A 113307-nucleotide genomic window follows, 5' to 3' on the forward strand; every position below is an offset into this window, starting at 1 on the left:
GGGGCCTTCCGTGGTCGTACTCCCGGCTGTGTTGCGGATGTTCGCGGCTACGCACTTGGGGTGACGGGTCCCTCCCCGCGGAAGCGTGACACTTCGGCGCCGAGTGCCACACTTCCGCGGCGCACCCGTGGCCTCACATCCGCGGATCCGGCTTCAGCAGGGCGAACACCGCGCCGAAGGGGTCCGTGAGCCAGGCCATCCGGCCGACCTCCGGTACGTCCGTCGCCGGCATCGGTACGGAACCGCCGTTGGACCGCGCCGCCTCGATCGTGGCGTCGACGTCCGTCGAGTGGAAGTACGGTACCCAGCGCGGGAGTTCGCCCTCGCCGTCGCCCAGCGGTGCGACCCCGCCGAAGGAGGCGTCCTGCTGGTCCCCGGCGCTGGTGCTCAGTACCCGGTACGTCATGCCGGGTGCCGGCATGTCCTGGCTGCGCCAGCCGAACAGGCCCTGGTAGAAGGCGATGTCCGCCGCCGGGTCGGGGGCGTGCAGTTCCGCCCAGAGCAGGGTGTTCGGGGCGGAGGTGAGTTCCAGGCCCGCCGTCCTGCCGGGCTGCCAGAGCGCGAACTGCGCGCCCTGCGGATCGGTGGCCTGGGCCAGCATGCCCTCGCCCATGACGTCCATGGGCTCCATCCGTACGGTTCCGCCACCGGCCGTGACGGCCTGGACGGTGGCCGCGATGTCGTCGGTCTTGAAGTGGATCATCCAGGCGGAGCGCGCCCCTTCCTCGGTGAGCGGTCCGAGGGCGGCGACGGTCTTGCCGTCCACCTGGAAGAACCCGTATCCGCCCGTGTCAGGACCGGCGGAGACGAACTGCCAGCCGAGGACGGCGCCGTAGAACGCGGTGGCCGCGTCGGTGTCGGGGCTGCCGAGGTCGAGCCAGTTGGGCGATCCGGTGATGAAGTCGGTGCCGAGCATGAGGTCCTCCTGGGTGGGGGCGGGCCGGGACGGGAGCCACGATGCCGTCCCGCTCGCCGCCGTCGGCGTACGAGCACCGACAGGACTCCGGTTTCCACCGAACGGCCGAACGGCCGAACGTTCGCCCGTGCCGGCGTCGCGCGCGCTGACAGGCTTCCCGGCATGGGTGGACACGAGGTGGGCGAAGGCGGCCGGGCGGTCGAAGTCGGCGTGACCTTCGGGCTGTTGGCCGCGTGGGCGGTCCACGACCTGGAGGAGGTGGCCGCGATGCCGGGCTGGGCCCGAGGGCACGTGCCCGGGCTGCGGCAGCGGCATCCGCGCGTGCCGGAACAGGTGTGGCGGCGGCTGGAGTCCATGGACGGACGGGAGTTCGCTACGGCCGTCGCCGTGATGGGCGTGGTGGTCGCGGCTGCCGCCGCCGACGGACACCGTACGGCCGGACGTTCCGGCTTCTACCAGGCGGCCCTCAACGGATTCGGACTGCACGCCCTGACACACATGGCCCAGGCCGCCGCCGTCCGTGGATACACCCCCGGGGTGGTCACCTCGCCCCTGGTGGTCGTCCCCTTCACGCTGTGGGCCCGGGGCCGACTGCGGCGGGCCGGTGTCCTGCGTCCCGCGCGACCGCGTGACGTCGCACAGGGGCTGGCGCTCGCCGCGGTGGCCACGGTCGGGACACATGGGGTGGCGCGGCAGTTGCTGCGCCGGGGGCGGACAGCGACAGCAAACCGGACCTGAACTGCCCCTGGATCAGGGAGAGTTCAGGTCCGGTGACTGCTGCCTACCAGATCGCCTCCACCCACTCCGGGTGGTCGATGAACGGGTTCCGGTTGTGCTGGTAGGTGTCGTAGATGACCTGGTTGCGCTTCTCCTCGAAGGCGCTGGGCGGGTCCGCCGCGCTCCAGGCCTTGAGGACGGAGAGCTTGCCCATGTAGGGGTTGCTGCCGTTGCCGACCTTCTCGTTGGGCTCCAGGTCGGCGAAGCCGTCGTCGCCCTCGTAGCGCACGGCCATGTAGAGGATCATGCGGGCCACGTCGCCCCGGTCCGCCGCGCGCGGCGCGAAGGAGTCGGAGTCGACGGTGCTGCCGCCGCCGTTGGTGACCGCGCTGCCGCCGTTGTCGAAGTCCAGGTTGCCGCGGATGCTGTTGACCTGGACGTCCGCGGGACGCAGGTGGTGCAGGTCGGTGCCGGGACCGGTCACCTCGCCGAAGTCGCCGTGGGACTTGGCCCAGGTGTGCTCGCGGTTCCAGTCGCCGACGTCGCCGCCGTTGAGGGACTTGGCGCGGGAGACACCGCTGTACAGCAGGATCACGTTGCTGCTGTTGTTCGGGTCCTGGTCGGTGGCCATGAGGGCGTTCCAGACCGCGGAGTACGAGATCTTCGTGACGTTGGCGCTGATGATCGTGTGCAGCGAGGACTTGAGGCTCGTGCCCGTCTTGCCGACCGCGTTCTTGTAGTACGTCGCGTCGTACGCCGTGGTCGTGGCCGAAGCGGGGGTCGCGGTCAGCGCAGGCGCGGCGAGGCCGACCAGGACGGCTGCGGTGGCCAACGCCACCGATTTCCAGCGGTGCATGCGATTCGCCAACATAAAGAGTGTCCCATCTACGCGGGTTGAATGGGGCGGCAAACGGGAGCGTGACATGCACATGCGGCCCTGTAAATAAACGAGACGTGTCGATCAGGTGACCGGAAGCGACAATTTGCCTCGTGTCTACGCGAGTTGACGTACCAAAACGGCCCCCGACCTTGTGGTCGGGGGCCGTTGGCCGTTCGGCTACGTCGGTGTCACCCAAGTCGGTGTCACTTCACGTCCGACGGGTCCAGCCGGTAGATCGTCGACGTGCTGGTCGTCGAGGTGCCGGTCGTGGAGGACGAAGAACTCGAACTCTTCTCCGTCGACGCGCTCTTGTCGTACGCGCTCTCCTTCACAGCCGTCGCGTTCTTCTGCACCCACGCGGTGATCTCGGTGTTCAGGCTGCTGTTGCCGCCCATGCCGCCGCCACCGAGCTGGATGTAGTGCAACTCGCCCTTCTTCACCAGCTCCTTGAGCTTGGCGAGGGTCATCGCCTTGTCGGAGCCGGTGAAGCCCCACATGGAGATGACGGGCTTGTGGGTGCTGAGGATCAGCTGGCCCGCGCTCTGCGAATTGGACACCGCGAGCAGCCACTTGGCGCCGTCCTGGTGCTTCTCCAGGTACGAGACGAGCGCGCTGGACGTGGTGCCGCCCATGCCGCCACCGCCGCCCGTACCGCCGCCGCCGAAGCCGCCGCGCGTACCGCCGGTGCCGCCACCCGGAGCCGTACCGGTGTCGCCGCCGGTGCCGCCAGGAGCCGTACCGCCGCCGGGGAACTCCCCGTTGGTACCGCCCTGTTGGCCGCCGGTCGTGCCGCCGGTCGGCGCCCCGCTCGGTGCGCCACCGCCCTGCGGCACCTCACCGGTGCCACCGCCGCCCGGCGTCATCCCGCCGGGGGCCTCGCCGCTTGCCTGGCCGCCGCCCTGCTGGGTGCCGCCGCCGGTCATCTCGCCGGGACCGCCCTGGCCGCCGCCGAAGCCGCCACGGCCGCCGCCCCCGCCGCCGGGGCCGCCCATGCCGCCGCCGGTCGACGGACCGGCCGTCGGGTTGGTGCCGCCCATGCCGCCGGTGGTGCTGGAGGCCGCCGGGGACACGGCGTACGCCGTCGGACCGGCCAGGGCCGCGATGATCGCCGCCACGATGGACGCGGTCAGCAGCCGGGCCCGGTTGCCGGAGCCCGAGCGGAACACGAACAGGCCCACGATCGCGAGGACCATGAGGACACCGATCGTCGGCCACAGCCAGGTGTTCCAGCCGGAGGCCCGGCGCAGCACCACGATCGCCCAGATCGCCGTGACCGCGAGACCGGCCGGCAGGACCCAGGACCAGAGCGCGTCACCGCCGCGGAAGGCACGCCACAGCATGACGCCGCCGCCACCGCACAGCGCCGCGATGCCGGGGGCGAGCGCGGTCGTGTAGTACGGGTGCATGGTGCCCTCGGCCATGGCGAAGGTCAGGTAGTGCAGCACGAGCCAGCCGCCCCACATGAGCAGCGCGGCGCGCGTCGGGTCGGTGCGCGGGGCACGGCCGATCAGGGCCAGGCCGGCCACCAGGGCGATGCCCGCGAAGGGGATCAGCCAGGAGATCTGGCCGCCGAGGATGTCGTTGAACATCCGGCCGAGGCCCGCGGTACCGGCGAACGTGCCGCCTCCGCCACCCCCGCCGCCTCCGCCGTTGCCCTCGCCGCCGAGGACGCGGCCCAGGCCGTTGTAGCCCATGATCAGGTTCCAGGCGCTGCCGTCGGTCGAGCCGCCGATGTACGGGCGGTCGTCGGCCGGGACGAGCGAGACGGCCGTGGCCCACCAGAAGCTGGAGACGGCCAACGCGACCGTGGCCAGGGCCAGTTGGACGAGCTTCTGCTTCCAGCCCAGCTTCGACGCGATGACGTACACGGCGAAGACGGCCGGCAGGGCGATGTAGCCCTGGAGCATCTTGGTGTTGAAGGCGAGGCCGAAGCAGACCGCGGAGCCGATCAGCGGCAGCAGCCGCCCGGTGCGCACGGCGCGCAGGCCGAGGGCCGCGGCGCCCACCATCAGCAGGACGAGGAGGGTGTCGGGGTTGTTGTCGCGGTTGATGGCGACCGTGATCGGCGTCAGGGCGATGACCAGCGCGGCGATCGTCGCGGCCACGTGCCCGAAGTACCGCTTCACGGAGGTGTGCAGGATCCAGATCGTGCCGAGCGCGGCGGCGACCTCCGGCAGCATCATCTGCCAGGTGCCGAAGCCGAAGATCCGGCACGACAGGCCCATCACCATCAGGGCGAAGGGCGGCTTGTCGACCGTGATGAAGTTGCCCGCGTCCAGCGAGCCGAAGAACCAGGCCTTCCAGCTCTGCGTGCCGCTGTAGATGGCGCTGCTGTAGAAGCTGTTCAGGCTGGAGCCGGTCAGGTTCCAGGAGTACAGCACGGCCGCCAGGACCAGGATCGCGACGAGCGCGGGCAGCGACCAGCGGGGCGCCTTCTCGGGGGGCGCGTCGACGGGTGGGGCCGGCGGCGGCCAGTCGGCGGACGCGGGGTCGGTGTGGGGGTACGGATCGGTGGCAGATGTCACCCACGCATCGTGCGAAGGCAGGGTGGGTGACTGCTGTGCCGAACCTGGCGGCCGGCTGTGAATTCGCAAAGGGGCGGGTAACGCGTCGTACAACCGTTCCCCAACCCGTACAACCTTTCACGCCTTCCTGTGAGTCAACTCATGCATGACTCAGTCTCTTTGGACATCCCGCCGAGCCAGAGCGGTGGCCGTCGGCGTGGGCGCCGGCGTCCTCATACCCGTGCTGGCCGCCGCCACGCCCGCCGCCGCGGCCACCCCGACGGTCAGCTGTACGTCGGCCAAGGCGGGCCTCGCCGCCAAGCTGAAGAAGGACATCACCGCGGCCCTCGCGACCCGTAAGGGGACCGTCGCGGTCGGCCTCTACGACCGGACCACCAAGACCACCTGCACCCTGCGGGCGACGAGCGCCTACGACTCGGCCAGCACCGTCAAGGTGACCGTCCTCGCCACGCTGCTGTGGGACGCGAAGAAGCACAACCGCACGCTGACGACGCGGGAGTCGACGCTCGCCAAGGCCATGATCACCAAGTCGGACAACACCGCGACCTCCACCCTGTGGAAGCAGCTGGGCCTGACGAAGATCAAGGGCTTCCTGTCCGCCGCCGGCATGACCCAGACCAAGCCGGGCGCGAACAACTACTGGGGCCTGACCCAGGAGACCGTGACCGACGAGCAGAAGCTGCTCAAGCTGGTCACCGCCAAGAACACGGTGCTGAGCGACAACTCCCGTGCGTACATCCTGAAGCTGATGAACCAGGTCATCTCCAGCCAGCGCTGGGGCACCCCGTACGGCGCCCCCTCCACGGTCACCGTCCACGTCAAGAACGGCTGGCTCCAGCGCTCCACGCACGGCTGGCGCGTCCACAGCCTGGGCACCTTCAACGGCGGCGGCCACGACTACATGATGTCCGTGCTCACCCAGGACAACAGCACGATGAGCTACGGCATCACGACGATCCAGGGTGTCGCGAAGGCGATCCACAAGGACCTCGCCTAAAGCCCCTGCTCACTCACCCGCAGCCCCTGCTCAAGGCAATCGCTTTACTACGCGGTCTCCCGCACGTCATCCACTCGTCCTACGGTGACGCCCATGCGCCTGAGAACCGTACTCGCGACCACGACCGCCGGCCTGGCGGCGGCCACCTGCCTCACCGCCGCCGGGCCCGCGACCGCCGTCAGCAACTCCCTCACCGGTAACGCCTGTTCATCGTCCGTCTCGATCGACCGCTTCTCCGACGCGCTCGACCAGACGACGTACGACGGCACCTTCGTCGGCAACTTCTCCGCGCTCGCGGTGGACAAGGACGGCTCACTGGCCGCCCTGGAGGACCGCTCCTCGCTGTTCGACCTGAACGCGAAGACGCTCCAGCCGGAGCGCGCCGTCCACCTCGCCGACGAGAACGGCGCCGACCTCGACTCCGAGGGTCTGGCCATCGACCGCGACGGCACCCGCCTGATCACCTCCGAGACCGAGCCGTCGATCCGCCGCTACTCCGCCGACGGCACGATCCTCGACCGCCTCCCGGTCCCGTCCTCGCTGCTCGTGGCGCCGGCCGGGCGGGCCGTCTCCAACCAGACCTTCGAGGGCCTGACCCTGCTGCCCGGCGGTCACACCCTCCTCGCGTCGATGGAGTACCCGATCGCCGGCGACACCTCGGGCGACGTCCGCTTCCAGACCTGGACCCGGACCAGGGGCGACCACTTCAAGCTCGCCGCGCAGTACGCCTACAAGACCGACGCCGCGTTCCTCGGCGTCCCCGAGGTGCAGGCCCTCCCCGACGGCCGCCTCCTCGTCCTGGAGCGCGGCTTCACCAGCGGCTTCGGCAACACCGTCCGCCTCTACCTGGCCGACCCGCGCCACGCGACGGACACCAGCAGGATCGACACCCTCACCGGTCGGCCCGGAGTCCACCTCATCAAAAAGACCCTCCTCGCCGACATCGCCGACTGCCCGTCCCTCGGCGCCACGGCGAACCAGCCCCAGCCGAACCCCCTCCTCGACAACATCGAGGGCATGGTGATCACGGGGAAGGAGAAGGGCCGCTACAAGGTGCTCCTGGTGAGCGACGACAACCAGAGCACGGCCCAGACGACGCGGTTCTACTACCTCCGGGTACGCGCCTGACAGCTTCGCCTGCCGGATTGTTGCGGAGGGATGAAATCCGTTCCGTTCCGCGTTGGTGCCTTTCGTAGGACCAGCTGATCAAGGGCGAACGGAAGGCACCGCGTGGCAGCGCAACAGGGGGAGACGCAGGGCTGGGCAAGAAGGCTCGCCGGATACGCCTGGCGCTACCCGAAGGACGTCGTCCTGGCCCTCGGCGCCTCCCTCGCCGGCATGGCGGTCATGGCCCTCGTCCCCCTGGTCACCAAGGTGATCATCGACGACGTGATCACCGGCCACACCCGCTCCATGGCACCCTGGGCAGCCGCCCTCCTCGTCGCCGCGCTCCTCGTCTACGTCTCGACGTACATCCGCCGCTACTACGGCGGCCGCCTCGCCCTGGACGTCCAGCACGACCTCCGCACCGAGATGTACGGCACGATCACCCGCCTCGACGGCCGCCGCCAGGACGAGCTGTCCACCGGCCAGGTCGTCGGCCGCGCGACCAGCGACCTCCAGCTGATCCAGGGCCTGCTCTTCATGCTCCCGATGACCATCGGGAACGTCCTGCTCTTCGTGATCTCCCTCGCGATCATGGCCTGGCTGTCCCTGCCGCTGACCCTGATCGCCCTGGCCGTCGCCCCCGCGCTCGGCTTCATCGCCCGGCGCAGCCGCAGCAAGCTGCACCCCTCCACCTGGTACGCGCAGGCCCAGGCCGCCGCGGTGGCCGGTGTCGTCGACGGCGCCGTCAGCGGCGTACGCGTGGTGAAGGGCTTCGGCCAGGAGGACCAGGAGACCGGAAAGCTCCGCGAGGTCGGCCGCCGGCTGTACGCGGGCCGCCTCCGCACGATCCGGCAGAACGCCCGCTACACCCCCGCCCTCCAGGCCGTCCCCGCCCTCGGCCAGGTCGCGATGCTCGCGCTGGGCGGCTGGCTCGCGGTGCGCGGGCACATCACGCTCGGCACGTTCGTCGCGTTCTCCACCTACCTCGCCCAACTCGTCGGCCCGGTCCGCATGCTGGCCATGGTCCTCACGGTCGGCCAGCAGGCCCGCGCCAGTACCGAACGTGTCCTGGAGCTCATCGACACCGAGCCCTCCATGACGAACGGCACCAAGGAACTCCCCGCCGACGCCCCGGCCACAGTCGAGTTCGACGACGTGTCGTTCGGCTACGACCACGAGCGCCCGGTCCTGAACGGCCTCAGCTTCGAGATCCGCCCCGGCGAGACCCTCGCGGTCGTCGGCTCCTCCGGCTCCGGAAAATCCACGGTCTCGCTCTTGCTGCCCCGCTTCTACGACGTCACCCACGGCGCCGTCCTCATCGGCGGCCACGACGTCCGCGAACTCACCCTCGACTCGCTGCGCGCCGCGATCGGCCTGGTCCCCGAGGACTCCTTCCTCTTCTCCGACACGATCCGCAACAACATCGCCTACGGCCGCCCCGACGCGACCGAGGAGGAGATCCTCACCGCCTCCCGCGCCGCGCAGGCCGACCGGTTCATCGCGGAACTCCCCGACGGCTACGACACGACGGTCGGGGAGCACGGCCTCACCCTCTCCGGCGGCCAGCGCCAGCGCGTCGCCCTCGCCCGCGCGATCCTCACCGACCCGCGTTTGCTGGTCCTGGACGACGCGACCTCGGCGGTGGACGCCCGAGTCGAGCACGAGATCCACGAGGCGTTGAAACAGGTCATGCAGGGCCGCACCACCCTGCTCATCGCGCACCGCCGCTCCACCCTCAACCTCGCCGACCGCATCGCCGTCCTCGACGGGGGCCGCCTCGCCGACATCGGCACGCACGACGAACTCCAGGCGCGCTCACCCCTCTACCGCCGCCTCCTCACCGACCCCGACGAACTCGGCGGCGTCTCACCGGGCCACGCCCAGCCCGCCGCACCGGCCGAAGACACCTCCGTACGGGACGAGTTGGACGCGGAGTTCGACGCCGAGCGCGGGCTCACGCCCCGGCTGTGGACCGGTGACCGCGAGCCCAAGGACACCGCGCTGTCCGGGATGCCCGCGACGCCCGAACTCCTCGCCCAGGTCGACGCGTTGCCCCCGGCGACCGACGTCCCCGACATCGACGAGGCACGCGCGGTCCGTGCCGAGGACGCGTACGGACTGCGCCGGCTGCTGCGCGGTTTCGGCACCCCGCTGCTGATCAGCCTCGGCCTGGTCGCCGTGGACGCGAGCATGAGCCTGCTGCTGCCGATCATGATCCGGCACGGCATCGACCAGGGCGTGACCAAGATGGCGATCGGCGCGATCTGGTCCGCCTCGCTGCTGGCCCTCGTCGCCGTGGCGGTCCAGTGGGCGGCCCAGCGCGGCGAGACCCGCATGACGGGCCGTACCGGCGAACGGGTCCTCTACACCCTCCGCCTCAAGATCTTTGCCCAGCTCCAACGCCTCGGACTCGACTACTACGAGCGGGAGTTGACGGGCCGGATCATGACGAGGATGACGACGGACGTCGACGCGCTGTCGACCTTCCTCCAGACGGGGCTGGTCACGGCCTTCGTCTCGGTCGTCACCTTCTTCGGCATCATGGTCGCCCTGCTGGTGATCGACGTACAGCTCGCGCTGGTCGTGTTCGCGACGCTGCCCCCGCTGGTCATCGCGACCTTCTTCTTCCGCCGGGCCAGCGTGAAGGCGTACGAACTCGCCCGTGAGCGCGTGTCGTTGGTGAACGCCGACCTTCAGGAGTCGGTGTCGGGGCTGCGGATCGTGCAGGCGTTCCGACGCGAGGAGGACGGCGGCCGACGCTTCGCCGAACGCAGCAGCAGCTACCGCGAGGCGCGTACCCGGGGCCAGCGGCTGATCTCGGTCTACTTCCCCTTCGTCCAGCTGCTGTCGTCGGTGGCGGCGGCGTCGGTACTGATCGCGGGCGCGGGAAGGGTGGACAACGCCACGCTCACGACAGGCGCGTTGGTCGCCTACCTCCTCTACATCGACCTGTTCTTCGCCCCGGTCCAGCAGCTCTCCCAGGTCTTCGACGGCTACCAGCAGGCGACCGTCTCGCTGGGCCGCATCCAGGAGCTGCTCCAGGAACCGACGTCCACGCGAGCCGCCGACGAACCCCTCGAAGTCCTCTCCCTGCGGGGCGACATAGCCTTCGAGAACGTGCACTTCGCGTACGGCGACGACGAAGAGGCCATCGGGGGAGTGGAGTTGAGCATCCCCGCCGGCCAGACGGTCGCCTTCGTCGGCGAGACGGGCGCGGGCAAGTCGACGCTCGTGAAGCTCGTCGCCCGCTTCTACGACCCGACGGGCGGCCGGGTGACGGTCGACGGCACCGACCTCCGCGCCCTCGACATCACGTCGTACCGCCACCACCTGGGCGTCGTCCCCCAGGAGGCGTACCTCTTCCAGGGCACCGTCCGCGACGCCATCGCCTACGGCCGCCCCGACGCCACCGACGCCGAGGTGGAGGCGGCGGCCCGCGCGGTCGGCGCCCACGAGATGATCGCCACGCTCGACGGCGGCTACCTCCACGAGGTCGCCGAACGCGGCCGCAACCTCTCGGCGGGCCAGCGCCAGCTGATCGCCCTGGCCCGCGCCGAACTGGTGGACCCCGACATCCTTCTCCTCGACGAGGCCACAGCGGCCCTGGACCTGGCCTCGGAAGCCCAGGTCAACCAGGCCACCGACCGCCTCGCGGGCCGCCGCACCACCCTCGTCGTCGCCCACCGCCTGACGACGGCGGCCCGCGCGGACCGGGTCGTGGTGATGGACCACGGACGAGTGGTGGAGGACGGCACACACGACGAGCTGCTCGCGCTGGACGGGTACTACGCCGAGCTGTGGCGCACGTTCGTCGGTGCGCCCGGGGCGGAAGAGCAGGTCACCGCGCCCCGCTGAGGGGCGCGCAACCATGCGACATACGTCTTGCGTCCGTACATCAGTACGCTGTTCGGCTGCTGTGCTGTGCGGGAGGGACGACTGTGGACATGGGTGCGCTACGACGGCGGGTGGCGCTCGGCATGGCCGTGCTCACCGCGTCCGGACTGCTCGCGCTCACGGCCCCCGGCACCGCCGAGGCGGCCGCGGTCTGCCCGGGGCGGGAGGTGGCGACGCTGCCCTTCTCCACCGGCACCGTCCATGTCTTCCGCCGGGGGGACTACGTCTGCGCGTACACCGCCCCCAAGTCCCCCGGCGCCAAGCGCACGATGTCGGTCAGCGTGCAGGCGCGCGGCAACCGCCCGGTCGTCGACAAGGGGCGGTACACGCGCCGGGCCGGACCGGTCACCGTGCACGCCGGTCACCGGTGTGTACGGGTGAAGGGCGCGGTCGGCCGCGGCTCGGTCAGCTCGGGCTGGATCCTGTGCTGAACCGCAGGTCGGCGCCGTAGCCGCACAACCTCCTCTGGTGTGACGGGAGTTGCTCCGATAGCTTCCCGTTCACAACTGCCTCACAGGGGAGACTGCATGCGCAAGGCGCTCAGATGGCTGCTGGCGCTCACCGTGCTCATAGGCACGCTGGGCACAGCCGGGGTGGCCACCGCCGCCCAGGCCGGCCAGGCCAGTCAAACGGCGGACATCAAGGACCAGTTGCTGGCGATACCCGGCATGAGCCTGGTCCAGGAGAAGCCGTACACCGGCTACCGCTACTTCGTCCTGAACTACACCCAGCCGGTCGACCACCGGCACCCGTCCAAGGGCACGTTCCAGCAGCGGATCACCGTGCTGCACAAGGACGTCTCGCGCCCGACGGTCTTCTACACCAGCGGCTACAACGTCTCGACGACCCCCAGCCGCAGCGAACCGACCCGGATCGCGGACGCCAACCAGGTCTCCCTGGAATACCGCTACTTCACGCCCTCGCGCCCCGCCCCGGCCGACTGGACCAAGCTCGACATCTGGCAGGCGGCCAGCGACCAGCACCGGGTCTTCAAGGCCCTCAAGTCGGTCTACACCAAGAACTGGATCGCCACCGGCGGCTCCAAGGGCGGTATGACGGCCACCTACTTCGAGCGGTTCTACCCGCACGACATGGACGGCGTCGTCGCCTACGTCGCCCCCAACGACGTGGTGAACAACGAGGATTCGGCCTACGACCGCTTCTTCACGAAGGTCGGCACCAAGGAGTGCCGCGACCGCCTGGACGCCGTACAGCGCGAGGCGCTGGTGCGCAGGGACGCGCTGGAGAAGAAGTACGCGGCGTACGCGGCCGAGAACGGCTTCACCTTCACCACCGTCGGCAGCCTCGACAAGGCCTACGAAGCCGTCGTCCTGGACTACGTCTGGGGCTTCTGGCAGTACAGCCTGCTCTCCGACTGCGACACCATCCCCGCGAACGCACAGGCCGCCACCGACGACGAGATCTGGACCTCGGTCGACACGATCTCCGGCTTCTCCTTCTACACGGACCAGGGCCTGGACCCGTACACCCCGTACTACTACCAGGCGGGTACCCAACTCGGCGCCCCCACCATCCAGTTCCCGTACATCGAGAAGAAGTACCTCCGCTACGGCTACCAGCCGCCGCGCAACTTCGTCCCGCGCTCCATCCCGATGAAGTTCCAGCGGAACGCCATGCGGGACGTGGACAGCTGGGTCCGCCACCACGCCGACCACATGCTCTTCGTCTACGGGCAGAACGACCCGTGGGGCGCCGAGCGCTTCGCCGTCGGCAAGGGCTCGAAGGACTCGTACGTCTTCACCGCGCCCGGCCTCAACCACGGCGCGAACGTCGCGGCCCTGACGGCCGACCAGAAGGCGCTCGCCACCGCCCGCATCCTGGCCTGGGCCGGCGTCCCGGCGACCACCACGGCACAGGCGAAGCCGCTGGCGCCGTACGACGCGAAGCTGGACCGGCAGGACGTGCAGCGCGAGCCGACGCTCCGCCCGTAACGCCCGTCCTCAACCCCCGTACTGCGCCCGGCCGTCGACGGTCATCCGACTACACCGGCCGGGCGCAGCCCACGGGTCGCGTGCCGCCGAGCTGGACGTACAGGGCGGTCGACGCGGGGCAACTCGCGCGCCGCAGCACGGCCTTGACCACCTTGTACTGCGGCTTCCGCTGCCCCGAGCCGTCGCACGCCGTCTCCCGGACCTGCCCGCTGCCCGAGCCGTAGACACAGTCGCCGACGATCGTGCGGGGCCCGCCCCCGCCACCCGGGTCGCCGGGGTGCGGCGGCTCCAGGTCGCGCATACAGGCGTAGCCCTTCGCCACGGCCACGTCGCCGCCCGGGCCCGAGGACTCCTGGGCGCCGATGTGCAGCACGAAGTCGGTGGTCGCGGGACATGCCGGGCCGCCGCTCACATCCCCGTCGTAGCGGGCGATGACCCGGGCGGCCGCCCGCTCACTGGTGCACGGCACCTCGGTGAAACTCGTCGTACCGAAGGAACTGCACTCGTCGACGGCGAGGAACACCGCGCCGTAGCCGGAGGGCTGAGTGGTCGCGGCCGACGACGCGGCCGCTTTTCCGCCGAGCCGGCCGTCACCCTCACCGGAACCCTTCGCGGCCTGGCAGCCCGTCGTCAGGGCGGCGAGCAGCGCCGCGCACACCACCCCCACGCACCATCTCGCACGCATCGATCCCCCCGACTGCCCCCGCCCAGCGTGACCCGCCACAGCGGGCGCACGCCAGGCGTGCGGGGGGCTTTGGGCCAGTTGGCGGGGGCGGGGCGGGTGGGGAACGTACCCCTAGTACGACAGTCCGTGCCCGACGGGATACAGCACCTGCGCCGGATCATCCGCGCGCTGCACCGCGACCGGGAGCTTCCCGCGCGGCCGGACCCGGCCCGCGATCACCCGTGCCGCCGCCCGGAGTTCGACGTCGGTCCAGGAGTAGGACGCCAAGTAGGCGGAGACCGAGGGTAGTTGGGCTACATCGTAGGGGTTGCGGACGGCGACGGCCACGACCGGTTTCCCGGTGGCGACCAGTTGCTGGACGAGCGTCTTCTGCGCACTGCCCGCCGTGACGTTGTAGGTCGCCACAACCACCGCGTCCGCCTCACGCGCGGCGGCCACGGCCGCCGAGACCGCGGCGGCGGAGGGCTCGGTACCGGTGGACCGGGCGGTGGCCGTGAACCCCAACTCCCCGAGCGCCGCCGCGAGCACACCGGTGGGTGGCCCCGTAGTACCCGAGGGGGAGGCCGGATCGGCGCCGACCACCAGAACCTTCCCGTGCGTACGGCGGGACAGTGGCAGCAGCCCCGCCGAGTTGACCAGCAGGGTGGTGGTCCGCTCGGCGATCCGGTCGGCGGCGGCGAGATGAGCGCCGGTCCCGACCGTGCGGTCCACGCCCGCCCGGCTGGCGTACGCGTCCTCGAACAGCCCCAGCCGGGCCTTCAGCCGCAGCACCCGCAGGATCGACTCGTCGAGCCGGGCCTCGGTCAACTCCCCACCCTGCACGGCCCTGATCACCGCGTTCCAGGCGACGTCCAGGGAGGGCGGGTTGAGTAGTTGGTCCACCCCGGCCTTGAGCGCGAGCACGGGTACCCGGTCGTCGCCGTACTTCTGGCGTACGCCCTCCATCTGGAGCGAGTCGGTGATCACGACGCCGTCGTAGCCGAGTTCACCGCGCAGGATGCCGGTGAGGATCGGGTGGGAGAGGGTGGCCGGGTCTCCGGAGTCGTCGAGGGCCGGGACCATGATGTGGGCGGTCATGATCGAGTCGATGCGGGCGTCGATCGCGGCCCGGAAGGGCACGGCGTCCAGCGCCTCCCACACCTCGCGGCTGTGCGTGATGACGGGGAACCCGAAGTGGCTGTCGACGGCGGTGTCCCCGTGCCCCGGGAAGTGCTTGGCGGTAGCCGCCACCCGGCTGCTCTGGTACCCCTTCACCTCGGCGGCGACGAGACCGGCCACCGCGTCCGGGTCGGCACCGAAGGACCGTACGCCGATGACCGGGTTGGCCGGGTTGACGTTCACGTCGGCGTCGGGGGAGTAGTCCTGGTTGACGCCCATCGCGCGCAGCTCGGCGCCGGCGATACGGCCGAGGGTGCGGGCGTCGCCGCGGGAGCCGCCGGCGCCGATCGCCATCGCGCCCGGGAAGAGGGTCGCGGGTGCGCCGATACGGCAGACGATGCCGTGTTCCTGGTCGGTGGCGACCAGTACGGGCAGCCCTCGGGGTCGGCTGAGGGACACCTTCTGGATGCCGTTCGAGAGGTCGGCGATCTGGTGGGGGTCGCGGGTGTTGTGGGCCCAGGTGAAGTAGATGATGCCGCCGACGTGGTACTTGGCGATCATCTCGGCGGCCGTGCGGACGCCGATCTCGCTCAGGTTGGCATCGATGTCGGCCTGGTCGGGGGCGGTGGCGGAGTGGCCGTAGACCCGCATCACGAACAGCTGGCCGACCTTCTCCGGCAGTGTCATGCGGGAGATCAGCGAGCGGAGTCTCTTGTCGTCGGCGTGGGCGGTGCCGCCGACCGCGAGGGACGCGGTGACGCCCATGGTCGCGGCGAGGACGGTACGTCTGGAGGGCACGTGCGCTCCTTCCGGAGGTGTTCCACTTCGGATTCTCGGATCCGCTGAAGGAAACTTCCAAGACTTCACGAATATCCGGGAAGTTTCTGCCAGTCAAGGGAGCGCACAGTAAACCGGAGGAGGGGCCGCCATCGGCGCAGTTGGAGGGGGGCGCGCCGATGACGGCTTGCTGCCGGCCGCGGTACGGAGGAGAGGGTTTGTCAGCGTTCGCAGCCAGCAGCGAGGCCGACGCCGTACCCCGGAGACTCGTCCGGCAGCATGCCGGTTGGACGGAGGGGAGGGGACGCGGGTTCCCTCCTCGCGGCGGATTACCGGAAGTTGGTGACCCCGTGCACAACGGGACGGATGTGGTCACGCACAGGGACGGACGGGCGAACGGCGGGGACGTACGGGCGAACGATGGTCGTCCATCCCGTGGACGTCCCGGCGGGGTGGCCGACCGCCGCCCGATCATGAGGGCATGCCCGTAGTCGACATCCCCGGTTCCAAGTCCATCACCGCCCGCGCCCTCTTCCTGGCGGCCGCCGCCGACGGCGTCACCACCCTCCGGCGCCCCCTCCGCTCGGACGACACCGAGGGTTTCGCCGAGGGCCTGACCCGGCTCGGCTATCGCGTGGGCCGGACCCCGGACGCCTGGCAGATCGACGGCCGCCCGCAGGGCCCGGCGGTCACGGAGGCGGACGTGTACTGCCGGGACGGCGCGACCACCGCCCGCTTCCTCCCCACCCTCGCGGCGGCGGGCCACGGCAGCTTCCGCTTCGACGCGTCCCCGCAGATGCGCCGCCGCCCCCTCCTCCCGCTGACCCGGGCCCTGCGCGACCTGGGCGTCGACCTGCGCCACGAGGAGGCCGAGGGCCACCACCCGCTGCGCATCAAGGCGTCGGGTGTGGAGGGCGGCGAGGTGGTCCTGGACGCCGGCCAGTCCTCGCAGTACCTGACCGCGCTGCTCCTGCTGGGCCCCCTGACCAGGAATGGCCTGCGCATCAGGGTCACGGACCTGGTCTCCGCGCCGTACGTCGAGATCACGATCGCGATGATGCGGGAGTTCGGGGTGGAGGTCGGCAGGGAGGGTGCTGCCTATGTCGTCCCGCCGGGGGGCTACCGGGCCACCACCTACGGCATCGAACCGGACGCGTCCACCGCGAGCTACTTCTTCGCGGCGGCGGCCGTGACGGGCGGCGAGGTGACGGTCCCCGGCCTCGGCACGGGCGCGCTCCAGGGGGACCTGGGCTTCGTCGACGTACTGCGCCGGATGGGCGCGGAGGTCGAGACGGGCGTACAGGGCACCCGAGTGCGGGGGACGGGCGAACTGCGCGGCCTCACCGTCAACATGCGCGACATCTCGGACACCATGCCGACACTGGCCGCGATCGCCCCCTTCGCCTCGGGCCCGGTCCGTATCGAGGACGTGGGCAACACCCGGGTGAAGGAGTGCGACCGGCTGGAGGCCTGTGCGGAGGGCCTCCGGCGGTTGGGCGTGGAGGTGGCGACGGGCCCGGACTGGATCGAGATCCGGCCGAGTGACGTGCCGGGTTCAACTCCCGCCGCAGGCACGGAGATCAAGTCCTACGGCGACCACCGCATCGTCATGTCCTTCGCGGTGACCGGACTGCGGGTACCGGGTATTTCGTTCGACGACCCGGGGTGTGTGCGGAAGACTTTCCCGGGTTTCCATGAGGCGTTCGGGGTGCTGCGGGGGCAGCTGCCGGCATGAGGGGATGAGTGTGGGATTCGGTGTGGGGTTGGGACTGAAGGCTCCGCTCCTGGCGGGCGAGTTGGTGCGTCTGGAGCCGCTCGGTCATCGGCACGTCGCCGAGTTGGCGGTGGCGGCGGAGGAGAACCGGGGTTCGTACGAGTTCACCTGGGTGCCGAGGGCGGACGAGGTGCGGGCCTATGTCGACGCCCAGTTGGGCAGGGCGGCGACCGGTCAACTCGCGCCGTACGCCCAGGTGTCGACGGCCACGGGGAAGGCGGTCGGTGTCACGGCCTACTGGGAGCCCCGCTCGTGGGTGACGGACGACCGACTCGACGCCGTCGAGGTCGGGTTCACCTGGCTGGCGAATTCGGCGCAGGGCACGGGGGTGAACGCCGAGGCCAAACTCCTGCTGTTCCGGCACGCGTTCGAGGAGTGGGGGGTGTCCCGGGTCGACCTGAAGACGGACGCCCGCAACGCCCGCTCCCGCGCCGCGATCCAGAGCGTGGGCGCCCGCTTCGAGGGCGTACTGCGGAACTGGTCCCGGTCCTGGGCGCCGGGGGAGGAGGGGCGGTTGCGTGATTCCGCGATCTACTCGATCACGGCGGCGGAGTGGGGGGAGTGCAGGGCGGGGTTGGAGGCGCGGGTGCGGGCGCGGTTGGCGCGGGGCAACTCGGGGGCGGACGGGTTGAGTTGACCGCACTCGCCGGTAGGGCGGCGGAAACGTTCCGTGAAGCGTTCGCCTGCTTGTTCCGGCGGTTCAGGCGCGAAGGGCCAACTGGACCGTTCGGAAGACCGGCCGGACCGTTCGGAAGGCCGGCTGGACCGTTCGGCCGGTGATCGGAAACCATCGCCCCCATGAACTCCTACCTCATCCTCCACGGCTGGCAGAACCACCGCCCGAAGGAGCACTGGCAGCACTGGCTGGCCGACCGGCTCGGCGAACTCGGCCACCACGTCGTCTACCCCCAGCTGCCCGACCCCGACGCCCCCGACCTGGACGTGTGGCTGGGTGAACTCGTCCGATACCTGGACGAGTTGAAGAACAGCGACGGTGCCGAGCGGGTCGTCCTCGGACACAGCGCCTCGGCGCTGCTCTGGCTGCACGCCGTCGCCCGCGGGCAGGTCCAGGGCGGTGCGGCGGACCGGGTGCTGCTGGTCGGACCGCCCTCCGGTGCCGTGATCGCCCAGTATCCGGAGGTCGCCGGATTCGCCCCGCCCGCCCCCGGCTTCACCCTCCCCGGAGATGTCCGCCTGGTCGCCGGCGACGACGACCCGTACTGCCCGGAGAACGCCCGCACCGCCTACGGCGACCCGTTCGGCCTCCCCACCGAACTCGTCCCGGGCGCGGGCCACTTGGACCTGGACGCCGGTTACGGCTCATGGCCCGCGGTACTGGACTGGTGCCTGGACGGGACGACACCGCTTGTGGCTCGTCCGGCGTAGGGGTGTCTCCGGGCGGGTCCGTGCGGGTGGGTGCGTGGGTCCGTGCGTGCGATGGTGCCGCTCACGGCTCGTCCGGCGTGACCCCCAGATCACGGACGTGGAGTCGGCGGCGCCGGCCAGGGCGAGGCACCCGAGTCCCGCCCACGGGTTCGTCATCAGGCCGAAGGCCGCCAGCGCGGCGCCCCACGTGCTCGCGCCGAGCAGCATCACCGGACCGGGGCGCCCAGCCGGGTGACCGCGCCGGAGAAGACGGAGGCGGTGATGCCGCCGACCGAGATCGCCGACAGGAACAGGCCCAGCGTGCGCGGATCGCCCCCGAAACGCTCGGAGTTGATCAGCGGGAAGAGACTGACCGGCATCGCGAGGACCGTCGCGGCCAGGTCGGTGAGCAGCGCGCCGCGCACACGCCGACCTGTCGCGCCTAACGGTTGAGGTCGAGCACGGGCAGGCCCCGCCCTTCGTACGCCTTCGGGGCGACGGTGGCGAGCAGGGCGTCCGTGCCCCACGCGGGAAGATGCCGTACAGCGTGGATGGCGGCCGCGATCCCCGGCGGAACGCCGTCGCGGCGCAACTGGGTGACGGCCAGCATCGCCGGGTAGTCGAGGTCGACGGTGTGGATGACGTCGAGCTGGCCGATGTGCTCGGCGATCCCCAGGTGCTCGGCGTCCGCTTCGAGAATCGACAGGACGGGGGCCCAGAGGCGGGTCTCGGGCTCGAAGTGCGCCCGGTGGATCAGCGCGGACACCTGACGACTGCCGGACAGCGCGAGGATCGTGGGCGTGTCCACTACGAGGTGGTGCTGGACCACGCGGCCATGCCCCGCTCGTGAGAGAAGGCGTCACGCAGCTTGCGGCCCATCGCCGCGCTCTCCTCCTCCGTCACCTCGACCCCGAAGTGCTCGGCCAGATAGGCGCGCGTCCGCTCAGCCCGTTCACGCCGTTCCTCATCCGTGAGTGTGGTCTCCGCGAACTCCTGGACAAGGGAGCGGATTGACGTCCCCCGGGATTCGGCGAGGACGGCAAGGCGGTCTCGTACCTCGGCGGGTACACGGATCATGGCATCGGACATGAGGGTGAGTATACGTCGGCGTATACGCACCGGCAGGTGCTCTGCCGGGATCCCTGGCCGGGGTGTGGCGTCACGCGGAGTCGTTGAGCAACCGCGCCAGGTGATCGTGACCGGCGGCCAGCAGTTCGGGCAGCGGGGCGGCGGCCTCGTACCACCGCTTCTCGTACTCCCAGCACAGCCAGCCGTCCCACTCGTGCCGGGACAGGATCTCGACGCACTCGGCGAGCGGAAGGACACCGGCCCCGAGCGGCAGCGGGGTGGTGTCGTCGGCCGACGCGATGTCCTTGACCTGCACGTATCCGAGATACGGGCCGAGCGCGGCGAGCGTCTCCGACGGCTGCTCGCCGCCCAGCCAGGTGTGCATGACGTCCCACAGCGCGCCGACCTGCCGGTGCCCGACCGGCCCGAGCACGCGGAGCGCGTCCGCGCCGGTCCGGTGCGAGTCGTGGGTCTCCAGCAGCACCCGTACGCCGAGATCGGCACCCCACTCCGCCGCGGTACCGAGCCGCCGAGCGGCCGTGGCGTCGGCCTCCTCGACGGTCTGCTCGGAGCCGCCGCCGGGAAAGACCCGTACGAAGGGCGCACCCAAGTCCCGTGCCAGCTCCAGCAGTTCACGGATCTCGGTGAGTACGGCGGCGTCGTCGCCCGGCGCGGCCACCCGCGCATACCCGGCGAGGCCCAGGACTTCGACCCCGGCCGCCTTGAACTCGGCGACCACGTCGGCCCGTTGGGTGGCGTCGATACCGGGGTGCACGGGCTCCTCGGGATGCGCGCGCAACTCGACGCCGTGGTAGCCGTGGGTGACGGCGAGGTGCAGCACGTCGGCCACGGGGAGGCCCGGGACACCGAGGGTGGAGAAGGCGAGCTTCATACTCGGGACCCTACTCGTCACTCACCCGTCCCGTGCAGGTCGAGGCGCCAGTCCTGGCCGACGAGATCCTGGCCGAAGGAGCGGTGCGGCTTCTCGGCGGTGAGGACGAACCCGTGCCGCTGGTAGATACGGCGGGCGGCCCCGAGAATGTCGTTCGTCCACAGCACGAGGTCCCGATAGCCGACCCCGCGCGCGAACTCGACGACAGCCGCGACGAGTTGATCCCCGATCCGCAGCCCGCGCGCGTCGGGCTCGACGAGCAGCAACCGCAGCCGGGCCGTACCCGGAGCGTCGTCCCGCACGCACATCACACACCCCACCGCCCGCCCGTCGAGCTCGGCGATCCACACCCGCTCCAGATGCGGATCGTGGTCCTCGGCGAAATCGGCGACGATCCGCGCCACGAGCCCTTCGTAGTCGGCGTTGAAGTCGTACTCGGCGGCGTACAGCGCCGCGTTCCGCTGCACGATCCAGCCCAGGTCGCCGGGCCCCGGCTCCCGCAGCACGACGTCCTCGGGCCGCGGCCGGTGCTTGTCCGACGCCGACAGGACGGTCCGTACGGTGTGCAGCGCCTCGGCGAGCCGCGGCCGGTCGGCGTCCGGCACGGTCGCGAGCAGCGCCCCCACGGATTCGTCCGCCCGCTGGGCCAACAGCTCGGCGGTCTCCCGCCCCCGCACGGTCAGCGTGACCTGCCGCCGCCGCGGATCCCGCTCCGAGGGCGCCCGCTCGACCAGCCCGTCCTGCTCGAACCGGTTCAGGATCCGGCTCAAGTACCCGGCGTCGAGGGAGAGTTCGGCACGGAGATCGGCGGCGTCCGTACGAGGCGAGTGCGCGAGTTCGTACAGCACGCGGGACTCGGTGAGGGTGAAGGGGGCGTAGAGGTGGCGGCTGTAGTCGAGGGCGCCGATGACGTTCGTATAGAAGCGGTTGAAGGCGCGGATGTCCTGGACGGTCATGATCGATCCCCGGTGCTCGCTCAGGGTAGTTGACTCAGTCAGAGGTATTGCGGTTCCGACGGTAGTACCGGGGAGGGCCGCGCGTCCATGTTTCCGGGCCGCGCGTCCGAGATTCCGGACCGGTCACCGGGACCTAGTCCCACCAGAACCGCCACTGATGCCGCCCCACAAGCCCGCTGGCGTACTCGGGGAACGGTGTCGGGGGATCGTCCACGATGTTGTCGGCGGTCGACAGCACATGTTCCAGGGCGAGTTGCTCCGCGTGCGGGACATCGAGGGGCGGCCGGGCGACGGACACGGTCAGCGCACCCCCGAACCCCGACACGACCCGCGCCCCGAACCGCTCCTCCCAACTCCGCAACAGCGCACACAGCAGGGGAAGCGGAGCCTCGGCAGCCCACTCGACGATCGCCGGCACATCGGCACCACGACGCGCGGGCACAAGGGCCAACTGGCAGGTGTGCACGAAGGGTTCGTCCCCGAGCAGATCCTCTACGGCTCGCTGGGCGGCCTCCGCCGCACTCACCCCGGCACCCGTGTCGGACCCGCCCGCCGCGAGACCGGGCCAGCTCTCGAAGGGCGGCCCGGGGTCGTGCGGCCAGGGCTCGATGTACTCCCGGACGTCGTCCGGCACGCTGTCCGGCAGCACGTCGGCCGCCGCCGGATTCGACCAGTACGGCAGCCGGCGGCGCCGATACTCGGCGAAGTCCGCCGCGAGCACGGCGTCGAGCCGTATCGCGTCGACCGTGCTCAACTCCTCGGGCTGGTAAGGATCATCCCGCCAGCAGATGAACGGATACAGCCCCGTGACTTCGGCAGACTCCAGCAGCCGGGGCCACAACTCGACCAGATCGTCCGGGAGTTCGTCGGAGAACCACACCTCCACCTCCCCTCGCGACTCGAAGCGGCCGGAGGGCGAGGACAGGGACAGTTCGTCGGGGAGTGGGAAGACCATGGCGGGACGATAAGGGGAGGCGCTGACAACGGTGCCGGGGGAGTGGACCCCGGGTTCGTTGCACGCGTCCGTCCGCCGTGCTTGGCTCGCCCGATGAACCTTCTGCTGACGGCGAGCGGCCTGCGCAACGAGACCCAGCGGGACGCACTGCGGGACATGCTGGGAAAGCCGTTCGGGTCGGCGAACGTCGTGTTCGTGCCCACGGCATCGGTCGCCGAGCCCGGCGACCACGGCTGGCTCCTCGCGGACATGAACCGGCTGCACGGCCTCGGCTGGCGGGAGTTCGACGTCCTGGAACTGAACGGCCTGCCCCGGCAACTGGTGCTCGACCGGCTCCTCCACGCCGACGTCATCTACGTCGAGGGCGGCAACCACTACCACCTCGCCCGTAGCATCACCGGAAACGGCCTGGCCGACGGCTTCCTGGAGGCGCTGGAGAACCGGGTCTACGTAGGGGTCAGCGCCGGATCGATGATCTTCAGCCGTCATCTCACCACCCACTCCGCCGACGTCATCGGGGACGCCGCCGACCTCCACGTGCTCGGCGCGACGACCGTGGAACCGCCGTTCGCCCTCTTCGACTGGTACCTCAAGCCCCACCTGTACTCGCCGAACTTCCCCGAACGCGACGACGCCTGGGCCGACCGCATCACCGCGCGGGCGGACTTCCCGATCTACTTCATCGACGACGAGACGGCCGTCCGCGTCAGGGACGGCAAGGTGGACGTCGTCTCTGAAGGCCGGTGGCGGTCCCATCCGTGACACGACGGGTGGTGGGGAGCCCTGGACAGGGGCGCGCCGCTCGGCGGACCGCGCCCCACACCGCTCATCCCGCGAGAAACGCGTCCTCGGCCGCATAGTCGAAGTACTCCGCGAAGTAACCTTCGTCGACCGGAAGTTGGCCGTTCCCAGCCGCTTCCACCAGCCAGTCGAGCGCGGGCGCGATCGTGGTCGCGTAGCTACCGGCCGGCCGGTAGCCGAGCGCGGTGGCGGCGGTGGTGTCGAGGACGATCGGGTGCGCGGAGTCCCACGGGGTACGGCCCAAGTCGGCAGGTGCCGTGTCGTCCAGCAGGACCTCCGCCCACTCATGGCCCAGGTGCCCCGCGATCGTCCGGCAGATCTCCAGCACGCTGGGCGCATCCGGATCCGCGCAGTTGAGAACGCGGGCGCCGGGCCGCGCGGCGACCGTCTCGACGAGCGCGGCGAGATTCGCGGCGGCGGTGCCGTGGACGGCCCCGGCGCCCCGCCGGGCCAGCAGCAAGGCCGTACGGCGGTCCAACACCCGCTTGACGACGGCCCATTCACGCGCCGGGGACGCCCCGACCCCGTGGATCTGCGACGGCCGCACCACGCTGATGGGCAACCCGCTCTCCAACGCGACCTGCTCCGCGGCGACCTTGTTCGCGCCGTATCCCTCGCGCGAGCGGTGGTCGATGTCGGTCGTCGGCGCGAGAGTCGGCTGGGTCTCCGGGATCGGCGCCTCGAAACGCGGCGGAGTATCCGAGTTGACGTGATGGCCCACCGAGTCGACGTAGACGGCCCGGCTGGAGATCAGCACGGTGGACGCGGAGTTCGCGGCGAGCGGCAGCAACGACCGGGCGTCGGCGGCGGTGTAACAGAGACAGTCGACGAGCAGATCGGCACCGGGCCCGAGGGCGGCCCTCACCTGCCCGCCGTCGGTCCGTTCCGCCGCGATGAACTCCCCACCGGCGGCGGCCAGTTCGGCCGGCATCCGAGCCGGGTCCCGCCCGGTGACATCCACCTGCCAACCGGCCTCCAGCAACCGCGACGCGATCGCCCGTCCGACGAGACCGGTTCCACCGAGGATGAGGGCACGAGGCATTGGGGGATCGTAGGCCAACTTCCCGGCGACCGCCCTCGCCGCTTCGGCCGTCATTCCTGCCGCGGCCCGTCCATGCCCGCGCGGTAGGTGCCAGGGGTGATCCCCACCGTCTGGGCGAAGGTCTGGACGAAGGCGCTGGTGGTCGCCCATCCGCAGGCGTGGGCGGTGTCGGTGACCGTGGTGCCCTCGGCGAGCATGACCATCGCGGTGAAGATCCGGACGCGGGTGCGCCACTGAGGGAAGGTCATGCCGAACTCGTCGCGGTACAGGCGGGAGAGGGTGCGCTCGCTGGTGTGCACGCGGCCCGCGAGCTGGGCGAGGGTGCAGGGCTCGCGCAGTTCTTCTTCGACGAGGCGGCAGGCGTCGGCCAGTCGTCGGTCGTGGGCCGCGGGCAGGGCGACGGGCTGGGCCGTCACACGGCGCAGGCGGTCGCGCAGCACTGCCTCGATGTGCCGGGTCTCGGCCGGCGTGAGGGCGGTGCCAGGGAGGGCGGTGCCGGTGAGCGCGATGAGCAGTTCGCGCACCAACGCGTCGACGGCGACGACCGTAGGGCCATCGGCGTCGAGCAGCGGCGCCCTGCCGTGCGCGGGGAAGCCGATGGTGTGGAAGCGACTCCGGCCGTGGAAGCGGTGTTCGTGCCAGGTGTTCGCCGGGATCCACACGGCGCGGTCGTTCGAGGCGATCCAGGAGCCGTGTTCCGTGGTGATCGCGAGCACGCCCGAGCTGACGTAGATCAGCTGGTGGTCGTCGTGGCGATGCCGTTCGATGGTCTCGCCGCCGCCGAGGAACCGTGTGACGGTCGGCGCGACGGGCTCGTGGCGGATTTCCGACATGGATAGGCAGAATACGGGAAGCGCGCCCGGGGTGTCCCCGCCCATCGTGAGTGGGTGACAACGATCCAGGAGACAAGCACTCCCCGTGAGGCGGGCGGCCCGCCCGGACACTGGCGCCGGATGCGGATCTGGGCCGCCGCCCACGCCGTCGACGACTTCTACCAGGGCCTCGTACCCGCCGCGGTCCCCTACTTCGTGCTGCAACGCGACTTCAGCTACGTCCAGGCTTCCGGCCTGGCCCTCGCCGCCACGCTCGGCAGCGCGTTGCCGCAGGTGCCGATCGGACTGCTCGCCGACCGGTTCCGGCTGCGCTGGATGTCGCCGCTGGGGGTCTGCCTGGCGGGTGTCGGGGCGGGCCTGTCCGGACTGACGCCCGCCTACCCGCTGGTCTTCGCCCTCCTGCTGATGGCGGGTGTCGGTGTCGCGATGTTCCATCCGCCCGCGGGCCGCGACGCGCGCCGCGCGGCCGGGGGCAGCGCCACCGCGATGAGCTACTTCGCCGCGGGCGGCAGCGTGGGGTTCTTCGTCGCCCCGGCGCTGGTCACCCCGGCCCTGGACACCCTCGGGATGGGCGCGACCGCGCTGTTCATCCCGCCCGCCGTCCTCATGGGCTTCGTCCTCCTGCGCCACCACAACCGCACATCCGCTACGGCGGTCACGAAGGTCCGGCGCCAGGGCAGGGACCGGCCAGGGCGGTTCGCGGCCCTGACCGCCGTCGAGATCGTGCGGTCCACCATCTCGACCGGACTGAACACCTTCATCGCGCTGTACTGGATCCGTCACCTGGAAGCGAGCAGCGGCCTCGGCGGTCTGGCCCTGACACTCGAACTCGGCGGCGGTGTGGCCGGCACGCTGCTCGGCGGGCGGCTGGCGGACCGCATCGGCATGGTGCGCACCGTACAGATCGGCAACGCGGCGATGCTGCCCGCCCTGTGGCTCATGCTGGTCTGCGACGACAAATACGCCGCGCTGCCCCTCGCGTTGCTGGTCGGCCTGGTCTCGAACATCCCGTTCGCCGTCCTGATCAAGCTCGGCCAGGACTACCTGCCCAGCCGGCCCGGGACCGCCGCCGGCGTCACCCTCGGCCTCGCGATGAGCGCGGGCGGACTCTTCATGCCGCTACTGGGCATCATCGCGACCCACTACGGCCCCCGAGGTGCCCTCGCGGTACTCGCGACTGTCCCGGTGCTCGCGATCGTGCTCTCCACCTTCTTGCGCGAACCGTCCCAGGACGAACCGGTACCCGCCGAGGACACACCCCGCACCGCCCCCTGACGCACGCCGTTGCGCCAGGCCCGGCGCGCGAGCGGCCGCGTACCTGGCGACTCCGGACACTGGCCCCCAACCGCCCCCAACCCCCGCTACTTCCGCGGTACCCCCGAAGACCCCCGAACCATCAACTCCCCCCGAACCGTGGCGATCCCACCAGGCGGCGGCTCCTCCCGCCCCATGGCGATCCGCCCCGCCCGCGCCCCCGCCTCCGACAACGGCAACCGCACCGTCGTAAGCGAAGGCACCGCGTCCACGCTGAACGGCAGATCGTCGAACCCGGCGACCGAGACGTCGTCCGGAATCCGTCGCCCCGACTCCCGCAGCGCCGCACACGCCCCCACCGCGACGGAGTCGTTCGCGGCGACCACGGCGGTCAGCGACGGATCCCGCCGCAACAGCTCCAGCGTGGCCTCGTAGCCCGACCGCCGGTCGTACCGCCCGTGCACGGTCCACCGCGGATCCTCTGCGATCCCGTGCGCGGCCAGCGCCTCGCGGTGGCCCTCCAGCCGGTGTCGCGTCGTCGTCCGTTCCTCCGGGCCCGCGATGTAGCCCAGCCGGCGATGGCCGAGCCCGATCAGGTGCTCGGTCAGTTCCCGCCCGCCCCCGCGGTTGTCGAAGGTCAGCGCGAACGCCCCCGTGTCCGGCGCCGGCGGCCGTCCGCACAGCACCACCCGGGTCCCGGCCTCGCCCAGCTTCCGCAGCTTCGCCGCGACGGCCGCCGCGTGCGGCGCGTTCTCCATCGCGCCGCCGGTCAGCACGACCGCCGCCGCCCGCTGCCGTTGCAGCAGGGTCAGGTACGTCAGCTCGCGCTCCGGGGCGCCGCCCGTGTTGCACACCACGGCCAGCCGCTCCCCGCCCGCCCGGCCGCCCGGCCCGCCGATCTCGCCCTGGATCGCGCTCGCCATGATCCCGAAGAAGGGGTCGGCGATGTCGTTGACCAGGATGCCGACCAGGTCGGAGGTGGCCGCCGCCAGCGCGCTCGCGGGACCGTTGAGCACGTAGTCGAGTTCGTCGACCGCCCGGAGCACCCGCTCCCGCGTGGTGGCCGCGACCGGGTAGTTGCCGTTCAGTACGCGCGACACCGTCGCGGGGGAGACCTGGGCGCGGGCCGCCACGTCCGCCAGGGTCACCGTCATGTTGTTCGTCCTCCGTCGCGCATCTTCGGTCGCGCATCTTGTCGTACGCCGTTGTACATAGGGTGCTCGGTTGTACACGCGCTGCTCACTTGTACACAGGCCGCTCAAAGGAAGCCCCCGTCCGAGCAGACGATAAGGCCATCTACCCCGGTCGTTCGCCCCCTCGAACAACTCGACCCCATCACGGTCTTGTACAGACCAGTGGGCAAAGGCTAGCTTCTGCATATATAGAAAGCGCTTGCTGCATTCTTGGGACGTACGTGGAAACGTGCGTGGACGAAGGGAAACACGTGACACGCAAGACGGTGCGTATCGCCATGAACGGCGTGACCGGGCGCATGGGCTACCGACAGCACCTCGTCCGCTCGATCCTCGCACTGCGCGAGCAGGGTGGTCTAGACCTCGGCGACGGTACGGTTCTGTGGCCGGAACCGATCCTCGTGGGCCGCCGCGAGCACGCGCTGAAGGCGCTTGCCGAACAGCACGGGCTCGACCCTGAGAACGTCTCCACCGACGTCGACGCGGTCCTCGCCGACCCGACCGTCGAGATCTACTTCGACGCCCAGGTCACCTCGGCCCGCGAGGAGGCGCTCAAGAAGGCGATCGCGGCCGGGAAGCACATCTACACCGAGAAGCCGACGGCCACCGACTTCGAGGGCGCGCTCGAACTGGCCCGCCTCGCCGACGCAGCCGGCATCAAGCACGGCGTCGTCCAGGACAAGCTGTTCCTCCCCGGCCTGCTGAAGCTCAAGCGGCTCATCGACGGCGGCTTCTTCGGCCGGATCCTGTCCATCCGGGGCGAGTTCGGCTACTGGGTCTTCGAGGGCGACTGGCAGGCCGCCCAGCGCCCGTCGTGGAACTACCGGTCCGAGGACGGCGGCGGCATCGTCGTCGACATGTTCCCGCACTGGGAGTACGTCCTGCACGAGCTGTTCGGCCGTGTGAAGTCCGTCCAGGCCATCGCCACCACCCACATCCCGCAGCGCTGGGACGAGAACGGCAAGCCCTACGACGCCACCGCCGACGACGCCGCCTACGGCATCTTCGAACTCGACAGCGGCGCCATCGCCCAGATCAACTCCTCCTGGGCCGTCCGCGTCAACCGCGACGAGCTCGTCGAGTTCCAGGTCGACGGGACCGAAGGCTCCGCCGTCGCCGGGCTGCGCAACTGCCGTGCCCAGCACCGCAGTTCCACCCCCAAGCCGGTCTGGAACCCGGACCTCCCCGCCACCGAGGTCTTCCGCGACCAGTGGCAGGAAGTCCCCGACAACACCGACTTCGACAACGGCTTCAAGGCCCAGTGGGAGCTGTTCCTCCGCCACGTCTACGCCGACGCCCCCTACCACTGGGACCTGCTGGCCGGCGCCCGCGGTGTCCAGCTCGCCGAGCTGGGCCTGAAGTCGTCCGCCGAGGGCCGCCGTTTCGACGTACCGGAGATCACCCTGTGACCATCCAACTCCCCGACTCCAAGGGCGGGTTGCGGTCCTACGAGCCGCGCCCCGAACCCCTCGCCGTCACCTCCGGCACCCCCTTCACCTCTCGTACGGTGTTCTCGGCGGCGCACGTCGTCGCCGACCCGTTCGCCGACACGAGCCCCGACTCGGCCGCCGCCGTCGACTGGGACGCCACTCTCGCCTTCCGTCGCCACCTCTGGTCCCACGGGCTCGGTGTCGCCGAGGCGATGGACACCGCCCAGCGCGGAATGGGCCTTGACTGGGCGGGCGCGGCCGAGCTGATCCGCCGAAGTGCCGCCGAGGCCAAGGCGGTCGGCGGCCGGATCGCCTGCGGCGTCGGCACCGACCAGATCACCGGCGGCACCCTCGCCGAGGTGCGGGCCGCGTACGAGGAGCAGTTGGCGCTCGTCGAGGCGTCGGGCGCGCAGGCCATCCTGATGGCGTCCCGCGCGCTCGCGACCGCGGCGAAGGGCCCCGAGGACTACCTGGAGGTCTACGGCCATCTCCTGCGCCAGGCGTCCGAACCGGTCGTCCTGCACTGGCTGGGCCCCATGTTCGACCCGGCGCTTGAGGGCTACTGGGGTTCGTCCGACCTCGACGCGGCCACCGACACGTTCCTCGAAGTCATCGCGGCCCACCCCGACAAGGTGGACGGCATCAAGGTGTCGCTCCTGGAGGCTCAGCGGGAGATCGACATCCGGCGCCGACTGCCGCAGGGTGTGCGCTGCTACACCGGCGACGACTTCAACTACCCCGAGCTGATCGCGGGCGACGACCAGGGCTTCAGCCACGCCCTGCTCGGCATCTTCGACCCGCTCGGCCCGCTGGCGGCGGAGGCGGTCCGCGTCCTGGACACCGGGAACACGGCCGGATTCCGCGAACTCCTCGACCCGACCGTCGAGTTGTCCCGCCACCTCTTCCAGACACCGACCCGCTTCTACAAGACGGGCGTGGTGTTCCTGGCCTGGCTCGCGGGCCACCAGTCGCACTTCACCATGGTCGGCGGCCTCCAGTCGGCCCGCTCCCTCCCGCACTTCGCCCGCGCCTACGAACTCGCCGACGGCCTGGGCCTGTTCCCCGACCCGAAGCTCGCGGAGGAACGGATGAAGAACCTGCTCGCCCTGTACGGAGTGACCCAGTGAGCAATCCCGAGTTGGCGCGCTTCTCCATCAACCAGATGACGGTGAAGCAGCTGTCGATGCCCGAACTGGTCGACGCCTGCTTGGAGTTGGGCGTCCCCGGCGTCGGCCTCTGGCGCGAGCCGGTCCAGTCGTACGGCCTGGAGGAGACCGCGAAGCTGGTCCGCGACGCGGGGCTCGCGGTGACAACGTTGTGCAGGGGCGGCTTCTTCACGGCGATCGACCCGGACGAGCGGTCCCGCGCCCTGGACGACAACCGCCGGGCCGTCGACGAGGCGGCCACCCTTGGCACGGACACCCTCGTGCTCGTGTCGGGCGGTCTCCCGGCCGGTTCCAAGGACCTGCACGGCGCGCGGGAGCGGATCGCCGACGCGCTGGGGGAGTTGGGGCCCTACGCCGAGGAGCGGGGCGTACGGCTGGCCATCGAGCCGTTGCACCCGATGTTCGCCTCCGACCGCTGTGTGGTCTCGACGCTCACCCAGGCCCTCGACCTCGCCGAGCGCTTCCCCGCCCAGCAGGTCGGCGTCACGGTGGACACGTACCACATCTGGTGGGACGACCGGGCACCCGAACAGATCGCCCGGGCGGGCGCGGGCGGCCGTATCCACACCTTCCAACTCGCCGACTGGACCACCCCGTTGCCCGAGGGTGTGCTCAACGGCCGCGGGCAGATCGGGGACGGCGCGATCGACATGCGGGAGTGGCTGTCGTACGTCGAGGCGGCCGGGTACACCGGGTCCGTCGAGGTCGAGCTGTTCAACGACGGACTGTGGGCGCGGGACGGGCGCGAGGTGCTGGCGGAGACGGCGGCGCGGTTCGTGGAGCACGTGCTGTGAGCCGGTGAGGTGTGCGTGGGGCTCCCGTGCGGTGGGTGGACTCACCTGTGCGGGAGTCCCACTCCTGGAAAATGGCCGGCTGCCGACTCGACGTACTAGACCCGACCACCCTTGACGGCACCGACGAACGCCGCCCAGTGGTCGGTCGAGAACACCAACGCCGGGCCGGTGACGGCCTTGCTGTCGCGGACGGGCACACCGGCGTAGCCGCGCGCGACCTCAAGGCACTCGCCCTGATCGCCGCCGCTGTGGCTGGACTTGTACCACCCGGTGAGTGCGGACGAGTCGGAGACGATGTGCTCACTGCTGACCATGCGCGTGTTCCTCCGCTGCCGCTCTGACGAGGGCCAGTGACTCTTGCTGCGACAAGGCGTCGCCCAAGACCAGAGCGTAGGCCGTCTGGCCGGCGGTCACCAGCGCTGGATCATCCATCAAGTTGCCGGTGAGGAAGCCCTCGGCGTAGGCCACCGGGGCCGAGTCGTCGAAGCTCATGAGCGTGAGCAGGCTCTGCTGGAGCGCGTGTGCTCCGACGCCGAACGGGAGGATGTGCAGTCGCATGCGCCCCGCTTCAGCCAAGTCGCCGATCTTGTGCAGTTGTTCGGCCATCACCTGAGAGCCGCCAACCCGGCGCCGCAGCACGGACTCGTCGAGCAGCGTCCAGACGACCGGGTTCAACGGGCCATCGAGAATCCGGGCACGCTTTGTTCGAATGACAACGGCCTCGTCAAGTTCCGCCGCGGTGTGGTTCGGCCGGTACGCGCGGAACAACGCACGCGCGTAGTCGTCGGTCTGGAACACGCCTGGAACGAGCGAGAGAGCGAACTGCTGGATGAGCGTGGCCTGTTGCTCCAGCTCGGCCACGGCTGCGAAGTGGTCCGCGTACTTCGACTCCAGGTCCTCCAGCCAGCGAAGGAAGAACCCGTCCGTCGCCAGCGCCTGATCGATCCGCCGTGCGTCATCGGGCCTCGGCAGCCGCCTCCCCGACTCCCAGTGGCTGATCAGCGTCGGCGAGCACACGACCAGCTCACCCAGTTCCTCCTGCGTCAGACCGGCCGCAAGTCGCCGCAGCCTCAACTCCTCCCCGTACTTCTCCCGTTGCGTCCGAGGCGAACGAGATTCGGTCATGGCCGCGACCCCCAACTTGACGTACGCGCTGTCAACCTCCAGGTACTGGCAGCGTAGCCAGCGCCGACCCCACTCTGTGACTGATTCGCCACAGCTCGCAGTCGAGGGAAAGCAGGAGGTCACCGTGTTCGCCCGCATCGCCCGGTTCCTGAAGCCAAGGCGCTACCGCCCCTATTCGTGTCCGTACGTCGGCGGCTCCACCCGCTACGCCACCGGAGAGCGCGGGGACGGTGCGTGCCCGCCCACCCCGTCGTACGAACTCCGCGGTGTCGGCATGGGCTCGCTCGGTGTTTCCCGTCGGGAGGGCGGCAAGTGACCCTCCAAGGACGCCTGTTGCCCTGGACCACCTTGGACGGAAACCCCTGTTACGTCGTCGGCGACGGCGCCGGCTACGTATCGCGCATGGCCGACGACGTCGAAGACGTACAGCTGGGGATGGCCGACGAACTGCTCGGGCACGCCGATGCCATCCTCGCCGCGCACCGCGCCACCGGTGCCGAACTGCGCTATCTGGCAAGGCGGTTGGTCGAGTCCCTGAGTAATGTCCGGCGGATCGCGGAGAGCCGGGGAGCCCGGTTGGAGAAAGGCGGTGCCCTGGTGCTCCAGCACACCCCCGCGGCGATGGAGCACCCGGCACCGAATGATCAGGATGCGGGGTGAGCGCCGGAACTGTCGTTAGCGGAGAGTCCATGCGTGGTGTTGGTTCTCCGTCTACTCAACTCCCCGCATCCGGTACTCCCTCGGCGACAACCCGTACGCCTGGCGGAACGACCGCGTGAAGTCCGCCGCGCGCAACAAGCCCCAGCGGGCGGCGATCGCGCGGATCGGGGTGTCCCGCAAGGCCGGGTTCGCCAGGTCGCGGCGGGCACCTTCCAGACGTTGCGTACGTATCCACGCCGCCACCGTCTCGCCCCGGGCGTCCTCCTGGAAGAGGCGGTGCAGATAGCTCAAGGAGATGTGGTGCGCGGCAGCCACCACCGGCGGAGTCAGCTCCGGATCGTGCAGGTTGTCCCGGATGAACGCCCGGATGCGTGCGATCAGGGTTCGGTGGCGCGTCTCCGGCGACAGCGCGGACTCCGCCTCCAGCACCTGCGCGAACCACGCCGCCACCAGGTCCACCACCACCGTGCCCAACCGCGTCGCGTCCGACGGCCGCAGGGACTCCGCCTGCTGGTCCAGGCCGGCCAGGAAACCCGTCAGCAGCGCGCCCGTACCCTCCCGGCCCGACAACCGCCTGCCCAGCAACGGCAGCATCCGGTCCGGGGGCATCGGCATCAACGCCTTGGGGAAGTCCACTCCGACCCCTGCGATCGCCCGCTGTCCGTCCGCCGGCGACGGGTGGACGTCGTACGGGCGCGAACTGTCCGTCACCCACAGGTCGCGCGGGCCGTAGAAATCGGTCCGGCCCACGTGGTCCAGGCCCAGGCCGCCGCCGAGCACCAGCGTCAGGTGGTACGTCTCCGGGTCGCACTGCCGCACCAGCTTCTCGGTCCGTACGAAGCGCGCCGGCAGCAACGACGTGGGCCACACATACACCGGCCCCAGCTCCATCATCCGCTGCTCCGCCCAGAAGTCCCCGGCGTGCTCGCTGCTGATGTGACTGGGCGCGATCGCCTGATGGGTCAACTCCCGCCAGTACTCGAACCGGTCCTCCACCGGCACGTCGTCACTCCGGAACAACGTCCCGATCATCCGGCCGCCCCTCTCCGTGTCTTCGTCGTCTCCGTCAAAAGAATCTTGGAAGTCCGTACAACCCTGCCCGCACCGAGCGGGTCGTACTTGACATCAGGACTCTTGGAGGGGGATCTGGGGGGATCGTGGGGGTCCTGATGGTGGAGGGGAAAACCCGAGGGGGCACGGTCGACGGACCGGGCCCCCTCGAATTTGACAGCGTTACACATTCTCCCGGACTGTCACACCTCTAGAAGAACACCCCGCACCGCAGCAGCACGTTCGCGTACGGCCGTGCCTCGCCCGTCCGTACGATCAGCCGCGCGTCCGCCGACAGCTCCTTGAGCCGCTCGTGGGAGACGAGGTCCAGGTCGGGGAAGCGCGCGTCGAGCAGGGCCGTGGCCGCGCGATTGGCGCCGCGTACCTCGCTCGCCGCCGTCGCGCCCTCCACCACCAGCTCGGCCAGCAGCCCGTCCAGCACCTCCTCGAACGACGGCACCCCGGCCCGGAACGCCAGGTCCACCACCCGGGGACCCCGGGGGATCGGCATCCCGGCGTCGCACACCAGCACCCCGTCCCCGTGCCCCAACTCGGCCAGCGCGCCGGAGAGATGACGGTTGAGAATCCCTGCCTTCTTCATAGCGCGGCGACCTCGTCCGCCGTGGGGAAGGAGTCCTGGGCGCCCTTCCTCGTGACGGCCACCGCACCGACCCGGGCCGCGTACGCGGCGGCCTCGGCCAGTTCGGAGCCCGTGCCCAGCTTCCAGGCCAGCGCCGCGGTGAAGGCGTCGCCCGCGCCCGTCGTGTCCACGGCGTCCACCTTCACGGACGGCACCCGGGTGACCCCGTCCTTGGACGCCACCAACGCGCCCTCAGCGCCCAGCGTCACGACCACCGAACGCGGCCCCTTCGCCAGCAGGATCCGCGCCCAGTCCTCGGGCCGCTCGCTCACACACGCGTCCCCGAGGATCACCTTCGCCTCGTGCTCGTTGACGATCAACGGGTCGCAGGCCGCCAGGACTTCGGACGGCAGCGGCCGCGGCGGCGACGGGTTCAGCACGAAGCGGCTGCCGTCCGCCAGATTCCGTACGACCTCCACGACCGTCTCCAGCGGGATCTCCAGCTGTACGGAGACCACCCGCGCGGCCTGGAAGAGACACGCGGCGGCCTGGATGTCGACGGGGAACAGCTTTCCGTTGGCCCCCGGCGACACCACGATGCTGTTGTCGCCGGACGGGTCCACCGTGATCAGCGCGACCCCGGTCGGCGCCCCGCCGACCAGCACGCCCACCGTGTCGACACCGGCGGCCCGCTGCGAGTCGAGCAGCAGCCGGCCGTGCGCGTCGTCGCCGACCCGGGCCAGCAGGACCGTACGGGCTCCCAGCCGGGCGGCGGCGACCGCCTGGTTGGCGCCCTTGCCGCCGGGGTGGACGGCCAGGTCGGAACCGAGGACCGTCTCGCCGGCGGCCGGCCGCCGCTCGACGCCGATCACGAGGTCGGCGTTGGCCGATCCCACGACCAGGAGGTCGTAGTCGTACATCAATTGACTCCCCACAGTGGTGACTTGGAGCGTTGATCCGGTCGTTGCCGGTGTCGTGGTCAGCCGGTGAACCCGGCCACGTTCTCCTTGGTGACCACCTTCACCGGCACCTTCACCGCGGACTCCACCTTCTTGCCCTGGGCCGCGCGCAGCGCGTTGTCCACGGCAATCTTGCCGAGTTGGCTGGGCTGTTGTGCCACGGACGCGTACAGCGTGCCCTGCTTGACGGCGGTCAGACCGTCGGGCGTGCCGTCGAAGCCGATGACCGAGACCGACTTTCCGGCCTTGGAACCGAGCGCCTTGATCGCGCCGAGGGCCATCTCGTCGTTGGCGGCGATGACGCCCTGGACGTCGGGGTGCGCCTGGAGCAGGTTCGACATCACGTCGAGGCCCTTGGTGCGGTCGAAGTCGGCCGGCTGCTGGGCGAGGACCTGGATGCCGGGGTAGGCCTTCAGCCCCTTGGCGAAGCCCTCGGCCCGCTCGCGCGCCGCCGAAGTACCCGCCTGGCCCTGGAGGATGACGATCTTGCCGGTGCCGCCCAGCTTCTCGGCGACGGTCTTGGCGGCGAGTTCACCGCCCACGACGTTGTCGGAGGCGACGAGGGTGTCCACGGCCGCCTTGTTGACGCCCCGGTCGACGGCGATGACCGGGATCTTCGCCTTGTCGGCGGCCTTCACGGAGTTGCTCGCCGCGTCCGAGTCCACCGGGTTGACGATGATCGCGCCGTAGTTCGAACTGGTGAAGTTCTGGAGCTGGTTGGCCTGCTGCGAGGCGTCGTTCTGCGCGTCCGTGACGGTCAGGTCCAGGCCCAGCCTCTTCGCCTCGGCCTGCGCACCGGCCCGGATCTGCACGAAGAACGGGTTGTTGAGCGTGGAGAGCGACAGGCCGAGCTTGGGCTTCGACGTCGTGGAGGAGTCGTTGTGCAGGAAGGAGGTGGCACCGACGATCGCGATGGTGACGACGGCCGCGAGCGCGTACGTGGTCGCCTGCTTGCCCTTGCTGCCACCGCCACCGCCCGCACCCGCGACGGGAGTCGCGCCCGCCTTGCGCCGCACGGTGTCCAGCAGGACGGCCAGCGCGATCACGACACCGATGACGACCTGCTGCCAGAACGCCGACACCGAAAGGAGGTTGAGGCCGTTGCGCAGCACCGCGAGGATCAGCGCGCCGATGAGCGTGCCGGACGCCTTGCCGGTGCCGCCCGCGAGGGAGGCGCCGCCGATGACGACCGCGGCGATCGCGTCCAGCTCGTACCCGTCGGCGGCCTGCGGCTGCGCGGAGGAGAGCCGGGAGGCGAGGACGATGCCCGCGGCGGCGGCGAAGACGCCGGACAGGGCGTAGATGGCGAGCTTCTGCTTGGAGACGCGCAACCCCGAGAGCCGCGCGGCCTCTTCGTTGCCGCCGATCGCGTACATCGAGCGGCCGATGTACGTCCGCCCGAGGATGAAGGCCGCGACGAGCCCCATCGCGATCATCACCAGGACCGGCACGGGCAGCCAGCCGCCCAGCGTGTCACCGAGGTGCGAGACCGAGTCCGGGAAGGCGATCGGGGAACCCTGCGAGATCACCAGCGACAGACCGCGCGCCACCGACAGCATCGCCAACGTCGCGATGAACGGCGGCAGTTTGCCGTAGGCGATGAGGAAACCGTTGACGAGACCGGCCGCGATGCCCGTGGCGATCGCGAGGATCACGGCGAGGAAGACCGGGACGCCGTGCTGGGTGGCGCTCCAGGCGAGGACGGTGGCCGAGAGGGCCGCCACCGAACCGACCGACAGGTCGATGCCCGCCGAGACGATCACGAAGGTGACACCGAAGGCGAGGATGGCGGTCACGGCCGCCTGGACACCGACGTTGAGAAGGTTGTCGGTGGTCAGGAAGTCGCCGGACAGCGCCGACATGGCGATGACCAGGACGATGAGCGCGGTCAACGCGCCGTTGTCGAGCAGCAGTCGGCGGATCCCCGTGGCGCCACTCGCGCCCGGCGTGCTCTTGAGCGTTTCAGTGGCCACGGTGGCCCTCCACAGCGGTAGTTGCTTGAGCGGTGGTCGCTTGGGTCGGTGTGCTGGGTGTGCTGACGGCGAGTGCCATCACGGAGTCCTGCGTGGCCTGTTCGGCGGATAGCTCGCCCGCGATGCGCCCCTGAGCCATCACGAGCACCCGGTCGCTCATGCCGAGAACCTCGGGCAGATCGCTGGAGATCATGAGCACGGCGGCACCGGCGGCGGTCAGTTCATTGATGAGCTGATAGATCTCGACCTTGGCGCCGACGTCGATCCCGCGCGTCGGCTCGTCGAGGATCAGCACCTTGGTGTCGGCGAGCAGCCACTTGCCGATGACGACCTTCTGCTGGTTGCCACCGGACAACGTCCGTACCTGCTGCCCGAGTCCGGCCATCCGCACGCCCAGTTGCTTCGCGATCCGCGCCGCGGCCTCGCGCTGCCCCTTGAGGTCGACAAGCCCACCCTTGGTGGCGGCCCGCATGGTGACGAGCCCGAGGTTCTCCTCCACGGACTGGTCGAGGACGAGCCCCTGCCCCTTGCGGTCCTCGGGCACGAGCCCGATCCCCGCGGTCATCGCCGCGTTGACGTCGTGCCCGCGCAACGCGGAGCCGCCGACCTTCACGACCCCCGTGTCGTACGGGTCGGCCCCGAAGACCGCGCGTACGACTTCGGTACGACCGGCCCCGACGAGCCCGGCGATGCCGACGACCTCACCGGCGCGCACCTCGAAGCTGATGTCGTGGAAGACCCCGTCCCGGGTGAGCCCCTCGACGGAGAGCAACGCGGCGCCGGTGTCCGGTCGTTCACGCGGATACTGCTGCTCGATCGACCGCCCCACCATGAGCCGTACGAGCTCGTCCTCGGGTGTCGTGGCAGGCACCTGCCCCACACTCTTCCCGTCCCGGATGACGGTGACGCGGTCCCCGAGGGCGGCGATCTCCTCAAGGTGATGGGTGATGAAGACGACCCCGACCCCGTCGGCGCGCAGTTGACGCACAATCGCGAAGAGCTTCTCGACCTCTTCGGAGGTGAGGACGGCGGTCGGCTCGTCCATGATCAGCACGCGCGCGTCGAGACTGAGCGCCTTCGCGATCTCGACCATCTGGAGCCGCGCGATACCGAGTTCACGGACACGCGCGCGTGGAGACACGTTCACGCCGACCCGCTCCAGCAGAACGGCGGCATCGGCCTCCATCCGCTTCCGGTCGATCATCCCGAGGCGACGCGGCTGCCGCCCCAGGAAGATGTTCTCGGCGACCGTCAGATCGGGAACGAGGTTGAACTCCTGGTAGATGGTGGCGATCCCGAGCCGCGCGGAGTCCTGCGCACTGTGGATGCGCACCTCCTCGCCACCGGCCAGGATGCGGCCGCCGTCGGGGCGGTAGGCGCCGGAGAGCATCTTGATGAGGGTGCTCTTGCCCGCGCCGTTCTCACCGAGCAGCACATGGACCTCACCCCGGCGCAGATCGAAGTCGACGCCGTCCAGCGCGACGACACCGGGGAAGGTCTTGCGGATGCCCTCGATGCGCAGCAACTCGTCGTCGTTGCTCACGACTGGCTCCTTCGAATTCGGACGGGAGGTTGGGAGGGGTACGGCTCGCCGCACGAGCGGCGCACGACGAGCCGGGCGGGAAGGGTGACGGACGGCGGGGGCCGCCCTTCGATCTGGTCGACGAGCGCACGCACGGCGGCCCGCCCCAACTCGCCCGTGGGCTGGGCGATGGCGGTGATCGGCGGATCGGTGTGCACGAACCACCGGATGTCGTCGAACGCGGCCAGCGCGAGATCCTCCGGAACCCGCAACCCACGCGCGCGTACGGCGTCCAGGGCACCCAGGGCCATCAGGTTGTCGGTGGCGAACACGAACTCGGGCGGCTCGGGCAGATCGAGGAAGCCCTCGGTGACCCGCCGCCCGCTCTCGACCTGGAAGTCGCCCTGCCCGATGTAGACGTCGGGCAGGGGGATCCCGTATTCACCGAGCGCGTCCCGGAAGGCCGCGACGCGCTCACTGCCGGTCGTGGTGGCAGCGGGCCCCGCGATGATGGCGAGCCGGCGATGCCCGAGCCCGTGCAGGTGGGCGACGAGATCCCGGATGGCGGCCCGCCCGTCGGCCCGCACGACGGGCACGTCCAGGCCGGGGATCCACCGGTCCACGAACACCATGGGGGTCCCGGCACGCGCGGCGTCCAGCATCCCGGCGGAACCGCCGTCGGTGGGGGAGAGGAGCAGCCCGTCGATACGACGGTCCAGCAGCGTCCGCACGTGGTGGTCCTGCAACTCCGGCCGCTCGTCGGCGTTGCCGATGATCACGCTGTACCCGAGGGCGCGGGCCTCCTCCTCGACGGAGCGGGCCAGCTCGGTGAAGTACGGGTTGAGCACGTCGCTGATGACCAGGCCGAGGGTGCGGGTCTGATCGGTACGCAGCGAACGGGCGACGGCGTTCGGGCGGTAGCCCAGCACCGCTACGGCGGCCAGCACGCGGGTACGTGCGTCGTCACTGACCGACGGATGGTCGTTCAGCACCCGCGACACCGTGGCCACGGAGACCCCGGCCTCGGCGGCGACGTCCTTGATGCTCGCCATCGTCGTTCCACCTCCTCGTGGAATCGATTACATGGAGGATTGGAATCGATTACATGCGAGTTAACAAGGGGGTGTGACCGGATTGTGATGAACGGGATGGGGGTGGGTGTCGTTGCGTGCGGAGGGGCTGCTGGGCGACCCCGGGGCAGGGGGATCGGGGGAGGTTACGCGCTTTCCCGTTCCGTCAACCGTGATCGCTTGACCCGTCCGCCCCTCGCTCGGGAGCATCAACCCAGAAGCGGGGTACTGGCAGTGCCATGGCGGAGGGGAACCCGGACCATGAAGGTCACCAAGCTGGTCAGCACGTGCGACATCAAGGACTGCCCGACGATCTATGCGACGGATCGCGGCACCTACCTGGTGCAGGGTGAGACGCCGACCGACCATGGGCTTGAGATCCCTGCTCATGAAACCCTGGTCGAGATCCCGATGGAACTGATCCAGAAGGCCATCCGTGACAACCTCGTCTAGGACCCTCGGGGACCTCTTCGACACATTCGAGCGAGAGGCGTTCCGCCTCGAAACCCTCGACGACTACAGCAAGTCCGGAAACGTCGACGCCTATCACGCTTTCCTGGCCGGGGAGCCGCGGCCGGACGACTACAACGCGGGCTGGGTCGACGAGCTCCGATCGCACACGGAGCAGGGGAAACGGATCTATCGGGTTCACATTCTGCTCCGCCCGCTCTCGGACTATCTCAGGTTCGAACTCGGGTGGGGGTACCAGAAGAACATGTCAGGGGGCGAAGAGTTCTTCATCCTCGACATCACCGACAGATCCAACCCTCTGGAGAACGTGCCGGACTTCTGGTTCTTCGACTCCGAGTCCGTGGCGGCCATGAACTACGACGGAACCGGGAAATTCCTGGGCGCGGAAGTCCTGTCGCCGGAACGAACGGCTGAATTCAGGCGATTCCGTGACCTGGCACTCGCACAGGCGGAGCCGTTCACCGAATGGTGGGCCAAGTACCGGGCGTGAACAGGGCACAGCTTGGAGCCGCGCTGAGGGCGCTGCGAGTGGCATCCGGGAAGGAAGCCAAAGCGGTGGCCCGCAGCGCCCTCATGTCTCCGTCCAAACTGTCCAAGATCGAGAATGCGAAGCTCGCAGCCGGCGCGGCGGACATAGAGCGCATCCTGACTGCCATCGGAGTGTCTGACGAGGTAAAGGCGGAGTACACCGAGGCCGCACGAGTATCGGCGACCGAGGCGACAGCATGGCGTCTCCTCAAGCGGATGGGAGTCCATAAGGGTCAGCAGGCCGCCAAGGCTCTGGAGACTCAGATGTCGACGCTGCGGCTGTTCCAACCGGCCCTGGTTCCTGGTCTGCTCCAGACACCGGAATACATCCGGGCCATTCTGCAACGCCACAACCTAGGTGAGGACGCACTCACCCGTACGATCAACGGTCGACTTGAACGTCAAGCGGTCCTCTACGACAACAAGAAGTCACTGCGGTTCATCATCACCGAACCTGTCCTGCGGTGGCGAATCGTCCCGCCGCAGATGATGGCTGCCCAGCTCGACCGCATCGTTTCCATTTCGCGGCTCTCTCACGTAGATATCCGGGTAGTTCCCCTGCGGGTTCAGCAGCGCGATATCGCGAATCACGCATTCGTCATTCGCGACGACCGAATGGTCACGATAGAAACGGTCCACGCCGAGGTGGTCGTCACGGACCCCAGAGATGTAGAACTCTACGTCGAAAAGTTTGAGGGATTCGAGCGAATGGCGTTGTCCGGTGACGGCATGCGGAGCTTCATCGAGACCACCCGCGACGACTTCTTGCGGGAACAGGAAACAGGCTAGAGAAGCTTCTGCGGCCCGCCGAAGATGGCGACATGGAGAGCGAAGAGAGAACGCCCGATCCTCAGACCGGGGCTACAGCAGGAACGCGCCTGACCGAATTGCCGCGTGAGCCTTCGGCGGTGCCTGGTTGCTCTGGCTGCCTGTCCTTGTCGGTGGCCCGCGAGAACGCCCGTTCCGTCGGAGATATCAGCGCCGTCTCCGACGCCAACGTGAGGATTCGCCGACACCAGACGAAGGTGCATGCGGCATGAGATCCGGCTCGGACCTCTTCGCCGACCGCCCCTTGATGACCATGCGGGTCTCTCGTGACTCCGGACGGTCCTGGGAGCCTGAACGATCTGTTTTCGGCGGCGATGATCTGGTTCCCCTGGCTACCTCGGAATGGCCTCCTTGCCAGTGCCCGCGTTGCGCTGCACGCGGTAAGCGCTCAGATCGCTGAAGCGTCGGTCTCCCTCTCCCCTCCATGAACTCCCGCCCATGACACGGGCGGCGGCGGTCAGCCATGGCCGCGATCAGCTCAGCAGGAAGGTGCAGCGATGCAGAACGGAACTGACCTGTACGCGCTCGACCTCAGCGGCGCATCGTTCGTGAAGGCGTGCGGTGGCCCCTGCACCGAAGGGTGCGTGACCCTGGCCCGGATCGGTGCGGACGCCTGGGCGTTGGGCGACAGCAAGCGGCTCGACGCGGAGCCGTTGCGGTTTACCACGGAGGAGTTGGACGCGGCGGGTATCGACCCGGCGCGGTTCGGCCTGAAGGCCTGATCCACACCCTCTGCCGACCGGGCCGGGTCCACAACCTGCCCTTGAGCCCGGCCCGGCCGGCACTTCTCGAAACGGGAACGACTGGTGCACCACCACGGCTACCTGTGGACCGGCCCGAAAGCGAGCTTCGACAACGAGGCGCTACGACGGCCCCCGCATCCGGAGCCTCCTCCCGCTGGACGCAAGCCGGAACTGATCCAGCGCTACCGCGAAGTGGCCGCGGAGTTCCCGACGGTGGATCTCCCGCCGCTCGAAACGGCGTACTGGCTCATCAAGCCCCGCTCGCTCGTGCGCGCCACGTGGAGCGAGGCGAAGGAGGCGGCGTCATGGCTTGGGGAGCAACTCGGGGAGTACGCGCCGCGGTTCGTCGCCGAAGCGCAGCGCGACACCACACACCTGGCCCGCCTCATGAACTCCGCTGCCGCGCGGCTGGAGTCGGGGGCTGACGTCTCGCTCGGCTTCTATCTCGAACGCCCCTCGTATCTGTCCCTGTCCCTGGTGACGTGCTCCCCGAACCGTTCGAAGCCCGAACTGCCCTGTCCTGTGCGGTAGTCCGGGCAGAACATCGTCTCAAGCCGCCGCAAGCTCGCACCACGCGAGCTTCCCCCGGCTCCCGTTCCGGGACAGCGGCTGCCAGCCCCACTGGTCGGCGCAGGCCCGGACCAGGGCGAGTCCGCGGCCTTCCTCCGCGTCGCCGAGTTCCTCCAACGACCGTGGCGGCTCCGGCGGTTCGGGATCGGCGTCCCAGGCCCCGAGCCGCAACACTCCCGCCGCCCAGCCCACCCGCAGCGCAGCGGGCCCCTCCGTATGCCGTACGGCGTTGGCGACCAGCTCCGTCGCGAGGAGTTCGGCGGTGTCCGCGAGCCGGATCAGGCCGTGCACCGTGAGGATCAGCCGGAGGGTACGGCGGCTGACGGTGACGGCGCGCAGGTCGTTCGGGACGTAGAGGCAGTACTCCCAGGGGACGGGTGGGGTCGGGATTTCGGGCATGCGGCAACTCCGGTTCGGTGGTGGGGATTTCGGAGGACTGCGGGATGTCACGGGCGGTGGCAGTGCCACAGCCGTCTTGGCAGGACGGAGTGGTGCGCTTCCGGTGTCCCGGGATGTCCGCAGTGTGTGCGTCGCGTCACTGACGGTAGGTCTTATTCTTCATGTTCTGCAAGCGGGTCGCGTAATCTGACCCCGAACGAGTCGCGCCCACAGGCGTGTTGAGCCAAGGAGCAGTCGATGGCGCTGAGGCGCGAACCAACAGCACGTCAGATGCGCCTGGCAGTCGAACTTCGCAGACTCCGCGACGCGGCGGGCCTCGCCGCCCGCGATGCGGCGGCGCTGCTCGGAGTGAGCCCCGTCCAGATCAGCCATATCGAATCCGCACTCGCGGGCGTGAGCGAGAAGCGCCTGCGCCGCCTTGCGTCCCACTACGTATGCACGGACGAGGCGTTCGTCGATGCCCTGGTCGCCCTCGCGACCGACCGGACGCGCGGCTGGTGGGAGGACTACCGAGGGGCACTGCCCACACCCTTCCTCGACCTCGCCGAACTGGAACACCATGCCGCGTTCCTGCGAGAGGTCCAGTTCCTGTTCATCCCCGGCCCGCTTCAGACAGAGGGCTACGCTCGCGCCGTCTACGCCTACCGCGTCCCGGAACTCCCGGACGAGGAACTTGAGTCGCGCGTCCGTCACCGGATGCAACGCAAGGTGATCCTCGAAGGCCCCAACCCCACCCCGTACGAGGTGGTCGTCCACGAGGCAGCGCTGCGCATCATGGTGGGAAATCGCGCCGCCTCACGAGCTCAGCTCGCCCGTCTCGTCGAACTCTCCGAAGCCGACCACGTCACCGTGCGCGTCATCCCCTTCGAACTGGAGGCGTTCGCCGGCGCTGCGAGCGCGATGACTTATGCGGGAGGCCTCGTACCCAAGCTGGACACCGTGGTGCGTGATGCGCCCCACGGTGCGGCTTTCATCGACTCCGAGGCCCAACTGGGCGCCTTTCGAACGCTCTTCCGTAAAGTGGAGGCTGCATCGCTCGATCCTGAACGGTCGCGTGACTTTATCCACAGGTTGGCGAAGGAGCTGTGAGGCACCCCATGGGCACCCCCGACAAGTGGAGGAAGTCGTCCTACTCGGGCCCCGGCGACGGCGACTCCTGCGTAGAGATCGCCAACGGCGCCGCCCACATAGCCATCCGCGACTCCAAGACCCCGGCCCGAGCCCCCCTCACAGTCACCGCCCCCGCCTTCACCACCTTCGTCGAAGCCCTCAAGCAGCACCCCCTCCGCCGACTCCCCTGAGCGCTGTCACACCCGCCCGGTACCGTCGACCCATGTCCACCCAGGCGGCAGATCGAGGCAACCCCACAGGCGAGCGCCACCTCGTCGTCCTCGAAGGCGTCCTGGAACGCATCACCTACGCCAACGAGGAGAACGGCTACACGGTCGCCCGCGTCGACACCGGTCGAGGCGCCGGAGACCTCCTCACCGTCGTAGGCGCGCTGCTCGGCGCACAGGCCGGCGAATCCCTGCGCATGGAGGGCCGCTGGGGCTCGCACCCCCAGTACGGCAAGCAGTTCACGGTGGAGAACTACACGACCCTCCTCCCCGCCACGATCCAGGGCATCCGCCGCTACCTCGGCTCCGGCCTAGTCAAGGGCATCGGCCCCGTCTTCGCCGACCGCATCACCCAGCACTTCGGCCTGGACACGCTCCAGATCATCGAGGACGAACCCAAGCGCCTCATCGAGGTTCCCGGGCTCGGCCCCAAGCGGACGAAGAAGATCGCCGAGGCCTGGGAGGAGCAGAAGGCGATCAAGGAGGTCATGCTCTTCCTCCAGACCGTCGAGGTGTCCACGTCGATCGCGGTCCGCATCTACAAGAAGTACGGCGACGCGTCGATCTCGATAGTGAAGAACCAGCCGTACCGCCTCGCCTCCGACGTCTGGGGCATCGGGTTCCTCACCGCCGACAAGATCGCCCAGTCCGTCGGCATCCCGCACGACAGCCCGGAGCGTGTCAAGGCGGGCCTCCAGTACGCCCTTTCGCAGGCCACCGACCAGGGCAACTGCTACCTCCCCGAAGAACGGCTCATCGCCGACGCGGTGAAGCTCCTCCAGGTCGACACCGGCCTCGTCATCGAATGCCTCGCCGAACTCGCCCTCCCGGACGAGGAGTCGGGCGACCCCGGTGTCGTACGAGAGAAGGTCCCCGGGCCCGACGGCGACTCGGAACCCGTCACCGCCGTCTACCTCGTCCCCTTCCACCGCGCCGAACTCTCCCTCGCCGCCCAGCTCCGCCGCCTGCTCCACGCGGAAGCGGACCGCATGCCCGGCTTCCACGACGTGGCCTGGGACAAGGCGCTGGCATGGCTGAAGGGGAAGACCGGCGTGGAGCTCGCCCCCGAGCAAGAGGCCGCCGTCCGGCTCGCGTTGACGAAGAAGGTGGCCGTCCTCACCGGCGGTCCCGGCTGCGGAAAGTCGTTCACGGTCCGCTCGATCGTCGAGCTGGCCCGCGCCAAGAAGGCCAAGGTCGTCCTCGCCGCCCCCACCGGCCGCGCGGCCAAACGCCTCGCCGAACTCACCGGCGCCGAGGCATCGACTGTCCACCGCCTCCTGGAACTCAAGCCCGGCGGTGACGCGGCCTACGACAAGGACCGCCCCCTGGACGCCGACCTGGTCGTGGTCGACGAGGCCTCCATGCTCGACCTCCTCCTCGCCAACAAGCTGGTCAAGGCCGTACCCCCAGGGGCGCACATCCTCTTCGTCGGAGACGTGGACCAACTGCCCAGCGTCGGCGCCGGCGAGGTGCTGCGCGACCTGCTGGCCGACGGCGGTCCGATCCCCGCCGTACGCCTCACGCGCGTGTTCCGCCAGGCCCAGGAGTCCGGCGTGATCACCAACGCGCACCGGATCAACTCCGGGCAGCATCCGCTCACCGACGGCATGAAGGACTTCTTCCTCTTCGTCGAGGACGACACGGAGGAGGCCGGCCGGCTCACCGTGGACGTGGCGGCACGCCGGATTCCGGCCAAGTTCGGGCTCGACCCGCGCCGGGACATCCAGGTGCTCGCACCCATGCACCGGGGACCGGCGGGCGCGGGCAACCTCAACGGACTTCTGCAACAGGCGATCACGCCCGGCCGCCCCGACGTCCCCGAGAAGCGGTTCGGCGGCCGGGTCTTCCGCGTCGGCGACAAGGTCACCCAGATCCGCAACAACTACGAGAAGGGCGAGAACGGCGTCTTCAACGGCACGGTCGGCGTCGTCACCTCACTCGACCCGGTGGACCAGCGCCTCACCGTGCTGACGGACGAGGACGAGGAAGTGCCGTACGAATTCGACGAACTCGACGAGCTGGCGCACGCGTACGCGGTGACCATCCACCGCTCCCAGGGCAGCGAGTACCCGGCCGTGGTGATCCCGGTCACCACGGGCGCGTGGATGATGCTCCAGCGGAACCTTTTGTATACGGCCGTGACCCGGGCCAAACAGCTGGTTGTGCTGGTCGGATCGCGCAAGGCGATCGGACAGGCCGTGCGCACGGTGTCCGCGGGACGACGCTGCACGGCACTGGACTTCAGACTGAGCATGAAAAATGATCGATCAAATGAGTCAGGAAGGTCACACAGCACTTCCTGACAGCGGGGTGGAGGGGGCAGGATGAGCAGGTTGGCGGCACTGAGTGCCGCCAATAGGCCCAATGGTCGACCCCGAGTGCACTCTCCTGCGCCAAATGGGGGATGGTAGAGACAGTCAGGGCAACCTCGAAGAAGAGGCACAACGTCGGTGAGGGATGACGTGAGCGACAACTCTGTAGTACTGCGGTACGGCGACGGCGAGTACACCTACCCGGTGATCGACAGCACCGTCGGCGACAAGGGCTTCGACATCGGGAAGCTCCGCGCCCAGACCGGTCTGGTGACGCTGGACAGCGGTTACGGGAACACCGCCGCCTATAAATCCGCCATCACCTACCTCGACGGTGAGCAGGGCATCCTCCGGTACCGCGGCTACCCGATCGAGCAGCTGGCCGAGCGCTCCACCTTCGTGGAGGTCGCCTACCTGCTCATCAACGGCGAGCTGCCGACCGTCGACGAGCTCACCGTGTTCAAGAACGACATCACGCAGCACACCCTGCTGCACGAGGACGTCAAGAACTTCTACAAGGGCTTCCCGCGCGACGCCCACCCGATGGCGATGCTGTCGTCGGTCGTCTCGGCGCTGTCCACCTTCTACCAGGACAGCCACAACCCGTTCGACGAGAAGCAGCGCAACCTCTCCACGATCCGGCTCCTCGCCAAGCTTCCGACGATCGCGGCGTACGCGTACAAGAAGTCGATCGGCCACCCGTTCGTCTACCCGCGCAACGACCTCGGCTACGTCGAGAACTTCCTGCGCATGACCTTCTCGGTCCCGGCGCAGGAGTACGACCTCGACCCGGTCGTCGTCTCCGCGCTCGACAAGCTGCTGATCCTGCACGCGGACCACGAGCAGAACTGTTCGACCTCGACGGTCCGCCTCGTCGGCTCCTCGCAGGCCAACATGTTCGCCTCGATCTCGGCCGGCATCAACGCGCTGTGGGGCCCGCTGCACGGCGGTGCCAACCAGTCGGTCCTGGAGATGCTGGAAGGCATCCAGGCCAACGGCGGCGATGTCGACTCCTTCATCCGCAAGGTGAAGAACAAGGAGGACGGCGTCCGCCTGATGGGCTTCGGCCACCGGGTGTACAAGTCCTTCGACCCGCGCGCGAAGATCATCAAGGCGGCGGCGCACGACGTCCTCTCGGCCCTCGGCAAGTCCGACGAGCTGCTGGACATCGCGCTGAAGCTAGAGGAGCACGCGCTGTCGGACGAGTACTTCGTCTCGCGCAACCTCTACCCGAACGTCGACTTCTACACCGGCCTGATCTACCGGGCCATGGGCTTCCCGACCGAGATGTTCACGGTCCTGTTCGCCCTGGGCCGCCTCCCGGGCTGGATCGCCCAGTGGCACGAGATGATCAAGGAGCCCGGCTCCCGCATCGGGCGCCCGCGCCAGATCTACACGGGGGTCGTCGAGCGGGACTTCATCCCGGTCGAGGGTCGCTGATCGCTCCGCTGGGTCCGCGTAGTTCGTTCACCGCGGGCCCAGCGGGGGCTGGTCGCGCAGTTCCCCGCGCCCCTAAAAGCAGCGGTGCCCGGCGTCCCTAAGCGAAGGGGCGTCGCAGCGCAGCAACGACTCCGGAGTACTGCACCACCGCAAAACTCCGGACCACAGCAAGACCGCGCCCCTTCAACTCCCTCGCCTAACGCGGCGAGTGAGCCGAAGGGGCGCGTCGGTGTCGAGAGGTCGAGCGCGAGGAGGCCCGAAGGGTCGAGCACGGTCGGCCTCTCGACACCGACTTCGGCGCCCCGGAGGCGAACCGAGCTCGAAAAAAGAGGGGAAGAAGGCGCCCTGCCGACGGTCCCCCCACGGGCCGGCGTACAGGGCGCCTTCCCATGTCCCGGTGCGGATTCCCCCCACGGGATCCGGCCGGGCGTCTTAGAGAACCAGCGCCTGAATCGCTGTACTGCGTACTGCCGAAGCCCGATGAAGCTGGGCTTCGTTGAGTAGAACGAGCAAAACTCCTCGTACTACTGGATGGAGCCAGTGATGTGTGCGATCTGCCGGGACACCGCACGTCGGGAGGGCCGCTCAAAGCTCCCCGGTGTACGTGCCCCGGCAACGCATCTCTGAGGAAGTCCCCCAAGACATCCTCAGATGCCAGTTCGCGCCCCCCAAGACGCTTGCTGACATCGTCAACTTAGACCTTCGAACCCCTTCGATGGTTACGTTCACATCACTGTGATCTGCGTCTCTTGCATATGTCCGTTAGGTGCGCAAGAGCCCCGATGTCGTGGTCGGGACCCCAGCGTAAGGATGATGCGCGAGCCTTGTGAAGAGCTTATGTGAGGCCGTCGTCGGTCTCTAGAGGGACTCTTACTTCAGGTTCCCGTAACTCCCGGTAACTTTGCGGAACTTCAGCGAAATGTCCGAAGTCGCAGGCTGTTGGAGACCACGAACACCGACGAGAAGGCCATCGCGGCCCCCGCGATCATGGGATTCAGCATCCCCGCGGCGGCCAGTGGGAGCGCTGCCACGTTGTATCCAAAAGCCCACACGAGATTGCCCTTGATGGTGCTGAGCGTCTTCCGGGACAGCCGGATCGCGTCCGCGGCCGCCCGCAGGTCCCCGCGCACGAGCGTCAGATCGCTCGCCTCGATCGCCGCGTCCGTCCCGGTGCCCATCGCGAGCCCGAGATCGGCGGTGGCGAGCGCGGCGGCGTCGTTGACCCCGTCGCCGACCATGGCGACGGTCCGCCCCTCGCCCTGCAGCCGTCGTACGACATCGACCTTGTCCTCGGGCAGCACCTCGGCGATGACGTCCCCGGGGGAGATCCCGACGGCCGCGGCCACCGCTTCCGCGACCGCCCGGTTGTCGCCGGTCAGCAGCACCGGGGTGAGCCCGAGGGCCCGCAGCTCGCGTACGGCCTCGGCGCTGGTCTCCTTGATCGCGTCGGCGACCGCGACGACTCCGCGCGCGGCTCCGTCCCAGCCGACCACCACGGCCGTACGTCCGCCGCTCTCGGCCTCGGACCTGGCGCGGGCCAACTCCTCCGGAAGCTCGTCGAAGAGGCGCCCCACGGCCACCTCACGGCCCTCCACGCGTCCGCGGACGCCACGGCCGGGCACGTTCTCGAAGTGCTCGGCCGGCGGCAGCGGTCCCACCCGCTCCTCCGCGCCCGCCGCGACGGCCCGCGCGACGGGGTGCTCGGAGGCGTGCTCCAGGGCGCCCGCGAGCCGCAGCAGCTCCCGCTCGTCGGTGCCGTCGGCGACGTGGACCTCCTGGAGGGTCATGCGGCCGGTGGTGATCGTGCCGGTCTTGTCGAGTACGACCGTGTCGACGCGACGGGTGGACTCCAGGACCTCGGGGCCCTTGATCAGGATGCCGAGCTGGGCGCCGCGGCCGGTGCCGACCATGAGGGCGGTCGGGGTGGCCAGGCCCAGCGCGCACGGGCAGGCGATGATCAGCACGGCGACGGCCGCGGTGAACGCGGCGGCGACATCCCCGGTGACTCCGAGCCACACCGCGAACGTGCCGGCCGCGATCAGCAGCACCACCGGCACGAAGATCCCGGAGATCCGGTCCGCGAGCCGCTGCACCTCGGCCTTGCCGTTCTGCGCGTCCTCCACCATCCGCGCCATCCGCGCGAGTTGGGTGTCCGACCCGACCCGGCTCGCCGCTACGACGAGCCGTCCGCCGGCGTTCACGGTCGCACCGGTGACTGTGTCACCCGGTGCCACGTCCACCGGCACCGACTCGCCGGTCAGCATCGACGCGTCGACCGCCGAGGCGCCCTCGACGACGGTGCCGTCGGTCGCGATCTTCTCCCCGGGCCGTACGACGAAACGGTCCCCGACCACCAACTCGCCGACTGGGACCCATACTTCACGACCGTCCCGCAGTACGGCGACGTCCTTGGCGCCCAACTCCATGAGCGCGCGCAGGGCCGCGCCCGCACGGCGCTTCGAGCGGGCCTCCAGATACCGGCCCAGCAGGATCAACGCGACGACTCCGGCGGCCACTTCGAGGTAGATCGTCGAGGCGCCGTCCGTACGCGAGACGGTGAGGCGGAACTCGTCGTGCATGCCGGCCATGCCCGCGTCGCCCCAGAACAGCGCCCACAGCGACCAGCCGAACGCGGCCAGCGTGCCGACGGAGACGAGGGTGTCCATGGTGGCGGCGCCGTGCCGGGCGTTGGTGAACGCGGCCTTGTGGAACGGGAGTCCGCCCCAGACGACGACGGGTGCGGCGAGGGTGAGCGCGAGCCACTGCCAGTTGTCGAACTGGAGGGCCGGGATCATCGAGAGCAGCGCGACGGGCACGGCGAGGAGTGCGGAGACGGTCAACCGCTCGCGCAGGGAGGCGAGTTCGGGATCCGGGGCGTCCTCAGGGGCTTCCGCCTCGGGCTCCGGCGGCGCGGGTTCCTCGGCGGTGTACCCGGTCTTAACCACGGTCGCGATGAGGTCGGCGACCTGGATGCCCGCCGGGTAGCTGACCTTCGCCTTCTCGGTCGCGTAGTTGACCGTGGCGGTGACGCCGTCCATGCGGTTGAGCTTCTTCTCGACGCGGGCCGCACAGGAGGCGCAGGTCATCCCGCCGATGAGCAACTCGACGTCGGCGGCGGCGGGTTCGGGGCCCGCGGCTATGGGCGTCTCTGTGGTGGTGCCGATCGTGGTGGTGCTGGTCATGTCCGGACTCCAGACATCGGACCGGACCGCGCGGAGCCAGTATCAGCTGGTCGGCACGGCCCGGTCGGAGAACAGAAGCGTCGTATTGGCGTCGTACTTCGGAAATCGGAAGCGTCGTACCGAAGAAGACTGGTGCCGACCGGTGCTGACCGGTGCCGATCAGGCCTGGCCGACGAGTTCGAAGCCCGCCTCGTCGACCGCCGCGCGGACGGCCTCGTCGGCGAGCGGGGCGGCGGATACGACGGTGACCTCGCCGGTCGACGCGACGGCCTTCACCGAGGTGACACCGGGCAGCCCGGAGATCTCGCCGGAGACGGAGCCCTCGCAGTGTCCGCAGCTCATCCCGCTCACCTTGTAGACGGTGGTGACGGAACCCTGGGTGTCGGTCTGGGCGGTCATGTCGTTCTCCTCGTGGAGGCGTGTGGAGGCAGATGGGGGTAATGGGCGCGGAGTGGCCCACGGTGGCTCACTCTGTACTCAGACTATACCCCTAGGGGGTATTTCTCCAAGAGGGGTCGCGCCGGGCCAGCGACCGCACCCAGGCCACGCCGAGCAGGGCCACGAGCACCATCCCGCCCACCGAGAACATCGTGAACAGATGCTCCTGCCGGCCGGTCGGCCGCGGGATGTACCCCTGGGCGAACAGGTGTCGGTCCAGGCCCGTGCCCGACAGCCGGGCCACCAGCCAGATCGCGATGCCGTGCGTCGAGTCCCACAGGGCGTGCAGCAACGAGACGCCGAGATACGTGCCGACGACCGGACCGGTGAACCGGAAGCGCCCGTTCAGCTGCCGGTACGTGAGCAGGACGCCGCCCGCGATCGCCGTCCACAGGCCGTGTCCGAAGGGCGCGAGAACCCCGCGCAGGATCTCCGTCTCCAACAGCGCCCGCAGATCGATGCCCTTGGTGGAGACGGCCGCGTTGAAGGCGTACCCGGCGCTCTCCAGGGCCGCGAAGCCGAAGCCGACCGTCGCGCCCAGCACCAGCCCGGCGCGCATCCCGTGCAGCCGGGGCTGCCGGCGCAGCACGAACATCAGCGCCCCCAGCTTCACGGCCTCCTCGATGAGGCCGACGCCGACGAACATCCACAGCGAGGGATGCAGCAGGTAGTACTCCATGACCGAGGCGCCCAGCACCCCGAGCGTGCCGCCGGTCAGGAAGCAGCCCAGGATCACGCTCACGCCCAGGTCGCGCCCGTGCCGTTCGTACGCCCACAGGACGAAGGTCACCGGCACCAGGAAGCTGCCGAGCAGGATCAGCGTCGGCAGCAGGGTGGTGTTCTTCGTCGCGTACGTGACCAGCGCGGTCAGCACCCACAGCGCCAGCCCGCCGCCCAGGCAGTGCTTCCACAGGCCGGTGCGGATCTGGGGGTACGTCGGCGGCGGCTGCTGCGGCCCGGGGATACGGGCCCGGGGCGCACCGGGCGGCGGAGAGTAGGTCACGGCAAATCCCCTCGTACTCCTACAGGGCAGATTTACCGGCACTTTATGGTAGATACGGCTCATGTCGCAGTCCGGGACGCTCATCCTGATCATGACCATCGCCGTACTCGCACCCCTGCTGGCCTACGCGATCGGCCGGTGGCTCCCCGTCCCGCTGGTCATCTTCGAGATCCTGCTGGGCATCGTGGTCGGCCCGGACGTACTCGGCTGGGCGGGCGACGGACAGGTGATCGACACCCTCTCCGACCTCGGTCTGACGATGCTGATCTTCCTCGCCGGATACGAGATCGAGTTCGACAAGATCCGGGGGGACACACTCGGACGATCGGTACGCGCGTGGCTGATCTCCCTGGCGGCGGGCCTGGCCCTCGCCACCGCGCTCTCCGGCTGGTCCAAGGGCGTCTACGTCGGCACGGCCCTCACCAGCACCGCCCTCGGCACGGTCCTGCCGGTGCTGCGTGACGCCGGGGACCTGCACTCGCGCTTCGGCTCCGTGATGCTGGCGGTCGGCGCGGTGGGGGAGTTCGGCCCGATCATCGCGATGGCACTGCTCCTGAGCGGCCGAGCACCGGGCCGTTCCACAGCACTCCTGGCCGCGTTCGCCCTGCTCACCGCGGCGGCCGTGTGGTGGGCGCTGCGCCCCCGCCCGCCGTGGTTCTCCCGGATCATCGCCAAGACCCTCCACAGCAGCGGTCAGTTCGCCGTACGACTCGTCGTGCTCCTCCTGGCGGTCATGCTGGGCATCTCCGGGGCCCTCGGCCTCGACACCCTCCTCGGCGCCTTCGCCGCCGGCCTGATCACCCGCCTGGTGCTGCACGGAGCGGCCCCGGAGAGCGCGGGTTCGGTCCTGGAGAAGATCGAGGCGATGGGCTTCGGCTTCCTGGTCCCGGTGTTCTTCGTGGTCACCGGCATCGAGTTCGACCTGGACGCCCTCCTCTCCGGAGGCCACGCCCTGCTCCTCCTCCCGGTGTTCCTGGCCCTGTTCCTCCTCGTCCGAGGCCTTCCGGTGCACGCCCTCGCCCCGCGCGATCTCGTACGCCGCGACCGGCGCGCCCTCACGCTGTTCGCCTCGACCGCGTTGCCGTTGGTCGTCGCCATCACGACGATCGGGGTGGACGACAAGGTGCTGAAGTCGGCGGACGCGGCGGCGTTGGTAGGGGCGGCGATGGTGTCGGTGCTGGTGTTCCCGTTGGTCGCGTTGAGGTTGCGGGGGGAGAGGGTTTCGGGGGAGGGGGTGGGTACGGGTTCGGAGTCGTGGTGAGGGGGAATGACGTCGGTTCGGTCCGAACGGGCCGGGTGATGAGCGCCCCGAAGGCGCGCGGGGCCGTAGCGATGTGCGGCTCCGCCGCGGGGCGCGACCAGCCACGACGCACCCGCAGACCGCAACGGCAAGAGGAGCGCAGATGAGAGCGGTGGTCTTCGAGCGGTACGGAGAGCCGGCCGAAGTACGCGACGTACCCGACTCCCACCCCGCAGCCCACGGAGTAGTCGTCCGGGTCGAGGCGACCGGCCTCTGCCGAAGCGACTGGCACGGCTGGCAGGGCCACGACCCCGACATCACGTTGCCCCACGTCCCGGGCCACGAACTCGCCGGTGTGGTCGAGGCGTTGGGCCCCGGGGTGACCGCCTGGCACCCCGGCGACCGGGTCACCGTCCCGTTCGTGTGCGCCTGCGGAACCTGCCCCGCCTGCGCCGCGGGCGACCAGCAGGTGTGCGAGCGCCAGACCCAGCCCGGCTTCACCCACTGGGGTTCCTTCGCCCAGTACGTCGCCCTCGACCACGCCGACGTGAACCTGGTCGCGATGCCGGACGAGATGACCTTCGCGACGGCGGCCTCGCTGGGCTGCCGGTTCGCGACGGCGTTCCGCGCGGTGGTGCAGCGGGGCCGGGTCGCGCCGGGGGAGTGGGTCGCGGTGCACGGCTGCGGGGGAGTCGGCCTGTCGGCGGTGATGATCGCGGCGGCCGCCGGAGCCCGGGTCGTCGCGGTGGACATCTCGCCCCAAGCACTCGCACTGGCAAGGAAGTTCGGGGCGGCGGAGTGCGTGGACGGCGCGAGCACCCCGGACACGGCGCGGGCGGTACGCGAACTGACGGGCGGCGGCGCCCACTTGTCCCTGGACGCCCTGGGCTCCCCGGCGACCTGTGCCGCCTCGGTGAACGGCCTGCGCCGTCGGGGCCGCCACATCCAGGTCGGCCTCCTCCCCTCCGAGTCCGGCACGGCCCCGGTCCCGATGGCCCGCGCGATCGGCCTGGAACTCGACCTCCTCGGCAGCCACGGCATGGCGGCCCACACCTATCCGCCCATGCTCGAACTGGTCCGGTCGGGAGTACTCCGCCCCGACCTCCTGGCCACCTCCACGATCACCCTCGACGAGACCCCGACAGCACTGACCGCGATGGGCACGGCACCGGGCGCGGGGGTGACGGTCATCGAGCCGTGGCGCTGAGGGCGGCCTCGGGGCGCCCACCTTCTCGTACACCCGCCGGGCCCGGTGATTGTGGCCGTAGACCTCCAACTGGACGCGATACAGGCACAGTTGCCCGAATCCGGACCCGACGGTCAGGCGGGTCGCCTCCGCACCGATGTCCCGGTCGCGGCCGGAGGGGCGGACGCGGTACCGGGCGCCCGGTACCGCGTCGGCGTACCCGCTCGGCTCAGTCGTCTCTACGGCCCCGGTTGCCGGGCCGGGAGGCGACCCAGGCCCGGACCGTGTCGGCGTACCAGTAGGGCTTGCCGCTCTCCACGTGGTCGGGCGGGGGCAGCAGGCCGTGCTTGCGGTAGGAGCGGACGGTGTCGGGCTGGACGCGGATGTGGGCCGCGATTTCCTTGTACGACCAGAGCCGTCGGTCGGTCATGAGTGCACCTCCCTGCGCGCGCCGCGGCGGCGGCCGGGGGCGGCCGTCGGGGGAGCCGTGCGCTGCGCTGGCGATCACAAAGCCTGTGCCCGGTGAACGACACAGAGTGAGGGACGGGAAGCGCCTGTCGACCGGGTGTGACGCAAAACCCGCGTACACGCGATATGTGTGACACGAGGGGGGCTTTTGTGACACACGTGACGCAAAGGCGCACGCGGGCGCAAGGGCGCGGCGCGTTGACTACAGCACCCGCACCCGACAAGCCACCTGTCATGGCGGTCGGAACGCAAGCCCTTACCCGCAAGCCGTCCACGTCTCGTCCGAATGTCTGGACAAAACATTGACAGGGCTCGGGGCACGGGACTACAAACCGTGGAGAGCCGAAACGAAGCCGCTCCGCATCCGGTCCTCAGGGGGTCCGGAGACGAGGGCGCGAAGGGAAGTCGATGGCGTACGACCTGATCACCATGGGGCGGCTAGGGGTGGACCTCTATCCGCTGCAGACGGGCGTGCCGCTGCCCCAGGTGACGACCTTCGGGAAGTTCCTCGGCGGCTCGGCGGCGAACGTCGCGGTCGCCGCCGCCCGGCTGGGCCGCGAGGTCGCCCTGGTCTCGCGCACCGGCGACGACCCCTTCGGCACCTACCTGCACGAGGCGCTGCGCGACTTCGGCGTCGACGACCGCTGGGTCACGCCCGTCGCGGACTACCCGACCCCGGTCACCTTCTGCGAGATCTTCCCGCCGGACGACTTCCCGCTGTACTTCTACCGGCAGCCCAAGGCCCCGGATCTGGAGATCGACGCCCACGAGCTCGACCTGGACGCGATCCACGCGGCCCGCATCTTCTGGATCACCGGCACGGGCCTGAGCGAGGAGCCCAGCCGTACGGCCACGCTCGCGGCCCTCGCCCACCGCGCCAAGTCCGGTACGACGGTCTTCGACCTCGACTGGCGGCCCATGTTCTGGAAGGACCCGAGCGCGGCGCGCCCCTTCTACGAGGAGGCCCTGCGCCACACCACCGTCGCCGTCGGCAACCTCGACGAGGTCGAGGTCGCCACCGGCGTACGCGAACCGCACGCCGCCGCCCAGGCGCTGCTGGACGCCGGCGTCGAACTCGCCGTGGTCAAGCAGGGCCCCAAGGGGGTCCTCGCGGTCAACCGGGCCGGCGAGTCGGCCGAGGTGCCCCCGCTGCCCGTGACCGTCCTGAACGGACTCGGCGCCGGTGACGCCTTCGGCGGCTCCCTGTGCCACGGCCTGCTGGCCGGCTGGGACCTGGAGAAGATCATGCGGCACGCCAACGCGGCCGGCGCGATCGTCGCCTCGCGCCTGGAGTGCTCGTCCGCGATGCCCACGGTCGCCGAGGTCGAGGGCGCGATCGCCGCCGGAGCGGTGCTGTGAGGGCCGGCCGCGTCGCGGGCGCCGAGCACGAGCACGGGGGCGGGGACGGTCTCACCACCGGGCCTTCGGATCCCTCCGGCCCTTCGGGTCACGAGAGCGGCACCGGCCCCCGCGTCGACATCTCCGAGCTCGTCCGCGTCCGCACCCGTCACCCCGAGGCGATCGCCGAGGCCGCCGCCCGTCGCGTCCGTCGGCCCCTGCTCAACGACGCCGGCCGGCTGATGATCGTCGCCGCCGACCACCCGGCCCGCGGCGCGCTCGGCGTCGGCGACCACAAGTTCGCCATGGCCAACCGCGCCGAACTCCTCGAACGCCTCTGCCTCGCCCTCGCCCGGCCCGGTGTCGACGGCGTCCTCGCGACCGCCGACATCCTGGACGACCTGCTGCTCCTCGGCGCCCTCGACGGCAAGGTCGTCATGGGCTCGATGAACCGCGGCGGGCTGCAAGGCGCGAGCTTCGAACTCGACGACCGCTTCACGGGCCACCGCGCCCAGGACATCGAGCGCCTCAACTTCGACGCGGGCAAGCTGCTCCTGCGCATCGACTACGACGACCCGGGCTCCCTCACCACCCTGGAGTCCACCGCCCGCGCCATCGACGACATGGCGGCGCGCCGACTCCCGCTGTTCGTCGAGCCGTTCATCAGCCGCCGCACGGACGAGGGCAAGCTGAAGAACGACCTCTCCGCCGAGGCCGTCATCAAGTCCATCGCCATCTCCTCGGGCCTGGGCGGCACTTCGGCCTACACCTGGCTCAAGCTTCCGGTCACCGAGAACCCGGACGACATGGCCCAGGTCATGGAGACCTCGACCCTCCCCGCCGTGCTCCTCGGCGGGGAGGTCGGCGACGACCAGGACGGCGCCTACGAGAAGTGGCGCGGCGCCCTCCAACTCCCCACCGTGCGCGGCCTGGTGGTCGGCCGCTCGCTGCTCTACCCGGCGGACGGAGACGTCGCCGCCGCCGTGGACACCGCCGTAGGACTGTTGTGAGGGCCGCCTTATGACGACCGCCGAGCCGTACGTCCCCGAGCTGTACGTCCCCAAGGGCTCCGCCGCCAACGCGCAGTACGCCGTGGACATCGACCCCAAGCGGGCCGGCTGGACCCACAGCAGTCTGCGGGTCGTGGAGCTGGAGCCGGGCGGGACACACCACTTCACCACCGGTGACAGCGAGTGGATCGTGCTTCCGCTCAGCGGTGGATGTACCGTGCGAATTGCGGACGAAGAGTTCCAACTCCTGGGCAGGGAAAGCGTGTTCGCCGGAGTCACCGACTTCGCGTACGTGCCCCGCGACGCCCAGGCCAAGATCGCCTCCGGCGCGGGAGGCCGCTTCGCCCTGGCAGGAGCGAAGTGCGAGCGACGACTCCCCGCTCGCTACGGCCCCGCGCCGGAGGTTCCGGTGGAACGACGCGGCGACGGCACCTGCCTTCGCCGCGTCCGCAATTTCGCCTCCGCGGACGCCTTCGCCTGCGACAAGCTGATCGCCGTAGAGGTCATCACTCCTGGCGGCAACTGGTCCTCGTATCCGCCGCACAAGCACGACGAACAACGGCCGGGTGAGGAAGCCGAGTTGGAGGAGATCTACTACTTCGAGATCGACGGCCCGAACGGTTTCGGCTATCAGCGCGTATTCCCCTCCCGTGAGGGCGGATCCGACGTCCTCGCGGAGGTCCGCTCCGGCGACGCCGTGCTCGTGCCCGATGGCTGGCACGGCCCGTCGATCGCCCAGCCGGGTCACGACATGTACTACCTGAACGTCATGGCGGGGCCGGGTGGAACGAGGGAGTGGCGGATCTGCTTCCACCCGGACCACGTTGAAAGCACAGGTGGTTACCGATGACCTCGACGACCAGGCTGACGGTCGCACAGGCACTCGTACGGTTCCTGTCCGTCCAGTACACCGAACGCGACGGCGTACGGCGGCGGTTGATCGACGCGACCTGGGGCATCTTCGGCCACGGCAACGTGGCCGGCCTCGGCCAGGCCCTCATCGAGTACGCCACGGCGCCCAGTGGGGGGACACCCCCCACACTCCCCGTCATGCCGTACCACCAGGGCCGTAACGAACAGTCCATGGTCCACGCGGCGGTCGGCTACGCGCGTCAGTCGAACCGTCTGGCGGCACACGCCGTCACGACGTCCATCGGCCCCGGCGCCACCAACCTCGTCACCGGCGCCGCACTCGCCACCATCAACCACCTCCCGGTCCTGCTCCTCCCCGGCGACACCTTCGCCGGCCGCCCCGCCGACCCGGTGCTCCAGCAGCTCGAAGTCCCGTACGCGGGCGACGTGTCGGTCAACGACTGTCTGCGCCCGGTGTCGAAGTACTTCGACCGCGTCACCCGGCCGGAAGCGCTGATCCCCGCCGCCCTGAACGCCATGCGCGTACTGGCCGACCCCGTGGAGACCGGAGCCGTAACTCTCGCTCTCCCGCAGGACGTTCAGGCCGAGGCGTACGACTGGCCGGACGAGTTCTTCGCCGAACGCACCTGGTACGTAAGGCGACCGGCCGCCGACCCGGCCGAACTCGCCGAAGCGGTAAGGGCGGTTCGAGAAGCCAAGAGGCCGCTCATCATCGCGGGCGGCGGAGTCCACCACAGCCGCGCGGAGGCGGCCCTCGCCGAGTTCGCCGCCGCCACCGGCATCCCGGTCGCCTCCACCCAGGCCGGCAAGGGCTCCCTGAACCACGACCACCCCCAGGACGTCGGCGGTATCGGCCACACCGGCACCGCGACCGCCGACGAACTCGCCCGCCTGGCCGACCTGGTGATCGGCATCGGCACCCGCTACACCGACTTCACCACCGGCTCCCACACCCTCTTCGAACGTCCCGGCGTCCGTTTCCTCAACCTCAACATCGGTGCCTACGACGGCCACAAGCTCGCCGGACAGCCGCTGATCGCGGACGCGCGCGACGGACTCACCGCGCTGGCAAGGGAGTTGGGCCCGGACACCTACCGGGTCACCCCGTCGTACATCGCCGAGTACCGCGAGGACAAGGAGCGTTGGGAGCAGCGCGTCGACGCCTGCTACGAGGCCGAGGAACCCGACGTACGCCCCACACAGCCCCAAGTCCTGGGCGCGCTGGACGAGATCGTCGACGCGTCCGACATCCTCGTCAACGCGGCCGGTTCGCTCCCCGGCGATCTGCACAAGCTGTGGCGGACGCGGTCGTTCGACCAGTACCACCTGGAGTACGGCTACTCCTGCATGGGCTACGAGATCCCGGCCGCGATCGGCGTGAAGCTGGCCGCGCCGGACCGGCCGGTGTGGGCGCTGGTCGGCGACGGCACGTATCTGATGATGCCGACGGAGATCGTGACCGCCGTACAGGAAGGCATCGCGATCAAGGTCCTGCTGATACAGAACCACGGGTACGCCTCCATAGGCGGCCTGTCCGAGTCGGTGGGCGGCGAGCGGTTCGGTACCGCCTACCGTCACCAGGCGGACGACGGCACCTACACCGGCGCCCCGCTCCCCGTCGACCTCGCCGCCAACGCGGCCAGCCTCGGCATGCGCGTCCTGCGCGCGAAGACCGTCAGCGACCTGCGCGAGGCACTCGCCGTGGCGCGGGCGGCCGACACTCCCACATGTGTCTACGTGGAGACCGAAACCGCAGACACAGTGTCGGGCGCGCCCCCGGCGCAGGCCTGGTGGGATGTACCTGTGGCCGCGACCGCGACCCGATCGTCCGCGGTCAAGGCACGTGAGCTGTACGAACGGCACGTCTCCACCCGACGCCGCCATCTGTGAAGGAGCATCTGGGCATGACGAAGATCGTCAACCACTGGATCGGCGGCAAGTCCGTCGAAGGCGCGTCGGGCACGTACGGGCCGGTCACCGACCCGGCGACCGGCGCGGTCACCACCAAGGTCGCCTTCGCGACCGTCGACGAGGTCGACGCGGCCGTCGCCGCCGCCAAGGACGCGTACGCGACCTGGGGCACCTCGTCCCTCGCCAAGCGCACCACGATCCTGTTCAAGTTCCGCGCGCTGCTGGACGCCAACCGGGACGCGATCGCCGAGCTGATCACCGCCGAGCACGGCAAGGTGCACAGCGACGCGCTGGGCGAGGTCGCGCGCGGCCTGGAGATCGTCGACCTGGCGTGCGGGATCACCGTGCAGCTGAAGGGTGAGCTGTCGACGGAGGTCGCGAGCCGCGTAGACGTCTCCTCGATCCGCCAGCCCCTTGGCGTGGTCGCGGGCATCACGCCGTTCAACTTCCCGGCCATGGTGCCGATGTGGATGTTCCCGATCGCCATCGCGACCGGCAACACCTTCGTCCTCAAGCCGTCCGAGAAGGACCCGTCGGCGTCCCTGAAGATCGCCGAACTGCTCGCGGAGGCAGGCCTCCCGGACGGTGTCTTCAACGTCGTCAACGGCGACAAGGTGGCCGTGGACCGCCTCCTGGAGCACCCGGACGTGAAGGCGGTGTCCTTCGTCGGTTCGACGCCCATCGCCCGCTACATCCACACCACGGCGGCCGCGAACCACAAGCGCGTCCAGGCCCTGGGCGGGGCCAAGAACCACATGCTGGTCCTCCCGGACGCCGACCTCGACGCGGCGGCGGACGCGGCCGTGAGCGCGGCCTACGGCTCGGCGGGCGAGCGCTGCATGGCCATCTCGGCCGTGGTCGCGGTCGGTTCGATCGGCGACGAGCTGGTGGAGAAGATCCGCGAGCGCGCCGAGAAGATCAAGATCGGCCCCGGCAACGACCCCACGAGCGAGATGGGCCCGCTGATCACCGCGGTCCACCGCGACAAGGTGGCGTCCTACGTCACCGGCGCGGCGGCCGAGGGCGCGGAGGTCGTCCTGGACGGCACCGGCTACACGGTCGAGGGCTTCGAGGACGGCCACTGGATCGGCATCTCCCTGCTCGACAAGGTGCCGACCACGGCGAAGGCGTACCAGGACGAGATCTTCGGCCCGGTCCTCTGCGTCCTGCGCGTCGACACGTACGACGAGGGCGTGGCGCTGATCAACGCCTCCCCCTTCGGCAACGGCACCGCGATCTTCACCCGCGACGGCGGCGCCGCCCGCCGCTTCCAGCTGGAGATCGAGGCCGGCATGGTCGGCGTCAACGTCCCGATCCCGGTCCCCGTCGGCTACCACTCGTTCGGTGGCTGGAAGGACTCTCTCTTCGGAGACCACCACATCTACGGCAACGACGGCACGCACTTCTACACCCGCGGCAAGGTCGTCACCACCCGCTGGCCGGACCCGGCCGACGGCCCGTCGGGCGTGGACCTGGGCTTCCCGCGCAACCACTGAGAATCGCTGAATGGGGCCGTCCGCATCGCGGACGGCCCCATTTTTTCGGCTACGACGGCTGCGGTTCCCGTAGCGCTCGCAGGCGGGGCGGGCACTGCCTCCGGGTGTCGGATACGGCACTCCGACCGGACTGGATCAACGAATTCCGTAGGTGAACACCCATTGACGTGATGTTTTCCGTCAATGTTCCATCAGCGCGTGACCGACACCCTCCCCACTGCCGAGGCCGCCGTTTCCGAGGCGTCGTCGGACAGCCCCCAGAGTCCGCAGAGCCAGCGCCCGCAGCAGCTGAAGCGCTCCATCGGCATCGTCGGCGGCACGCTCCTCACGCTCTCCTGCGTGACACCGGCGTCGACGCTCTTCGTGGTCGTCCCCGACCTGTTCGGCTCGCTCGGCACCGCGACCGCCCTCACGATCGCGATCGGTTCCGTCCTCTGCATCGCCGTGGCGTTCTGCTACTCGGAGCTGGGCACCCTCATCCCCAGCGCGGGCGGCGAGTACGCGATGGTGTCGACGCTGGCGGGAAGGCTCGCGGGCTGGCTGGTCTTCCTCCTGTCCCTCCTGGTCGTGATGATCGTCCCGCCGGTGATAGCGATGGGCACGGCGGACTACCTGGCCCCGATCGCCCACCTGGACCCGTCCATGACCGGCGCCGGAGTGATGCTCCTGGCCACCCTGGCGGGCCTGTTGGACCTGCGGGCCAACGCGTGGATCACGGGCATCTTCCTGGTCCTGGAGGTCGTAGCGGCAGGAGTCGTAGCCCTGCTCGGCTTCACGCACAGCCAACGAGGCCTGGGCAGCCTGACGTCGATGCAGGTCGCCGGGACGGGCGGCCACACGGACACGGTGACGGCGATGCTGGTGGTCTCGGGCCTGGCGATCGCCCTGTTCGTCACGCAAGGCTTCTCGACGGCGGTCTACCTCTCCGAGGAGTTGGAGAACCCGCGCCGCAACGTGGCCCGCACGGTCCTGGCCACCCTCGCGATCTCCACGGTGATCATCCTGGTCCCGGTGGTCGCGATCACGGTGGGCGCGAACGACCTCTCCACCCTGACCGGCGGAGACATCGGAGCGATGGTGACGGCCTGGTCCAACTCGGCGGTGGGCACCTTCGTCAGCCTCTGCGTGGCCCTCGCGATCATCAACGCCGGCATCGTCATGGTCATCCAGAACTCCCGGGTCCTCTTCGCCTCGGCCCGCGACAAGGCCTGGCCCCACCCGGTCAACACGGTCTTCTCGAAACTCGGCCGCTTCGGCTCCCCTTGGGTGGCCACCCTCGCCGTAGGCATCCCCGGCGCGGTCCTCTGCTTCGTCAACCTCGACACCCTGTACGGCGTGACAGGCGTCTCGGTGACCGGCATGTACCTCCTGGTCGCGGTAGCCGCCCTGCTCTCCCGCCGCGGACCACACAGGCACACGCACGCGTGGCGCATGCCGCTGTGGCCCGCAATGCCGATCCTGCTGATCGCGGTCCTGGCCTACATCCTGACCCAGCAGGAGACGAGCTATCTCCTGTGGACGGGCGGGATCGTCGCCGTGGCCACCCTCTACTGGGCGTTCTACCTGCGCCCGCGCCGCGAGACCCGCTGGCTGGTGTCGATCCCGGAGGACCAGCAGGCGTAGGCGCCTTCGCCCACGGCTCTCACAAGCTGCCTTCACCCGTCGACTTCACTACGTGAAGTCCCACGTCGCCACCGTGCACGACCCGTCGTCCTTGCCACCCGCGCTGCGGTAGGTGGCGAGGGCGACGTCGTTCCCGGTGTCGATGAGCACCCACATCCCGTAACAGCCCCGCTCCCGCGCGAGCGCGTCGAGCCGCCGCACCAGCGCCCGCCCGATCCCCCCGCGCCGATACGGCTCCGCGACCGCGAGTTCGTACAGGAGCATCTCGGTGCCCTTGTCGGGGTGGATGGTCTCGACGCCGCTGACGAAGCCGACCACCGACTCCCCGGCGTACGCGAGGAAGAGATGGTGTCCGTCGCCGGTCAGGAAACGCTCGGCCCACTGGGTGCGGACGGGACCGTCGAAGAGGTGCTCGGCCGCGGTGACTTCGGCGACGGTGGTCGCACGGCGGATCGCGAGGCTGTCGATGCTGGCCATGGGACTTCGTACCACGGACGCGGTATGCGGGAAGGGGCCCGTACTCCCCGGGGAGGGGCGGAGGTTCGGCCCGGGGGCTGCCTCGGTTGTCCGTCGCGGGCCGTACCGTTGAGGCATGGATCTTCGACTGCCCGCCCTGCGAGGGCTGCGGCGGCCCCGGCGCCTGCTGGCCGCCGGGGCCGCCGTGGTCGTGCTCGCGGGTGCCGGTACCTGGACGGCGGTTGCCTCCGACGACCCGCCTCCGGTGCACCGCTCCGACCGCGTCATGGCCGTGGACGGAGTGCGCCTCGACACCTCGTACTTCACGTCCGGTGCCACCGGACGCCGCCCCGCCGTCCTCCTCGCCCACGGCTTCGGCGGCAGCAAGGCCGACGTACGAAAGGAAGCCCAAGACCTGGCCGAGGACGGCTACGCGGTACTGACCTGGTCGGCCCGCGGCTTCGGCAAGTCGACCGGCAAGATCGGCCTGAACGACCCGTCCGGCGAGGTCAAGGACGTATCGAAACTGATCGACTGGCTGGCGAAGCAACCGGACGTCGAGCTCGACAAGCCGGGCGACCCGCGCGTGGGCATGGCAGGCGGTTCCTACGGCGGAGCCATCTCCCTCCTGGCCGCCGGCTACGACGACCGGGTGGACGCCATCGCCCCGGCGATCACGTACTGGAACCTCGCGGACGCCCTGTTCCCGAACGGCGTCTTCAAGAAGCTCTGGGCCGGAATCTTCATCAACTCCGGTGGCGGCTGCGCCAAGTTCGAGCCCGCGCTGTGCCAGATGTACGACCGGGTCGCCGAGTCCGGCAAGCCGGACGCCCAGGCCCGCGCCCTCCTCGAAGCCCGTTCACCGTCCGCCGTCGCCACGCGCATCAACGTGCCGACCCTCCTGATCCAGGGCCAGACCGACTCCCTCTTCCCGCTCGGCCAGGCCGACGCGGCCCAGAAGGCGATCCGCGCCAACGGCGCCCCCGTGGACGTCGACTGGATCGCCGGCGGCCATGACGGCGGCGACATGGAGACGAGCCGCGTCCAGGCGCGCGTGACGTCCTGGTTCGACCGGTACCTGAAGGACGACAAGAACACCGACACCGGCCCCGCGTTCCGCGTCACCCGCACCGGAGGCGTCGACTCCACGGACGGCGCGGCCCAGCTGCGCGGCGCGAGCGGCAGCGCGTACCCCGGCCTGGAGAGCGACCCGCGCACGATCGCCCTGACCGGCCGCCGCGAGCAGTCCTTCACCAACCCGGCGGGCGCCAGCCCACCCGCGATCTCGGCCCTCCCCGGCCTCGGCGGCACAGGCGGCCTCTCGCAACTGTCCTCCCTGGGCGTCGGAGTCTCCCTCGACTTCCCCGGCCAGTACGCCGCGTTCGACTCGGCCCCCGTCACCAAGAGCCTCCGCATCACCGGCTCGCCCACGGTCACCGTCCACGTCAAGTCGACCAGCGACGACACCGTCCTCTTCGGCAAGGTCTACGACGTGGGCTCCGGCGGCACCCAACAGGTGCTCCCCTCCCAGCTGGTGACCCCCATCAGGATCGAGGGCACCAAGTCCGGCAAGGACGTCACGATCACCCTCCCGGCCATCGACCACGACGTCCAGAGCGGCCACCACCTGCGCCTGGTCCTTGCCTCGACGGACCTCGGCTACGCCTCCCCGGCGGCCCCGGCGACGTACACCGTCACCCTGAAGAGCGACCTCAAGGTACCGACGGCCCCCGGCGTCACGACCGCGGCGGCGACGCTCCCGTCCTGGGTGTGGTGGCTCCCGCTGGCGGGTGTGGCGGCCGCACTGGCCCTGCTCCTGACCGGACGCAGGCGTACGGCGTCGACACCTCCCGACCCCGCGCTGGCCGAAGTCCCGCTCCAGATCACCGACTTGAGCAAGCGGTACGCGAAGTCGGCGGACCGGTACGCGGTACGGGACCTGTCCTTCCGCGTCGAGAAGGGCCAGGTGCTCGGCCTCCTGGGCCCGAACGGCGCGGGCAAGACGACCACCCTGCGCATGCTGATGGGCCTGATCAAGCCGGACGCCGGCGAGATCAGGGTCTTCGGGCACGCGATCCGCCCGGGCGCACCGGTGCTGTCCCGGGTCGGCGCCTTCGTCGAGGGCGCGGGCTTCCTCCCGCACCTCTCCGGGCGCGAGAACCTGGAGCTGTACTGGCAGGCGACCGGACGGCCGCCGGAGGACGCCCACTTGGAGGAGGCCCTGGAGATCGCGGGCCTCGGCGACGCGCTCGCCCGCGCGGTCCGCACCTACTCCCAGGGCATGCGCCAGCGCCTCGCCATCGCCCAGGCGATGCTCGGCCTCCCCGACCTCCTCATCCTCGACGAACCGACCAACGGCCTCGACCCGCCCCAGATCCGCGAGATGCGCGAGGTGATGATCCGCTACGCGGAGGCGGGCCGCACGGTCATCGTCTCCAGCCACCTCCTCGCCGAGGTCGAACAGTCCTGCACCCACCTCGTGGTCATGGACCGGGGCCGTCTCGTCCAGGCGGGCCCGGTCGCCGAGATCATCGGCTCCGGAGACACCCTCCTCGTCGGCCTGGCGGCGGACATCCCCGACCCCCTGGTGGACAAGATCGCGGCGCTCGCGGACGTGGAGTCGGTGGTCCGGGCGGAGGGCGGCTTGCTGGTGCGCCTGGCGGTGGGCGACGAACCCGCGCCGGGTGACGAGTTGGCACCGGGCGATGAGCTGGTGTCCGCCAACTCCCCGACGAACGGGGCGAGTACGGCCGCCGGCGCGGCCGCCGCCGTCACGCAGACTGCCGCGGCCACACCGGGTGGCGGCGTCGCCGAGGGCACGGCATCCCCACCTCCCGCCCAAGGCCCAGGCACCGCGGCCCGCCTCCTCGTGGAACTCGTACGACTCGAAGTCCCCGTCTCCTCGGTCGGCCCCCACCGCCGGCTCGAAGACGCCTTCCTCACCCTGATCGGAGGTTCCGCATGAGCACGCTCGCCGAGCCCGTCGAGGTGGCCTCCGGCTACCGGGCCGGCCGCACCCTGCCCCTACGGGTGGAGCTGGTCCGGCAGTTGAAGCGGCGCCGCACGCTGGTCATGGGCGGCATCCTCGCCGCGCTGCCCTTCATCCTGGTCGCGGCCTTCGCGATCGGCGGCACCCCGGACGAGCGCGGCTCCCAGGTGACCCTGATGGACACGGCCACCTCGTCCGGCGCCAACTTCGCCGCCGTGAACCTGTTCGTGTCGGCGGGCTTCCTGCTCGTCGTCCCGGTCGCCCTGTTCTGCGGGGACACGGTCGCCTCGGAGGCCAGCTGGTCCTCCCTGCGCTATCTGCTCGCGGCACCCGTGCCGAGGGCCCGCCTCCTCTGGTCCAAGCTCGTCGTCGGGCTGAGCCTCAGCCTCGCCGCGATGATCCTGCTCCCGCTCGTCGCCCTCGCCGTCGGCACCGCCGCCTACGGCTGGGGCCCCCTGGAGCTGCCCACCGGCGGCGCGATCGGCGCGGGCACGGCCGCCCAACGCCTCCTGGTCGTCGTGGCGTACATCTTCGTGTCCCAACTGGTCACCGCCGGGCTCGCGTTCTGGCTCTCCACGAAGACCGACGCACCCCTGGGCGCGGTCGGCGGCGCGGTCGGCCTGACCATCGTCGGCAACGTCCTGGACGCCGTCACGGCCCTCGGCCACTGGCGCGACTTCCTGCCCGCGCACTGGCAGTTCGCCTGGGCGGACGCCGTACAGCCCCATCCGGAGTGGTCCGGCATGATCCAGGGCACGGCGGTCTCCGTTACGTACGCCATCGTGCTGTTCGCCCTGGCCTTCCGGGGTTTCGCCCGCAAGGACATCGTGTCCTAGGTCACCGGAGGATCTCCCACCGGTCTCGACGGGCCATGATCGCGACCCCTTCGAGACGCTTCCGCAACTCCCCGTAGCGCACATTCCCGCCCCCTCCACCGTCACAGTCGCAAGAAGCCGACGTCAACGGACCGAGGGGGCACGGGAGATGGAGACCAACCGAACACGACCGGGCGAGCTGCCGGGGGAGCGGTCACGCCACCGCGCCCGGCGACTGCGCACCACCCTGCTCGCCCTCACCGCCGCGGGCGGCCTGCTGCTCACGGGCTGTAGCGCGGGCGGCGGCAGCGACAACTCCAGCAACTCGGACACGTCGAACCGAACCGGCCTCCCGGCACCGGCCCCGGCCGTCACCAGCGGTGGTGACAACAGCAGCGAACAGGACGGTGAGCAGACCGGAACCCCCGCCGACAAGATCGCCCCGTCCCCCGACTACCTCTCCACCTTCGCCCTCGACGTCGACACCGCCTCCTACGGCTACGCCCGCCGCGTCCTCGCCGACGGCGGGCGCCCCGACCCGTCGACGATCCGCCCCGAGGAGTTCGTCAACAGCTTCCGCCAGGACTACGACCGCCCCGACGGCAACGGCTTCACGGTCACCGTCGACGGCGCCCGCACCGACAGCCCCAACTGGTCCCTCGTCCGCGTCGGCCTCGCCACCCGCACCGCCGACTCCACCGACGAACGCCCGCCCGCCGCCCTGACGTTCGTGATCGACGTCTCCGGCTCGATGAGCGAGACGGGCCGCCTGGACCTCGCCAAGAAGTCCCTCGACGAGATGACGGACCGGCTGCGCGACGACGACTCGGTCGCGCTCGTGACCTTCAGCGACGAGGCCGAGACCGTCCTCCCGATGACCCGCCTCGACGGCCACCGCGGCCAAGTCCACGACGCCATCGACGACTTGGAGACCCAGTCCTCGACCAACCTCGGCGCCGGCGTCAAGACCGGCTACGCCACCGCCGCCGAGGGCCTGCGCGAGGGTGCCACCAACCGCGTCGTCCTCATCTCCGACGGCCTCGCCAACACCGGTGACACCAGCGCCGATTCGATCCTGGAGCGCATCGCGGACGAACGCCGCGACCACGGCATCACCCTCTTCGGCGTCGGTGTCGGCAGCGACTACGGCGACGCCCTGATGGAGAAACTCGCCGACAAGGGCGACGGCCACACCGCGTACGTCTCGGACGACGCCGACGCCCGCAAGGTCTTCGTCGACCAACTCCCGCAGAACATCGACCTCACCGCCCGCGACGCCAAGGCCCAGGTCGCCTTCGACCCCGAGACGGTCGCCCAGTTCCGCCTCGTCGGCTACGAGGACCGCAAGGTCGCCGACGACGACTTCCGCGATGACAACGTCGACGGCGGCGAGATCGGCCCCGGCCACACCGTGACCGCCCTCTACGCCGTCCGCACCAGGCCCGGCGCCGACGGCCACCTCGCCACCGCGAGCGTCCGCTGGCTCGACCCCAACACCCGCGCCCCGCACGAGGAATCGGGCCAACTGGAGACCGACGCCCTGCACGACTCCCTGAGCAGCGCCCCCAACACCTTCCAAGTCACCGCCGTGGCCGCCTACTTCGCCGACACCCTCCGCTCACCCGAGGACGACTCGGGCACCCTGCCCGGCAACCCCGGCCTCGGCCAACTCGCCACCCGCGCCCACACGTTGGCGAAGAAAACGGAGGACAAGGACGTACGGCAACTCGCCGAAGCGATCGACGAGGCACGCCGAACGAACTGATCCCACCGGAACCGCACAGACCCCATTGACCTTCCCCTACTTGCGAGTAAGTTGACGCCCCAGCCACCGTCTCACCGTCGACCGGGAGCAGCTGTCATGGGCGTACGCAAGGACCTGAAGCGGGCGCGGCAACGCACCGACCTGGCGGCCCGCACCCGGGTCGAACTCACCCGGGACGAGCGGGGCGTCGTACGGGAGGCGAGCACCCTGCCGCTCGCCACGCGCCCGACGGCCGGCAGCACCGCCGACCTGCCGTTCACCAACGCGGCGGAGGCTCCCGACACCGTGGTCCTCCGCCGCGAACGGAACGCCACCTGGCACCCCGTCACCGCGGCCGCCTTCGCCCGCGAAGTCACCGCCACCGCAAAGGGGTTGACAGCCGCGGGCCTCGAACCGGGCGGCCGGGTCGCGGTGATGTCCCGTACCCGCTACGAGTGGACGGTCCTCGACTTCGCGATCTGGGCGGCCGGCGGCCAGACGGTACCGATCTACGCCACCTCGTCGGCGGACCAAGTGGAGTGGATCGTCAGGGACTCGGGCGCCCGCTTCGTCGTCACGGAGACCGCCGAGAACACCGACACGGTCACCACCGGCACGGCCCGTCACCCCCAACCCCCGCGCGTCTGGCAGCTGGACGCCGGAGCCATGGCCGAACTCGTCACCCTGGGCGAGGAGTTGCCCGACGACGAGATCACCAAGCGCCGCGCCTCCCTCACCCCCGACACGATCGCGACGATCTGCTACACCTCCGGCACCACCGGCCGCCCCAAGGGCTGCGTCCTCACCCACGCGAACCTGCACGCCGAGGCCGCCAACATGGTCGAGCTGCTGCATCCCCTCTTCACGGAGGTCACCGGCCAGGTCGCCTCGACGCTGCTGTTCCTCCCGCTCGCGCACATCATGGGCCGCACCCTCCAGATCGCCTGCCTGACGGCCCGCATCGAGATCGGCCACTGCCCGAGCATCAAGCCCGACGAACTCCGCCCGGCGCTGCGGGAGTTCAGGCCCACGTTCCTGGTCGGCGTGCCGTACCTCTTCGAGAAGATCCACGACGCCGGCCGCGCGACCGCCGAGAAGATGGGCCGCGCCGCCTCCTTCGACCGCGCCGACCGCATCGCGGTCCGCTTCGGCGAGGCCTACCTGAACAGGTTCCTCGGCACCGGCAAGGGCCCCGGCCCCGCCCTCTACGCCGCGTGGGCCCTCTACGACCTGCTGGTCTACCGCCGTATCCGCAAGGAACTAGGCGGCCGCCTGCGGTACGCGATCAGCGGCGGCTCCCCGCTCGACCGCGACCTCAACCTCTTCTTCTCCGCCGCGGGAATCATCGTCTACGAGGGCTACGGCCTCACCGAGACGACCGCCGCCGCCACCGTCGTCCCGCCGCTGCGCCCCCGCCCCGGCACGGTCGGCCTCCCGGTGCCCGGCACCACCATCCGCATCGCCGACGACGGCGAGGTGCTCATCAAGGGCGGGGTGGTCTTCGGTGCGTACTGGAACAACCCGGCGGCCACCGACGCCGTACTGCGGGACGACTGGTTCGCGACCGGCGACCTCGGCGCCCTCGACGAGGACGGCTACCTCACCATCACCGGCCGCAAGAAGGACATCCTCGTCACCAACGGCGGCAAGAACGTCTCCCCGTCCGTCCTGGAGGACCGCCTGCGCAGCCGCGCCCCCGTCGGCCAGTGCCTGGTCGTAGGCGACAACCGCCCTTACGTGGCCGCCCTGATCACCCTCGACCCCGAGGCCCTCGCCCACTGGCTCTCGGTCCGCAAGCTCCCCGCCGACACCCCGCTCGCCGACCTCGTCGAGGACCCACGCCTGCGCGCCGACGTCCAGAAAGCCGTCGACCACGCCAACGAGGCCGTCTCCCGCGCCGAGTCCATCCGCGCCTTCGCCCTGATCGAGGGCGAGTTCACCGAGGACAACGGCCTGCTCACCCCGTCCCTGAAACTCAAACGGCACGTGGTGACGGCGGCGTACGCGGAGGACATCGAGGCCCTGTACGCGAAACCGAAACAGACATAGCAAGAGCGGGCCGCCGAAGTGCTCGGCGGCCCGCTCTCGTGGTGCGTGGTGCTGAGGTCAGCTGCCCACGGCGCCGTTGCCCGACAGGACCGGGATGTTGTCCAGGATGTGCGACAGCGGCTCGTCGCCCTTGGCCTGGGTGGAGTTCTCGGTGCACTGCTGGTTCTGCGGGGCCGACAGGATCGGCACGTCCTGCAGGACCGTGACCGGCACGAGGCCGACCAGGGAGGCGGCGTTGACCTTGGCGGGCAGGCCGATGCAGGGCTTGTTCAGGGTGCCCTGGACGAGGGAGAGCTGGGGGCTCATGTCGCCCTTGGTCTCCTGGTTGCCGTACTTCTGCACGGCGCCGTTGCCCTGGGTGGTGGTGACGCCGTCGTCGTTGCCGATCGCCATCGCCGGGGTGGCGACAGCGGCGGTGGCACCGGCGAGGGAGGCGGCAACAGCCGCGGTCGCCCACAGCTTCTTCATGTTCAAACCCTTTCGGAGGACGGACTCCCGTTGCGGAGCCGCGCGATGATCAACTGGGTGATGGCCGGTTTGGTTGCGGCCTTTGCCCTGAATGGAGCAGTAAGTCGGTTCGCGTGCGGGCAAGTCGGCTTCCTCGCACGGGGACGCGCCGGATGATCCGCGGCGGGTCGCTCGGCAGGGGCTGCTGTCCGCGGGGGACCAGCGGACGGGCCGCGCGCAGCTTCCCGAACTCCTCGGCCGCCTTCCGCGCGTCCCGGCGAGGCAGGCCAACGGGCCGCCGAGAGATCGGCGGCCCGCTGTGCACGTCCGCGAGGTCAGCTGCCGGCGGAGCCGTTGCCCGACAGGACCGGGATGTTGTCCAGGATGTGCGACAGCGGCTCGTCGCCCTTCGCCTGGGTCGAGTTCTCGGTGCACTGCTGGTTCTGCGGCGCGGAGAGGATCGGCACGTCCTGCGCGACGGTGACCGGCACGAGGCCGACCAGCGAGGCCAGGTTCGCCTTGGCGGGCAGGCCGATGCAGGGCTTGTTCAGCGAACCCTGGATGAGCGCCATCTGCGGGCTCATGTTGCCGTACGTGGCCTGGTTGCCGTAGACCTGCTCGGCGCCGTTGCCGTTCGCCGTGGTGACGCCGTTGTCGTTACCGATCGCCATCGCCGGGGCGGCGACGGCAGCCGAGGCTCCGACGACGGAAGCGGCGACAGCCGCAGCAGCCATAACCTTCTTGATCACTTGCGTGGTCCCTTCTGGAGTAACCCCGTCCACCGGAGCGACCTGAACAACTGGCGCCGGGCCGCATGGTTGCTCCGATTCACTCCAATGGCCCAGATGAATCCAACCGGGTGAAGCCACGCAACCAATCCGGCCGACCTCTGTTGATGGGGGAGCAGGAATTGTGTCTCTGCCAGGAAAGGACCGCAGAAATGCTCAAGAAGGCAATGGCTGCGACGGCTGTCGCGGCTTCCGTCGTCGGCGTCTCGGCGACGGCCGCCCCGCAGGCGCTGGCCATCGGCAACGACAACGGCGTCACCACGGTCAACGGGAACGGTGCCGAGCAGGCCTATGGCAACGCCAAGACGACCGGCGACATGAGCCCCCAGCTCGGGCTCGCCCAGGGCGACCTGAACAAGCTCTGTGTCGGGCTGCCGGTCAAGGCCAACGCGGCCTCGATCGTGGGCGTGCTGGTGCCGGTCACCGTCCTCCAGGACGTGCCGGTCCTCTCGGCCCCGCAGAACCAGCAGTGCGCCGAGAACTCCACCCAGGCCAAGGGTGACGAGCCGCTGTCGCACATCGCCGACAACATCCCGGTGCTGTCGGGCAACGGCGCCATCGGCAGCTGACCGCACGTCAATAAAACGTCCAGGGCGGCCCGTACGGAAATCTCCGTGCGGGCCGCCCTGACCGTTTCACATAGCCGTCCTCTTCCTGGCTTCCCTTGAAGAGAAGCGTTTCTGCATCTGTGCGGCCATCGCGTCAATTCGGTGCGGACGATCGAGTGAATTGTCAGGTGACACGCGTTCTTGAGTTTCTTCCTGCGTCTATCCCTCGTTTTACAGGCTGCAGGTCATGGTGGGCATGACCGCAGAGAAGGGAACGTTCATGAAGAAGAGCGCTGCTGTTGTCGCTGGTGCGATCATGGCTCTCGGTATGGCCGCCCCGGCCTTCGCCGACGCGGGTGCCGAGGGTGCGGCCGTCGGTTCGCCGGGTGTCCTCTCGGGCAACGTGGTCCAGGTTCCCGTGCACATCCCCGTCAACGTGTGCGGCAACTCGATCGACGTGATCGGCCTGCTGAACCCGGCGTTCGGCAACACGTGCGTCAACGACTGACGACGACGTAACGCACCAGCCGTTCCGGCTGTGTCATGGCCGGCCTTGGACAGGTTTCCAAGGCCGGCTTTTCCCACTTCAAGCAGGAAGACAACGAGATTGCGACAGACCCTGGGTAAGGGAATGGTCGCGGCGGCCGCCGCGACGAGCATTCTGTCCCTGTGCGGCAGCCCCGCCCTGGCCGATACATACACCGGCGGCGCTGCCAAGGATTCGCCGGGCGTCCTGTCCGGCAACAGCATCGATGTCCCGATCGACGCACCGGTCAACGCCTGTGGCAACACCGCCGATGGGGTGTCCGGGCTCAACCCGACGTTCGGCAACTCCTGCGCCGGCGGCAAGGACGGGCACCGGCACGGCGAGCACGGGGGCCACCACCGGTGGACCGAGCCGTCCTACGGCGACTCCGACGACGACTCGGGCTACGGCCGCGGAGACGATTCGGGGTACGGCTCCGGGGGCGACTCGGGGTACGGCCACGGGGGCGACTCGGGCTACGGCTCCGGGGGCGACTCGGGCTACGGCTCCGGAGATCACACGGGCTACGGCCACGGAGATCACACGGGTCACGGCCACGGGGACCACTCCGGCTACGGCACCCCGGACTGCGAGGAGACGCCGCCGCCTCCCACGGGCGGGCACCACACGCCGCCTCCTCCGCACACTCCGCCTCCGACAGGCGGTCACCATCACACCCCGCCGCCTCCCAGCGGCGGTCACCACCACACCCCGCCTCCGACCGGTGGGCATCACACCCCGCCGCCCCCTACGGGTGGGCACCACACGCCGCCGCCCCCCACGGGCGGACACCACACCCCGCCGCCTCCCAGCGGTGGGCACCACACGCCGCCGCCCCCGACCGGCGGACACCACACGCCGCCGCCTCCCAGCGGTGGGCATCACACGCCGCCGCCTCCCAGTGGCGGCAACCACACCCCGCCTCCCCCCACGGGCGGGCACCACACGCCTCCGCCCTCCGGTGGGGAGCACATCCCGCCGCCCGTTCTGGCGCACACCGGCAGTGAGGCCATGCTGGCCGCTTCCGGTGCCAGTGCCGCGCTGATCGCGGGTGGCACGATCCTCTACCGACGAGGCCGAGCCGCGTCCCGTAGGTAATGCGCACGGGGTGCCGGACGTCACCGCCCGGCACACCCGCAGCGCCCGTGCCGTCAGCGCCGTACGAAGGCCGGCGTGCCCCGTCGTCCCGGTGCCGGGATCGTCGCGCCGCGCGGCTCCGAGCGCAGCCGGCGTTCGACTCCCCGCACCAGCGCGCCCGCCGTGTACGTGGCGCCGTGCACGAAGCGCATCGCCGGGCCGAAGCCCGAGGCCGTCACCAGGCCCGCCATGAAGAGGCCGGGGTGCGAGGACTCGAAGTCCCGGCCGATCTCGGGGGAACCGTCGCCCACCGTGGCCAGGGAGCCCCTCAACTCGCTGGAGAGCAGCCCGAGTCGGTTGGTCGTTGCCTTGAACCCCGTTGCCGCGATGACGTGTTCGGTGTCCAGGATCCGCGTACCGCCCGCCCGGCCCACCGTCTCCAGACGTACCCCGCCCGGCACCACGTCGGCCGCCGCGACCTCGTGGCCGAGCAGCACCTCCACCGCCGGTTCGACCCGGTCCCGCACCCACCAGGCGCCCGCAGGACCGAGTGCCGTGGCCGCGATTCCGGCCCGGGTCGACTCCGGGAGCCGGTGGAAGAGGCCGGGGCGCTCGGAGTAGAACCAGTTGCGCCAGCCGCAGCCCAGGCCGCTGTGCGGGGAGCGGACCGACTGCCACCAGGGGCGTTCCCAGGCCGGCGGCACGTCGTTCCAGGACAGTTCGTCGGCGCGTGCCAACACCCGTACCCGTGTGCCCTGTTCGGCGAGCAGCGCCGCCGTCTCCAGGGCCGCCTGGCCGCCGCCGATCACCGTGACGTCCTTGCCGCGAAAGTCGTCCAGCGCGCTGTGGTGGCTGCTGTGCGAAACCAGGGACCGGCCCAACCCCCGTAGCGCGGACGGGATTTCGACGAACGGCATGACGCCGACCGCGAGCGCGACGGTCCGGGCGTGCAGCACCCTGCCGTCGTCGGTCACCGCCTCGAAGCCGCCGGGCACCGGCGCGATCCGCTCCACCGTCCGCTCGTCCACCTCGGGCACGGCGTTGCGCGCGAACCACAGGCCGTACGAGGCGAACATCTCGACCGGGATCGGCTCCCCGTGCCGGGCCTCCACACCCTGGCCCGCGCAGTACACGTCGAGCGGCCAACGACCTTCAGGGTCCGACAGGTTGGAGGCCCAGGGCTCCGACTTGAGGAACATGCCCCGGGGCATGTGGTCGCGCCAGGACGCCATCGGCCGGCCGAAGACGCGCAGGTTCAGCCCCGCGGCCGCGGCGTGGGACGCGATGGACAGGCCGTACGGGCCCGCGCCCACCACCAGCAGGTCGTACATCAGCAGCTGCTCGCTTTCTCGTCATCGCTCAACTCGGTCACCTTGCTCAACTCGGCTGATCCGGCGGGCCCGTTGGGGTGGCTCTCGCCCGCCTGTCGGACCACCCGGGCCTCCGTCGCGCGCACCGGGGCCGGCCCGCCCAGCCGCTCCCGCAGCTTGCGCAGCACATGCCGGCCCCACAGCCCCCACATCGCGCGGCCCGGCCCCGGGTCGTCCGGCGCGTGCCAGGCCAGCTCGCGCCCGCCGAGCATCGGCCGCAGCGCGCTGAGCGGCGCGTAGTTCTCCACCACGAACGACCGCCCCGGTCGCGGCGCCCCGTCCGGCAGCGGACGGTGGGTCAGATCCAGGTGCAGGGCGCGGACGACGTCCAGGCCCGCGGAGTCGGCGAACAGCCGGAACTGGGCTCCGGGCCGCGGGTTGAAGTCGAGCAGGTGGTAGCCGCCGGTCGAGCCGCAGCGGCGGAAGTCCAGGTCGAAGATGCCGCGGTAGCCGAGCGAGGCGGTGAGACGCTCGGCGAGCGCCTGCACCTGCGGGTTGGGTGTCCAGCGGCCCACCGCCGTCAGCCCCGCGCCGCGCGGCCAGGCCCGCTGCTTGCGGCCGGGGCCACCGCCGCGTACGGCGCCGGACCGGTCGGCGTACCCGTGGAAGAACCAGTCGCGGTCGGGCCCCGACGGCAGGAACGCCTGCAACAGCAGCCGGCTGCCCGCCTCCTCGGCGCGCAGGAACAACTCGCGCGCCTCCTGCCCGCTGTGCACCACCACCGTGCTGCGCAGCCCGGTCCCGGCCGGCACCAGCCAGGGCCGGCTCCACTTCGCGACCACCGGCAGCCCCAGTTGCCAGGCGGCGCTCGCCGCCTGCGCCGGGCTCTCCGGGATCAGCGTCACCGGATGCGGGATGTCCGCGCCCGCGCACACGGCAGCCAGTTCGGCCTTGTCCGCGACCCGTTCGGCCAGCGCGCCGGGCTGCTGCGGCAGCAGATAGGAAGGCGCGAGTTCCTCGCTCATCCGGCCGACCGCGACGGCACTCGCGTCGTCCATCGGGATCAGCACGGCGGGACGCGCGATCCGCGCGGCCACCCGCCGGAGCGTGACGGCGATCTCGCCGGGGGTCGCGCCGGGCGGCGGCGGGGGATGCATCTGGCAGACAAAGCGGGAACTGCGTACGGGACTTCCGGCGGAGTCGGCGACCACATGCACCTCCACTCCCGCCCGGCCCAGCGAACGCACGGCCCCCAGCGTTCCGTGGTGAAAGGGATTCCGGTCGATCCGCAACAGGACTGCGGGGACACGGATGTCGAGCAGCGACACGGACTGTTTCCTTCGGTTCGGTTCACCCGTGCGGGCGACAGAGAAACTCGGAAGCCGTAACGGCGGTGGCGTAATTCATATTCATATGACTGAGTGTCAGTAGAAGGAAAAGAAAAGTCGGAACGGAGTACGAGAGTGGAGAGAGGAGCAGACATGGCCCCACAGCAGCGACGGTCCCGGACCGCCCGACTGGCCTTCATCGCGGCTACGGTCGCCGCGTCGGCGGCTTTCGCGTCGGGTCCCGGGTTCGCGGCGGGAGCGGAGGTGGCGCGAGCCACGGATCCGCCTGCTCCTGTGACCACCACACCCACGACTCCGGCCGTCGTAGAACCGGTGAAGACGCCCGATGCCACCAAGACCCCCGAGCCGAAGCAGACCTCCGCCTTCGGTGCCTTCCTCGACTCCGGTGCCCGGGGCGTGGCCCGCATGGCCGCGCTGAGCAGCTGGCTGGGCGGTGCCGAACTGCGGGTCGGCCACACCTACCTGCCCGGGAACCACTGGAGCGACATCGAGGGCGCCCCGGGTCTGCTCGACGTGTGGGCGGACTGGCGTACCGAGAAGTCCGACCGGATGCTCGTCCTCAACGTGCCGATGCAGGAGCACAACGAGGACGGTGTCTCCGACTGGCAGGTGCGGCAGCTGCTCCAGCAGGGCGCGGCCGGTCGGTTCGATCAGCACTTCAAGGCCCTCGCCGAGCGGCTGGTCGACCTGAAGGTGCCGGACACGGTGATCGTGCTCGGCTGGGAGATGAACGGCACCACGTACACCTCTCGCTGCGGGCCGGACCCGGAGGCCTGGAAGAAGTACTGGAACAGGATCGTCACCACGATGCGCTCGGTGCCGGGCCAGAAATTCCGGTTCGACTTCACTCCGAGCCGCGGCCGGGACGCCGTTCCCTGGACGCAGTGCTATCCGGGGGACGACACGGTCGACATCGTCGGAATGGATTCGTACGACCAGCCGTCCGGGCTGACGTTCGACGAGCAGGTGAAAGAGCCCTACGGACTCCAGGAACACGTGGACTTCGCCAAATCGCACGGCAAGCCCATTTCCTATCCTGAATGGGGACTCTTCCGTAACGGTGACAACGCGGAGTACATGAAGCGCATGCTCGCCTGGATGGACGAGCACAAGCCGCTGTACAACACGGTGACCGACTACTGCCCGCACGGTGTGTGGCAGTGCTCCGAGAACCCGAAGTCGTCCCAGGTCTACCGCTCGGTCCTGTTCGGCCGCACCGAGGACCCGACCCCGACACCTACTCCGGTTACTCCGGAGCCGACCAAGCCGCCCACGACACCGACCACACCCACCACACCACCCGCCCCGACGCACCCGGCCAACTGCTCGCCGGTCGAGCTGGGCGACTGGGTGGAGTACTGGCTCGGCGGGAAGCTGTGCGTGAAGTTCGACTGGTGGCAGCGCGACCGCTGAACCAGAGGTGGCGGCGGGCCGCTCAGGGTCCGTCGCCACCGCGTTCCTTCCACTTCCGCACGATCGCCTTGCCCCGCCGGCGCGCGGCGACATCGCAGGCGACCGCCGTCATCAGCGGCGCCGTGCGCCGCCGGGCCAGCAACAGCCGCTGGTTGACGACCGGTTCGGGCCGCCAGTGATGCTTGTACGGCTCGTCCCCGCGCAGCAGGCTGAGCGTGCGGGGCCCGCCCGCGCCGGTGTGCTCGGCGCACGCGTCGAGCAGCATCACCGCCACATCCGCCTTCCGCTCCCGCAGCCGCGGATGCGCGCCGTAGAGATAACCGCCCGCGAGCCGCCGCGACAACAGCGTCAGGTCTACGGCGACCACGTCCTCGTCGAGCCGGAACTCGGTGACGACGGCGTCGCCGGAGCGCACCATCGGCCCGACCGAGCGCACCAGGTGTTCGCAGAACCGGGTCTGTAGATGCTCGGACGTCACCTTCCGTCCCTGCCACTGGAGTTCGTGCAGCTCCAGCAGCCGCCGTAGCGCCGAGTCCACCCCGTCCGGCTGTACGACGTGACGCTCGACGCCGAGTGCGGTCAGCTTGCGGAGCTTGGCGCGGACGCGCTGGGCCTTGGAGGAGGGGAGACGGGCGACCAGGTCGGCCATCGGAACGGCGGGCAGCTCCAGGCACAGCGAGTCGTGGACGCGGCGGCGGGGGCCGCGCCAGCGGTCGTAGACGCGCTCGACCGCGCCGCCGGGGCGCACCTCGCGGAAGTCGATCAGCGCGGTGCGGGCGGCGGACGCGAGGCCCTCGGTGAGCGCGGCGACGGCCGGGTCGCCGTGGTCGTCGTCCAGCAGTACGTCGCCGTAGTCGGAGATCGCGCCGCCGAGCGGGACCAGTGCGGGCACCGGGCCGCGGACGAGCATCAGGGGTGCGGCGGCGACGAGTTCGCGGCCGTCGCGGACAACGAGCAGGCGCAGGCGGCCCGTTCGGCCGTACGACAGCCACCAGGAGTGCAGCCAGGCGTGGGACTGGAACGGGGTCGCCGCGCCGCACTTCTGGTACAACCGGCCCCAGGCTGGGGCCAGTTCGGCGAACTCCTGGGCGTCGGTGACGAGTTCGGTCGAGTACACCGGTGTCACAGGACGTCGGCCGCGGTGGCCGGGCTGGGCACCGAGGCGGGGCGGCCGGTCTCGTCCGGGGTACGGCGCGGCCGGACGAGCAGCAGCAGACCGCCGAGGAGTCCGCCCGCGCTCGCACCGACCAGACCGGTCACCGCGGCTGAGGCCGAGGTGGGCGCGGCCGGCTTGATGGCGCGGGCGAAGGTCTGGAGTTCGACGTGGGTCGAGGCCTTCGAGTCGTTCGCGTGCACGGTCAGCGAGCGGGACACGGCGTTGGCCATGTCGGCGGCGAGGTCGGCGCGCGAGGAGGTGGCCGTGACGGCGACCATCGGCGCGTCCGGCGAGGTCGCCGTCTGCACGCTCGACTGGAGCGTCTTGACCGGTACCCCCGCCCACACCTGCGCGTCCCCGAGCACCGCGAGCTGCGTGGCGACCCGGCCGTAGGCCTGCGCGAAACCGAGCGCGGTGGAGGAGTCGGCCTTGTCGGTGGGGACGGCGATGACGTAGCTGGTGGCCGTGTACGTCGGGGTCTTGACGACGCCGTACGCGCCGCCGAGCAGGCCGCCGGTCACGGCGCCGGCCGCGAGGAGGGACCAGGCCGGGAGGGCTTTCGCGCGGCTGAGGGGGAGGTGCTGGCGGATCTCGGTCATGAGGAACTGGCTCCCTGGGGTGCGGGGGACGGCGACGAGGTGGAGACCGCGGCCGCGTACACGTCCATGAGTTGGGCGGCGCTGCGGGTGATGCAGTAGTGGTGGGCGGCGTCCGGGGCGGTGCGCGGACGCGGGCCCTGCGCGCGGGCCGCCGCCAGCGCGCGGGCGAAGACCTCGGGGCCGCCCTGCACGCGCCGGGCGGCGGCCGCGGCCTGCGGGGGGAGGTCCTCGATGGCGGGGCAGGAGGCGTAGAGCACGGGCAGCCCGGACGCCAGCCCCTCTACGACGGCCAGGCCGAAGGCCTCTTCGGGGCAGGGCGAGGCGAGCAGGTCCATCGCGGCGGTGAGGGAGGGCAGGTCGGGGCCCGGCGAGCCGTCGGGTGTGTAGGGGCGCTCGCCGGTGAACAGCACCCGGTCGGCGACCCCGCAGTCGTGGGCCGTACGGCGCAGGAGGTTCTCCTCGGTGCCGCCGCCGACCAGCAACAGCCAGTAGTCGTCCGGGAGTTGGGTCAGGGCGCGGACCAGGACGTCGAAGCGTTTGCCTGCCGCGAGGCGGCCGATGCCGCCGATGACGTACGCGCCCTCGGGCAGGCCGAGCCGCTGGCGGGTGCGCAGGCGCTGGACCGGGTCGAAGCGGAAGCGGTCCAGGTCGATGCCGTTCGGGACGACTTCGATGCGCGGGCCCGGCACGCCCCAGCGCTTCAGGCGCTCGGCGACCGTGGGGGAGACGGCGACCGTGGAGCGGCCCAGCCGCTCGCTGGCGAGATACAGGGCGCGGACCCCGGTGCTGAGGCCGCGGCCCTCCATCTGCGAGTCGCCCAGGGAGTGTTCGGTGGCGACGACCGCCTTCACACCCGCGATCCGGGCGGCGAGCCGGCCGTAGACGCAGGCGCGGTAGAGGTGGGTGTGCACGAGGTCGTAGCCGCCGGTGCGGATGATCCGGACCAGGCGGGGGAGGGCGGTGAGGTCGCGGTTGCCGGTCATGCCGAGGTGGAGGACGCGCACCCCGTCGGCGGTCAGGCCGGCGGCGACCGAGCCCGGGTTGGTGAGCGTCACGACGTCGCAGTCGACCGGCAAGTGCCGGATCAGCAGCCGCAGTTGCTGCTCGGCGCCGCCGACGCCGAGCCCGGTGATGATGTGCAGAGCCCTCATGCGAGCCCCTCCACCGGACGCCGGCGCAGGCGGTGCAGCCGGTATTTGAGGAAGAGGCGTACGGCGGTGTCGTTCTGGCCGATGTGGACGCGGGGGAGCGCGTGCGGGCCGTTGAGGTCGCCGGGGTCGATGGCGCAGGCGTAGGCGTAACCGGCCTCGCGTACGGCGTCCATGGCGCGGGCGTCGATCGTGCCGTAGGGGTAACAGAAGCCGTCGACAGGGGAGTTGAGCAACTCCTGGAGCATGGTGCGGCTTTCGGTGACCTCTGCCTCCAACGTGGCGTCGTCCGACTTCGTGAGGTCGACGTGGGTCAGGCTGTGGGAGCCGATCTCCACGCCCTCGGCGGCCGCTTGGCGGATGCCGTCGGCGGTGAGGAGGGGTTTGCGGGGGCCCAGCGGGTCCCAGGCGTTGTCGCCGGCGAGGCGGCCGGGGAGGACGAAGAGGGTGGCGCCGCAGTCCCAACGGGCCAGTACAGGAAGGGCGTTGGCGACGAAGTCGGCGTAGCCGTCGTCGAAGGTGAGACCGACCAGACCGCGGCCCTCGCCCCGGGCGCGGGCGGCGAGCAGGTCGGCCATGGACACGCCCCGCAGACCGCGCCTGCGCAGCCAACTCAGCTGCTGTTCAAGGCGGTCGGGGGTGACCGTGATGCGGTAGGGGTCGTCGGAGCAGTCGCCCACGGAGTGGTACATCGCCACCCACGGGACCGGGCCCGTGGCGCGACTGCCGGTGGTCGGGGAATCAACGGGAGCGGCCATGGATGAGCCTTCGTGTGACGGAGCGTACGGATTCCAGTGCGGGTGCGAAGCCCTGGGTGCCCAGGGCCCAGCCGAGCAGGACGAAGACGACGGTGACGGTCGTGCAGCCGACGGTGAGACCGAGCAGCGGCGAGGGCAGCGCGCGGGCGACGAACGCCCCCGCGATCGTCGCGACCACGGCCGCGCGCACCGGCCGGCTCAGCTCGATCAGGACCTGCCGGGTGCGGATCGGGACACTGCGGGGGCCCGAACCGCACAGCAGGAGTACGGCGGTGAAGGTGATGCCGGTGGCGTTGGCGACGGCGATGCCGATGACGCCCCAGGGGCCGACCGTCCAGGCGCCGATCCAGGAGGTCACGACGATGCCGGCGGCCATCGCGCCGACCGGGTACCAGGTGGGGCGGCCCGCCGAGAAGTAGGAGCGGACCAGGACGCCGACCAGGGTCTGGCCGAGCAGTCCGAGGGCGTACACGCGCATCACGCCCGCCGTGGCGGCGGTGTCGTGGACGGTGAACGCGCCCCGCTGGAACAGGAGTTGGATGATCTGCGGGGCGCAGGCGATCACCGTGGCGGCGCCGAGCAGCACCAGGCAGGCGGCGAGCGCGAGGTCCCGCTCCACGCGGTTGCGGGCCTTCTCGGTGTCGCCCTCGGCGAGCGCCCGCGCGACCACCGGGAAGGTGACCGTGCACAGCATCAGCGAGAGCATCATCGGCATCTGGGCGACCTTCTGCGCGTAGTTCAGATGCGAGATGGCGCCGGCGGGGAGGTGGGAGGCGAGGAAGCGCTCGATGAGGACCTGCGACTGGCGGCACAGTGCGAAGAGCAGCACGGTGGCCATCAGGGCGAGGTTCATCGGACGGGCCTCGGCGGGGCCCGTGTCCGGGGTGGTGGGCTTGTGGCTCGTCAACTGCCGCCACAGGGCCGGGAGTTGGGCCAGCACCATCAGGAAGCCGCCGCCGGCCACACCGAGGGCCGCCGAGCGTACGCCCCAGTGGGCGCCGAAGGCGTACATCCCGGCGATGATGCCGATGTTGTACGCCACGTAGATCGCCGCCGGGGCCACGAAACGGCGGTGGGCCCGGAGGGCCGCGCTGCAGTAGCCGGCCAGGCCGAAGCTGAGGACGCAGGTTGCGGTGATGCGGGTGCAGCTGATGGCCAGGGCGGGGTTCGGGAGGCCGGGGGCCAGGGCTTCGACCAGGTAGGGCGCTGTGCCGATCAGGAGTGCCGATACGGCGATGAAGGCCAGGGTCAGGCGGGGGAGGGTGGTGGCGACGAGGGAGCGGACCGGGTCGCCGGGGGCGCCTTGTGCTCTGTGGGCCAGGGCCATGCTGAACGCCGGGATCAGGGCGAAGGCGAGGCCGTCCTCGATCAGGAGGGTGGCGGCGAATTCCGGGATGGTCCAGGCGATGAGGAAGGCGTCTGTTTCGCTGCCGGCGCCGAAGAGGCGGGCGAGGGCCTGGTCTCTGGCGAGGCCCAGGAGGGAGCCGGTGATCGAGAGGACGGCGGTGATCAGTGCGGCTTTGGCCAGGAAGCGGCGGGATTCCGGGGCGGTGTCTTCTGCCGGCGCCGGGGTGGCGGTGCGTGCTTGTGGGAGGAGGGGGGCGGTGTTGGGTTCGTCGGTTGTGCCAGCTGGGGTCGTCTCGCGGGTGCTGCGCCGTGGGGGCTGGTCGCGCAGTTCCCCGCGCCCCTTTAGGGGGTTGGTGCTGGGCTGTGTTGGAGGTGTCTCGTGGGTGTCGTGCCCTGCGGTGGAGCCGCTGATCGATACAGCCCCGCGTGCCTTTGGGGGGTTGGTGTTGGGCTGTGTCGGGGGAGTCTCGTGGGTGTCGTGCCCCGCGGTGGAGCCGTTGATTGATGCAGCTCCGCGCCCCTGTGTTGGAGGCTTCACCGTCATCGGGTCAGGGCCCCTTCGGCGGTTGCGTGGGCCGGAGTTGCTGCCGTAGGACGCTTCTCCTCGTTCGCTCCCGTCAGTGACCACCACGCTGCCAGGCCGAAGACCACTGCCGTCAGGACCGTTGACGGGCCGCCGATGTCCGCGTACATGAAGTCGATCAGCTGCCAGGTCAGGAGGCCGGTGGAGATCAATGCGCAGTCCAGGCCGGGGAGTTTGGTTCGGTGGACCCGGAACAGGCCGCGCAGGGCGCAGACCAGGAGGGCCAGCCAGCTGCCGGCCAGGGTGACGAGGCCGATCAGGCCCTGTTCGCTGAGGACCAGGAGGTACATGTTGTGCGGGGAGAGCAGGGGCTGTTTGAGGAAGGCGGCGCCCGCTCCCTCCGTGTCGCTGCCTGAGGACAACGCCAGCGAGGCGTTGCCGTCCCGGTGTTCGGGGAAGCCCTTCAAGCCGACGCCGGTCAGGGGGTGTTCGCGCCACATCGCTGTTGCCGCCGCCCACATCGTGTAGCGGTCGATCACCGACTGGTCCGGCGCGTCGGTGACTTGGGTGATGCTGTCGATCCGCTCCTGGAGCATCGCCGTACCGACGCCGAAGCCGCCCACCAGGACCACGCCCGCCGCCGTCACCGCCGCGGCCACCTTCAGGGCGCGGCGCAGGCCGGCCAGGGCCAGTTGGATCGCGCAGGTCGCCGCGGTCGCGATCCACGCGCCGCGGCTGAAGGAGAGGGCCAGGGGGACGAGGAGAGCGAAGGCGCAGGCTGCCGCGACCGCCCGTTGACGTGCGTCATTTCGGCCCAGGGCCAAGGCCAGCGCGCAGATCAGGCCGAAGGACACGACCGTCGCCATGCCCATCACGTCGGTCGGGCCGAAGGTGCCCACCGCGCGGATCTCCTCGCCCTGGTACGAGGCGCCGGTCCCGGTGACGTACTGCTTGACGCCGATCGCCCCCTGCCAGAGGGCGAGTGCGACGAACGACCAGGCCAGCAGACGGAAGTCGCGGCGGTCCCGGATCAGCAGCACGACCGCCGCCGGGACGAGTACGAAGATCTGGAGGTACCGGCCCAGGCCGCTGAGTCCGGCGCCCGGTGAGGACGCGCCCATCGCGGCGATCGACAGGCCCAGGACCGGAAGTCCCATGACCACTACGGAAGTTGGGGTCAGGGGGCGGCTGCGGTCGCGGAGGAGCCGGATTCCGCAGTACAGCACGACCAGACCGGAGACCGCGTCGGCCGGACCTGCGCCGCCCTCGCCCGGGGCGAGCGGCAGACCGAGCAGGGCGATCACGGCGACGACCGGGAGGACGGGGGCGAACGTGCGGACTCGGCGCAGCACGGCTCAGCTCCCCGTCGGACGTACGGGCAGGACAGGGGCGTTCATACGGACGCGGTGGTTCACGGCTCAGCTCCCGGTCGGACGTACGAGCGCGGTCGCCGTGCGGGCCAGGATGCAGATGTCCTGCCACAGCGACCAGTTGTCGATGTACGCGTTGTCGAACCGGCAGCGGTCCTCGATCGAGGTGTCGCCGCGCAGCCCGTGGATCTGGGCGAGGCCGGTGATGCCGGTCTGCATCCGGTGGCGGGCCGCGTAGCCGGGGTAGGCCTGGCTGAACTGCGCGACGAAGTACGGTCGTTCGGGCCGCGGGCCGACCAGGCTCATGTCGCCCCGGAACACGTTCCACAGCTGGAGCAGTTCGTCCAGCGAGGTCTGGCGCAGGAAGCGGCAGAAGCGGCTCATCTGCAACTCGCCCGCGACGCTCCAGCGGGTCGCCGCCTCGTGGTCGTCGACCGGGCGGTGCGTGCGGAACTTCAGCAGGGTGAAGGGGCGGCCGTCCTTGCCGATGCGCTCCTGGCGGAAGACGACACCGCGCCCGTCGGTGAGACGGAGGACCACCGCGCACACCAGCAGCAGGGGGCTGACCAGGAGGAGCAGGGTGCCGGACGCCAGTACGTCCAGGGCCCGCTTGCCGAAGCTGCCGGGGTGGCGTGACCCCAACTCCAGCCTGCGGCAGGCGAATCCGGCGAGCTGGTCACGCATCTCGTACGAGGGCGAGTCGGCGTCGACCTCCCAGACCACGCAGCCCGACTCCGCCAACGCCCGCAGCAGCGGCCCGCGTTCGGACCGTACAGAGGGATGCACGGTGAGGACGGCCCGGACGCCGTTCTGGATGAGGGCGCGCTCGACCTCCTCGCCGGTGGTCAGTACGGGCAACCCCTCGGTGCCGTCCGGGTGTTCGGCGACGATGCCGATCGGCTCGACCCCGCACTTCGGGTGCCGCAGCAGCGCCGCCGCCACGCGTTGCGCGGTCGTCGCCGGGCCGATCACCAGGGCGGCGCGGGGGCGGTTGAGGAGTGCCTTGCGGCGGCGTCGGTGCACCGCGCCGCGGGCCGCGCAGCTCGCCGCCGTCTGGAGGGCGAAGCCCAGGAGCAGGGTGCGCGGGGACAGCGCGCGGTCGGGGGCGTAGGCCGCGGTGAGCGTGCCGAGCGCGAGCCACGCGACGGCGATCCGGCCGCAGACGGCGGGCAGTTCGTCGAGGACGCGCGGTACGGCCCGGGGCAGATGCGGGCGCAGCAGTATCGACCCGGCGATCAACAGGGCCACCAGCAGCGGTCTGCGCTGGCTGCCGGTGAGCGCGAGGGCGCCCACCACGGCGGCGGCGAGGTCCGCGCCGAGCAGCGGCAGCGGTGAGGCCGGCCGCGCGGGCGGGCGGCGGACCGGGAACCGGAAACCGCCGCCGGTGCGGCGGGGGATGACCGAGACGTTCGAGAATCCGTGATCCCGTGGCTGTCCGCCGGGGGAGGGGACGGTGCTTTCCGCAGTCACGAGTGGATGGACTCCCTGCACTCGGTGGGCACGACGGGTTTGCCGCCGAGCAGATCGCGATAGACCTCCGCGACCGCCTCGGCGGTGTGCCGCACGTCGTGCGTGGACTGGACGTACCGGCGTCCCTGGTGGCCGAGGGACTCGCGCAGCAGCGGGTCGAGCAGCAGCTCGGCGACGGCCCCGGACAGCACCGCCGGGTTCTCGGCCGGGACCAGGCAGCGCGGGGCGAGACCGGCCGGCAGGCTCTCGCGGGCGCCCGCGACATCCGTGACGACGACGGGCCGGGCGCAGGCCATCGCCTCCAGCGGAGCCAGCGCCATGCCCTCCCAGCGCGAGGGCAGGACCACCAGATCTGCGGCCTGGTACCAGGGCACGGCATCGGGGACGGAACCCGCGAACAGCACGGAATCCGGGGCGAGTTCACGCAGCGCGGCCCGGTCGGGCCCGTCGCCGACGAGCACGAGCCGCGCCTTCGGCACCCGCCGGACCACCTCGTCCCACGCCGTCAGCAGGACGTCCTGGCCCTTCTGCCGGCACAGCCGCCCCACGCACACCACCAGCGGCGCCGCCGGATCGACCCCGGCGAGCTGCTCGATCCCGGCCCGTACGGTGTCCACGGCCGCGGGGTGGAAGCGCTCGGTGTCGATCCCGTTGGGGATCACGCTCCAGCGGCCCCGGACCCCGGCCCGCAGCCCGGTCGTCCGCTCCGCCTCGCTCACGCACACCGTCCGGGTGGCCCAGCGCGCACCCCACCGCTCCCAGCCGACCGCGAGCGCGGCGGTGACCCCGCCGACCGCCTCGAACGACCAGGCGTGCGGCTGGAACACGGTCGGGATCCGCCCCCGCACGGCGAGCCGCCCGGCCAGACCGGCCTTCGCGCTGTGCGCGTGCACCAGATCGGGCCGCACCTCCGCGACCACCCGGGCGAGCCGCCGTACCTCGGAGACGAGCGCCGGTCCGGGTGACCGGGTCGCCTCCCACAGTCGTACGTCGGCGCCGAGCGCCCGGACCCCGTCCGCGAGGCTGCCGCCTGCGGGGCAGGCGACCGTGACGTGCAGGCCCGAGGCGAGCTGAGCCCGCGTCAGATCCGTGACGACACGGGCGACTCCGGCGTCCACGGGCTGGGCGAGGTGCAGGACCCGTGGCCGAGGGTCGGTTGCTGGCTGGTGCATTGCGCGGTTTCCTCGCTCACGGGTGGCGCTCGGGACTGCGGGCGGGAACGCGCCTCACTGCTGGGCGTCGACGGCGACGAAGAGCGCCCCGAACCACGCCGCGTCCCGCTGGGAAACGAGCCGGAAGGCCAGCTGGTCACCGCCGGGACGCAGCGCCTTGCCGAGATCGAACACATCGGAGTCGTAGCCGAGCGTGTTCGCATACGCGGGCGCACGCTCCGAAGGCGCCGCCGCCGGGTCGCTGATCGTGGAATTCAGCACGTCGTCACGGGGGTTGGCACCGTCACCGAGCGCGGTGGCGTTCGTACGACCGGTCGAGAGTGTGAGCGAATCCCCGGCGCGGCCGCGATCCCCGTCGTACGCCACCACGCCCGCGCGTCCCCCGGCGTGCGCGGGCACACGCACCCCGCGCATCCGGATCTCCGCGCCGGTACGGGAGTCCAGCGCGTCGAAGCCGTCCCACAACTCCAGCCGGCGCAGCGGCTCCTGCGGCTTCTCGTACGCCACGACGAGCGTCCAGCCACCCCACGCGCCGGCCGCCGACTTGCCCATCGCGGTGTTGATCTGGGCCACGGTGTAGAGGCCCGAACCGCTCTCCCGGACCAGCTTGGTGACGTCCGCCGAGGCCTGGAACGCGTCCGCGCCGCCCGCCACCCGGTGTCCGACGACCGTGTCCGCGAGCACCGCCTTGTACTCGCCGCCGGGCTCCGCGACCAGCACCCGACCGTTGTCCTTGGGCGGCTTCTGCTCGCCCACGCGGAGGTTGCCGCCCCAGTACAGCCGCGCGTACGTGGCCCGGGCTCCCTCGGGCAGCCGGATCTCCGCGCGGGAGGAGTCGTAGGTGTTCGGGTCGCGGTCGACGTCGACGTAGAACATGTCGAAGTCGCCGTTGACCGCGGCCTGCCCCTCTCGTACGGCCGGGCAGGCGGCCGCGTTCGCACGGCAGCTGATGGAGGTGTTGGCCGCGCGGACGATGCCGCCGTGCTGGAGCGCGTGGTAGCGCTGGGCGAACGGGACGCGCGTCGCCTCGGCGGCGGGCGGGGCGGACGCTCCGGAGGCGGCCGGGGCCCAGATCGTGACGAGGGCGAGAGCGCCCGTCGACGCCCGGCGCAGCAACGGACCCAGGGAATTGCGCATGACCGGAGGTGCCCTTTCGGGAAGTACGGCCCCTATGTGCGATGTGATGGCTATAGGGGTACTTCGGGAGGTGCGCAACTCTAGTGGCTATCCGTATTAATCCGGCGAAACGTGGCAAGTGTGTCGGAATGGTGAAGTTAGGCCTTCTGGGAGATCACCCCATTGGCCGCACAACCCCTTTGGGCGCCGCGCGTTGACACAGCGCCGGGCATCCCCGCCCGGATGTTTGTTTCAACCCCAAGGAGCACCTCTCCATGTCGCGTATCGCGAAGGGCCTGGTCCTGACCTCCGTTGCCGCCGCCGCCATGGCGGGCACCGCCGGCATCGCCGCCGCGGACAGCGACGCGCACGGCGCTGCCGCCCACTCCCCGGGCGTGCTGTCGGGCAACGTCGTCCAGGTTCCGGTCCACATCCCGGTCAACGTCTGCGGCAACACCGTCAACGTCATCGGCCTGCTGAACCCGGCCTTCGGCAACACCTGCGTCAACGACTGACGTCCGCGCGCATCACTTCGGCCGGCCGTTCTCCCGTGGTGTGTCCACGGGGGGACGGCCGGTCGGCGTTTCGCGGTGTTGCCCCGAATGGGCGGTAGCGGTCCCGGTCCGGCGTTTCTGTCTTGACATGGCCCTCACCAGGCACGACGTCGACCGTACGACTGACGGACGGTCACCCGGCGCGTCCGACCGGTTGCAGATGGTGGTGAGCGCTTTCACGGTGGGCTCAAGATCCGAAGCACCACCGAAAGGAAACACCCATGCGTGGTCTGCCCGCACGGCGCGTCGCGTCCTCCGTGCTCTGTGCCACCGTCCTGATCGGAATCGCCGGCCCCGTGGCCGTCGCGGCCGACAACGACTCGGCGCGGAAGCACGTCCACGCCGCGTCGAGCGCGCCGGTCCCGGGCGCTGACGCACTGCTCGCCCAGGTCAAGGGCCTCGGTGACGTCGGCGGCGTACTCACCCCCGTCACCGACCTGTTGACCCAGGCGCTCAAGGCCGACAACGGCCAGCTCTCCGCCGACCAGGCGAAGACGCTGGGCGACGCGGTCACCGCGGCCATCGCCAAGATCACCGCGGCGGCGCCGGCCGCACCGGCGGTCCCGGCGGTTCCCGCCACGCCGGCCGTCCCCGCCGTGCCCGCCGTACCGGCGGCGCCCGCCCTGCCCGCGCTGCCCTCGCTCAAGAGCGGCGACGACTCCAAGGCCAAGGCGCCCGCCGACCTCGCCGGTGACGCCCTCGCGTCCCTGCAGAAAGCGGTCGCCACGCTGCTCGCGGCGGTCACCTCCGGCGACGTCGCCGGTGTCGTCCCGGCGGTCACCGGTGTGGTGACGGGCCTCGTCAACGTGGTCGCGGCCACGCTGCTGGGCGGCGGCCTGCCCGCACCGAGCCTGCCCGGTCTGCCCGCGCTGCCGTCGTTGCCGTCGACGTCCTCGCTTCCGGCGGTACCCGCGGTGCCCGCCGTTCCGGCGCTTCCGGGAGTGTGAAGCGAACTGTCGTAGAAGAGTCGTAGCGCAGTCGTAGAACGGCCGTCGGGCCGGTCCTTTGCGGGATCGGTCCGGCGGCCTTTTCCGCTGTACGGCCTTTTCATATGAGGATGGGAAACGCCGATGAGACACACGCTGCATTCGAGTGGGCAGCAGAAACTTTCTGCGCACGGGGTTTCCGCCCCGGCCGGAACTCGTTACACACGGCGACAGAATTCGCTCTGGTGACATGAGTTGCCGAAGAAAGGAACACGATGAAGTCCCTGAAGGCTGCCGCTGTCGTTGCCGGGTCCCTCGCCATCGCCGGTGCCGCCGCGCCCGCGTTCGCCTACAGCCCCGCCGACGTGACGCCCACCAGCCTCACCGGCGCCGTCAACACCCTCACCAGTGGTCAGCTCCAGCCCGCCGACGTGATGCCGCTCCAGCACCAGTCGGACGCGCTCGACACCGAGAACAAGGGCTCCGCGCTCAACACCGTCAAGGGTGCGACCGCCGCGCTGAACCAGCACAACCCGCTGCTCGGCGGTCTGCCGCTGCAGAGCTGAGTCCCGCCGGTGGTGTTCGAGGGGCGTCGCGAGGCGTCCCTCGTTCGTGTGGCGGGGTGCCCGCGCCATCGGCCGGACGGGTGAGAACGCGTCCGAGGGCCTTCCGGCCCGTCGATAAGGTCGCGCGGTGACCTCAACCTCAAGCGAAACGCGCCCCTTCCGCGTCGCCGACCTCGGCACCCTCGTCGTCCTGGCGTGGAGCGGCGAGGCCCCCGACGGGGACATGCCCTATCTCCTCGCCTACACCCTGGGCGACGCCGCGGACGGCCCCGAGGCCGCCACCGCCGCCGTGGAACGGCTGCTGACCGACAACGGGCTCCCGGTCGGCGGCAACATCGTCGACGGCGCCACCAAGCCCAGCCTGCCGATCACCATGCTCGTCGAGTCCGGGCAGGCCGTCCTCAACATGCCGCAGCTCAACGCCCAGTGCGTGCCGCCGCCCGAGTGGCTCGCGGCCGTCGGCGAACGCGGCTTCGCCTACCTGGTGTTCACCACCCGCCCGTGGCCCGAGGCCGAGCCGGGCAAGCCCGTCACCCCCGAGGCGCTGGCCGAGTTCGCCGGCTCCGAGGACACCCTGAACGCCGCCGCGCACATCATCCTGCCCGCCCGCAGCCTGCGCGGCTGAGCACCGGACGGGCGACCGGACAGCGGGCGGGAACGCCGGTTCCGGCCCGCTGACGGGAAGCGGATTCCGGCCCGCTGACGGGAATTCCGGAAAGCTGACTACTACGGCACCCGGGGGAATCTTGAACTGATGCCCTGCCCGGCCTCGTTACCCGGGCAGCACGCAGAGCTTCAGCACGCAGAGCCTCCGAATTCCGAAAGGGACCGTACTCGAGATGAAGTCGACCACCCGAGGAACCATCGCCGCCGTCATCACGGCCGTGGCGGCCGCGGCCGGCGCCGCCACCGCGACCCCCGCCGCCGCGCTCGGCGCGGTTCCCGTGCCCGTGCCGCTGGAGGGCGCGGAGAACGCCCTCGGCATGGAACTCCCCAAGCTGGGCGGGGAGATCCCGGTGCCCATGCCGGGCTCGCCCGAGGGCCCGCGGTACGTCGAGGGCCGGCTCATCCCGGAGCGCGCCGTACCCCAACTCCCCGTCCACGGCGGCCTGCCGGGCCTCGGCCTGCGCGCCCCGCTGCCGCACGTCCTCGGCGACGGCTTCGACCACGTCGGCGTCAGCACGCCCGCCTCCGACCTGCGCACGATGGCCCCGGGCCTGGCGCTGGACGTGCCGCTGACCCCGCCCAACCCCGACAACTTCGGCCTCCCGGACCTGAAGGCGCCCCAACTGGGCGTCCTCGCCCCGGTGTTGCAGACCGTGCCGGGCGCGGACCTGGTCACGGGCGCGGGCCTCTGAGCCGTAGCGCCGTAGTGCGGGAAGAACGAGGACGGCCTTAGGGCCGGAGCGGACGAGGGCCCGGGTGGTGCGACCCGGGCCTTCGGTCTGTCCGCGGTCGGCATGGTGACCGGGCGGGGTGTCGGACGGTTAGCCCCTCGAACGGACGGAACGGACGAGGGAGTTGGGCCATGAGCGTGAGCGTCGGTGGAGTACCCGTGGGCCGGGAGCCGGTCAGATCCTGGCCGGTGCGCAGGACGCGGCGGGAGGCGTTGCGCGGGGTGTTCGGTGCCGCCCTCGCCGTGGCCCTCGTGCCCGTCGTCGCGGCCTCGCGGCCCACGCGTTCCGGCGAGGACCCCGGGGACACCGCCTTCGACGAGACGTACCGGGGCCGTCGTATCCACGGTGTCCTGAAGGACGGGTGGCAGGTGACGGTGGACGGCCGGCCGCTGCATCTGATGCGGCGCGCGGACGGCACCTGGCTGAGCATGGTCGACCACTACCGCTCGTATCCCACCGCCCTGGAGGCGACCCGCGCGGCCGTCGACGAGCTGAGCCCCGGGCGCGAACTGCGCGAGGCGGACGGGCCGATGGGGCAGATGCACATGGGGGGAGACCATGGCGTACACGCGTAAGGACGTCAGCACGCTCACGAGCGCCGAGAAGCGGCGGTTCGTGGCGGCGATGCTGGAGATCAAACGGCGGGGCGAGTACGACGAGTTCGTGCGTACGCACATCGAGTACTTCGTGCCCGACGGGGAGTACGGACTGCGCTCCGCGCACATGGCGCCCTCCTTCCTGCCCTGGCACCGGCAGTTCCTGCTGGATCTGGAGCGGGCGCTGCGCCGGGTCGACTCCTCGGTGACGGTGCCCTACTGGGACTGGACGCGGGAACGCTCGGCGACCTCCACGCCCTGGACCAAGGACCTCCTCGGCGGCACCGGGCGGCGCTCCGACCACCAGGTGACGACCGGGCCGTTCGCCTACGCGACGGGCAAGTGGAAGATCACGGAGAACATCACCGACGAGCCGTACCTCACAAGGGACCTGGGCCGGGCCGGCTCCCCGATCACGCTGCCGACGAAGGCCGACCTGGACGGGGCGCTCGCCGACCCGGTCTACGACATCCCGCCCTGGGACTCGACCTGCCGCACGGGGTTCCGCAACCGGCTGGAGGGGTGGGGCACCGGGCGGGGCAGCGCGTCCTGGCGCAACCACAACCGGGTGCACAAGTGGGTCGGGGGCGTGATGCTCGGCGGCGCGTCCGTCAACGACCCCGTCTTCTGGCTGCACCACGCCTTCGTCGACCTCCAGTGGTCGCGCTGGCAGAGCAGGCACCGCGGCGCCCACTATCTGCCGGCGAAGCCGCCGGGCGCCGGCGACGACCAGGAGGGGCGGGTCGTGGCACGGCAGGAGCGGATGCCGCCGTGGGACGTGACGCCGGAGCAGCTGGAGGACGTCAGCAGCATCTATCGGTACGGTTGACCGGTCGCGGACACGGGGAGAGCCCCGGCGCCTGAGGTGCCGGGGCTCTTCGCGTAGGTCCGTCCGCGTGTGCGGTCGAATCAGTGGCCGTAGCCGTTGCCGCCGTAGCCCGGGCCGGGGTGGCCGGGGTGGCCGTGGCCGCTCACGTTGGCGCAGGTGTTGCCGAAGGCCGGGTTCAGCAGGCCGATCACGCTGATGGTGTTGCCGCAGACGTTGACCGGGATGTGGACCGGCACCTGCACGACGTTGCCCGACAGGACGCCGGGCGAACCGACGGCCGCACCCTGCGCGCCCGCGTCCGCCATGGCCAGGCCGGCGCCACCGAGCGCCACGGCACCCGTGCCGAGGGCGACAACGGCCGCCTTCGCGATGCGAGACATCACGTTCTCCTTTGGTTCGATGAGTGCGACGGCACGACTCGCCACCGCACTTCGGGTTCAACGCGGCGGCGCATGGCTGGTAACGGCGACAGCGCGGGGATCACCGTTTTGAACACGACTTCGAGCGCCGGGCGCGGATGTTCGACGGCCGGAAATTCGGTGCCCTCGACGGGTGGGTGTCCATTAGCCTCCGGACATGGCAACCGACCAACTGATCCGGCTGTTCGCCGAGGAGAACCGGGTGCGTGCCTTCGCGGCGGTGGCCCTGGGCGCGGAGACCTCCGAGCGGGTCGCCGAGGTGGCCGGCCTGACCCCGAGGGGCACGGCCGTCGCCCTGCTGCGGCTGCGCGAACAGGGCGTGGTGAAGACCATGGACGACGGCGAACTGCGCGTCGACTACGACCTGTTCAAGAAGCTGGCCCGCGAGGGCGGCGAGCCGGCCGAGGACGGCCCGGCCACCGGCGACGAGCACACCGACATGATCCTGCGGACCTTCGTCCGGGGCGGCCGCCTCGTCCGCCTCCCCGCCCAGTGGACCCGCAAGCAGGTGGTGCTCCAGCACATCGCCGAGCAGACCTTCGCCCCGGGCATGGAGTACCCCGAGCGGATCGTCAACGAGAAGCTGCGCGCCTGGTGCGACGAGGGCGAGGTCGACCATGTGACGCTCCGGCGCTACCTGGTGGACCTCCATCACCTGCGGCGGAGCGAGGGAATCTACCGGCTGTCGACAGCCGCGTGACCCGCTGTTTCCACGGCAGCCGCCGTACGGGCCCTGGGTTCTACGGCAGCTGCCGTACGGGGGAACCCGTCAGGTAGGCCTGGATGTTCTCGACGGCCTGGCCGTAGTACGTCGTGTAGTTGGCCCGCGACACATAGCCGAGGTGGGGTGTCGCGAGCAGGCGCGGGGCCGTGCGCAGCGGGTGGCCGGCGGGGAGGGGCTCGCTGTCGAAGACGTCGAGGCCGGCGCCGGCGATGCGGCCCTCGCGCAGGGCGGTGAGCAGGGCGTCCTGGTCGACGATCGCCGCGCGTGAGGTGTTGATCAGGTACGCGGTGGGCCTGAGGAGGGCGAGTTCGGCGGGGCCGAGGAGACCGCGGGTGCGGTCGCCGAGGGCGAGGTGGACCGAGACGAAGTCGCTGTCCGCGAGCAACTCCTCCTTGGCCGGGGCGAGTTGGACGCCCACCTCGTCGGCGCGCTCCTTCGTGAGGTGCTCGCTCCACGCCGTGACGCGCATGCCGAAGGCCAGGCCCACCTGTGCGACACGGCTGCCGATCCTGCCGAGCCCGAGCAGTCCGAGGGTGCGGCCGTGCAGGTCGGCGCCGACCGTCCGCTGCCAAGGGCCGCCGCCGCGCAGGGAGTTGGCCTCCTCGACGATCCCGCGGGCGAGGCCCAGCAGGAGCGCCCAGGTCAGTTCGACGGGCGGGGTCGAGGAGCTGGCCGTACCGCACACGGTGACGCCGTGCGCCTTCGCGGCGGCGTAGTCGATGACGGAGTTGCGCATGCCGGAGGCGATCAGCAGCTTCAGGCGGGGCAGGCGGGCGAGGAGCGAGGCGGGGAAGGCGACGCGTTCGCGCAGGGTGACGACGATGTCGGCGGAGGCGAGCGCGGCGGCCAACTCGCCCTCGTCGTCGAGGTGTTGACGCAGGCTCACGACCTCCACGGTGTCCTCGACGGCCGACCAGTCGGCGAGTTCGGTCGCCACGTCTTGGTAGTCGTCGAGGACGACACAGCGCAGGGGCACGGCGGTTCGGTTCCTTCTGTCGTTTCCCGGATTCAGGTTCCCGGTTCTCCGGTGACCGACCGGAACGCTACTCCTTGGCGAGCGAGACCGAGTTGGCCGTGCGGGTCGGCTTGCCCAGGGCCCAGAAGAGGACGCCGAGGAGCATGAAGGCGACGAGCGGTACGAGCTCCGTCAGCAGGTACTTCCAGCGCTCGGCGTGGGTCCAACCGTCCGGGAGGTAGTCGGCGCCGAACCAGTGGTCGCCGAAGCCGGGGGCGATCAGCTGCACGCTGGCGAACAGGATGAGCACCGTGAGGACCGTGCTGATGGTGCGGGGGAAGGGCGCCTTGTAGGGGCGGGGGACGTCCGGGGCCTTGCGGCGCAGTACCGCCAGGGCCGGGAAGATGCCCAGGTAGCTGACCAGGGTGGTGGATACGGCGAGACCGAGGACGGCACCGAAGAGCTTGGCCGCGCTGCCGTTGGTGAGCTGGTGGGCCAGGACCAGGACGAGGGTGGAGACCAGGCCGCTGAGGATGTTGACCCGGACCGGCGTGCCGAACCGGCTGGAGATGACGCCGAGGAAGCGGGGCGCCGCGCCGTCGTAGCCGGAGACGGCGAGGGCGCGGTCGGAGCCCATGACCCAGGTGACGCCGGAGGACAGCACCGTGAGGATGAACAGGACCGCGGCGATGTCCCCGAGGACCGTGCCGGCGCCGCTGCTCGTGACGGTGCCGTCGGCGGCCACGTCACCGCCGTAGACGGTGAAGACCTGGCGGATCGCGTCGAGGAAGCCGCCGAGGCCGGTGATGGCCTTGACCGGGAGGACGAGCAGGATGCCGAGGATGGGGAGGGCGTAGAGGAGTACGGCGAGGGCGGCGCTGCGGAAGATCGCGAAGGGGACGTCCTTCTGGGCGTCGGTCATCTCGTCGCCGGCGGTGTTGGGCAGTTCGAAGCCGACGTAGTTGAACATCAGGACGGGGACCAGGCCGACGAAGCCCGCGTACGTCGGGGAGAAGTCGCCGGGGCCGAAACCGTGCAGGCCGTGCTGGATGCCGTAGACGACGACCGTGATCGTGAACAGGCCGAGCAGGACGAAGCGGCTCCAGGCGCCGATGGTGGGGATCCACTTGCCGACGTCGAAGGAGAGGATCGCGGCGAGGACGCCCACCCAGATGAAGACGAGGGCGAAGACGTAGAAGGCGGGGGTGCTGAGGTCCTTGCCGTCGTTGAAGAAGGTCGTGTACGCCGTGACCGCGGAGACGGCGAGGGTGCCGCCGAGCCAGACCGGGTTGGTGATCCAGTACAGGAAGTTGTTGACGGCGCCCGCGAGGCGGCCGAAGGCCCGGCTGGTCCAGATGTAGGGGCCGCCCTCCTCGGGGAACGCGGCGCCCAGCTCGGCGATCAGCAGCGCGGACGGGATGAAGAACACCGCGGCCAGCACGATGAGCCAGGTGAACGCCTCGGCGCCGGACGAGGCGACCGTGCCGATGGTGTCGACGCCGACGATCGTGCAGAGGAGGAAGAAGAGGATGTCGAAACGGCCGAAGTGCTTGCGCAGCTTCTGCCGCTCCACCTGTGCTGCGGCCGGCGCGGCCGGCTCGGGGGCGATCTGACCAGCGGCCACCGGGGCTCCTGCGGGTTCGGGGAGGAGGGGAGTGGGGGGAGGAGGGGCGGAGTTGGGAGGGGGGAGTTGCGGGGACGGGGGCGGGATTCGGCCAATGATCTGCCGCTCCTGCGAAATCCCACAAGCGTTCGGGGCTGATTCTTGACCATTACGTATCCGTCCGGACGTAACGGAAACGGGGGCGAAACACGGGCCGGGACATGGGCCGGGATGCGGGGGCCGTCGCGACCGTCGCGACCGACCTGCCGACGTCGTCCACTGATCCCGCGGCGCTCGCGGTCTGTTGCCGACGGGAGATCGTTTCTGTTTCTTTGACGTTGCGTGAACAGGTGACAGCTTAAAATCACCACGCGTAGATTTCGATGATCATGCACACGATCATGCGGAAAGCGGAGTCAAGGGGGACGCAGAGTGGACGACGGTGTGCGTGGGGAGGCGAGATTCGCGATCCTGGGGCCGCTGGAAGTCAGGGCCGGAGGGGTCCGGCTGCGGCTCGGCGGGCCCATCCAGGCGCGGGTGCTGACCACCTTGCTGCTCGACCCGTGCCGGATGGTGCCGGTGTCGCGGCTGGTGGAGGCGGGGTGGGACGACGAGCCGCCGGCGACCGCGGCGCACCAGGTGCGCAAGGCGATCGCCGATCTGCGGCAGCGCATCCCGGACGGGCCTTCGATGATCGTCACCGACGGTCCGGGATACCGGGTGGACGTCGCCCGGGAGCAACTCGACCTGAGCCTGTTCTCCGACCGGCTGCGTGAGGCGCGGGACGCGCTGGAGGCGGGCCACCCCGCCGAGGCCGTCGAGCTGCTGCGCACCGCCCTCGTGCTGTGGCGCGGCCCCGTGCTGCCCGGAGGCGGCGGGTCGGTGATCGCCGCGGCCTCCGTCGTACTGGAGGAGCGTCGGCTGGCCGCCGTCGAGCAGTTGATGGAGCTGCGGCTGACGCTGGGCGAGAGCCGGGAGCTCATCGGTGATCTGCGCGAGCTCGTCGCCGAACATCCGCTGGGGGAGTCGTTCCGCGGGCAGTTGATGCTCGCGCTGTACCGCTCGGGGCGGCAGGCCGAGGCGCTGGCCGAGTACGCCAAGGCCAGAGAACTGCTCGTCGAGGAACTGGGCATCGAACCCGGTCCCCAACTGACCCGGCTGCACGAGGCCATTCTCCGGGACAGTCCCGAACTGGCCGTACCGGACGCCGTGTTGGCGGAACCCGCGGTCGCGCCGGCGACGCCCGCGGCGACCGGCGAAGGCGAGCCCGAGGCGGCGGCCCCGTGCACCCTGCCGCACGACCTCACGGACTTCGCCGGGCGCGACCGGGAGCTGACCCAGCTGCTGGAGTACGCCGCACCGCCGCAGGACGGGGCGGTGCGGATCGTGGCCGTGGACGGCATGGGAGGCAGCGGCAAGACCGCGCTCGTCGTCCGGGGCGCGCACCGGCTGGCCGAGCGGTACCCGGACGGACAGCTCTTCGTCGACCTGCGCGGATTCACCCCCGGCGAGCAGCCGGTGCGGCCCGGCACGGTGATCGGCACGCTGCTGCGCACCCTGGGCGTGGCGGGGGAGCGGATCCCCGACGACCTCGACGGCCGGGTCGCCCTGTGGCGGGCCACCCTGGCGAACCGGCGGCTGCTCCTGGTGCTGGACAACGCGGCGGACGCCGCGCAGATCCGCCCGCTGCTGCCCTCGCACCCGGGTTCCCTGGGCCTGCTCACGAGCCGTACCCGCATGATCGGTCTCGACGGGGCCGAGTGGATGTCCATCGGGACGATGTCGCCCTCGGACAGCCTCGCGCTGATCACCGGCGCGCTGGGCGAGGAGCGGGTGCTCGGTGAGCCGGTGGCGGCGGCCGAGCTGGCGGCCCTGTGCGGGAACCTGCCGCTCGCCCTGCGGATCGCCACGGCCCGGTTGCGCAACCGGCCGCTGTGGACCCTGGGCCATCTCGTGGGCCGGCTCGGGGACGAGACCCGCCGGCTCGACGAGCTGAAGTCCGGTGACCGCAGCGTCGAGGCCACCCTGCGGATGTCGTACCACGGACTGGACGTGAGGCATCGCGAGGCGTTCCGGCTGCTCGGGCTGCACCCGGGCGCCGAGACCGACACCGACTCGGCGGCCGCCCTGCTCGACACCGGGGCGCCCGAGGCCGAGGAGGTGCTGGAGCATCTGCTGGACATGCACCTGGTCGAGCAGCACGAGATCGGCCGGTACACCTTCCACGACCTGGTGCGCAGCTTCGCGCAGCGGCTCCGCGAGGAGGAGGGTGCGGACACCGGACAGGAGCGGGCCGCCTTCGGGAGACTGCTCGACCACTTCCTCGCGGTGACGGACCGGGCGTGCGGGATCCTCTATCCGGGGCGTGTTCCCGTCGGTGTCGCCGCGCACGGGAGCACCGACGACGCGCCCATCACGGCGGTGGCCGAGCCGCCGTCGAGCGGGCAGGTCGCCGAGGCGGAGTCGTTCTTCGAACGGGAACACGGCGCGCTGCTCTCGGCCGTCGCGCGCGCCGAGCGGCTGGGCTTCCTCGACCAGACCGTGCACCTCTCCCGCAACCTGGTCTTCCATCTCAACTCGCGCAGCCACCTGGAGGAGTACCGGCAGGCGGCGACGATCGCGGTGGCCGCGGCCCGCGGGCTCGGGAATCCCGGGCTGCTCCGGGTGAGCCTGTCGAATCTGGGCTCCGCGTGGTGGCGTCTTGGCCGGTTCCGGGACGGGATCCCGGTGGCGGAAGAGGCGTTGGGCGTCGCGAAGGACCACGGGGACCGCAACGGCGAGGCGGTCTGCCTCAGCCTGCTGGGTCTGCTGCACAGCTGCCTCGGTCATTTCCCCGAGGCGCAGGGCTATCTGGAGCAGGCGGTCGAACGGCGTCACGACATGGCCGACGGCAGACAGGGCGCGTACGCCTGGTGCAGCCTGAGCACGGTGTACACCTGGCTCGGCCGGTACCAGGAAGCCGTGGTGGCCGCCGAGCACGCGGTGCAGCTCAGCCGCGAACTCGGCGCCCGCGCCGAGGAGATCACGGCACTGACCGATCTGACGGCGGCCCTGCTCGGCGCCGGGGAGCACCCGGCCGCACTCACCGTGGTGGAACGCGCCCTGGAACTCGGCGACGAGGTGCGGATGCCGGAGGAGTACGCGCACGCGCTGGCACTCGCCGCGGACGCGAGCCAGTGGCTCGGTGCCGGCGAGGAGTCGGTCGGGTACGCGGACCGGGCCCTGCACCTGATCCGCTCCAAGGGGACCGCGACCCGGCAGGCGACCGTCCAGAACATCCTCGGGCGGGTGCACTGCCGCAGGGGCGAGTTCGAGCAGGCCCTGGAACTGCACCGCAGCGCGCGGTTCCACGCCGGGGCCATCGAGTACCGGATCGAGGTGGCCCATGCCGTCGAGGGGATGGCCGAGGCCCTCGACGGCATGGGCGACGTACGGGAGGCGGCCGCGCACCGGCTCGGCGCGAACGAGCTCTACGCCGGGATGACGGGCGTACGCCGGTGAGCGGGCCCACCGGCGGCCGGGTCAGGAGCCGGTGCTGCCCGGGCCGGTGCCGTTGGCCAGGACGGCGTGGCCGGCGGCGGGGGCGGACACCTCGTGCGTGAGGGCGCCGATTCCCGAGGCGAGGGCGATGGTGAGGATTCCGGCGAGTACGGCCAGTTTGCTGCGCATTCCGTGCACCTTCGTTTCTGCGAGTCCGGTGGGTGTGTGTGCGGGTGCGAGGACGGGCGTGTTCCGGATGAGGTGCGCCGGCGCTTCCCTGCTTCGCGTAGTCGGAATGCTCACCGCGGCCCTTCCCGCCCCGTTCCCGGACCGGTACCGGTGGGAAGGGCATATGCGGAGGTCAAACGGATGGGAAGGGTCCGCAAGCCGTTGACCACGATGGACTCCAGCCGCTCGGCCGGGCCGTCCGGTACCGCTCGGTCCACCCGCGCGAAGAACTCCCGCAGCACGGCCCGGATCTCCAGCCGTGCCAGCTGGGTGCCCACGCAGTAGTGCGGGCCCGCGCCCAGCGCCAGATGCCGGTTCGGGGACCTCCGGAGGTCGAAGCGGTCGGGGTCGGGGAAATGCGCCGGGTCGCGGTTGGCCGCCGTCAGCCAGCACACGACGAGATCGCCCCGGCGGATCCGCTCGCCGCCGAGCTCCACGTCCCGGGTCGTCCGCCGCACGATGTGCGTGGCGCTCGACGTCCAGCGCAGGATCTCGTCGATCGCGGACTCCATCACCCCGGCGTCGTCGATGTTCCGGCGCAGCAGCTCGAACTGGTCCGGGTGGTCCAGGAGCGCCAGCATCCCGCCCGACATGGCGAGCCGGACGTTCTCCGTGCCGCCCACCAGCAGGTTGTCGCAGTTGAGCACCACCTCGTCGAGCGGGAGCGGTTCGCCCTCGTAGCGCACCCCGGCCAGCACGCTGACGAGGTCCTCGCCCGGATCGGTCCGGCGGCGCTCCACCAGGTCGCCGAAGTAGTCCAGGATCTCCAGGTGGGCCAGGCTGCGGTCCTCCGCCGTGGCGGCGCAGAAGGCGTCCGTCGACCACTCGATGATCTGCGGCCGGTCCTCGTCCGGAATGCCGAGGAACGCGCAGACGACCTCCACCGGCAACTGCGCGGCGACCTCGGTCACGAAGTCGAACCGGCCCTTTTGTACGGCCGCCTCGACGATCCGCCGCGCCGAGGCGTCCAGGGCGGACTGGAGCAGCCGCAGGTTCCTGGGCGCGAACCAGCCGGCGACTGCTCCGCGCAGCACGCGGTGGCGTGGCGGGTCGGACAGCGCCAGGGTCCGGTTGCCGCCGGGGTCCTCGCCCTGGGACAGCGGGCGCAGCAGGATGCCGGACGAGGAACTGAACGCGTCGGCGTCCCTGAGCACCTCCTTGATCTCGTCGTGCCGGGTCAGCGACCAGAAGCCGGGGAAGACGCCGGGCTCGTGCCACAGCACGGGGGCGGCCTGCCGCATCCGCCGCCACAGTTCGAAGGGACTGCCGTGCCGGTAGGTCCGTCCGTCGATGAGCCGGCCGGCCTCGCGGCGCAGTTCGGCGAGGTCCTGTAGGTCTCCCGGATGCCCGGTCGGGTCGGTGTGGGTGTACGGCATGCTGCATTCCCCCTCAGGAAGTCCATGTGGAACGGGAGTCGGGACTCCCGGCGCGGGCCAGCTCGGCGGCGATCAGCCCGACGGGCGGCTCCGAACGCAGGTAGAAGTGCCCGCCCGGCTTCACCACCTGGACGAACTCGCCCCCCGCGTGGTCCCGCCACCGCCCGGCCCGCGACCGGATCTCTGGGATGTCCCGCTCGCCGACCACGCTGACCAGCCGGGCGGCGGTGCGCTTCCCGGTGTGTTCCCGGTAGCCGGACACGAGCCTGAGATCGTCCTTGACGTACTCCAGGAGGAGCGCGAGCAGCTCCTCGTCCTGCCGGAGTTCGGCGCTCAGCGGTTCGTACCGTTCGAGGTACGCCAGTACGTCGGCGTCCTCCTCGTAGGGGACCGGTGGCCGCAGGGCGGGGGCCGCCGCCGAGGAGAGCACCAGGGTGGGCGTGGGCACACCGGCCTCGCGCAGCAGACGGTCCACCTCGAAGGCGACGTACGCGCCCATGCTGTGCCCGAACAGCAGGGAGTACCGTTCGTCGCCGGCCAGGATCTCCTCCGTCACCGCGCGGGCGAGGGCGGACAGGCTCTGGGGCGCGGGCTCCGCGAACCGGTCCTCGCGCCCGGGGTACTGCACGGCGTGCACCCGGGCCGTGGGCAGCAGTTGCTGCCACGACCGGAAGAACGAGGCGCAGCCGCCGGCGTGCGGGAAACAGAGCACGGAGCCGGCATGGGTGTGGGCGGGGCCGCTGGGTGTGGGCCTGCCGGGTCTGATGTACGTGGACATGGGAACCCCGTCGCTCAGAGCCGCGACAACAGATCCACCTGCTGGGGGATCGTGCCGCAGCGGTAGACGTTCTTGACCCCGACCGGGCGGCCGGCCAGCTCGCCCAGTGCCCGGGAGAGCCTGATCACGGTCAGGGAGTTGCCGCCGAGCGAGAAGAACGTGTCCTGTTCGGACGAGGCCACCGGTACGCCGAGGACCTTCTCCCAGACACGGGCGATGTGGTCGGCGAGGGCGTCGTCCTGCGGCGGCCGGGCGGCCTGCTCCGGTATTCGCTCCCGTTCCGCGGGCGGGGCCGTGGAAGCCAGCAGCGCGGCCCGGTCGGTCTTGTCGTGGGCGGTGCGGGGCAGGGCCGGGACGAAGACGATCCGGTCGGGGACCACGGCGGCGCCGAGTTCCGTCTCCAGGAAGCCGCGGATCGGGGCGGCGGCCGGTTCGGCGCCGGGCTCCGCGACCACGAAGGCGTGGCAGACGGCGTTCTCCGCGTCGTACGCCACCGCGGCGGCGCGGACGTCGGGGTGCGCCGTCAGCGCCTCCTCCAGTGTCTCCAGGTGCACGCGCACGCCGCGGATCTTCACCTCGTTGTCCAGCCGCCCGACGAACTCGAGGCCGTCCTCGTCCGACCACCGGCCGAGATCCCCGGTGAGGTAGGCGCGTACGGGCGGCTCGGCCGTGGTCGCGGCGGGCAGTTCGACGAACTTCGCCGCCGTCTGCCGTGCGTCGCCGACGTAGCCCCGGGCGACCCCTGGGCCGCAGACGGCGATCTGCCCCACCGCGCCGGCCGGTACCGGCCGCAGCCGGTCGTCGAGCAGGCGCAGCGAGGTGCCGGGGATCGGGAAGCCGATGCCGGTCGGTCCGGGCTTCTCGTAGATCCGGGCGGTGGACCAGACGGTGCACTCGGTGGGGCCGTACTCGTTGCTGAGGGCCACGCCGGGCAGCAGCGCGAAGTGCTGGTCGACGACGCTCTGCGGCAGCGTCTCGCCGGCGCTGGTCACCAGCCGCAGCGAGGCCGCCCCGGCCGCGTGCCGCTCGTCCTCGCGCAGCGTGTGCAGCAGCTCCGTGTGGAAGCCGGGGACGGTCAGGGTGTGGGTGACCCGGTGCCGTGCGATCAGGCCCAGGACGGCCTGGGGGACGCGCCGTTCGTCCGCGTCGGCGACGACGAGGGTGCCGCCGGCCGCGAGGGTGCCCCAGAGCCCGGCCATCGAGGAGTCGAAGTGGAACGGGGACAGCAGCAGGAAGACCGGGGTGCCGAAGCCGTCGTAGAGCGCGAGCCGGGCGGCGTTGGAGTGCGCCAGGTTCCGCAGGGAGACGGAGACGCCCTTCGGCTGGCCGCTGCTGCCGGAGGTGAACAGGACGTACGCCTCCGCGTCCGGCGGGTACGACGCGGCCGGGGCCGTGACGGGCCCCGCGGGCTCGGCCGGCCACTCGCGAGGGTCGACGACGACGGACAGTCCGGCGGTGTGCCTGATGTGCTCGGCGGCGCGGTGCGGCGCCGCCGGATCGAGGAAGACGAACGAGCGTCCGGACAGCCAGATGCCCAGGGCATGGACGGCGGCTCCCACCGTCCGGTGTGCGACGACGCCGATTCTGCGGGAGGCCGCATACGTCCCGTCCGCGGCGATCGCGCGCGCGACGGCCGCGGCACCGGCCGCCAGTTCGCCGTAGCTGACCCGCTCCTCGCCGCAGATCAGCGCCGTGCGCTCCGGATGGCGGCGGGCGTGTGCCAGCACCGCCTCGGAGACGAGCGGCACGGGTTCGGGCAGGCGGGGTCCTGGTATCACGCCGGATGTCCCGGGTTCGGATGTCGTCATGCCGGAGATCCTCGGCAGGGCCATTCCGGGAACCCTCCCGGCCCGGTCCCGAATCACTCCGGGATCCGGACGGGAACGCGCCGGGACCGGGCCGGTAGGGCGCCGGGACCCGCCTCCCCTAGACCTCTTCGTATGTCGTCGTCCGCACGGTGTCGACGCGGGGGCAGCAGAAGGGCAGGAGAGCGCGTTGTACAGATCATTCGCCGAGAAACTGGCGGAACCCGACCTCATCGACCTGGGGAACGGCATCCATGTGCTGCGGTTCGAGGTCATGAAGGTCACCTCGGTCCGCGCCGCGGTCAGGGACCTGCTGGACCGTGAGGTCGTCCGCCCGGGGCAGACCGTGGTGGACAGCTCCAGCGGCATCTACGGGCACGCGCTCGCACTCGTCTGCCGTGAGTTCGGCCTGAAGTGCCACATCTTCGCCTCCGTGGCGGTCGACGCGGCCATCCGCACCCAGCTCAAGTACCTCGGGGCCACCTACACCCAGGTCCCCTCCTCCGGCGACGACGGCCTCCAGCACGACCAGGAGACCCGGGTCCGGCTGGTCCACACGTACCTGAAGGAGAACCCGGACGCGTACTGGATGCAGCAGTACCACGACGACGTCCACTACATCGGCTACGAGAGCGTCGCGAACACCCTGGTCAAGGAGTTGGGGTCGACGGGGGTCACGCTGGTCGGCGGGGTCGGCACCGGAGCGTCGACCAGCGCGATGAGCCGCTACCTGCGGGCGTCGGGCAACGACGTCCGGGTCGCCGGGATCCAGCCCTTCGGCAGCCGCTCCTTCGGCTCGGAGGCGATACCGCTGGACGGCTTCATCATCGCCGGGATCGGCAGCGGAATCCGCTTCGCCAACATCGACTACACCGCCTACGACGACATCCACTGGATCAACTTCGACGTCTCCGCGGCCGGTTGCCGCCATCTGCTGTCCACCACCGGTGTCTTCGCCGGGCTCTCCGCGGGCGCCGGATGGCAGGTCGCCCGGCACATCCGCCGGCAGGAACCGGACGGCGGCCCCGTCGTCTTCCTCGCGGCCGACCCCGGACACCGCTATGTCGACCGGGTCTTCCCGCCCGACGGCCCGCTCGTCCAGGACCCCGAGTACCGGCCGCACACCATCTCCGAACTGTCCCGGATGACGGGCCCCTGGTCCACGATGCACTGGGCCCGCAGGCCGTACGACGTCCGGGACGACCTCCCGGTCGTCCCGGTCGGCCAGAGCTCCCCGAGGAACGCCGCATGAGCCGGATCGCCGTCATCAACTACGGCCCCCAGCACGACTACGCCGCCATGCTCGCCGAAGTGGCGGACCGGCTCCACGTGTTCAGCCACAACGAGCTGAAGAACACCGAGGGCCTCGCGCGCTACGAGTACGTACCCGACTGCGAGTTCGTCCCGTACCCGGAACTGACGATCCGCCGGCTCGCCGCGGAGCAGCCGTTCACCCACCTCGTCACGGACAACGAGTACGACCTGGAGCGCGCCGCCCGGATCCGCGCGGACCTCGGCATCCCGGGCCAGTCGGCGGCGAGCGCCCTGTCCTTCCGCGACAAGGCGGTGATGAAGCGGGTCGCCGGCGCCGCCGTGCGCGTCCCGCGCTTCGCCCGCCTGGAGACGTTCACCGACCTCACCGGGTTCATCGAGGCGAACGGCTTCCCGGTGGTCGTCAAGCCGGTGAAGCAGGGCGGCTCGCGCGACATCGTCGTCCTGCGCGACGAGGACGACCTGACCGCGTTCAGCCGCCGGCACTGGCGGGACGACCTGCTCGCCGAGGAGTTCGTCGAGGGCCGGATGTGCCACGTCGACGCGGTGCTCGCCCCCGGCTACCGCTTCGTGGCCGCCTCCCGCTATCTGCGCAGCTGCCTCGGGGTCTTCTCCGGGGAGAACAACGGCTCGGTGCAGCTGCGCCCCGGCGATCCGCTCGCCCGGCGCCTGGAGGAGTTCCTCGACCGGGTGCTGGCGGCCTTCGACACACCGGAGGTCGGCGCGTACCACCTGGAGGTCTTCCACACCCCGGACGACGAACTGGTGCTCTGCGAGATCGCCTCCCGGGTCGGCGGCAACCGCATTCCCGCGCTCACCCGCGCCACCTACGGCGTCGACCTCCACTCCGCCTGGCTGCGCCACTCGGTCGGACTGCCCGTCGAGGCGCCGCCCGCCGGCCCGCCCGCCGAGGTGCACGGCTCGGTCTCCGTGCTGCCACAGGGCCGGCCGGTCCGCGCTCCGGGCCGGCCGCCGTTCGCATGGGTGCGTGAATACCAGGTCAACGAAGGGCTCGCGCCCGGCGCCGTGGCCCAGAACAGCACCTCGCACCTGTGCTTCGTGATCGTCGCCGGCGCCGACGCCGAGCAGGTGGAGGAGCGGCTGCTGGAGACCGAGGCCTGGCTGATGGCCAACCTGGAGCACCTGGACGACGGCGGCCCGGGGGACGAGGCGTCATGAACACCTGGCGCCGGATGTCGCCGGCCGGACGTGTCCTGCTCACGACGGTGCTCCTCACCGGTCTGACGACGTTCATGTTCCTGCCGCTGCTGGCGCTGGAGTTCACCGCACAGGGCGTGCCGGCCGCCAGGACGGGATTCCTCGTCGGACTGCTCGCCTTCTGCGGCCAGGGCTTCTCACTGGTGTCCGGGCTGATCGTGGACAGGTTCGGCACCCGGTCGGTGCTGACGGCGGGCTTCACCCTGCGCATCGGCGGATATCTGCTGCTGGGCGTCGGTCTCGGCGTGGGCGGCCCGGACGGCACCCGGCTCGTGCCGCTGGTCGCCGGTATCGCGGCGATCGGCGTCGGCGGCTCGCTGCTCGGCCTGTCCGTCAAGACCCTGCTGGTCACCGAGGACGGTGTCGAACCCCGCGAGATGCTCGCGCTGCGTTCGACCTTCGTGAACATCGGTGTGGTGGCCGGACCCGCGCTGGGCGCGCTCGTGTACCCGCTGGGCTTCGGCTGGATCCTGGGCGCCTGCGTGCTCTCCCACCTGCTGCTCGGCATACGGCTGACCGTGCGCCCGGTGCGGCGGACGGCGCCCGGACCGCGGACCCCGGGCAAGGACACGGCGGCCCGCGCGGCCGGTGACGGCTGGGGACTGTGGCAGTGGCTGCCGCTCTGTCTGCTCGGCGTGGCGTACTGGGCGATCTACAGCCAGCTCAACGTCGTCATGCCCATCACCGCCGAGCGGACGACCGGGAGCACCGCCGCGATCTCGGTCGTCTTCATCGTCAACGGCGCACTCGTGGTGCTGTGTCAGTACACCCTGCTGCGCCATGTGTTCCACCGCGCCCAGGCACGGACCCTGCTGCTCGCCGGCTTCCTGGCCTTCGCCCTCGCCTACGCCGTGTTCATCCCGCTCACCGGCTGGTTCTCGCTGTTCGTGTTCGTCCTGCCGGTCACCTTCGCGGAGATGCTGATCTCGCCCAGCCTGGACGAACAGGCGGTCAGGGCGAGTTCGCCGCTCCGCACCGGACTCGCCCTCGGCACGATGAGCGCCGTCGGCGCGGTCGGCAGCCTCCTCGGTTCCAGCATGGGCGGCTATCTGCTCCAGTCCCTCAGCGGCGGCAGCGGCATCTGGCTGGTGCTCGTCTCCCTCTCCCTCTGCGCGGCGCTGACCAGTCTCCTTCTACCGAAAGCGCGGGCCCAGCATGGCTGACGCACCGGACACCGACCGCCGCATCCCGACGGCGGTACTGCTCAATCCCCGGGACCGGGTCATCGACGCGGCCGTGCGGCTCGGCTGCGCGATGATCGTCGTCGGCGACCCCACCGCACCCCTGCCGGACAACGCGCCCGGCGAGCCGCTGCGCAGTGCCTGGATCGAGGATCCCGGTGAACTCGTCGAACTGCTGCGGGCGATGGACCTCCCCGCGCCGGTCAGCTGTTTCGGCTTCGGTGAACTCGGCTGCGCGACGGCCGCGGTGGTCAACGAGCGGCTCGGCTGGCCCGGCAACCCTCCCGGTGCGCTGGCCGCCTTCAAGGACAAGGCACGGCTGCGGGCCGTGGTCGGCGACCGGGCCGGGGCGCCGGTCGCCCACGCCCTGTGCACCGGCCGGGACCAGATCCTGCCCGCGACCGACCGGATCGGCTTCCCCTGCGTGGTCAAGCCGGTGGACGGCACGGGCAGTTCGGGGGTGCGGTACCTGGCGGACCGCGCGGAGGCCGAGGCCTTCGTGACCGGCGCGGCGGAGTTCACCACACCCCACCTGGTCGAGGAGTTCCTGGCCGGCACCGAGTACTCCGTCGAGGCGGTCACCTCGCCCGAGGGCCACCGCGTCCTGGCCGTCACCGAGAAGGCGACCACGGGCGCCCCGCACTTCGTGGAGACCGGGCACACCCTGCCCGTGACGCTCGGCCCCGCGGCCGAGGAGTCGATCGCCGAGCTGGTCACCGCCGTGCTGGACGCCGTGGACTACCGCTACGGTCCCTCGCACACCGAGGTCATGCTGACCGCCGCCGGACCCCGGCTCATCGAGTCGCACGGGCGGCCCGGCGGCGACCGCATCAGCGACATGCTGGACCTGGCCCTCGGCGAGGACGTCTTCGCCCGGACGATCGCCGCCGTCCTCGGCCTCGAACCGCTCCCGGCCGGCCCTCGCAGGCGGGTCGCCGGCATCCGGTACGTCACCTTCGACCGCATGGTCCCGCTGCACGGCATCAGCACCGAACTCGTCGCCTCGCTGCCCGGCGTCGCGGAGGTGCACATCAGCGTGCCCGCGGGCGCGATCCCGCCGGAGGTCCGCAGATCGGGCGACCGGCACGCGTTCGTGGTCGGCACCGGAGACACCCGCGAGGAGCTGGAGAACAACCTCGCCCGAGCGGTCCGGACCCTCACGGCGGGATCGAAGTCGGCCTGACCGCCCGAACCCCACCCACGGGGCCCACCCCACCCACACCTCACAGAACAAGGTGCATCCCTTGCCGTACAAGATCCTGGTCCTGGTCTCCGGGGCGTCCACCTTCGAGCTGAACAACCACTCGATCATCCCCAGTGCCCTCCACCGCGAGGGCCACGAGGTGCACATCGGTGACATCGACACCCTGTGCGTGCACGACTCCGTCGTCGTCTGCGACCGGGTGCGGCTGAGCGAGGAGTTCACCAGCGGCGGCAGCTTCCCCGAGCTGAGCCTGCCGTACGCCTCCGCCGAGGAGTTCGACCTCGTGTGGGTGCTGGCCGGTACGCACCCGGAGTCGGGTACCGACTCCTTCCAGCTGCTGTGGCTGCTCAACCAGCGGGTGCCGTTCGTCAACGACGCGTCCGCGCTGTTCTACCTGAACACCAAGATCAACCTGGGTGCCGTGGTCCCCGCCGAGCACCTCCCGGTCTCGTACGTCTCGAACGACTTCGACCAGCTCAACCGGCTCGTCGAGGCCGACGGCGACCGCTCCTGGGTCGTGAAGCCGACCAACGGCGGCTGCGGGGCGGACGTGTTCGTCGTCAACAAGGGCGACCGCAACCGCTCGGCCCTGCTCGCCAACGCCACCGGCAACGCGGCCTCCCGCTACGGGCGTTACGGCCGTGACGTCATCGGCATGGCCAAACGGCACACCGCGGTCCAGGAGTACATCCCCAACATCCGTACCAACGAGAAGCGGGTCATCCTCGCGGGCGACGTCCCCGTCTCCGGGTTCCTGCGCTTCCACCCGGAGAACGACCACCGGTCCAACGCCACCCTGGGCGCGGGCTTCGCCGCCCTCGAACTCACCCCGGAGGAGGACGAGTTCGTCCGCGCGCTGGGCAAGCGGATGACGGACCTCGGCATCTTCTACTCGGGCATCGACCTGGCGTTCCCGTACGTCATCGAGGTCAACATGGTGAACCCGGGCGGGCTGAGCTACCACTACCGGGCGACCGGCGAGGACAAGTCCTCGGAGGCCGTCAACACCGTGCTCGCGGCGCTGCGGACCGCGGGGAAGCTGTCATGAGCGGCGCCGTCACGCAGGCCGGGGCGACCGAGGGCCGGGCGGCCGGGCCCGACGCGTGGTCCTGGCTGGAGCCGCGCGCCCTCGCGGCCTGGGACGAGTTCGCGGCGACGCCCGCCGCCGAGACCGACCGGGAGTGGTTCACCGAGCGGCTGCACCGGCCCGTCTGGCGCCACCAGTACCCGCCGCACGCCTTCACCGCCGAGGCGGCACGCACCGTCGAGACGGTCGGGGTGCGGCTCGCCGAACTGATCTCGGGCTTCCCGCGCCGCGTCTTCGGCGACGACCTGACGGCGTGGGCCGGCTACCTCGGCCTGCCGGACGAGGACGCGGCCCTGATGACCGAGGCGCTGGACCGGCCCCGGCTGCGCCGGGTCGCCACCGCCTTCATGCGGCCCGACCTGGTCGTCACCGACGCGGGACTGAAGCTCGTCGAGCTGAACGTGGCCGCCTCACTGGGCGGACTCAGCACGCTCGCCCCGTACACCGGCGCGACCCGCGATTCGCGGTACGCCGCCTTCCTGGCCGGGCGCGGACTGCGGCTGGACGGCCCCGACACGGCGCGGGTGTGGCTC

Annotated in this window: 104 protein-coding genes and 1 pseudogene (2 of these 105 only partly in view); 57 read left to right on the forward strand and 48 right to left on the reverse strand. The window is 70.7% G+C overall.

Translation table 11 applies throughout. From position 1 onward, the window contains the following. A protein-coding gene (locus OG714_RS32110) for a thiamine pyrophosphate-binding protein (RefSeq protein WP_406126231.1) crosses the window boundary here: on the forward strand, positions 1-64 show its 3' portion. 1622 nt of this gene lie to the left of the window's left edge; 64 of the gene's 1686 nt are visible here — the last part of the coding sequence; its start codon lies off the left edge, out of view; its stop codon occupies positions 62-64. Positions 65-133: 69 nt separating this feature from the next. Here OG714_RS32110 and OG714_RS32115 read toward each other — a convergent pair whose 3' ends face one another. Then, positions 134-916: a VOC family protein gene (locus tag OG714_RS32115; RefSeq protein ID WP_406126232.1), complete on the reverse strand. Its 783-nt coding sequence runs from the start codon at positions 914-916 to the stop codon at positions 134-136. 162 nt (positions 917-1078) lie between these two features. Between OG714_RS32115 and OG714_RS32120 the strand changes: the two genes are divergently transcribed. Then, on the forward strand, positions 1079-1654 hold the full coding sequence (locus tag OG714_RS32120; protein WP_406126234.1) for an HXXEE domain-containing protein: 576 nt from the start codon (positions 1079-1081) through the stop codon (positions 1652-1654). Positions 1655-1697: 43 nt separating this feature from the next. Here the strand turns inward: OG714_RS32120 and OG714_RS32125 are convergent, their stop codons facing one another. Both OG714_RS32125 and OG714_RS32130 read right to left on the reverse strand, forming a co-directional pair. After that, the gene (locus OG714_RS32125; protein WP_406126235.1) at positions 1698-2504 is read right to left on the reverse strand and encodes an endonuclease I family protein; all 807 of its coding nucleotides are present in this window, start codon (positions 2502-2504) and stop codon (positions 1698-1700) included. Positions 2505-2716: 212 nt separating this feature from the next. After that, positions 2717-5038, reverse strand: a complete 2322-nt coding sequence (locus OG714_RS32130; protein ID WP_406126237.1) for a glycosyltransferase family 39 protein — start codon at positions 5036-5038, stop codon at positions 2717-2719. Positions 5039-5183: 145 nt separating this feature from the next. Between OG714_RS32130 and OG714_RS32135 the strand changes: the two genes are divergently transcribed. From OG714_RS32135 to OG714_RS32155, 5 genes are all read left to right on the forward strand, one after another. Further along, positions 5184-6035, forward strand: a complete 852-nt coding sequence (locus OG714_RS32135; protein WP_406126238.1) for a serine hydrolase — start codon at positions 5184-5186, stop codon at positions 6033-6035. Between the two features lie 93 nt (positions 6036-6128). Then, the gene (locus tag OG714_RS32140) at positions 6129-7163 is read left to right on the forward strand and encodes an esterase-like activity of phytase family protein (protein ID WP_406126240.1); all 1035 of its coding nucleotides are present in this window, start codon (positions 6129-6131) and stop codon (positions 7161-7163) included. A 102-nt stretch (positions 7164-7265) separates the two neighbouring features. Next, positions 7266-10997 carry an ABC transporter ATP-binding protein gene (locus tag OG714_RS32145; protein WP_406126242.1) on the forward strand — a complete coding sequence of 1244 codons (3732 nt, stop codon included), beginning with the start codon at positions 7266-7268 and terminating at the stop codon, positions 10995-10997. An 89-nt stretch (positions 10998-11086) separates the two neighbouring features. Continuing rightward, the gene (locus OG714_RS32150; RefSeq protein WP_406126244.1) at positions 11087-11467 is read left to right on the forward strand and encodes a hypothetical protein; all 381 of its coding nucleotides are present in this window, start codon (positions 11087-11089) and stop codon (positions 11465-11467) included. A 96-nt stretch (positions 11468-11563) separates the two neighbouring features. Further along, complete coding sequence (locus OG714_RS32155; protein ID WP_406126246.1) at positions 11564-12988, forward strand: S28 family serine protease; 1425 nt, start codon at positions 11564-11566, stop codon at positions 12986-12988. A gap of 49 nt (positions 12989-13037) precedes the next feature. Here the strand turns inward: OG714_RS32155 and OG714_RS32160 are convergent, their stop codons facing one another. Then, positions 13038-13673 carry a hypothetical protein gene (locus tag OG714_RS32160; RefSeq protein ID WP_406126248.1) on the reverse strand — a complete coding sequence of 212 codons (636 nt, stop codon included), beginning with the start codon at positions 13671-13673 and terminating at the stop codon, positions 13038-13040. A gap of 111 nt (positions 13674-13784) precedes the next feature. Then, positions 13785-15569, reverse strand: coding sequence for a glycoside hydrolase family 3 protein (locus tag OG714_RS32165; RefSeq protein WP_406126250.1), 1785 nt, complete (start codon positions 15567-15569; stop codon positions 13785-13787). Between the two features lie 460 nt (positions 15570-16029). Between OG714_RS32165 and aroA the strand changes: the two genes are divergently transcribed. From aroA to OG714_RS32180, 3 genes are all read left to right on the forward strand, one after another. Next, the gene (gene aroA / locus OG714_RS32170; RefSeq protein ID WP_406126252.1) at positions 16030-17283 is read left to right on the forward strand and encodes a 3-phosphoshikimate 1-carboxyvinyltransferase; all 1254 of its coding nucleotides are present in this window, start codon (positions 16030-16032) and stop codon (positions 17281-17283) included. A gap of 4 nt (positions 17284-17287) precedes the next feature. Further along, on the forward strand, positions 17288-17959 hold the full coding sequence (locus OG714_RS32175) for a GNAT family N-acetyltransferase (protein ID WP_406126254.1): 672 nt from the start codon (positions 17288-17290) through the stop codon (positions 17957-17959). Positions 17960-18120: 161 nt separating this feature from the next. After that, a complete protein-coding gene (locus OG714_RS32180; RefSeq protein WP_406126255.1) occupies positions 18121-18708 on the forward strand; it encodes an RBBP9/YdeN family alpha/beta hydrolase in 588 nt (195 codons plus the stop codon). An 87-nt stretch (positions 18709-18795) separates the two neighbouring features. On the opposite strand, the pseudogene OG714_RS32185 reads toward OG714_RS32180, so the two are convergent. The 6 genes and pseudogenes from OG714_RS32185 to OG714_RS32210 form a co-directional block, all read right to left on the reverse strand. Further along, positions 18796-19118 (reverse strand): annotated as a pseudogene (locus OG714_RS32185) (MFS transporter); the annotation flags it as partial. 11 nt (positions 19119-19129) lie between these two features. Further along, positions 19130-19495 (reverse strand): hypothetical protein, encoded by a 366-nt coding sequence (locus OG714_RS32190; RefSeq protein ID WP_406126257.1) that lies wholly within the window; start codon positions 19493-19495, stop codon positions 19130-19132. Then, positions 19495-19776 carry a hypothetical protein gene (locus OG714_RS32195; RefSeq protein WP_406126259.1) on the reverse strand — a complete coding sequence of 94 codons (282 nt, stop codon included), beginning with the start codon at positions 19774-19776 and terminating at the stop codon, positions 19495-19497. Before OG714_RS32195 ends, OG714_RS32190 begins: the two co-directional genes overlap by 1 nt. A 70-nt stretch (positions 19777-19846) precedes the next feature. Beyond that, positions 19847-20647, reverse strand: a complete 801-nt coding sequence (locus tag OG714_RS32200) for a sugar phosphate isomerase/epimerase family protein (protein ID WP_406126260.1) — start codon at positions 20645-20647, stop codon at positions 19847-19849. A gap of 17 nt (positions 20648-20664) precedes the next feature. Beyond that, on the reverse strand, positions 20665-21603 hold the full coding sequence (locus tag OG714_RS32205; RefSeq protein WP_406126262.1) for a GNAT family N-acetyltransferase: 939 nt from the start codon (positions 21601-21603) through the stop codon (positions 20665-20667). Between the two features lie 133 nt (positions 21604-21736). Further along, a complete protein-coding gene (locus tag OG714_RS32210) occupies positions 21737-22558 on the reverse strand; it encodes a DUF4253 domain-containing protein (protein ID WP_406126264.1) in 822 nt (273 codons plus the stop codon). Between the two features lie 93 nt (positions 22559-22651). Here OG714_RS32210 and OG714_RS32215 point away from each other — a divergent pair, with 93 nt between their 5' ends. Then, the gene (locus OG714_RS32215; protein WP_406126265.1) at positions 22652-23320 is read left to right on the forward strand and encodes a Type 1 glutamine amidotransferase-like domain-containing protein; all 669 of its coding nucleotides are present in this window, start codon (positions 22652-22654) and stop codon (positions 23318-23320) included. Between the two features lie 64 nt (positions 23321-23384). Here OG714_RS32215 and OG714_RS32220 read toward each other — a convergent pair whose 3' ends face one another. Together OG714_RS32220 and OG714_RS32225 are read right to left on the reverse strand one after the other, a co-directional pair. Beyond that, complete coding sequence (locus OG714_RS32220) at positions 23385-24401, reverse strand: NAD-dependent epimerase/dehydratase family protein (protein WP_406126266.1); 1017 nt, start codon at positions 24399-24401, stop codon at positions 23385-23387. A gap of 50 nt (positions 24402-24451) precedes the next feature. Further along, positions 24452-25234, reverse strand: coding sequence for an AraC family transcriptional regulator (locus OG714_RS32225; RefSeq protein ID WP_406126268.1), 783 nt, complete (start codon positions 25232-25234; stop codon positions 24452-24454). Between the two features lie 120 nt (positions 25235-25354). Between OG714_RS32225 and OG714_RS32230 the strand changes: the two genes are divergently transcribed. Further along, a complete protein-coding gene (locus tag OG714_RS32230; protein WP_406132034.1) occupies positions 25355-26509 on the forward strand; it encodes an MFS transporter in 1155 nt (384 codons plus the stop codon). A gap of 86 nt (positions 26510-26595) precedes the next feature. On the opposite strand, the gene OG714_RS32235 is transcribed toward OG714_RS32230, so the two are convergent. Then, entirely contained in the window at positions 26596-27642 is a 1047-nt protein-coding gene (locus OG714_RS32235) for a LacI family DNA-binding transcriptional regulator (protein WP_406126270.1), read from the reverse strand. Between the two features lie 290 nt (positions 27643-27932). On the opposite strand from OG714_RS32235, the gene OG714_RS32240 reads away from it, so the two are divergent. Genes OG714_RS32240 through OG714_RS32250 form a run of 3 tightly spaced genes read left to right on the forward strand, consistent with a single transcriptional unit; the run spans position 27933 to position 31071 of the window. Continuing rightward, positions 27933-29090 carry a Gfo/Idh/MocA family protein gene (locus tag OG714_RS32240; RefSeq protein ID WP_406126272.1) on the forward strand — a complete coding sequence of 386 codons (1158 nt, stop codon included), beginning with the start codon at positions 27933-27935 and terminating at the stop codon, positions 29088-29090. Then, the gene (locus tag OG714_RS32245) at positions 29087-30238 is read left to right on the forward strand and encodes a dihydrodipicolinate synthase family protein (RefSeq protein ID WP_406126274.1); all 1152 of its coding nucleotides are present in this window, start codon (positions 29087-29089) and stop codon (positions 30236-30238) included. Before OG714_RS32240 ends, OG714_RS32245 begins: the two co-directional genes overlap by 4 nt. Before the next feature lie 35 nt (positions 30239-30273). Then, positions 30274-31071, forward strand: coding sequence for a sugar phosphate isomerase/epimerase family protein (locus OG714_RS32250; RefSeq protein ID WP_406132035.1), 798 nt, complete (start codon positions 30274-30276; stop codon positions 31069-31071). 95 nt (positions 31072-31166) lie between these two features. On the opposite strand, the gene OG714_RS32255 is transcribed toward OG714_RS32250, so the two are convergent. Together OG714_RS32255 and OG714_RS32260 are read right to left on the reverse strand one after the other, a co-directional pair. Further along, entirely contained in the window at positions 31167-31385 is a 219-nt protein-coding gene (locus OG714_RS32255) for a DUF397 domain-containing protein (protein WP_406126276.1), read from the reverse strand. Further along, complete coding sequence (locus OG714_RS32260; protein ID WP_406126278.1) at positions 31372-32196, reverse strand: Scr1 family TA system antitoxin-like transcriptional regulator; 825 nt, start codon at positions 32194-32196, stop codon at positions 31372-31374. The genes OG714_RS32255 and OG714_RS32260 overlap by 14 nt, the downstream gene beginning before the upstream one ends. A 124-nt stretch (positions 32197-32320) precedes the next feature. On the opposite strand from OG714_RS32260, the gene OG714_RS32265 reads away from it, so the two are divergent. Both OG714_RS32265 and OG714_RS32270 read left to right on the forward strand, forming a co-directional pair. Continuing rightward, entirely contained in the window at positions 32321-32512 is a 192-nt protein-coding gene (locus OG714_RS32265) for a hypothetical protein (protein ID WP_406126280.1), read from the forward strand. A 17-nt stretch (positions 32513-32529) separates the two neighbouring features. Beyond that, the gene (locus tag OG714_RS32270; RefSeq protein WP_406126281.1) at positions 32530-32856 is read left to right on the forward strand and encodes a hypothetical protein; all 327 of its coding nucleotides are present in this window, start codon (positions 32530-32532) and stop codon (positions 32854-32856) included. Positions 32857-32907: 51 nt separating this feature from the next. On the opposite strand, the gene OG714_RS32275 is transcribed toward OG714_RS32270, so the two are convergent. The 6 genes from OG714_RS32275 to OG714_RS32300 form a co-directional block, all read right to left on the reverse strand. Continuing rightward, positions 32908-33888, reverse strand: coding sequence for an AraC family transcriptional regulator (locus tag OG714_RS32275; protein WP_406126283.1), 981 nt, complete (start codon positions 33886-33888; stop codon positions 32908-32910). Positions 33889-34117: 229 nt separating this feature from the next. Beyond that, complete coding sequence (gene rbsD, locus OG714_RS32280; protein WP_406126284.1) at positions 34118-34507, reverse strand: D-ribose pyranase; 390 nt, start codon at positions 34505-34507, stop codon at positions 34118-34120. Beyond that, complete coding sequence (locus OG714_RS32285; RefSeq protein WP_406126286.1) at positions 34504-35406, reverse strand: ribokinase; 903 nt, start codon at positions 35404-35406, stop codon at positions 34504-34506. The genes rbsD and OG714_RS32285 overlap by 4 nt, the downstream gene beginning before the upstream one ends. A gap of 59 nt (positions 35407-35465) precedes the next feature. Continuing rightward, on the reverse strand, positions 35466-37418 hold the full coding sequence (locus tag OG714_RS32290; protein WP_406126288.1) for a substrate-binding domain-containing protein: 1953 nt from the start codon (positions 37416-37418) through the stop codon (positions 35466-35468). Next, positions 37408-38961 carry a sugar ABC transporter ATP-binding protein gene (locus OG714_RS32295; protein ID WP_406126289.1) on the reverse strand — a complete coding sequence of 518 codons (1554 nt, stop codon included), beginning with the start codon at positions 38959-38961 and terminating at the stop codon, positions 37408-37410. Before OG714_RS32295 ends, OG714_RS32290 begins: the two co-directional genes overlap by 11 nt. Continuing rightward, a complete protein-coding gene (locus OG714_RS32300; protein WP_406126291.1) occupies positions 38958-39992 on the reverse strand; it encodes a LacI family DNA-binding transcriptional regulator in 1035 nt (344 codons plus the stop codon). The genes OG714_RS32295 and OG714_RS32300 overlap by 4 nt, the downstream gene beginning before the upstream one ends. 279 nt (positions 39993-40271) lie before the next feature. Here OG714_RS32300 and OG714_RS32305 point away from each other — a divergent pair, with 279 nt between their 5' ends. From OG714_RS32305 to OG714_RS32325, 5 genes are all read left to right on the forward strand, one after another. After that, on the forward strand, positions 40272-40463 hold the full coding sequence (locus tag OG714_RS32305) for a hypothetical protein (protein ID WP_406126293.1): 192 nt from the start codon (positions 40272-40274) through the stop codon (positions 40461-40463). Continuing rightward, positions 40447-40971 (forward strand): DUF6879 family protein, encoded by a 525-nt coding sequence (locus OG714_RS32310; protein WP_406126294.1) that lies wholly within the window; start codon positions 40447-40449, stop codon positions 40969-40971. The genes OG714_RS32305 and OG714_RS32310 overlap by 17 nt, the downstream gene beginning before the upstream one ends. Next, positions 40968-41798 (forward strand): helix-turn-helix domain-containing protein, encoded by an 831-nt coding sequence (locus OG714_RS32315; RefSeq protein ID WP_406126296.1) that lies wholly within the window; start codon positions 40968-40970, stop codon positions 41796-41798. The genes OG714_RS32310 and OG714_RS32315 overlap by 4 nt, the downstream gene beginning before the upstream one ends. 536 nt (positions 41799-42334) lie before the next feature. Next, on the forward strand, positions 42335-42559 hold the full coding sequence (locus tag OG714_RS32320; protein ID WP_406126298.1) for a DUF397 domain-containing protein: 225 nt from the start codon (positions 42335-42337) through the stop codon (positions 42557-42559). 84 nt (positions 42560-42643) lie between these two features. Further along, positions 42644-43111 carry a hypothetical protein gene (locus tag OG714_RS32325; protein ID WP_406126299.1) on the forward strand — a complete coding sequence of 156 codons (468 nt, stop codon included), beginning with the start codon at positions 42644-42646 and terminating at the stop codon, positions 43109-43111. A gap of 18 nt (positions 43112-43129) precedes the next feature. Here the strand turns inward: OG714_RS32325 and OG714_RS32330 are convergent, their stop codons facing one another. Further along, on the reverse strand, positions 43130-43549 hold the full coding sequence (locus OG714_RS32330; RefSeq protein ID WP_406126300.1) for an ATP-binding protein: 420 nt from the start codon (positions 43547-43549) through the stop codon (positions 43130-43132). Positions 43550-43786: 237 nt separating this feature from the next. On the opposite strand from OG714_RS32330, the gene OG714_RS32335 reads away from it, so the two are divergent. From OG714_RS32335 to OG714_RS32350, 4 genes are all read left to right on the forward strand, one after another. Further along, positions 43787-44638 carry a DUF5753 domain-containing protein gene (locus tag OG714_RS32335; protein WP_406126301.1) on the forward strand — a complete coding sequence of 284 codons (852 nt, stop codon included), beginning with the start codon at positions 43787-43789 and terminating at the stop codon, positions 44636-44638. Positions 44639-44646: 8 nt separating this feature from the next. Further along, positions 44647-44850 carry a DUF397 domain-containing protein gene (locus tag OG714_RS32340; RefSeq protein WP_406126302.1) on the forward strand — a complete coding sequence of 68 codons (204 nt, stop codon included), beginning with the start codon at positions 44647-44649 and terminating at the stop codon, positions 44848-44850. Between the two features lie 32 nt (positions 44851-44882). Further along, positions 44883-47189, forward strand: coding sequence for an ATP-dependent RecD-like DNA helicase (locus tag OG714_RS32345; RefSeq protein WP_406126304.1), 2307 nt, complete (start codon positions 44883-44885; stop codon positions 47187-47189). Positions 47190-47348: 159 nt separating this feature from the next. After that, on the forward strand, positions 47349-48638 hold the full coding sequence (locus OG714_RS32350; protein ID WP_406126306.1) for a citrate synthase: 1290 nt from the start codon (positions 47349-47351) through the stop codon (positions 48636-48638). A 911-nt stretch (positions 48639-49549) separates the two neighbouring features. On the opposite strand, the gene OG714_RS32355 is transcribed toward OG714_RS32350, so the two are convergent. From OG714_RS32355 to OG714_RS32365, 3 genes are all read right to left on the reverse strand, one after another. Beyond that, positions 49550-51820 carry a heavy metal translocating P-type ATPase gene (locus tag OG714_RS32355; RefSeq protein ID WP_406126308.1) on the reverse strand — a complete coding sequence of 757 codons (2271 nt, stop codon included), beginning with the start codon at positions 51818-51820 and terminating at the stop codon, positions 49550-49552. Between the two features lie 159 nt (positions 51821-51979). After that, positions 51980-52219 carry a heavy-metal-associated domain-containing protein gene (locus tag OG714_RS32360; protein WP_406126309.1) on the reverse strand — a complete coding sequence of 80 codons (240 nt, stop codon included), beginning with the start codon at positions 52217-52219 and terminating at the stop codon, positions 51980-51982. 91 nt (positions 52220-52310) lie between these two features. Then, positions 52311-53261 carry a PrsW family intramembrane metalloprotease gene (locus tag OG714_RS32365; RefSeq protein ID WP_406126311.1) on the reverse strand — a complete coding sequence of 317 codons (951 nt, stop codon included), beginning with the start codon at positions 53259-53261 and terminating at the stop codon, positions 52311-52313. Positions 53262-53322: 61 nt separating this feature from the next. On the opposite strand from OG714_RS32365, the gene OG714_RS32370 reads away from it, so the two are divergent. Continuing rightward, positions 53323-54522: a cation:proton antiporter gene (locus OG714_RS32370; protein WP_406126312.1), complete on the forward strand. Its 1200-nt coding sequence runs from the start codon at positions 53323-53325 to the stop codon at positions 54520-54522. Between the two features lie 142 nt (positions 54523-54664). Beyond that, positions 54665-55708, forward strand: coding sequence for a zinc-dependent alcohol dehydrogenase family protein (locus OG714_RS32375; protein WP_406126314.1), 1044 nt, complete (start codon positions 54665-54667; stop codon positions 55706-55708). A 208-nt stretch (positions 55709-55916) separates the two neighbouring features. Here the strand turns inward: OG714_RS32375 and OG714_RS32380 are convergent, their stop codons facing one another. After that, the gene (locus tag OG714_RS32380; protein ID WP_019065707.1) at positions 55917-56117 is read right to left on the reverse strand and encodes an AlpA family transcriptional regulator; all 201 of its coding nucleotides are present in this window, start codon (positions 56115-56117) and stop codon (positions 55917-55919) included. Between the two features lie 446 nt (positions 56118-56563). Here OG714_RS32380 and iolC point away from each other — a divergent pair, with 446 nt between their 5' ends. The 6 genes from iolC (at position 56564) to OG714_RS32410 (ending at position 64406) form a co-directional block, all read left to right on the forward strand. Next, positions 56564-57514 carry a 5-dehydro-2-deoxygluconokinase gene (gene iolC / locus OG714_RS32385; RefSeq protein ID WP_406126316.1) on the forward strand — a complete coding sequence of 317 codons (951 nt, stop codon included), beginning with the start codon at positions 56564-56566 and terminating at the stop codon, positions 57512-57514. A 119-nt stretch (positions 57515-57633) separates the two neighbouring features. Continuing rightward, positions 57634-58503, forward strand: a complete 870-nt coding sequence (locus OG714_RS32390) for a deoxyribose-phosphate aldolase (protein WP_406132036.1) — start codon at positions 57634-57636, stop codon at positions 58501-58503. Between the two features lie 10 nt (positions 58504-58513). Then, positions 58514-59353, forward strand: a complete 840-nt coding sequence (iolB, locus tag OG714_RS32395; protein ID WP_406126317.1) for a 5-deoxy-glucuronate isomerase — start codon at positions 58514-58516, stop codon at positions 59351-59353. Next, positions 59350-61266 carry a 3D-(3,5/4)-trihydroxycyclohexane-1,2-dione acylhydrolase (decyclizing) gene (gene iolD / locus OG714_RS32400; RefSeq protein WP_406126319.1) on the forward strand — a complete coding sequence of 639 codons (1917 nt, stop codon included), beginning with the start codon at positions 59350-59352 and terminating at the stop codon, positions 61264-61266. The genes iolB and iolD overlap by 4 nt, the downstream gene beginning before the upstream one ends. A gap of 14 nt (positions 61267-61280) precedes the next feature. Next, positions 61281-62783, forward strand: a complete 1503-nt coding sequence (gene mmsA / locus OG714_RS32405; RefSeq protein WP_406126320.1) for a CoA-acylating methylmalonate-semialdehyde dehydrogenase — start codon at positions 61281-61283, stop codon at positions 62781-62783. A 198-nt stretch (positions 62784-62981) separates the two neighbouring features. Continuing rightward, a complete protein-coding gene (locus tag OG714_RS32410; protein WP_406126322.1) occupies positions 62982-64406 on the forward strand; it encodes an APC family permease in 1425 nt (474 codons plus the stop codon). Between the two features lie 48 nt (positions 64407-64454). On the opposite strand, the gene OG714_RS32415 is transcribed toward OG714_RS32410, so the two are convergent. After that, positions 64455-64883, reverse strand: a complete 429-nt coding sequence (locus tag OG714_RS32415; RefSeq protein ID WP_406126323.1) for a GNAT family N-acetyltransferase — start codon at positions 64881-64883, stop codon at positions 64455-64457. A gap of 115 nt (positions 64884-64998) precedes the next feature. Between OG714_RS32415 and OG714_RS32420 the strand changes: the two genes are divergently transcribed. The 4 genes from OG714_RS32420 (at position 64999) to OG714_RS32435 (ending at position 72459) form a co-directional block, all read left to right on the forward strand. Next, positions 64999-67827, forward strand: a complete 2829-nt coding sequence (locus OG714_RS32420) for a CocE/NonD family hydrolase (RefSeq protein WP_406126325.1) — start codon at positions 64999-65001, stop codon at positions 67825-67827. Beyond that, on the forward strand, positions 67824-68687 hold the full coding sequence (locus OG714_RS32425; RefSeq protein ID WP_406126327.1) for an ABC transporter permease: 864 nt from the start codon (positions 67824-67826) through the stop codon (positions 68685-68687). The genes OG714_RS32420 and OG714_RS32425 overlap by 4 nt, the downstream gene beginning before the upstream one ends. 148 nt (positions 68688-68835) lie before the next feature. Further along, entirely contained in the window at positions 68836-70431 is a 1596-nt protein-coding gene (locus tag OG714_RS32430; RefSeq protein ID WP_406126329.1) for a von Willebrand factor type A domain-containing protein, read from the forward strand. 96 nt (positions 70432-70527) lie between these two features. Then, a complete protein-coding gene (locus OG714_RS32435; RefSeq protein ID WP_406126331.1) occupies positions 70528-72459 on the forward strand; it encodes an AMP-dependent synthetase/ligase in 1932 nt (643 codons plus the stop codon). A gap of 57 nt (positions 72460-72516) precedes the next feature. On the opposite strand, the gene OG714_RS32440 is transcribed toward OG714_RS32435, so the two are convergent. Next, complete coding sequence (locus tag OG714_RS32440; protein WP_406126332.1) at positions 72517-72927, reverse strand: rodlin; 411 nt, start codon at positions 72925-72927, stop codon at positions 72517-72519. A 314-nt stretch (positions 72928-73241) separates the two neighbouring features. Next, the gene (locus tag OG714_RS32445; protein WP_328683251.1) at positions 73242-73655 is read right to left on the reverse strand and encodes a rodlin; all 414 of its coding nucleotides are present in this window, start codon (positions 73653-73655) and stop codon (positions 73242-73244) included. Between the two features lie 191 nt (positions 73656-73846). Here OG714_RS32445 and OG714_RS32450 point away from each other — a divergent pair, with 191 nt between their 5' ends. From OG714_RS32450 to OG714_RS32460, 3 genes are all read left to right on the forward strand, one after another. Next, positions 73847-74263 (forward strand): rodlin, encoded by a 417-nt coding sequence (locus OG714_RS32450; RefSeq protein ID WP_406126334.1) that lies wholly within the window; start codon positions 73847-73849, stop codon positions 74261-74263. Between the two features lie 259 nt (positions 74264-74522). Beyond that, a complete protein-coding gene (gene chpD, locus OG714_RS32455; RefSeq protein ID WP_033284615.1) occupies positions 74523-74750 on the forward strand; it encodes a chaplin ChpD in 228 nt (75 codons plus the stop codon). Between the two features lie 99 nt (positions 74751-74849). Continuing rightward, complete coding sequence (locus OG714_RS32460) at positions 74850-75866, forward strand: chaplin family protein (RefSeq protein ID WP_406126336.1); 1017 nt, start codon at positions 74850-74852, stop codon at positions 75864-75866. A 53-nt stretch (positions 75867-75919) separates the two neighbouring features. Here OG714_RS32460 and OG714_RS32465 read toward each other — a convergent pair whose 3' ends face one another. Further along, positions 75920-77176: an NAD(P)-binding domain-containing protein gene (locus OG714_RS32465; protein ID WP_406126338.1), complete on the reverse strand. Its 1257-nt coding sequence runs from the start codon at positions 77174-77176 to the stop codon at positions 75920-75922. Further along, entirely contained in the window at positions 77176-78483 is a 1308-nt protein-coding gene (locus tag OG714_RS32470; RefSeq protein WP_406126340.1) for an ATP-grasp domain-containing protein, read from the reverse strand. Before OG714_RS32470 ends, OG714_RS32465 begins: the two co-directional genes overlap by 1 nt. A 153-nt stretch (positions 78484-78636) precedes the next feature. Between OG714_RS32470 and OG714_RS32475 the strand changes: the two genes are divergently transcribed. Next, entirely contained in the window at positions 78637-79917 is a 1281-nt protein-coding gene (locus OG714_RS32475; protein ID WP_406126342.1) for a glycoside hydrolase family 26 protein, read from the forward strand. 22 nt (positions 79918-79939) lie between these two features. Here OG714_RS32475 and OG714_RS32480 read toward each other — a convergent pair whose 3' ends face one another. The 9 genes from OG714_RS32480 to OG714_RS32520 form a co-directional block, all read right to left on the reverse strand. After that, on the reverse strand, positions 79940-81034 hold the full coding sequence (locus OG714_RS32480; protein ID WP_406126344.1) for a GNAT family N-acetyltransferase: 1095 nt from the start codon (positions 81032-81034) through the stop codon (positions 79940-79942). A 5-nt stretch (positions 81035-81039) separates the two neighbouring features. Continuing rightward, positions 81040-81672, reverse strand: a complete 633-nt coding sequence (locus tag OG714_RS32485; RefSeq protein ID WP_406126346.1) for a lipopolysaccharide biosynthesis protein — start codon at positions 81670-81672, stop codon at positions 81040-81042. Further along, positions 81669-82823 carry a glycosyltransferase gene (locus OG714_RS32490; protein WP_406126348.1) on the reverse strand — a complete coding sequence of 385 codons (1155 nt, stop codon included), beginning with the start codon at positions 82821-82823 and terminating at the stop codon, positions 81669-81671. Before OG714_RS32490 ends, OG714_RS32485 begins: the two co-directional genes overlap by 4 nt. Beyond that, a complete protein-coding gene (locus OG714_RS32495; protein WP_406126349.1) occupies positions 82820-83578 on the reverse strand; it encodes a polysaccharide deacetylase family protein in 759 nt (252 codons plus the stop codon). Before OG714_RS32495 ends, OG714_RS32490 begins: the two co-directional genes overlap by 4 nt. Further along, positions 83562-85469: a murein biosynthesis integral membrane protein MurJ gene (gene murJ / locus OG714_RS32500; protein ID WP_406126351.1), complete on the reverse strand. Its 1908-nt coding sequence runs from the start codon at positions 85467-85469 to the stop codon at positions 83562-83564. The genes OG714_RS32495 and murJ overlap by 17 nt, the downstream gene beginning before the upstream one ends. Beyond that, positions 85466-86800 (reverse strand): O-antigen ligase family protein, encoded by a 1335-nt coding sequence (locus OG714_RS32505; protein ID WP_406126353.1) that lies wholly within the window; start codon positions 86798-86800, stop codon positions 85466-85468. The genes murJ and OG714_RS32505 overlap by 4 nt, the downstream gene beginning before the upstream one ends. Before the next feature lie 66 nt (positions 86801-86866). After that, on the reverse strand, positions 86867-88288 hold the full coding sequence (locus tag OG714_RS32510) for an exopolysaccharide biosynthesis polyprenyl glycosylphosphotransferase (protein WP_406126355.1): 1422 nt from the start codon (positions 88286-88288) through the stop codon (positions 86867-86869). Then, a complete protein-coding gene (locus tag OG714_RS32515; RefSeq protein ID WP_406126357.1) occupies positions 88285-89460 on the reverse strand; it encodes a glycosyltransferase in 1176 nt (391 codons plus the stop codon). Before OG714_RS32515 ends, OG714_RS32510 begins: the two co-directional genes overlap by 4 nt. A gap of 54 nt (positions 89461-89514) precedes the next feature. Next, on the reverse strand, positions 89515-90597 hold the full coding sequence (locus tag OG714_RS32520) for a DUF3344 domain-containing protein (RefSeq protein WP_406126359.1): 1083 nt from the start codon (positions 90595-90597) through the stop codon (positions 89515-89517). A 254-nt stretch (positions 90598-90851) separates the two neighbouring features. Between OG714_RS32520 and chpG the strand changes: the two genes are divergently transcribed. From chpG to OG714_RS32555, 7 genes are all read left to right on the forward strand, one after another. Then, positions 90852-91091, forward strand: coding sequence for a chaplin ChpG (chpG, locus tag OG714_RS32525; RefSeq protein ID WP_019065678.1), 240 nt, complete (start codon positions 90852-90854; stop codon positions 91089-91091). Positions 91092-91351: 260 nt separating this feature from the next. Beyond that, positions 91352-92077 carry a hypothetical protein gene (locus OG714_RS32530; RefSeq protein ID WP_406126362.1) on the forward strand — a complete coding sequence of 242 codons (726 nt, stop codon included), beginning with the start codon at positions 91352-91354 and terminating at the stop codon, positions 92075-92077. Between the two features lie 254 nt (positions 92078-92331). Further along, positions 92332-92622: a hypothetical protein gene (locus OG714_RS32535; RefSeq protein ID WP_266856879.1), complete on the forward strand. Its 291-nt coding sequence runs from the start codon at positions 92332-92334 to the stop codon at positions 92620-92622. A 127-nt stretch (positions 92623-92749) separates the two neighbouring features. Beyond that, entirely contained in the window at positions 92750-93247 is a 498-nt protein-coding gene (locus OG714_RS32540; protein ID WP_406126364.1) for a DUF5949 family protein, read from the forward strand. A 214-nt stretch (positions 93248-93461) separates the two neighbouring features. Then, entirely contained in the window at positions 93462-93980 is a 519-nt protein-coding gene (locus OG714_RS32545; RefSeq protein ID WP_406126366.1) for a hypothetical protein, read from the forward strand. Between the two features lie 170 nt (positions 93981-94150). Next, positions 94151-94594, forward strand: coding sequence for a tyrosinase family oxidase copper chaperone (locus tag OG714_RS32550; RefSeq protein ID WP_406126367.1), 444 nt, complete (start codon positions 94151-94153; stop codon positions 94592-94594). Further along, positions 94578-95444: a tyrosinase family protein gene (locus tag OG714_RS32555; protein ID WP_406126368.1), complete on the forward strand. Its 867-nt coding sequence runs from the start codon at positions 94578-94580 to the stop codon at positions 95442-95444. Before OG714_RS32550 ends, OG714_RS32555 begins: the two co-directional genes overlap by 17 nt. Positions 95445-95524: 80 nt before the next feature. Here OG714_RS32555 and OG714_RS32560 read toward each other — a convergent pair whose 3' ends face one another. Beyond that, positions 95525-95824, reverse strand: a complete 300-nt coding sequence (locus OG714_RS32560) for a chaplin (RefSeq protein ID WP_327403990.1) — start codon at positions 95822-95824, stop codon at positions 95525-95527. Positions 95825-96020: 196 nt separating this feature from the next. Between OG714_RS32560 and OG714_RS32565 the strand changes: the two genes are divergently transcribed. Beyond that, positions 96021-96563: a DUF2087 domain-containing protein gene (locus OG714_RS32565; RefSeq protein ID WP_406126370.1), complete on the forward strand. Its 543-nt coding sequence runs from the start codon at positions 96021-96023 to the stop codon at positions 96561-96563. Positions 96564-96603: 40 nt separating this feature from the next. Here OG714_RS32565 and OG714_RS32570 read toward each other — a convergent pair whose 3' ends face one another. Together OG714_RS32570 and OG714_RS32575 are read right to left on the reverse strand one after the other, a co-directional pair. Then, positions 96604-97563: a D-2-hydroxyacid dehydrogenase family protein gene (locus tag OG714_RS32570; RefSeq protein ID WP_406126372.1), complete on the reverse strand. Its 960-nt coding sequence runs from the start codon at positions 97561-97563 to the stop codon at positions 96604-96606. 67 nt (positions 97564-97630) lie between these two features. Beyond that, positions 97631-99166, reverse strand: a complete 1536-nt coding sequence (locus OG714_RS32575; RefSeq protein WP_406126373.1) for an APC family permease — start codon at positions 99164-99166, stop codon at positions 97631-97633. 411 nt (positions 99167-99577) lie between these two features. Here OG714_RS32575 and OG714_RS32580 point away from each other — a divergent pair, with 411 nt between their 5' ends. After that, positions 99578-102646, forward strand: coding sequence for an AfsR/SARP family transcriptional regulator (locus tag OG714_RS32580; RefSeq protein WP_406126375.1), 3069 nt, complete (start codon positions 99578-99580; stop codon positions 102644-102646). Positions 102647-102667: 21 nt separating this feature from the next. Here the strand turns inward: OG714_RS32580 and OG714_RS32585 are convergent, their stop codons facing one another. The 4 genes from OG714_RS32585 to OG714_RS32600 form a co-directional block, all read right to left on the reverse strand. Continuing rightward, complete coding sequence (locus tag OG714_RS32585; RefSeq protein ID WP_406126377.1) at positions 102668-102814, reverse strand: hypothetical protein; 147 nt, start codon at positions 102812-102814, stop codon at positions 102668-102670. 110 nt (positions 102815-102924) lie between these two features. After that, the gene (locus tag OG714_RS32590; protein WP_406126378.1) at positions 102925-104229 is read right to left on the reverse strand and encodes a cytochrome P450; all 1305 of its coding nucleotides are present in this window, start codon (positions 104227-104229) and stop codon (positions 102925-102927) included. 13 nt (positions 104230-104242) lie between these two features. Further along, positions 104243-105007 (reverse strand): thioesterase II family protein, encoded by a 765-nt coding sequence (locus OG714_RS32595; RefSeq protein ID WP_406126380.1) that lies wholly within the window; start codon positions 105005-105007, stop codon positions 104243-104245. 14 nt (positions 105008-105021) lie between these two features. Continuing rightward, on the reverse strand, positions 105022-106815 hold the full coding sequence (locus OG714_RS32600) for a non-ribosomal peptide synthetase (protein ID WP_406126381.1): 1794 nt from the start codon (positions 106813-106815) through the stop codon (positions 105022-105024). Between the two features lie 187 nt (positions 106816-107002). On the opposite strand from OG714_RS32600, the gene OG714_RS32605 reads away from it, so the two are divergent. The 6 genes in view from OG714_RS32605 to OG714_RS32630 are tightly spaced (at most 52 nt apart) and all read left to right on the forward strand, a layout consistent with a single transcriptional unit that may run on beyond the window. Next, complete coding sequence (locus OG714_RS32605) at positions 107003-108064, forward strand: pyridoxal-phosphate dependent enzyme (protein ID WP_406126382.1); 1062 nt, start codon at positions 107003-107005, stop codon at positions 108062-108064. After that, positions 108061-109263, forward strand: a complete 1203-nt coding sequence (locus OG714_RS32610) for an acetyl-CoA carboxylase biotin carboxylase subunit family protein (protein ID WP_406126383.1) — start codon at positions 108061-108063, stop codon at positions 109261-109263. Before OG714_RS32605 ends, OG714_RS32610 begins: the two co-directional genes overlap by 4 nt. Beyond that, positions 109260-110465 (forward strand): MFS transporter, encoded by a 1206-nt coding sequence (locus OG714_RS32615; protein WP_406126385.1) that lies wholly within the window; start codon positions 109260-109262, stop codon positions 110463-110465. The genes OG714_RS32610 and OG714_RS32615 overlap by 4 nt, the downstream gene beginning before the upstream one ends. After that, the gene (locus OG714_RS32620) at positions 110458-111666 is read left to right on the forward strand and encodes an ATP-grasp domain-containing protein (RefSeq protein WP_406126387.1); all 1209 of its coding nucleotides are present in this window, start codon (positions 110458-110460) and stop codon (positions 111664-111666) included. Before OG714_RS32615 ends, OG714_RS32620 begins: the two co-directional genes overlap by 8 nt. A 52-nt stretch (positions 111667-111718) precedes the next feature. Beyond that, positions 111719-112735 carry a RimK family alpha-L-glutamate ligase gene (locus OG714_RS32625; RefSeq protein WP_406126388.1) on the forward strand — a complete coding sequence of 339 codons (1017 nt, stop codon included), beginning with the start codon at positions 111719-111721 and terminating at the stop codon, positions 112733-112735. Further along, a protein-coding gene (locus OG714_RS32630; protein WP_406126390.1) for a hypothetical protein crosses the window boundary here: on the forward strand, positions 112732-113307 show its start. 810 nt of this gene lie beyond the right edge of the window; 576 of the gene's 1386 nt are visible here — the first part of the coding sequence; the start codon lies at positions 112732-112734; its stop codon lies beyond the right edge, outside the window. Before OG714_RS32625 ends, OG714_RS32630 begins: the two co-directional genes overlap by 4 nt.

This window comes from Streptomyces sp. NBC_00989 (genome assembly GCF_045162655.1).
GTDB lineage: Bacteria > Actinomycetota > Actinomycetes > Streptomycetales > Streptomycetaceae > Streptomyces.

What these genes read in the sequence shown, in the direction of transcription:
- OG714_RS32115 (WP_406126232.1), bottom strand. Translation starts at nt 916, where the DNA reads ATGCTCGGCACCGACTTCATCACCGGATCGCCCAACTGGCTCGACCTC.
- OG714_RS32120 (WP_406126234.1), top strand. Translation starts at nt 1,079, where the DNA reads ATGGGTGGACACGAGGTGGGCGAAGGCGGCCGGGCGGTCGAAGTCGGC.
- OG714_RS32125 (WP_406126235.1), bottom strand. Translation starts at nt 2,504, where the DNA reads ATGTTGGCGAATCGCATGCACCGCTGGAAATCGGTGGCGTTGGCCACC.
- OG714_RS32135 (WP_406126238.1), top strand. Translation starts at nt 5,184, where the DNA reads ATGACTCAGTCTCTTTGGACATCCCGCCGAGCCAGAGCGGTGGCCGTC.
- OG714_RS32140 (WP_406126240.1), top strand. Translation starts at nt 6,129, where the DNA reads ATGCGCCTGAGAACCGTACTCGCGACCACGACCGCCGGCCTGGCGGCG.
- OG714_RS32150 (WP_406126244.1), top strand. Translation starts at nt 11,087, where the DNA reads ATGGGTGCGCTACGACGGCGGGTGGCGCTCGGCATGGCCGTGCTCACC.
- OG714_RS32155 (WP_406126246.1), top strand. Translation starts at nt 11,564, where the DNA reads ATGCGCAAGGCGCTCAGATGGCTGCTGGCGCTCACCGTGCTCATAGGC.
- OG714_RS32160 (WP_406126248.1), bottom strand. Translation starts at nt 13,673, where the DNA reads ATGCGTGCGAGATGGTGCGTGGGGGTGGTGTGCGCGGCGCTGCTCGCC.
- aroA (WP_406126252.1), top strand. Translation starts at nt 16,030, where the DNA reads ATGCCCGTAGTCGACATCCCCGGTTCCAAGTCCATCACCGCCCGCGCC.
- OG714_RS32175 (WP_406126254.1), top strand. Translation starts at nt 17,288, where the DNA reads ATGAGTGTGGGATTCGGTGTGGGGTTGGGACTGAAGGCTCCGCTCCTG.
- OG714_RS32180 (WP_406126255.1), top strand. Translation starts at nt 18,121, where the DNA reads ATGAACTCCTACCTCATCCTCCACGGCTGGCAGAACCACCGCCCGAAG.
- OG714_RS32195 (WP_406126259.1), bottom strand. Translation starts at nt 19,776, where the DNA reads ATGTCCGATGCCATGATCCGTGTACCCGCCGAGGTACGAGACCGCCTT.
- OG714_RS32200 (WP_406126260.1), bottom strand. Translation starts at nt 20,647, where the DNA reads ATGAAGCTCGCCTTCTCCACCCTCGGTGTCCCGGGCCTCCCCGTGGCC.
- OG714_RS32205 (WP_406126262.1), bottom strand. Translation starts at nt 21,603, where the DNA reads ATGACCGTCCAGGACATCCGCGCCTTCAACCGCTTCTATACGAACGTC.
- OG714_RS32210 (WP_406126264.1), bottom strand. Translation starts at nt 22,558, where the DNA reads ATGGTCTTCCCACTCCCCGACGAACTGTCCCTGTCCTCGCCCTCCGGC.
- OG714_RS32215 (WP_406126265.1), top strand. Translation starts at nt 22,652, where the DNA reads ATGAACCTTCTGCTGACGGCGAGCGGCCTGCGCAACGAGACCCAGCGG.
- OG714_RS32220 (WP_406126266.1), bottom strand. Translation starts at nt 24,401, where the DNA reads ATGCCTCGTGCCCTCATCCTCGGTGGAACCGGTCTCGTCGGACGGGCG.
- OG714_RS32225 (WP_406126268.1), bottom strand. Translation starts at nt 25,234, where the DNA reads ATGTCGGAAATCCGCCACGAGCCCGTCGCGCCGACCGTCACACGGTTC.
- OG714_RS32230 (WP_406132034.1), top strand. Translation starts at nt 25,355, where the DNA reads ATGCGGATCTGGGCCGCCGCCCACGCCGTCGACGACTTCTACCAGGGC.
- OG714_RS32235 (WP_406126270.1), bottom strand. Translation starts at nt 27,642, where the DNA reads ATGACGGTGACCCTGGCGGACGTGGCGGCCCGCGCCCAGGTCTCCCCC.
- OG714_RS32250 (WP_406132035.1), top strand. Translation starts at nt 30,274, where the DNA reads ATGACGGTGAAGCAGCTGTCGATGCCCGAACTGGTCGACGCCTGCTTG.
- OG714_RS32255 (WP_406126276.1), bottom strand. Translation starts at nt 31,385, where the DNA reads ATGGTCAGCAGTGAGCACATCGTCTCCGACTCGTCCGCACTCACCGGG.
- OG714_RS32260 (WP_406126278.1), bottom strand. Translation starts at nt 32,196, where the DNA reads ATGACCGAATCTCGTTCGCCTCGGACGCAACGGGAGAAGTACGGGGAG.
- OG714_RS32275 (WP_406126283.1), bottom strand. Translation starts at nt 33,888, where the DNA reads ATGATCGGGACGTTGTTCCGGAGTGACGACGTGCCGGTGGAGGACCGG.
- rbsD (WP_406126284.1), bottom strand. Translation starts at nt 34,507, where the DNA reads ATGAAGAAGGCAGGGATTCTCAACCGTCATCTCTCCGGCGCGCTGGCC.
- OG714_RS32285 (WP_406126286.1), bottom strand. Translation starts at nt 35,406, where the DNA reads ATGTACGACTACGACCTCCTGGTCGTGGGATCGGCCAACGCCGACCTC.
- OG714_RS32300 (WP_406126291.1), bottom strand. Translation starts at nt 39,992, where the DNA reads ATGGCGAGCATCAAGGACGTCGCCGCCGAGGCCGGGGTCTCCGTGGCC.
- OG714_RS32305 (WP_406126293.1), top strand. Translation starts at nt 40,272, where the DNA reads ATGAAGGTCACCAAGCTGGTCAGCACGTGCGACATCAAGGACTGCCCG.
- OG714_RS32320 (WP_406126298.1), top strand. Translation starts at nt 42,335, where the DNA reads ATGCAGAACGGAACTGACCTGTACGCGCTCGACCTCAGCGGCGCATCG.
- OG714_RS32330 (WP_406126300.1), bottom strand. Translation starts at nt 43,549, where the DNA reads ATGCCCGAAATCCCGACCCCACCCGTCCCCTGGGAGTACTGCCTCTAC.
- OG714_RS32335 (WP_406126301.1), top strand. Translation starts at nt 43,787, where the DNA reads ATGGCGCTGAGGCGCGAACCAACAGCACGTCAGATGCGCCTGGCAGTC.
- OG714_RS32340 (WP_406126302.1), top strand. Translation starts at nt 44,647, where the DNA reads ATGGGCACCCCCGACAAGTGGAGGAAGTCGTCCTACTCGGGCCCCGGC.
- OG714_RS32345 (WP_406126304.1), top strand. Translation starts at nt 44,883, where the DNA reads ATGTCCACCCAGGCGGCAGATCGAGGCAACCCCACAGGCGAGCGCCAC.
- OG714_RS32355 (WP_406126308.1), bottom strand. Translation starts at nt 51,820, where the DNA reads ATGACCAGCACCACCACGATCGGCACCACCACAGAGACGCCCATAGCC.
- OG714_RS32360 (WP_406126309.1), bottom strand. Translation starts at nt 52,219, where the DNA reads ATGACCGCCCAGACCGACACCCAGGGTTCCGTCACCACCGTCTACAAG.
- OG714_RS32370 (WP_406126312.1), top strand. Translation starts at nt 53,323, where the DNA reads ATGTCGCAGTCCGGGACGCTCATCCTGATCATGACCATCGCCGTACTC.
- OG714_RS32375 (WP_406126314.1), top strand. Translation starts at nt 54,665, where the DNA reads ATGAGAGCGGTGGTCTTCGAGCGGTACGGAGAGCCGGCCGAAGTACGC.
- OG714_RS32380 (WP_019065707.1), bottom strand. Translation starts at nt 56,117, where the DNA reads ATGACCGACCGACGGCTCTGGTCGTACAAGGAAATCGCGGCCCACATC.
- iolC (WP_406126316.1), top strand. Translation starts at nt 56,564, where the DNA reads ATGGCGTACGACCTGATCACCATGGGGCGGCTAGGGGTGGACCTCTAT.
- iolB (WP_406126317.1), top strand. Translation starts at nt 58,514, where the DNA reads ATGACGACCGCCGAGCCGTACGTCCCCGAGCTGTACGTCCCCAAGGGC.
- iolD (WP_406126319.1), top strand. Translation starts at nt 59,350, where the DNA reads ATGACCTCGACGACCAGGCTGACGGTCGCACAGGCACTCGTACGGTTC.
- mmsA (WP_406126320.1), top strand. Translation starts at nt 61,281, where the DNA reads ATGACGAAGATCGTCAACCACTGGATCGGCGGCAAGTCCGTCGAAGGC.
- OG714_RS32415 (WP_406126323.1), bottom strand. Translation starts at nt 64,883, where the DNA reads ATGGCCAGCATCGACAGCCTCGCGATCCGCCGTGCGACCACCGTCGCC.
- OG714_RS32420 (WP_406126325.1), top strand. Translation starts at nt 64,999, where the DNA reads ATGGATCTTCGACTGCCCGCCCTGCGAGGGCTGCGGCGGCCCCGGCGC.
- OG714_RS32425 (WP_406126327.1), top strand. Translation starts at nt 67,824, where the DNA reads ATGAGCACGCTCGCCGAGCCCGTCGAGGTGGCCTCCGGCTACCGGGCC.
- OG714_RS32430 (WP_406126329.1), top strand. Translation starts at nt 68,836, where the DNA reads ATGGAGACCAACCGAACACGACCGGGCGAGCTGCCGGGGGAGCGGTCA.
- OG714_RS32435 (WP_406126331.1), top strand. Translation starts at nt 70,528, where the DNA reads ATGGGCGTACGCAAGGACCTGAAGCGGGCGCGGCAACGCACCGACCTG.
- OG714_RS32440 (WP_406126332.1), bottom strand. Translation starts at nt 72,927, where the DNA reads ATGAAGAAGCTGTGGGCGACCGCGGCTGTTGCCGCCTCCCTCGCCGGT.
- OG714_RS32450 (WP_406126334.1), top strand. Translation starts at nt 73,847, where the DNA reads ATGCTCAAGAAGGCAATGGCTGCGACGGCTGTCGCGGCTTCCGTCGTC.
- chpD (WP_033284615.1), top strand. Translation starts at nt 74,523, where the DNA reads ATGAAGAAGAGCGCTGCTGTTGTCGCTGGTGCGATCATGGCTCTCGGT.
- OG714_RS32465 (WP_406126338.1), bottom strand. Translation starts at nt 77,176, where the DNA reads ATGTACGACCTGCTGGTGGTGGGCGCGGGCCCGTACGGCCTGTCCATC.
- OG714_RS32475 (WP_406126342.1), top strand. Translation starts at nt 78,637, where the DNA reads ATGGCCCCACAGCAGCGACGGTCCCGGACCGCCCGACTGGCCTTCATC.
- OG714_RS32485 (WP_406126346.1), bottom strand. Translation starts at nt 81,672, where the DNA reads ATGACCGAGATCCGCCAGCACCTCCCCCTCAGCCGCGCGAAAGCCCTC.
- OG714_RS32490 (WP_406126348.1), bottom strand. Translation starts at nt 82,823, where the DNA reads ATGAGGGCTCTGCACATCATCACCGGGCTCGGCGTCGGCGGCGCCGAG.
- OG714_RS32495 (WP_406126349.1), bottom strand. Translation starts at nt 83,578, where the DNA reads ATGGCCGCTCCCGTTGATTCCCCGACCACCGGCAGTCGCGCCACGGGC.
- murJ (WP_406126351.1), bottom strand. Translation starts at nt 85,469, where the DNA reads ATGACGGTGAAGCCTCCAACACAGGGGCGCGGAGCTGCATCAATCAAC.
- OG714_RS32515 (WP_406126357.1), bottom strand. Translation starts at nt 89,460, where the DNA reads ATGCACCAGCCAGCAACCGACCCTCGGCCACGGGTCCTGCACCTCGCC.
- OG714_RS32520 (WP_406126359.1), bottom strand. Translation starts at nt 90,597, where the DNA reads ATGCGCAATTCCCTGGGTCCGTTGCTGCGCCGGGCGTCGACGGGCGCT.
- chpG (WP_019065678.1), top strand. Translation starts at nt 90,852, where the DNA reads ATGTCGCGTATCGCGAAGGGCCTGGTCCTGACCTCCGTTGCCGCCGCC.
- OG714_RS32530 (WP_406126362.1), top strand. Translation starts at nt 91,352, where the DNA reads ATGCGTGGTCTGCCCGCACGGCGCGTCGCGTCCTCCGTGCTCTGTGCC.
- OG714_RS32535 (WP_266856879.1), top strand. Translation starts at nt 92,332, where the DNA reads ATGAAGTCCCTGAAGGCTGCCGCTGTCGTTGCCGGGTCCCTCGCCATC.
- OG714_RS32545 (WP_406126366.1), top strand. Translation starts at nt 93,462, where the DNA reads ATGAAGTCGACCACCCGAGGAACCATCGCCGCCGTCATCACGGCCGTG.
- OG714_RS32550 (WP_406126367.1), top strand. Translation starts at nt 94,151, where the DNA reads ATGAGCGTGAGCGTCGGTGGAGTACCCGTGGGCCGGGAGCCGGTCAGA.
- OG714_RS32555 (WP_406126368.1), top strand. Translation starts at nt 94,578, where the DNA reads ATGGCGTACACGCGTAAGGACGTCAGCACGCTCACGAGCGCCGAGAAG.
- OG714_RS32560 (WP_327403990.1), bottom strand. Translation starts at nt 95,824, where the DNA reads ATGTCTCGCATCGCGAAGGCGGCCGTTGTCGCCCTCGGCACGGGTGCC.
- OG714_RS32565 (WP_406126370.1), top strand. Translation starts at nt 96,021, where the DNA reads ATGGCAACCGACCAACTGATCCGGCTGTTCGCCGAGGAGAACCGGGTG.
- OG714_RS32585 (WP_406126377.1), bottom strand. Translation starts at nt 102,814, where the DNA reads ATGCGCAGCAAACTGGCCGTACTCGCCGGAATCCTCACCATCGCCCTC.
- OG714_RS32590 (WP_406126378.1), bottom strand. Translation starts at nt 104,229, where the DNA reads ATGCCGTACACCCACACCGACCCGACCGGGCATCCGGGAGACCTACAG.
- OG714_RS32595 (WP_406126380.1), bottom strand. Translation starts at nt 105,007, where the DNA reads ATGTCCACGTACATCAGACCCGGCAGGCCCACACCCAGCGGCCCCGCC.
- OG714_RS32600 (WP_406126381.1), bottom strand. Translation starts at nt 106,815, where the DNA reads ATGACGACATCCGAACCCGGGACATCCGGCGTGATACCAGGACCCCGC.
- OG714_RS32610 (WP_406126383.1), top strand. Translation starts at nt 108,061, where the DNA reads ATGAGCCGGATCGCCGTCATCAACTACGGCCCCCAGCACGACTACGCC.
- OG714_RS32615 (WP_406126385.1), top strand. Translation starts at nt 109,260, where the DNA reads ATGAACACCTGGCGCCGGATGTCGCCGGCCGGACGTGTCCTGCTCACG.
- OG714_RS32620 (WP_406126387.1), top strand. Translation starts at nt 110,458, where the DNA reads ATGGCTGACGCACCGGACACCGACCGCCGCATCCCGACGGCGGTACTG.